This window comes from Nostoc piscinale CENA21, from assembly GCF_001298445.1.
In the GTDB taxonomy this organism is placed as follows: Bacteria; Cyanobacteriota; Cyanobacteriia; order Cyanobacteriales; family Nostocaceae; genus Nostoc_B; species Nostoc_B piscinale_A.
In genome coordinates this window covers 4,434,844-4,550,186 of sequence record NZ_CP012036.1, presented here as the reverse complement: position 1 = coordinate 4,550,186, position 115,343 = coordinate 4,434,844, and the positions used below count along the sequence as shown (strand labels likewise).

The window sequence follows — 115,343 nt, the reverse complement described above, 5'->3', positions numbered from 1 at the left end:
TTGGCAATATCGGCTTCTAACTTATCAAATACTGGTTCGCCTAAACCTTTCGGCACGTTGCGAGCAACACACTCTACCACACCGCCAATAGAATCGCCTTGTCTGCCAGTTTGCTCGATTAACTCAATCATCCGATTGGCGCATTCTGCATCAGGACAGCGCACAATATTACTTTCTACTTGTTCTAAGGTGACGGTATTAGGGTCAACGATGCCTTCTAAATCTTTGATGCGTTTGACATAACCAATCACTTCTAGATTAGCAACTTGTTGGAGAATTTTTTTAGCGATCGCACCTGCGGCGACTCTACCAATTGTCTCTCGCGCCGAAGACCGACCGCCGCCTTGCCAATTCCGAATTCCGTATTTAGCATCATAGGTTGCATCTGCATGGGAAGGACGATATTTCACCGCCATCTCATCATAATCTTGCGATCGCGTGTCTTTATTCCGCACTAAAATAGCGATCGGTGTCCCCAGAGTTTTTCCTTCAAACACCCCAGACAAAATCTCACAGGTGTCTGCTTCTTTGCGCGGCGTGGTAATCTTACTTTGTCCTGGCCGCCGCCTGTCTAACTCAAACTGAATTTCTGCTGCTGTGATTTCCAGTTGCGGAGGACAACCATCAATGACAACTCCCACACCGCCGCCGTGGGACTCACCAAAAGTAGTAATGCGAAACAGATGCCCAAAAGTATTGCCCATGATTGTGAGGAAAAAGGATAAGGCTTATGTATTTTACCGAGAGTTCTTGCAAATGTTAAGTTTCACGAATCAGGGATATGGCAGAGAAGGGAGATAAGCTGTTAAACATTTATTCTGCACATGGAGACCGCAGGGGGGTAGGGGGCAGGGAGCAAGGGAGAGGGTTTGGAGCTTTATTTAGCATTAAACATAGTGCAATTTAAATGACGATTAGCTTAATGACTTAATAATTGCGATCGCCAACAGTCTCATACTATTGCAAGTTGACCTGAATCACACAAACCATCATCAACAACCGTCTTGGATAAAAGATATGATTAAGTGTGCATTGTGAATTGTTGATATGGTTACTCTGTCTCCCAGTCTGCAAGCTAGACTCTCCCAACCTTTAAAAATTGGCTCCTTTGAAGTAAAAAGCCGAGTTCTACAATCGCCTTTATCTGGGGTGACAGATTTGGTGTTTCGTCGGCTAGTGCGCCGCTATGCACCAGATTCGATGATGTATACCGAAATGGTCAACGCTACGGGACTGCACTATGTGAAGCAGTTACCCAAAATCATGGAAGTAGACCCTAATGAACGCCCAATTAGTATTCAGTTATTTGATTGTCGCCCTGATTTTTTAGCCGAAGCAGCCGTGAAAGCTGTAGCGGAAGGGGCTGATACTGTTGATATTAATATGGGATGTCCGGTAAATAAAATTACCAAAAATGGTGGTGGTTCTTCGCTGTTGCGTCAGCCAGAAGTTGCTGAAGCCATTGTGCGGGAAGTGGTGAAAGCGGTAGATGTACCAGTAACAGTTAAAACCCGGATTGGCTGGAATGATAAGGAAATCACGATTCTCGATTTTGCCAAGCGGATGGAAGATGCAGGGGCGAAAATGATTACTGTGCATGGACGCACCCGCGCTCAAGGTTACAATGGTAACGCTCGTTGGGAATGGATAGCCCGTGTAAAAGAGGTGCTGTCGATACCTGTAATTGGTAATGGCGATATATTTTCTGTAGAAGCCGCAGTCAAATGTTTAGAGGACACTGGCGCTGATGGTGTGATGTGTTCGCGCGGAACTTTGGGTTATCCCTTTTTGGTAGGCGAGGTTGACCACTTCTTGAAAACAGGTGAACTTTTGCCACCGCCAACCCCAATTCAACGCTTAGAATGTGCCAGAGATCATTTACAAGCTTTATGGGAATATAAAGGCGATCGCGGTGTTCGTCAAGCCCGTAAACACATGACTTGGTACGCTAAAGGCTTTGTCGGCGCGGCTGAATTACGCGGACAATTAAGTGTGATTGAAACAGTCCAGCAAGGTTTAGATTTAATTGACCGCGCTATGGAAAAGTTAGCATCTGGTTATGAGGTGTTGGAAGAAAGTACTAATTTTCAGATGGTGTAGAAGGGGGATGAGGGGGACAAGGGAGACAAAGGGGACAAGGTAGACAAGGTGGATAGAAATTTGGTGGGTAGGTGAACAACTCTTAAACCCTTACACCCCTACACCCTTACACCCAACCTCAACAGACTGTGACATACTCTTAACTCTCTAACATCTGCCGTGCAAACTCAATTGCGGCTGTGGCTGTAGCAATTTTACCTCCGGCTTGGGCGATCGCAATCTCTGTTAGTAGTTCCCCGACGACTGGCGAGGCTGGAATGTTTAGTGCTAACATTAGTTGTTTACCACTCACTAGTTGAGTGGGATGAGCGACCAGATCATCAGGGTTAAGGTAGCGGCTGATCAAAGGTGAGTAAACCAACAATGATTTGTCGCCTGACATCGCCTCTACCAAAGTATCTTGTGCTACCGCCAATAATACGACAACAGGAAAGACATTACCTGCTTCTTGGAACAAAAAATATTGTTCTCTAATAGACTTGTCGGTAGATTTTAGCTGCGGGAATAATTTCAAAGCCGTGGTAATAGCGCGAATTTCAGCACGGCTATAGGTGAGTTCTTGGAGTTCTAATTCGGCAACTTCAGGATTACTATCTACAAGACAAGCAAGTTTGGCGATACCTAACCAAGTGGTTTTCACAGTATCACGCAGATATTGTTGTAATTCTGCACCAAATTGCGGTGCAAGGATGGCGGCGGCTGTGTCAACGGCGGCGAGTTTATCAAAGCTGGCGGTTGTGGCATTTTTGAAGAAGTGAGAAAGTAAACCATCTTTTCCGGCGTTGGTTAACCAGGGTGTACCTTGGGGACTGGCTAGAAGATAGCCTATTTCGGTACGGACTCGTTCGGCGGCGACTGTGTGGAGGTGTGATGCTAAGGCGCGAATTGTGATTTGTGTATTTGGTTCAATAGTAAAATTCAGTTGGGCGGCTTGGCGATAAGCACGCATTAACCGCAAAGGGTCGTCTTTGAGGTTGGCTGGTGATACCATACGCAACAAGCCTTGCTCTAAATCAGCACAACCTTGCAATGGGTCGATGATTTCTTGGGTGTGGGGGTTATAGGCGATCGCATTAATTGTAAAATCACGTCTATGCAAGTCAGTTTCTAAACTATCGCCTTCTTGTTGAGCAAAGTCAGCCGTAGCTTGGGAAAATACCACACGGGCAATTTTACGTTCTGCGTCGAGTAAAACAAAGCCAGCTTGATAACGTTTAGCGATCGCTCTCGCTACCTGCACCGCATCAGATGGGATCACAAAGTCAAGATCCCAATATTCACGGGTTCTGCCTAAAATCGCATCACGCACCGCACCACCCACCATGTAAGCTGGTTGTGGCAAGCATTCCAAGCTAAAAGGCCAATTTTGCGGCGCGAGAATTGCAGAAACAGAACTGTGCATTTGTAATAAAAATCAACCCGGTAACTAATGAAGAATAGCTTTGCTTACGCTAGATTAGCAATAAAGCTCCTGGAGTTGGTTATATTATGTGTATTTGCGTAAACTGCCACTACGTAGACCGTTGTGTAACCTATCATGCCGTAGAAACCCAACACCAACAGCCTCATTTAACAGAGAGCCCGACTTTTGACCCCAATGAACCTTCTATTAACGTTAACATCCGCACCAAAGAGGATGTGATTGAAATGGAATGGGATGTTGTTGGCTGTCTTAGCTTTAAGCAAGAAATGGGTAAATGGTCGAAATTGCGTCCTGGTGAACTAGTACCGACGTGATGGATATGATAGGTAAATTGTCAGCGACTACTGCGATTTCTTGTAGTAGTCGCATATTTTTATGATTGAATAAATATCACGCCAACTCTAGGAAAATTAATATAATTACTCGCTTTGACCACGGAACTAACCACTCTACACCCCCAAAAATACGCTTTATCCCTGCATACAACCACGCCAGAATTAGGTTTTGCTATGAGTAATTTTGCTGGCGAAACTCGCACCAATGTTTGGAATTTAGGGCGTGATTTATCGAGTTATATACATCAATATTTAGTTGAATTTATCCACCCACACACTTGGGCAGATTTAGAATTTATTGCTGTTGCCAAAGGGCCTGGCGGCTTTACCGGAACTCGTATTGGTGTAGTTCTCGCCCGCACTTTAGGGCAACAATTAAATATTCCCGTGTTTGCTATTTCGACTTTAGCGGCAGTAGCTTGGTCACATAAAAATCATACTCAAAAAGCGATCGCTGTGGAAATGCCAGCACAACGCGGTAAAGTATTTGGTGCGATTTATCAAATTAATTCCCACACTTCAGAAATCACAGCCTTATTTCCTGATACAGTACTAACCCCAGAAGCTTGGCAAGAAACTTTAGCTAACTGCAACACTGAGTATCAACTAATTTCCGCAATCTCTGGGTTAGCTGCAACTGTCACAAATATTTTGGAACTTTCTTATCTAGAATGGCGACAAGGAAAACGCCCTCAGTGGTCAGAAGCATTACCTTATTATGGACAACATCCAGTAGAAATTTAAAAAACACTGGCATTTCTCCACATTATAGTTATACTGCTGTCATCACTACGCAAAATTCGTAAAGTAAAACTAAAATAATTACGGATAAATATGTGCTTAATACATATTAATTGAGGAGTATCGATGTGTTTAGCCCAAAATTATGGCAATTATTAACAGCAGGAACTATTACGCTGATTGGTACGGGTGGTGGCTTGAGTCTCACAGGATTACTACTCAAAGCTACCCTTAACAATCCTTTACTATCTGCACAATCGGTAGATAAGAAATCGGCAGTAACTACACAAAATGCCAGTTTAAACACCACTCAACAAACTATATCAAAGGAATTTCAAGGACAAACCATTTATCAAGCTAAATTACCCATAACAGATAAAGTTATTGCCCTAACTTTTGATGATGGCCCTGGCCCAAAAAATACTACACAAATATTAGAAATTCTTAAACAAAATCATATTAAAGCTACGTTTTTTTTAGTAGGGCAAATGGTTAGTTTCCATCCCCAAATTGTTAAACAAATTGCCGCTGAAGGTCATGTATTAGGCAACCATACATGGCATCATTGGTATCGTCGGATGGATGTAGCCACCGCAGCGAGTGAAATTAATCGCACAGCAGATTTGATATATAAACTTACCGGAGTGAAAACCACATTATTTCGTCCCCCTGGTGGCTTTTTACACAATGGCTTAGTTGATTATGCCAAAAGTCAAAAGTATGCAATTATTATGTGGTCTGATGAATCTGGAGACTCTCAACGTCGTGGTCAAACTCCAACACTAATTAAAAATGTCGTAAAAAGTGCCAAACCCGGTGGAATTGTGTTGATGCACGATGGTGGTGGTAATCGTTCTCGTACTGTGAAAGCATTACCACAAGTTATTGCAGATTTAAAGGCTAAAGGTTATAAGTTTGTCACCATCCCGGAATTAATGGAAATGGAAACCAAAGCCAAAGATGTAGTCACAGCCGAATCTTCTGTAGTTACCAAAGATGGGCATTCTAGTCATTAATGATAAGTAGGGTGGGGTGAAAAAGTTATCTGTGAGGAGAGGGAACAGGGAAGAGTGCAGGGGAAAAGTTTTTATATCATCAGGACTCATGCACAAGCTACGGAAAATCTAACCACAGAGGCGCAGAGTCCACAGAGACATGAGAGTTTAAGAGGTGTTTTGCTTAAGTCTTAATCATATTCGATTAAACACTTGTCATTACGAGCGTAGCGAAGTAATCGCAGAGTCCAGGCGATTACTTCGTTCCACTTCGTTGCACTCGCAATGACGTATGATAAGTAATTTGCCAGATATGATCTTGGCGGTTATGTCAGCATAACTAACTGTTGCTTGATCAAGGTTCTCACTCCATCCAAGCTTAATTGCACATTTGCCAAAATTTCCCCTACCGTTGCTTGTCCATTACAGGCTTGCATAAACTCAAACTCTGCTGTTGATAAATTGACAATTTGATAGTCGTAATTAAAGATACATTGACTCGGAAAGCCATCAATACAAGGGTTTAATTCTGGGATAGCCGATAACAGCTTGTCATCACTTGACCAGTCGGCTTTAGCTAGGGGAGGACGACCAAGGAAAAATTCGTAATGGGTAACTTCTGGGTCTAGTAATTCGATTAAACGATACAACTGACGTTCACTGAGATTTTCTGCCCGTTCGATTAACTCTGGTGCTTTTCCTAAAAGTCTATCTAACTGCCAAAATCCAGGATTGGAAAAGCCGACAAACTCTAAACCAGAAGCATCAATTAATTCAAACAATGTATCAATGTTGTAATCAACTTCTTGGGGATGAACGTACATATCAGCAAAGCATTCATCGCGCTGGTTTTCCATTGCCCAGCGTTGTTTTTCGTATTTGACAATTCGATTATTTTCTGGTAGAGAGGAAAATATTTTTCTTCCGACTTGCACACCATCACGGTAGTCGCCGCGCTTGTCGCCTTGGAGAAGGGCGATCGCTTTTTGCATAAGTTGAATTTCCCAACGTCCCAACTCGCCATACACAAAAATGTGCATAATTCCGCCTGGGGCTAATTTCTTAGCTAAAGCTTGAATACCGCGAATTGGGTCAGGTAAGTGATGCAAAACCCCGACGCAATTGATTAAATCAAATTCACCGGGTAATTGTTCCACATCGTAGATGCTGAGGTGATGAAATTCCACGCGGTTCGCGCCGGAACGCTGACAACGTTCTTGCGCCACAGCCAAAGCACCCGCACTCAAGTCAATACCAACTACAGAAGCTTGGGAGTTGAGGTGAACCAAGTATTCTGTACCTACACCTGTACCGCAGCCAGCATCTAAAATGCGGATGTCTTGCTTTTGCGGCTTTTGACCTGTGCAGAAGTTATAAGCTGCTAACCAATTCCAACGCCAGTTATAACCCGGAGGTGGTTCATCTAGCAGGGGTTCTGGAGGAAAGGGATAGGTATTGTAGAGTTTGGCAACAGCAGCACTTACACTTTGAGAATCTGACATGATCAACAACATCGCAGCATTTCTGAGTTTATCGAAATGCTGGACATTTGTGGTAGGGATTTTTGAGAGAGGTTGAGGGACAAGGACGACAAGGGAGACAACTTAGAACTTACACTTCGACTGCGCTCAGTGTACACCACTCAGGACTCCTTACTCAGCACTTATCGTTCTTGATAATCTTCGGAGGATTTTGGATCTAGTTCCCAGCGACGATCATCGCGTTGTTCGAGAATTTCGTTGGTACGGAGGAAGGCGCGGTCATCCATTTCTAAACCAACGGCTGCTTCGATTTCTTCGGTAACATCTTGTTCAGGAACCGCGACAGTACCACCAACCGCTTCGTCACCTACGGTATCTTGCCAATAAGTATAACCGTCCTCACTGGTAACTTCGGGGCTATCGGGATACTCTGGGGTACTTTGATCGAGCGATCGCTCACCAATATTGTACCCTGGTAAGTCTTTGACTCCAGTGCCGTAAGATTCAGTAATTTCTTGTGGTAAATCTTCTGAATTAATTTCAGGATGCTGATTTTTTTCTGTCATAATATCTGCCTTTTCTGCATCCTTACAATAACGTTTTTATTAGTAAAATTTGTCTGACTTTCGATGTATGACTTTAGTCGTAAAAAAATCTATCCCCTTAGAACGAAGTTAATGTAATTTTTACAGCCTAATCTTGTAAGAGTAAATCCAAGGTTAAGCTACTTGTAGTTGAATCTGTTAGTTATGAGTTAGAAGTACTCAACCCACACAAAAAGCTTTCTTAATTTCTTCTTAACTCATAACTTTTTCTCGGTAAAAATTATCATTGATATTTTTATTCCTGACAATTTCTCATACCCAAATCCCAATAAGTATGGAGCTTGTTTCAGCGGAGGTCGAAAGTGGAATATCACGAGTTTATTACCCATGTCCAAAGTCTCTCTCAATCTAATTCTCTTGAGGAGGCGGAACTTGCTACTCGTGCAACTTTAGAAACTATTAAAGAACGTATTGCAGAAAGTGACATTCAAGGTTTAGCTGCACAACTCCCACAGAAATTAAGTGATTATTTACAGACACGAACCCAAGCAAGTACTCAAAGTTTTCATCTCCAAGAGTTTATTCAACGTGTTAGCCAAAAAGAACATATAGAACCTACTACTACTGCAATTCATGTCCGGGCAGTTTTCGCTGTGTTGCAAAATGCCATCAGCCCTGAAATTTTTTCTAAATTTCAAGCCCATTTTAGTCACGATTACGAAGAATTATTCACTGCACCACCTACTAGTGAAGTACCTGCATAGTTCAGGAATGCTATTTGATAAGTTTCCACACAATTAACAATTAATCAAACTAGGTACATCCATGTCATATCAAAACAATCATTCTGGGAAGAAAAAAGTTGCAATTTTAATTGAAAATGATGTCGAAGATGCAGAATTTACAATTCCTTGTCATGGGCTGAAACAAGCAGGAATGGATGTAGTTGTCCTCGGTTCGCGGATGAACGAAAAATACAAAGGTAAACGCGGTAGAGTTTCGGTGCAACCTGATGGTACAACTACAGAAGCGATCGCCAGAGAATTTGATGCAGTTGTGATTCCTGGTGGTATGGCTCCCGATAAAATGCGCCGCAACCCCAACACAGTGCGGTTTGTCCAAGAAGCTATGCAACAAGGAAAACTCATAGCAGCCGTTTGTCACGGGCCACAATTATTAATTGAAGGTGATTTGCTCAGAGATAAACGCGCTACTGGTTTTGTTGCTATCCGCCGCGATATGCTGAATGCGGGTGCAAATTATCAAGATGAACCTCTGGTAGTTGATGGTAATTTAATTACTTCCCGCGAACCTGGAGACTTGGCAATTTTTACCACAGCTATTCTCAGCCGCCTTGGTTATGGTGGTAAAGATGTGGCGCTTCCAGATGAAACAGATACTAGCGCCGAATGGTGGAAAATTGCTGATGCTTGGGGCGGTTCAACTAAAGGCGAAATTGTCAGAGGTTTAAACACTGCTTTAAGTGGTGAACGTTATTCTCTAGAAGCTCTAGAAAAATATTACGAAAAAGAATCAGATACTCAAGTTAAAGTCATCTTTCAAGAGATGATTGCTAATAAACGAAACCACATTGAAATATTAGAAACATATCTCAATAAATTAGGTGAAAAACCTTCTTTGGCTGCCAATATTGCAAATCAATATGCCAAAGTTAAAGCGGCTATGTCTGGTAGTGATGACATCTATCAAATTCGTTGTGCTTTAGGTGATTTGCAAACAGGTATTGGTGACGTTGGTAATTTATCAGCAATGTTTACTGACCCAGTAGCAACGGCTATTTTTAAACAAATTTACCGTGATTTATTAAGAGATGAACAACGCTTAGTAGAACTATATCAGTTACGGCTGGGTGGTGAAGTGCAAGCTCCTAAGCCAACTAGTGGTGCTGCGGTGTCTATGTAATTCGTAGCTCGTAATTCGTAATTAAAAAAATGCAGAAAATCTAATTACGAATTACGAATCAAAAACCCAAAACCCAAAATCTAAAATTGTATGACTTCAACAGGCGATCGCACAACTAAAACTCCCGCAGAAGCCAATGAAATGGAACGCTGGGCTTCTCTGATTGGTGGTGGCGCTATGGTACTCACAGGTTTAAGTCAACGCTCTTTAAGAGGTGTATTAACTGCGCTGGCTGGCGGTGGTTTAATCTATCAAGGTATAACCAAGCAAAGCACAATACAGCAAGCACAAGAAGCTCTGGGAATGAATAAACCAATCAAAGTTGAAAAGACAGTAACGATAAATAAACCAGCAGATGAACTTTATCGTTTTTGGCACAACTTTGAGCAGTTACCCACCTTTATGAAGCATCTACAATATGTAAAAGTGTACGATGCAAAACGTTCTCATTGGATTGCAAAAGCGCCCTTGGCTAATAATGTCGAATGGGATGCAGAGATTCTCGAAGATAGAGAAAACGAGTTTATTTCTTGGGCTTCTGTCGAAGGCGCGGATATTGATAACTCCGGCTTTGTCAGATTTAAAAAAGCCCCTGGCGATCGCGGTACAGAAGTCAAAGTAGTTTTAGAATACAACATCCCCGGTGGTGGATTAAGTGCGGCTCTCGCCAAACTTTTCGGCGAAGAACCAGAACAACAAATTGGCGATGACTTGCGCCGCTTCAAAATGCTCATGGAAGCCGGAGAAATCGCTACAACCGAAGGTCAACCAACAGGCAAACGATGAAGATGAAACCCATACTTCATACTTTCTAATTCACATTTCATACTTCATACTTTTATGAAAGCAGTCTGTTGGCAAAGTGCGAATGAAGTTCGGGTAGAAAATGTACCAGACCCGACGATTCTTAATCCCCGTGATGCAATTATTAAAATTACATCCACAGCCATTTGTGGTTCTGACTTACATATCTATGGCGGCTATATCCCAACAGTCCAAAAAGGTGACATTATTGGTCACGAATTTATGGGAGAAGTTGTCGAAGTTGGTAAGGGCGTTGATAATTTAAAAGTGGGCGATCGCGTTGTTGTTCCCTCTACAATTGGCTGTGGTCGATGTGCTTATTGCCAGCGCGATATGTGGTCGCTGTGTGATAATTCTAACCCTAACAGTTGGTTAGAAGAAAAATTATTTGGCAATGTCACTTCCGCCATTTACGGCTACTCTCATTTATTAGGTGGCTATGCAGGCGCACAAGCTGAATATATCCGCGTACCATTTGCTGATGTCGGCGTTGTCAAAGTTCCGTCAGATATACCTGACGAGAAACTATTATTTATTTCCGACGCTATTCCGACTGGCTACATGGGGGCAGAACTCTGTGATATTCAGCCAGGGGATACGGTAGCTGTTTGGGGTTCCGGCGCAGTAGGATTATTCGCCATGATTAGCGCCTATATGATGGGTGCAGAAAAAGTAATTGCGATCGACCGTTTCCCCGAACGCTTAGAAATGGCAAAAAAATATGCCAAAGCCGAAGTAATTAACTACGAAGAAGTTAATACTGGTGAAGCATTAAAAGAAATGACTGGCGGACGAGGCCCTGATGCTTGCATTGATGCAGTCGGTTTAGAAGCACACGGTGTTGGTTTAGAAGACTTCTATGATCAGACAAAACAAAAGCTCAGGTTAGAAACCGACCGTCCTCACGTATTACGAGAAATGATGGTAGCCTGTCGTAAAGGCGGCACTTTGGCAATTATGGGTGTTTATGGTGGTTTTGTAGACAAAATACCCTTGGGTGCAGCAATGAACAAAGGTCTCACCTTCAGAATGGGACAAATGCACGGCCAGAAATATATGCGTTTGTTACTCCAGCAAATCTTGGATGGCAAATTAGATCCTTCTTTTGTGATCACTCATCAACTACCACTAGAAGAAGCGGCTCACGGTTATCACATTTTTCAACAGAAAAAAGATAACTGTGTCAAAGTCGTCCTCAAACCATGAATTGGCACATAGCCGTTCAGTTGTACACACAAATAAATAAAACAAATGAGGTTATTTATGAAGCAAGTGATTTCTCGTTTACGCCAAATTATGGTGGTTTTTTTAGTAGGATTTATGTTCTTACTAGGTCAAGCATTTAGCTTTGTGAATGTAGCACAAGCTGATGTAACAACTCCAGAAGGTACCTATTATAAAGGTGTACCCGAAGGACAAAACAACGGCGTTCAATACGATAACCAAGCTAGAAATGCTCAGTCCAAATTGAAGGGCGCTGCTGATAATATCCGTGAAAAACTCAACTTAGATGAAGATACTCCTAGAGCTACAAAAGAGTTTCTCAAGGATGCAAAAGATAGAGTAGGGGAAGCAGTTGGTGGTAATCAACCCCAAGGTAGCAGAGAAGGTTATTATCAAAATCCTCCCAGCAAACAACTCAGAGATAGAATGTAAGTAAAAAGTAAAAAGTAAAAAGGCAAAAGTAAAAAGATAGCTAGGTGTGTTAGGCGCGTTTAGATGTTTCCCAAAAAAATAATCAAAGCGCCTAACGCACCTATTTATCTAGCTATTACTTCCATGATTTATTTGTTTTCACAAATGACAAATGACTAATGACCAAGAACAAATGACAAAGGACTAAAAATTATGAAAGCAGTTTGCTGGAACGGAGCAAACGATGTGCGGGTAGAAACGGTTCCTGACCCCAAAATTATTAACCCGCGTGATGCCATTATTAAAATTACTTCCACAGCAATTTGTGGCTCAGATTTACATATTTATGATGGCTACATTCCCACCATGCAAAAAGGTGATATCCTGGGGCATGAATTTATGGGGGAAGTTGTAGAATTAGGTAGTGAAGTTAGGAATGTTAAGGTAGGCGATCGCGTTGTTGTTCCCTTCACTATATCCTGCGGTAACTGTTTTTTCTGTCAGCGCGATTTATGGTCACTTTGTGATAACTCCAACCCAAATGCTTGGATGGTAGAAGTCCAAATGGGTCACTCACCATCTGGTTTATTTGGCTACTCTCATTTATTTGGTGGTTACGCTGGCGGACAAGCAGAATATGTCCGAGTACCCTTTGCAGATGTTGGTTTATTCAAAATTCCCGACCATCTCACAGATGAGCAAGTTTTATTTTTAACTGACATTTTCCCAACAGGCTATATGGCCGCAGAAAACTGTAACATCAAACCCGGTGATATCGTTGCAGTCTGGGGTTGCGGCCCAGTCGGACAATTTGCTATCAAAAGTGCGTTTCTTCTTGGTGCAGAACGAGTCATCGCCATTGACCGCATCCCCGAACGTTTGCAAATGGCTAAAGAACAAGGTAAAGCTGAAGTCCTCAACTACGAAGAAGTCAATGTCGGTGAAGCACTTAAAGAAATGACAGGTGGCCGTGGCCCCGATGCTTGCATTGATGCTGTGGGTATGGAAGCACATGGTACAGATGCAATGGCTTTCTACGACCAAGTAAAACAAGCAGTCCGCCTCGAAACAGACCGTCCCACTGCACTCAGACAAGTTATTGTATCTTGTCGCAAAGGTGGTCATGTATCTATACCTGGAGTTTATGGTGGTTTTGTTGACAAAATCCCAATGGGTGCAGCAATGAACAAAGGCCTCACATTTAAAACGGGACAAACCCACGTTCATCGCTACTTAAAACCTTTACTAAATCACATTGAAAACGGTGACCTCGACCCGTCATTTGTGATTACACACAAATTACCTTTAGAACAAGCACCCCACGGCTACGAAATTTTTAAACACAAACAAGATAACTGCATCAAAGTTGTTTTGAAACCGTAAGGTGAGTAATTAAATATGACTGACACCAGCGTTAAAAAAATCGATTCCAGCCATTCACCCAAAGGTAAACTCGGTCAGAAATATCTGGCTTCGGGTAAATCTGTTTCTATGCGCCTTTGGGAAAATGAACAACCAGGAAATGATAAACCACCAACTGCACGGGAATATGAAACTGTTGGTTATGTAATTAATGGTCGTGCAGAACTGCACATTGAAGGACAAATGATTTTGCTTGAACCTGGTAGTTCTTGGGTAGTTCCCAAAGGTTCACATCACAACTATAAAATTCTCGAACCATTTACTGCTGTAGAAGCTACCAGCCCACCTGCCCAAGTTCACGGGCGTGATGAAAATTAATCTTTCATAGTTCACTGAATACCATAATGTTTATTGCCTAGAAAGCAGGTTAGTTTACACTAACCTGCTTTTTTTAATTCCTGATATAGCAATACGGTTCAGTTAAGCATAAAAGTAGGTTGGGTGGAACATTAGCGAAATCCAATAAATTATGCTCGGATGTTGGGTTACTCTTCGAGAAGCTGGAAGTCCCTAAGTGGATTCAAACCCTTGATTTTTCATTAGTCTGTGCAGGCGATCGCTGAAGGAAACAAAGCCGCCCAACACTTTGGCATCCCTGTGGTATAAATGATCAGTCTTTAACTAGACACGATTGGATTGCTATATAAATTTATCAGTCAATTTTGTATATAGCAAATACTAAAATTTGTGTCTAATATAGCCTTTCATTTATCATACCATGTTAGAAATATATGAAAAAAATACTATCAATAATACTTATTATTTCAGCATTATTAATGTTGGTTTTGCGAGTTTTAACTCCTGGCTGGTTTTTAATTTTATTCTTTGGAATTATTGATTTGTTTGTTACATTAATTCAAATAATTATTGGATTGTTATTCATCAGAAAATTTCAATTTGCCTCCCTATATTCTGTTGAATCTATCATTATCTATTTCTGTATTTTTTTCTATAGTGGATTTTTCTTGTTTCAGGTAGATTTTGGGGATACACCCGATAGTGTGAGGGTTGTTTTAGAACATCTGACAGGCAAAAATTTTTTTAACACAATATTGTATTGACAATTGGTTTTTATGTATTGCTCCAATGGCTATTGGTTTATTAATTACTTATTTAGTAATGATTGTCCGATTAGTAAGAAAGAAAAAGTAAATTTCACATAAATAGCAGTTTCCAAGTAATTTTTTAATATACAATGGGCTGCGATCGCCTTAAACTACTGCAACTACACCCCAAGCAGGTGTATGTATTCACGGCGAAGCCCCACACTCATACACCCTCACACCCAGTCTCCACAGAAAATCTTTGTACGTAAGTCCCACATATTATCCGCTACCCCTCCGTTGATAGAGGTTAACAGCCTTGTATCAATTTATAACTAATTTGTCCGACTATCTTGATATCATAATGGCTAATATTTGGGAAACTGCTGTTAATGCAGGCAATTTCAACACTTTAGTAAAAGCTGTCCAGGCTGCACAAATTATAGATACTCTGCAAAGTTCTAATTTTTTTTACACTCTTTGCACCTACGGATGAAGCTTTTGCCCAGCTACCAGAGGAAACCTTAGAGGAACTACTGCAAGATACTGCCAAACTGAAGAAAATTGTTAGCTATCATGTCACTTATGGCGATGTTCGGTCGGATGACCTAGAGCAAATTGATGAAGCAGAGACACTGGAAGGATCTGTTTTAGCAATTGAATCTGTTAACGGTAATATTAAAGTCAATGATGCCAATATCCTGCAAACAGATATCCTGGCAGATAATGGTGTCATTCATGTGATTGATGGAATCCTCATACCTGCGATGGTGGCTGGACATTGAGAAATTAGGAAGTAGAACTTATTCTCTCTGATAATTCTCACACTATTGCACTTTATGAATGTTACAAATACAGGTGTAAAGGCAAGCAATCATCATACGTGTCAATTTAACAAATTCACCTAATACCCCTTTCTCAGCAAAGAAGAAAGGGGTATTTCATTATTGAATGAAAACTCTATGTCAAACAAAAATATTGTTGAGCCTGTTATACATAAAAAATAGCTAATATATCTATGTTAATTTGTGTTCATCTCTGGTTTTAAATTATTGATAATTTCTAAATTTTTTTTCTCGAACCGCAGGCTGATGTAGAGACAAGCTTTCCTGAGTTTCCTAGTAAGGAAAGGTAACAAAAACTCAGGAGATTCAAATGTTTTACCACACCAAAAAATTACAGTATTTCAAACCACCAGAAAAGCCTGATGCAGTCTACGCTATGAAGATTCAAGAATTAATTGGTGGGACTTTTGGTGAAATGACTGTGATGATGCAGTATCTTTTTCAGGGTTGGAACTGTCGCGGCCCTGCTAAATACAGAGATATGCTGCTAGATGTGGGTACTGAAGAAATCGGTCACGTTGAAATGTTGGCGACAATGATTGCCCATTTGCTAGATAAAGCACCTGTGACAGTCCAAGAAGAAGGCGCAAGAGATGCGGTAGTCGGTGCGGTGATGGGTGGTACAAACCCACGAGATGTAATTATGAACGCCGCTATGAACCCCCAGCACGCTATTGTTTCTGGTTTGGGTGCTACACCATCTGATAGCGTTGGCTATCCCTGGAACGGTCGTTTTATCGTTGCTAGTGGTAATCTCTTAGCCGATTTCCGTTCTAATTTGCACGCTGAAAGTCAAGGACGTTTGCAAGCAGTGCGGTTGTACGAAATGTCAAACGACCCAGGGGTGAAAGATACCTTGAGTTTTATGATTGCGCGTGACACCATGCACCAAAATTTATGGTTAGCAACGATTGAAGATTTAGAATCTTCAGGTCTGGAAACAACTCCAGTACCTAGTTCCTTCCCGTTGGAGTTGGAGAAACGCGAGTTTGCTTATCAATTCTGGAATCACTCTGAAGGTACGGAAAGTTCTGAGGGTCGTTGGGCAAAAGGTAAGTCAATAGATGGTAAGGGTGAATTCCAATATGTTGCTAACCCTCAACCGCTAGGCCCTGAACCACAACCACCACAACCAGACCCGAAATTGCATGGTACGCCCAAAACTCAAACTACACAAGGTAATGGTGCTAGTGGGGGTTCTGCCGTTGATAGAACAGTGATTAGAAGTTAGTAAAAATGTTATCGCAACTTTTGGTTAGAGCGTAGCCCAATTTTTGCCTGTTCCCTATTCTTTGTTCCTGTTCATTTCAAATTTACGATTTTTGAGTGTCTGGTGGGGCAGATTTTAAACGAGTAACTGTGCCTTTACGAATGCGATCGCTTTTACAAACACCACCAGCCATTTCAGTTAATAAGAAACCTTACGTCGTTTGTTACAAATGAGTTAAGGTTCTTTATGAATGAGGTAGCGTTGGTGATGAAAGCTGATGTTGCGTAGACGCAAAGCGGCTTGTCGTAGACATCGCATTTTTTTTAGTTATGTAGGCGATCGCATTTTGTCGAGCAGCGATCGCACTCAATACTTTTGAGATTGAGAAGGCGATCTCATCCCCAAATCTCACCTGCATACAAAAGCGTCAAACTGCAAGTGGATTGTTATATCCTTAACTAACTTTTTTTTGAGGAATTAGATGAATGAGTGTACGTAGTGCGTGATTTACTGCTTCTGCATTCGGAAAAAATTCTCGAACATCTGGATCGAGCATGATTGCACCTTCTGGTATTGTCAAGTGCTGTACTACGGTTGTGCCATCTGCTTGATGAATTGTTACCGTATGTCCTTGTCGATATTCTTGATGATGTTTTCCTCGCACACCACCTGTAAAATCATATTCAGGTAGCATATCGTTATCTGGGGTTTCAACATGAGAATTATTGTTGTTCATAGGTGCTTTGTTCTCTAGCTGTGGCTTGACGACAACTGATAATCCGAATTTTAGATTTCCGCTCTGTGTAAACTATTACTAAAATTCTTCCCTTAGCTGATAATCCAATATCAATATACCTATCTTCGTCAAGAGAATGTTGTGGATCGGCAATAGTGAGTGAAAAGGGATCGTTGAATACTGTCTTCGCTTCATCAAAACTTATTCCATGCTTTTGATAGTTTGCTGTGGCTTTGTTTTCATCCCATTCAAACTCTAGTGCCACATTACTCTCCACAAAGTTTTTATCTAAATTTTATCCTAACTGGAAAATTCGAGATAGTTCTAGTGAATTGCGATCGCCCAAAAATTCTGCACGCATCACAAAACCGTCGGAATGTGATCGCATTTTTTTTAGTTGTGTAGGCGATCGCACCTCAGCAAACAATGGAATATAGCTGTTAAAATCAGCATAATGGTGTAAATGTGCAGCAAACACCCCATAAACGCAAATGCCAGCCATTGTTAAAGTACAACTTTCCTTAGAAGCTTTAGCAGAAGCAATATCTTCTCTTGATTTAAAAGAGAAACGCCAACTTCAAGAGCTAATTGAACAACAAATTTTTGAAGCTGAAGAAGCATTGTATGAAGATGATGCTCAGACACAGGTAGAGATTGAAGCTGTTCGCGCTGAGTATAGAAATGGTGAGTTTATAACTTTAGATCTACTTAAATAAAATGCGAGTAGCCTAGCATTTTATAGGAAAGATAAATTATGAACACTGCCAAACTCAGCACTGATGGCACTCACCAAGTTGTGATTTTGCCGGAAGATTTTCAACTTACTGGCACAGAAGTTTATATTAAAAAAATGGGTAACGCTATTGTTCTCATTGCCAAAGATAACCCCTGGCAATCTCTCATCGAGAGTTTAGACAACTTCTCTGATGATTTCATGACTACTAGAGATCAACCACAAATTGACATCAGAGAGAGTTTGTAAATGCGATACTTGCTTGATACCAATATTTGCATTTACCTCATCAAGCAAAAACCTCAGAAAGTGCTAGATAAGTTTCAAACACTGAGCATTTCTGATGCAGGTGTCTCCTCTATTACTGTTGCGGAACTTGAATATGGAGTAGCCAAAAGCCAACAACAAGAGAAAAATCGTAACGCTTTACTACAATTTTTACTACCTCTTGAAATTGTTGATTTCAATTATTAGCATAACACCTGCTGCGTAGGCGATCGCTGTTTGGAAGAGACAGAGCGATCGCACTTTAATCAACAGCGATATAATCGTCGGCAAAACACTGTCATTTCAAGCAAAGCGTTCGCGCAGCGTTTTGTTAGGGAAGCCTGTAAAGGAGCGAACGCAAAGGTGTTGGGATTGCTGTATTTTGTTTATTGAGATTGTATATTTTTGTTTTTAGATAAGTTAATCGTATGTACAACTTGTTCTCTTAAGTTCTGTAAATTAACACCCAAGTTTTCCAAAACCCTTACTGCTACGCCTTCCTCTAATCTAATACAACCCAAAAGCAGATCGCCAGTACTAACATAATTGTGCTTAAGTGTTTTAGCTTCTTCTAAAGATAACTCTATAACCCTCTTTGCATTTGGTGTAAAGGGAAGTTCTGGTGGTACAAAACCACTGCCAAGTCCAATAATTTTTTCTACTTCTATACGAGTATCTGCCAGCTTAATACCTTTCAATTGCAACACTTGAGCAGCAACACCAGTTTCTTCTCTAATCAGTCCTAAGAGTATTTGTTCTGTACCTATAAAATTATGGCCAAAACGGAGCGTTTCTTCCTGCGCTAACCTTATCGCCTCAATCGCTCTCTCTGTAAAACGTTCAAATAAACCTTCGTCTTTGTACTCTTTCTGTTCCGCTAGTTCTATTTCTGTAGATGTAATGTCTACTAATTGATGTCTTAGTTTATATATTAAAGTCTCAGTAGATTTTTGGTATAGAAACTCAGATTGTTTGATTGTGTCTTTTTCTATTGCTACAGGCACTTCAATCAGATCGATATCTTCATCTCGGAGTTGTAAAAGTTGCTGAAATCGCTTTAGTTCTTCTCTTGTATGCTGACTCAGAGTTCCTTCATGCTGTAGCGCCTCAGCTAATGCTTCTTCGTATTCCCTGAGATTTGCTTGATATTGGCGGTAAGGTTCCAAAACTTCGTTTTCAATTTGGGCTGCTACCTCAACTGACAAACCCAATTCACTTTGACGACGTTTGAGAATGCGACGACCTATAACCGAAACCTTACCATTCCTGACACATTGCTCTACTTCCTTACGGTATTCCAATTGCGGATCGCCTACAGGAGCTTTTGCTATTTTAATTTTAAAGCCTTCCCTTACAGCATAAATTTCTGGTTTCATTGCTGGGGCTGCTTCCTGCACCTTTTTACGAGCATATTCATGCAGTTCATCTACAGAAATCATGCCATCGTTATCAGTGTCAGCTGCACCTTTCTCAATCCCTTCGACAATGTAGCGAGTGTAAACTGATAAGTCTTCGCCTTCTTGTTCAAAAGAATACTGAGTAGCCGTAGAAGAAGTTAGTACCGCCCTTCCTTCTCCTCCTAGTTGATTCTTGATATCTACAGTGTTATCATCTTTCGCCTTCATCCCTTCGGCAAAAGCACCGCTAAAGCAACAGTCTAGAATTATTACCTGTCGCCGAGAACGGCTTCTTTCCATCATTCCATGTATCAGGCTGGCAGCAGTGGCGGTAGTTTGAATAAGTTCACCCGATTGATACTTACTGGTTTCGCTAGTTGATAAATATAATTTGCCACTGTCATCTTTAATTCCGTGTCCAGAGAAATAAAACAGCACTAAATCATCTTTTTGACGATTAGAAAACAGGTTTTCAATTGCTCTTTCCATTACGTGGCGTGGCGGATTTTCCAGCACTGTCATATCAGCATCGGCAAAATCACCCATTTCTGAGTGCTGTAAGACTCGCTGCATTGCTTTGATATCTTGCACAGCCCCAGGTAAAGCATTTAACCCTGGTTGGTACTCACTAACCCCAATCAGCAATGCAAATTTCGCCATTGTAATTGTTTACTTTTGACTTACAAAGTTTTCTACTGCTTTAACTGCTGCTTCCAATTCTGACATATTACTAGTTTTTACCTGGATTTTCTTACCGTTTACTCCCGATATTTTGGTCTAGCTACATAAAAAATCAGGTAAGCATTGCTCACCTGATTTTCCAATTTCATATAACTCAGAATTGCTTACGCCAAGTGCTGTTGAACTTTGGCGACTAATTCATTTGTCCAATGTTGGGCAAGTTCAGCATCAGCAGCTTCCACCATGACTCTGATGACTGGTTCTGTACCAGAGGCGCGGACTAAGATTCTACCACTATCACCCATTGCAGCTTCGGCTAGTGCGATCGCATCTTGAACAGCTTGACATTCTTGCCAACTCAAACGGCGATCGCGATCTACAACTCTGACATTCTTTAATAATTGGGGATAAGTCTGAAAGCTTTGGTCTACTAATTCACCCAAGGAAACACCAGTTTGTTTGACTAAGTTGGCTATATGCAAGGCGGTTAATAAACCATCGCCAGTCAAGCCATAATGTCTACACAAAATATGACCAGATTGTTCGCCGCCTAGCATTCCCCCAGTCCGCAACATTTCGGCTTGCACATATTGATCACCAACGGCGGTACGAATCAATTTACCACCTTGTTGTTGCCAAGCACGTTCAAACCCTAAGTTCGCCATAACGGTAGAAACTATCAGGTTATCGGGGAGTTGTTGCTGTTGTTGCAAGTGACGACCCCACAAATAAAGGATATAGTCGCCATTAACTTGTCTGCCTGTATTATCTACAGCTAACACGCGATCGGCATCACCATCAAAGGCAAAGCCGATATCAGCATGATGTTCTTGAACGGCGGCTTGCAAAATATCCAGGTGAGTAGAACCACAATCAACGTTGATGCGATCGCCATCTGCGGCATTATGTAAGCAGATAACTTCTGCACCCATTTCCATAAATACTTGTGGTGCTAACCCAACGGCTGCACCCCAAGCCAAATCTAAAACAATCTTCATTCCTTGCAGACTTCCATCACGCTGTAATGGTTGTTTTAAAGCTTGGCTGTAATCACTCACTAACTGCTGCCGAGAATAATGTCTGCCGCAATTCATCCCACCTGTAACTGGTAACTTACCACGCAATCCGGCTTCAATTTCGGCTTGTAATGCTTGGGGTAACTTGCCACCATCGGCACCAAAAACTTTAATTCCATTGTCTTCCGGTGGATTGTGACTGGCAGAAATCATCACGCCGCCGATCGCTTCACTCATGCTGGTAAGATAGGAGACGCAAGGAGTAGGACATAAGCCCAAATACCAAACTTCGATACCAGCAGCTGTTAACCCCGCACTCAAAGCCATTGCCAACATATCGCTAGAGTTACGCGAATCTTGTCCCAGAATTACTGGTCTTGTTTCACCTGCATGATTCCGTAAAACTACACCCGTCCAAAAACCTATTTGTAAAGCCAAAGGTGCATTCAGTAATTCTCCTACCTTGCCCCGAATCCCATCTGTCCCAAACAGAGGAGTCGCGGGTAATGATATCAAACTAAACGCCAAGTTCTCGTTCAGTGCTGTTTCTCCATGATTAGATTCTGCGACAGCAAGACCTCGGATGTTGCCTTGAGTTCGAGTTATTGATGACACCATAATATTTAAACACCCCACACCATAACACTGGAAAATTTTACTTTACTTTTTAATTGAACAAGTTCAAGTAGGCTTTGCTAGAGGCTAGAGGTTAGTATTTTTACTCTAAACTCAGCACTCAGCACTTATTACTCAGCACTTTAAATATATACTCATTTTTCTTTTGAGAAATCTATTACCACTAGACTTATTTAAGTGAAAGTCTCTAAAATTTTTCTGAGGTTTGTAAAGTTTTTATACAGAAACTCTAGCGATCGCCATTCCTGATCATAGATTTTAACCTTGATAATGAATAGAGTAGTTACTCTTTTGCAGTCCGATGCAGCTTCACAAAAGTATACAATCTGCTTGCTTAAAAATTTTTAATATAAATTCTCATCAAATAGTTTTAATGTAACTTTTTAATGACCTTTCTTAGCCGTTCGTAAATCGGAACCTCGGTACATCCTTTTTCAAGGTGAGAAATTTTAATATGAGCAGCAATTTAGCCAGCAAGTTACGTGTCGGCACCAAAAAAGCCCATACGATGGCAGAAAATGTGGGTTTTGTCAAGTGCTTTTTAAAAGGAGTGGTAGAAAAAAGTTCCTACCGGAAATTAGTGGCTAACTTTTACTTCGTCTACTCGGCAATGGAAGAGGAGATGGAAAAGCATCGCCAACACCCCATCGTTTCTAAAATTAATTTTGCCCAACTACACCGCAAGCGGACTTTAGAGCAAGACTTAAGCTTTTATTACGGTGCTAACTGGCGTGAACAAATCAAACTATCGCCAGCCGGTGAAGCTTATGTGCAACGCATCCGCGAAATTTCTGCGACAGAACCAGAATTATTAATTGCTCATTCTTACACCCGTTACTTGGGTGATTTATCTGGGGGACAAATTCTCAAGAACATTGCCGTGACCGCAATGAACTTGAATGATGGACAAGGAACCGCCTTTTATGAGTTTGCGGAAATTCCTGATGAGAAGGGATTTAAAGCAAAGTATCGTCAAACATTAGACGAACTACCCATTGATGATGCCACAGGCGATCGCATCGTGGATGAAGCCAATGCAGCCTTCGGAATGAACATGAAGATGTTCCAAGAATTAGAAGGCAACTTAATCAAAGCGATCGGCATGATGTTGTACAACAGCCTCACCCGTCGCAAGACACGCGGCAGCACTGAACTAGCTACGGCTGAGTAAATTAGAGAGGCTAGTACCGCTACGCGGAAGTCAAAAGTCAAAAGTCAAAAAGCTCATATCAAAAGCTTTTCACCGACTTGAAAAAATAGGGACAATGTTCCTATGATTGCTTTCTTGATGAAAGTAACCACAGGAAGATTGTCTCCCTAATTTGTTTATTTGATCCAAACAGACAATTAAGGTTCTCAAGAAAGGTGTAGGTGTTTAAAAGCCTTACACCCCTATACCCCTGGTTACTATTTGTGACTGCAACTTGGGATGAAAATCTAGTTTCATCTTGAAAGAAATACCTCCAACGCGGTTCACAGTTTCACTATGAGGGAGAACTTGCCAACCGAATCTTTGATATAGCTGCAAAGCCGGATTTGTGCTTCTAATACTGAGTGATATGGCTGGGTAAGATGTTCTGGCGGCTGTGAGTAAATGAGTGAGTAATTTTGTACCTATACCTTGATTGCGATATTCAGGGAGAGTTGCGATCGCCAGTTCCGGTGTAAAATCATCAATATAGCCATATCCTCGATTTTCACCTGTTAATAACCTAATCCACGCTGCTCCCACAGGTTGATGAATGGTGGTATTGATAGCAACAAAGCCCAAATCATCTTTGCGTCCCCAACCTTGAACATATCTAGCCAAATCAGGATTATTCATTGCATCCTGAATAGTTTTACCTTCTTGTTGTATGTGCGCCGCTTCGCACAGCATTTGCCATAAAAAAGGTTCATCTTCGGGTGTGAGGAGACGAATCGAATCATCCATATTCTAAATTTGCTGATGGTAGAATGCTGCGATTACTAAAAAAATACTATAACTTGATATGATAGCCTGTACCTTAAAAGCATTAACCATGTGTGGCAATCATTTCTCCCACCGTCGCTATTGCCTCATACTATTATTTTTGCAATTAAAATCTGAATCTGCTGAAAATAGTCTTCAATCAACAAGCTGTTAAATCTGGCTCAAAACCATGAAAATTTATCGGGAAGATTTAGATTGGGCGGTTTCCCAAGGCTTAATTACGGCAGAACAAGCTGATGCGTTGTGGAATGCACTTTCTATGCGTAATAGTGAGCGCCCACAATTTAATTTTGTCAATGTTAGTTATTACTTTGGGGCATTAATTGTTATCTCAGCTATGACATGGTTCATGACATTAGCATGGGAATCATTTGGTGGCGGTGGGATTTTTTTGTTAGCCAGCATTTATGCCTTATGCTTTGTACTTGCAGGAAGCAATCTTTGGTGGCGACAACAGATGAAAATTCCTGGAGGTTTGCTATTTACCATTGCAGTTTCCTTGACTCCTTTGGCAATTTATGGACTGCAACGTGCAACAGGATTTTGGCTTCAAGACAACCCCGGTACATATCAAGATTTTTATACTTGGATTAAAGGCAGTTGGTTTTTGATGGAGTTAGGAACTATCATCGCAGGTTTAATTGCCATCAAGTTTGTGCGTTTTCCTTTTTTAATCGCTCCCATAGCCTTTTCTCTGTATTTTATGTCTATGGATATCACACCATTATTATTTGGGGAAAAAAACTACAATTGGCAGCTAAGGCTATCTGTTTCTGTATGGTTTGGTATTGCTTGTATTGTGATTGCTTATCTAGTAGATATCCGCACTCGTAGACGCGATGGAGATTATGCTTTTTGGCTATATTTGTTTGGGTTACTTGCCTTTTGGTGGGGTTTAACTTTAATGGGCGACAGTAATGAATTGCAAAAATTCATCTATTGTTTGATTAATTTAGGTTTAATATTGTTGTCGGTATTGTTAAAACGAAAAGTATTTATTGTGTTTGGGGGGATGGGTGTTTTTGGTTATTTAGGACACCTGGCTTACAGCATCTTTAAAAATGCTATATTATTTCCCTTTGCGCTCACAATTGTAGGAATATTTATCATCTATTTAGGAACTGTATATCAACGCAATAGTAGGAAGATTGAAGTCTTTCTAGAAAGTTTATTACCAGATAATGTGAGACGCTATTTACCCAGAGAGTAATAATTTTTTGGCAAGATAAGTAGAATAGTGTAAATAATTGTAGTTAGAAAAAGGCAGGAGGCAGGAGGCAGAAGGCAGGAGTAAAGAGGATTTTAGCTTAATTGACCTTTCTTAACATAGTTTGGTTTTTTCCCACCGACTTACTTAGTAAGCCCTACGTAAGTTCTCAGAATTGAGTGATATGGAACATAGGGATTTTTGTTCAGGACTTCAGCACAAAGATTGTCTTTTATTCAGAGTTGTAATTAGATAAAATTACCAAGCCGAAGCAGTGAGAACAGCGAATGGAGAGATGAACATTAACTAGTACAGGTCGGCGTAAATAAACAGACCATAAGGAGCTAAAAGGCTTGTGGTATCACTGTTCTTTCTTTTTCCTTTTGCCTCTTGTGAGTTCGCCACTTGCTTCAAGTCGGGAAACCCGCCCAACGCAGTGGCTCATTTTTTACTTTTGCCTTGTTGTACTAGCCATTCCCTATTCCCTCTTCCCCATTTCCCTTGAAGTAAAAACATGGCAACAAAAATCCCCGTCACAGTCATTACAGGCTTCTTAGGTAGTGGTAAAACCAGCCTAATTCGCCACCTCTTACAAAATAACCAAGGTCGTCGCATCGCCGTCTTAGTCAATGAATTTGGCGAACTGGGTATTGATGGCGAGTTGTTGAAATCTTGTCTAATCTGCCCCGAAGATGAAGCTGGCGAAAGTAATATTTTTGAGTTAACCAATGGCTGTCTGTGCTGCACTGTGCAGGAAGAGTTTTATCCCACAATGCAAGAGTTAATCAAACGGCGAGACAACATTGACTGCATTGTGATTGAAACATCTGGGTTAGCTTTACCCAAACCACTAGTTAAAGCCTTTCGTTGGCAAGAAATTCGCAATGCTGCAACCGTAGATGCAGTAATTACGGTAGTAGACTGTGCAGCTGTAGCGGCTGGGACATTTGCTAGTGATTTAGAAGCGATCGCTGCCCAACGCCAAGCAGATGATAGCCTAGAACATGAAACACCTTTGCAAGAGTTATTTGAAGACCAACTCGCCTGTGCAGACTTAGTAGTGTTGAGTAAAACTGACTTAGTAGATAACGAAACTAAAGCACAAGTCGAACAATTAGTCAAACAAGAATTGCCCAGAGTAGTGAAAATGGTCGAGAGCGATCGCGGTCAAATCGATCCAGCCGTATTATTAGGATTACAAGCCGCCGTCGAAGATAACTTAGATAGCCGTCCCAGCCATCACGACAGCGAAGAAGACCACGACCACGACGACGAAATCACCTCCACACACGTCATTTTAGACCGCGCCTTCGACCCAGAAAAACTCCAACAAAAGTTACAAAATCTGGTAGATAAACAAGAAATCTACCGCATCAAAGGCTTTGTCGCAGTTCCCAATAAACCCATGCGCCTAGTTATGCAAGGCGTAGGAAACCGCTTTGAAAAATTTTACGACCGTCCTTGGCAAGCAAAAGAAACAAGACAAACTCGCTTAGTCTTTATCGGTCGTGATTTGAACTCCACAGAAATAGAATCGCAACTCGTAGCTTTGTAAGTTATTCTACGTTTGCTATTTAAGGTATCAGTAGACAATCAAACCTTATCTCCCTTGTTCCCCTTATCCCCAAATAACGTAATACCCTCCTAATTCCAAATCTTTAACCTTCTTGTATGACCATCTCCCAATTATTTGACATTGCCAATTTATTCGTTTTACCCTTTTGGGCATTGATAATTCTCCTACCCAACTGGAAAGTTACAAAGCGAATTATGGAATCATATATTCCATTTGTGCCTTTAGCTGGAGCATATTTGTACTTATTTATTACCAGCATTACCCCAGAAAATGCCCAAGCTTTATCTAATCCCCAACTAGCGGATATAGCTCGATTTTTTGCTGATGAAAAAGCTGCTGCCACAGGTTGGATTCATTTTTTAGTCATGGATTTGTTTGTTGGCAGATTTATTTATTGGGAAGGTCAAAAAACTGGAGTTTGGACAATTCATTCCCTGATACTTTGTTTATTTGCTGGGCCGATGGGAGTGTTATCTCATATCATCACAACTTGGATTACCAAAGCAATTTCTCCCAAATTACCAGAAAATCAAGCAACGATATCATCTTCTGGTAATTAGAATAGAACTCCTAAAAAACACAGGGTGTAAGGGTTGTTGATACATACACCCCTACACCCTGTATCTATAAACAATCTTTGTGCGTAATTCTACATATTTAGCGTTTTACAATTACTAAAGTTCCTGGCTTTGTCCAGCTGTACAATTTCCGCGCTTGCTTGACTGGCAAATTCACGCAACCGTGGCTGACGGGAGTACCGAAACGATTATGCCAATAAGCACCATGAATTGCATAGCCTTCATAAAAATACATTGCATAAGGAACATCAGGGATGTCGTAGCCTCTACCCCGCATTCGGTTAGTGCGATACTTCGACTGAATATGAAATCTACCGATAGGTGTAGGGGTGGCTCGTTTGCCAGTAGATACAGGAAAGGAATAAACTAACTTTTGACCATCCCAGGCACGTAAACGCTGCTGAGATAAATCAATTTCAATGCGACGAGGTTGAGACAGTTGGCGACTGTCAGATATTTGGATGTTGTTGTTATTGAGTGAAGCGGCTGTTGCTATCACAGAATTGGGGTCAGCCGTTGTTGGTAGCGCCGAGGACAAAAAAGTTGCTAACAGCAGCGCCACACCTGTACAAAAATTTCCTGAGCGACGAATTCCAACATTAGTAGTTCGGGTTCGCATTCTGCATCACCTTCTAACAACGCAAAAAATATTGTTGTAGTTTTGATAAACACTACAAATTGCCAAAACAATTCCGAGTTGTTTATGCAATATCTACAAGGATGATCTGCCAATACATCAATACTAGTATCATGTGAGACTAATAAAGCGGCTACGTACCAAGGTTGGATCTTGCTGCTAGGTCTGAAGGAGTAGGAATGTGAGTGTTTTTATTACTTCTATCCATACATTTCTATACCTTCGTGCCTAAAAGAGATTAAACCTCTCGCTGCTGAGTTCTCTCAACTGAGTTGGAGTATTGACAGTGATTTATTTCACTTTGTGAGTTGAAAACGTGCAAACTACTAAATTGCGATATTTGCACTTGTAATTTTTCCCAGGACTTACGCAAACAGAGATAAGCTGACTAGAGTAATCTAGTTTCTATTTTTAACTTCATGTTAAGTGATAGCAATTCCGGAGCATGACTATCGTAATGTCTTGATTTGCTGTCATTACAACGTGCAGAGGAGCTTGCAGTGTAAATATTTTAATTTAGTTTACGAATTAACTCTCAGGTGTACTGAATCAATCATCTCTAATTTCTAATTTTTACCATTAGAGAAGCCTAAAAATCTACGATACTCTTCTAGTTGCTTTTGAATTTGATCTAGCTGTTCTAAAAATTTGCCTAGCTGACCATTATTACCATTGGTTGGGCTATTATTGGGAGTCTCTTCATCGGTACTGTTGTAACTCTTAATACCGATATTGTCATTGTAATAGTGCAATTGTAAGCTAGTTGCTGAATTAATTGCGTTGTTTTGATGGGTGATTTTAGCGGGAGAGGTGATTTCTGAAACAGAGTGATGATCAACGCTGAAATTAGTAGCAGAGATTTGATAATTAGATGATGCTAGTGCAGATTTTACTATTGAGCTAGTACTAATTGAATCAATCTGAAAACTAGCAGTGGCCGCCTGGGTATTATTTCCGGCTGTGTCTGTAATAATTTGCCGCACTTGTGTAGGAGTTAAACTACGGTTAGCACTCAACATCAATGCAACTACCCCAGCTACATGAGGAGTCGCCATAGATGTGCCACTGTAAGAAGCATACTGATTATTCGGCACTGTTGAATAAACATCAACTCCTGGGGCTGTCACATAAGCCAATTCATTTGTCCCAGAACGATTAGAAAAATTAGCCAAGTTATTATTTCTATCTACCGCCCCAACAGCAATTCCTGTATTTTTAGCATAACGGGCTGGGTAGTTTGGTTGAGAACCACCATCATTACCAGCCGCCATCACCACAACTACGCCTTTACTATTGGCATACTCAACCGCATTTTGTAGTGTGCGGTTAGAAAAATTGCCCCCCAAACTCAGGTTAATAACATTAGCGCCATTATTCACTGCATAGTAAATGCCGTTGGCTATAGCATTATACGAACCAGAACCAGATTCATTTAACACTTTCACTGGCATAATTTTGGCATTATAAGCAATGCCAGTTACACCATAGTTATTTTTCTCGCCTGCAATAGTTCCAGAAACATGAGTACCGTGGCCGTTTTGGTCTAGGGTGTTGTTGTTGTTATTGACAAAATTCCAACCCCGGACATCATCAACATAACCATTGCCATCATCATCTATGCCATTACCAGCAATTTCTTTCGTATTAGTCCAAATATTATTTTTTAGATCCTCATGGTTGTAATCAACCCCAGTATCTATCACGGCGACAACAACACCCTTACCTGTATACCCATTATTCCAAGCTTCTGGAGCATTTACAAGGTCAGCGCCCCAATTATTTCCCCCCGAATTTGGAACATCTGCAAAGGTATTTTTACCCGCAGCTTTAGCCACAGCCGCCGCCGCATTTACTAACCCATATCCTGTAGTGGAACTATAGTTTTTAGTAGTTGCTGTAGTTATTTTTGCATTGCTCGGTTGGTAATAACTACTGCTACTAAGGTAAGAATTATATTGATTTTTATTGTCGAAACTATCTGCTGAGGAGAGCAGTTGAGAGTTTAGCCCGTTATGAGAAAGTAATGCTTTACTAGTATCATTAATGGGCATAAGTATTTTCTCCTCAAATAAAGTTAAGTTCCATATTTTTGGCAGCATCAACTGTTAAAACCTTAACTCACAGGTTTTAAGCAATAAATTGACTATCCTTCCCAATAATTACTATGGAATTAAATGGCAAAATGCTACTTTTCTTACAAAAAAATATTCATCATAATTTAATTATTTAAGCGCATTTTTAGCGAAAACTAGATTGAATAAGGATTCGCCAAAATTATATTTGTGAAAATCTACAGATAAGCGCCGATAAAAAATGATAGTTTGTTGATATTTATCAATATTATGAATTACGCAAAAGTATGAAGCAACTAACCACAAAGTAAGCTAAAGATACAAAGTTATAAAGATTTGAGAAGTTTCTAGTGTAAGTCCTAGAGACAGAAAAATTTTAGAGTAATCCTAAAGCTTTGAAACTACGCCGAGTTACTTCAATTCGTTTAGGTGCATCAGTAGCATCTTTCATATCGATATTAGTGGCGAAGAAATAAACGTTATTATTTTGTTCTAAATATCCGACAAACCAGCCAATGTTAGGTTTTACACTAGTTGCCCAACCTGTCTTAGCTCGCAGGGTATAATTAGGTGTTTTTTCAAATATCATGATGTCTTGCACTAAATCGAATGTGCGTTGAGAAAAAGGTAATTCTCTCCGATAAAGTCTTTGGAGAAATTCAATTTGTTGTTTGGGTGAAATTTGTAAAGGGCCAGATAGCCAAAATTTATCTATTTGTTCTGGTGTACCAATTTGACGGTTTCCGTAACCAACTTGATTGATAAATTGCTGCATTCTTTCATGTCCAATTCGCCGCGCCAAGACTTGATAAAACCAAACGGTGGAATCTTTATAGGCTTGGCGCATATTGGTATCACGGTTCCAAGCCGGAAATTCTCGCACAATTCCATCCCAAGTCAAAACAGCAACTTCATCTTTAATAACTCCTGTTTCTAATGAAATCAGAGAATTTACAATTTTGAAAGTCGAAGCAGGAAGAAAGGCTGTAGAATTACGAGAAGCATTATGTTGGTAAAATTTCTTGGTATTTTGGTCGTAAATTAAGATTGACCCTTCAATCCCTAATTCGTTGAAATAACTGCCAAGATTAACATTTTGAGCAATCACTGAAGGGGGTTGATTTGGTTTTATTTGTGCAGAGATACCAGGAAGGCTTGTAAAGGTTAGCAGTGTGATGATACTGATAATTGTAATCGAGATGATGAATAGCGATCGCCCACTTCGTGCCATAACTTTTATCCTCACCCAACTAGCTGACAAACCAGAAATAATACAGCAACAAAGTAGGCAATTCCTAAAATCTGTTTACTAAACTTAATTATGCTGATTCAATCTCAAGCTCACAAATCAGCGTGTAACCAAGAATCGTAATATTTTGCAAGTTCTTTGATAAAGTTGAGTTCTTCGCCAGCCAAATTATTAAACAGTTGACGATAGTGCCAACCCCTTTCATAGCGACTTAGCATTTGCTCAGGCGTAAACTGATAAACATCTGTTGTTTGCCAACAAATGGACTCTAAAAAAGGCAACTTTTGAGGTCTAATCGGTGGATTCATGTGTTGTCAGTTGATTATTTTCTAATACACTTCAGTGAAGTATTTCTCTCCTCTCTCTGCGCTCTCTGTGTCTCTGTGGTTCGTTAATAAAAAAAGATTCTCACCCTAAATGAACCGTATTGTATTAGATTCTGGAAAGTTGCAGCATAAAAACTCTACAATCCATTGACCTAGAGTTATATTTTTAGCAGTCCAGTCAGGTACTTGCTCTTCATCAATATCTATTTTGAGTGTTTCTTCAAGAGCGAATAAAAGCTCTATCATGTCCCAATCCCAGCAAGGAAAAGATATGATATCTATAAATTTATCATCTGGATATAACTTCTCAGACGGAACACCAAAAGCTTTACTTAACTGTATACGGACACAATTAACTGTCTTTTTTGCTAATTCATGTGATAATTTCAGATTTTGAATAAACTCTTCATCGCTCATATCAGAACGCTGGAAAATATCACTTAATTGTTTAGATTTTTTCAATATAAATCTCATAAAATTTATGTTATTTTCTGTGTGAATACAGTACTTTATATATATATCATTACTTACTAAAAGTATGATAGAACGAACCGCAAAGGGCGCAAAGGACACAAAGTTAAAAGAGTTTAGGAGAGTTCTTGCTTAAGTCATATAGATATTGTTCAAATCTTGGTTAAAATTTCTTTCCACCAGAGCATGGATATTACACCAACAGTTAGTATCCATAACAGAAATATTAGATTCACAATAGCATTATCAGCAGTTATATTCAGTCAGGTACAGGGGAAATGGTGCGCTTAAAACCGTGGCAGTGGGTCATCTTAGCAACACCGATCGCAGCTATTATAATTTTCTTACTGGTTGCCGCAGGTTTAAAAATCAATGCCTGGGGAATTAACTGGATTTGGGCGGTGTTTACCGTTGTATTTGTTGGTTGGCGGTGGTTGTTGGTGAGGTGGACGCAACCGCAAATTGCCCAAGTTGAGGCGGCTTTGGCGGGATTTCAAGAAGAACTAGAAACGGCTGTCGATACTACCACCACAACTGCGGGAAGTGAGGCGACACAGCAAGCGGAAGCAGCATTACAAAAAATTCTGGAAGCATCAATTAACGATCGCCCAATTTGGGAAGATTGGCAAACTTTTTGGCAACGCTGTCAAGATGTAGTAGTGGCTGTGGCGAATATCTACCATCCCCAAGTGCAGTATCCCTTACTGAATATATATGTCCCCCAAGCTTACGGACTGATTCGCGGCACAGTGGATGATTTAGACCAGTGGATGCAGAGATTATCACCTGCTTTAAATCAAGCTACTGTTGGGCAAGCTTATCAAGCTTATGAAGTATATCGCAAGCTAGAACCATCAGCCCGTAAACTTTTGCGAGCTTGGGGTTGGGCGCAATGGTTGTTAAATCCGGTGGCGGCGGTGGCGAACCGGGCGACGAAGGGTTATACGAACCGCGCTAATCAGCAATTGTTGGTGAATTTAGGTCAACTGTTGCGCGAAGCAGCTTTGAGAAATTTATGCAGACAAGCGATCGCACTTTACGGAGGTATGACACTACCAACAACAGCCGTGATTTCTTCCCCAACTATCCCCCAAACTAAAACCCAAACTCTACGCGAAATTCTCACCCAAGCTGAACCAGTCGCGGAAGTTGAGCAAAAACCAATCAATATTTTACTAGTCGGGCGGACAGGTGCAGGTAAAAGCAGTTTAATTAACACTTTATTTCAAGCTGACTTGGCGGCGGTGGATGTGTTACCCAGTACTGACGAAATTCAAAATTATCATTGGGAAACTCCCGGTGGCGAAACTCTCACTCTTTGGGATACCCCTGGTTACGAACAAGTGAAGCGCGGGGAACTCCGCCAATTAGTATTAGACTATGCAACTAACGCAGATTTGTTACTGTTGGTGACACCCGCCCTTGATCCGGCTTTGCAAATGGATGTAGATTTTTTAGCAGATATAAAAGCCGCAGTTGATGATTTACCTGCGATCGCAGTTGTCACCCAAGTAGATAAATTGCGTCCTCTGCGCGAGTGGCAACCGCCATACAATTGGGAATGGGGAGACAGGCCAAAGGAAGTTTCTATCCGTGAAGCTACCAAATACCGCGCCGAAAAGCTGGAGGAATTTTCTAACTTAATTGTCCCGGTAGTTACAAGTGACAGCAAAACCAACCGTACAGCTTGGAATATAGATATTTTATCTTTGGGATTGATTGAAGCGATCGCACCCGCCAAACAACTACGACTCGCCCGGTTTTTACGTGACTTAGACTCGCGCACCGTCGCCGCCGCCAAAATTATTGATCACTATACCTTCCAGATGGCGACTACCCAAGGACTCACTGCTCTTTTAAAAAGTCCTGTACTGCAATTTATTGCCACGATGTCTACAGGTTCTCCTACCTTGGCCTATTTATTAGCAGAACAAATCCCTGTAGAACAGTTACCGATTGTTATTGGTAAACTTCAAATTGCTTATGAGTTATTTTCACTATTAAAAACAGACAATTCCCCCAAAATTAACTTTGATTTAATGTCACTGTGGCCATTATTGTTAGAAAATTCAGCTACACCTGATCGGAATGCTTGGGCATTTGGTCACGCCCTTGTCGAATACTGGACTCAGAATTTAGCCGTGGAACAACTACGAGAGCGATTTGAGTATTATTTGCAACAGGTTTGAAATGTGTTATGTTGAGGCGATCGCGCCTTGGTATTTAAATTTGAGCGATTAATAATGAAATTCAAATTCAATCGAAGACACGAAATATTTATTCAAGAAAAACTCAGTAGCGGTAGATATCATACTATTGAGGAAATAATTGCTGAAGCTTTAGAACTGTTGGAAGAACATGATAAAAAGTATGAACAATGGTTAGAAGCCGTCCGTAATAACGCTGATGTTTCTATTGCTGAATTAGAAAGGATTGACAACAAATTTTTAATCGCACAGTTAGAACGGAAATTACGTCAAGCACTAGAATCTTAGCAAGTCGGTGCGGGTGCAGAGTGCAGGGGAAGAATTTTTACTCAGCAACGCCAGTTGCTACAACGGAGGGAACCTCACGCCAGTTTGCTCAAGTCGGGTTCCCCGACTTGAGCAAACTTCGGTGACTCAGCACTCATCTTTGCGTTGACACGGTTAATACCTGCGGTGGGGTTGCATCGGGGGGATAGAGAAAGTCTACTTCGACTAATCTGCGATCGCTTGCTTTCATATTTAATAGTACTAGTGGTTCTCCTGGTTGACCCCGCTTTTGGACTAAATGCACAAATTTAGTTTGTGGCATACCCTTATCATCTTTGTAACGTATCCGCACACTGCCGCGAAAGAAGGTTTGGCGAGCTGGGGTAGCAAAAAAGCGCAGTCCTGGTTTAACTAACTGGTCTTCTTTAATGGGAGTTTGCATCGCCACTGCCACAGTTTTTGGTGTAGCAGTATTGTTATATAACGGTAACTTCAGATTGTATTGAATTGCATAGTTACCATGTGCGCGATATGCAGTGTCGGGATAACGCACCAACATCGGCGCACTTTGAATTTGATTTGTCCCCAAAGTGCCGCCATGTAAGGTACTCAGCGCGTAAGAAATTGCTTGTCCCGGTTGGGGAACGGTTAAAAATCGGGCTTTGGGACTATCTACTATAAATGCACGCCAAAAGGAACCGCCAGCTACCCCCGCGACTCTTCCGTAAATTCTCGGTTTCCCAGTTTCTTCTAAGGGAGTTGGTGTTTTATCTCGTGGTGTGGATAATTCACCGTTATCTAATAAATTTTCCCACTCTTCTAAAGTCGGCGCACGTTCACTACCATCAGGATTATCTTTGGCAAACATCGCTAAACTAGCGGCGTAGACGGTACCGTTACTCCGCAAGCGCATTAAAGTAGAACGACCATTTAATGGCGGTGTTAAACCCTGCACCGGAATTGGAAGATTGAGCAACATTTGACTTTGCTTGGGTGCAAGGACTATTTGTGCGGGGAAAATTGCTTGTCTTCTGCCTCTGATAATATCAGACATGACGCGATCGCCCGGCCCTGCAAATACTTTACCCGCCGCATCTTCGACATAAGGCGGTAGTTCAATAAATGGTGCATCTGGCTGACTTAAATAACTCGCCGCCTGCAAGATATTAACTGTGACTGATTGCTCAGTCGGGTTATGCAAAATTATACCGAGATAGAGCGATCGCAAATTTTCTGGCGGATCAGCTTTGGCAACATGATGAGCGAAAATATCAAATCTTCCCCGGAAAGGAAAATTTAAATGTGCTGTTGGAACTTTTTTACCATCTCCAGGAAAAGTAGATAATAAAATCCCTTCTTTCAACACCAATTCTGGACTATTGCTATTAAAAGTTGGCACTGAATCTAACTGTCCTGGTAAGGGTAGAACCTGTTGCGGTTGGACAACTTCTTCTGGTGGTGGTGTAGGAGGTGTGGTTTGTGAAATCAGTAAACTGAGTAAAAATGACAACATATACTTAGGTAACGATTTTTCCTCAAAGACGCACACTATTTTATATGAGTGCCAAATTGTTAATAATTAATAAGAAGTCAGCTAGAACAACCAGCAAATTTTCTTGATTTAATACCGGAACGTGAACAAATATACAACGAGTTGACAGTTTAGATTGCTGAAGATAGTCAAGAACTGCATAATAAAGACCTTCGCAAACAAATTTACCGCAGTCACTACTAATATCAGTTGCTACTGTTCCCAAAACTAATTTTTCCAAATTAACTGCTGTCGGCAAAAAAATCGCGCCTTGATTAGCACCCTCCTCTACACTTAACCTTTGTCTACTAGCAGCCATCCCACAACAGATAATGTAATCTGGTTGCAACTCCTCAATTTTTTTGAATTACCCAGGAACTAGCCAGCATCACATCTACAGGTAACAGCCGCAGAAATTTTAAATCATAGGGGAGCGATTCAACTTGACTCACTTCCTGTAATAAATCATCCGATGAATTTGAATCTTGATCGCTTAACCAAGTGTCAAAAGAAGTTAATAAAAATCTTTTCTTCATTAGAATTATTATTTAGAATAGAAAAACCCTCCATAATAAATTTACAAGGAGCAGGTCAATGCCAGTTATTGCAGTCGTAGATTACGACATGGGAAATTTGCACTCAGTCTGTAAAGGCATAGAAAAAGCTGGGGCAACTCCCAAGATTACAGATTCTGCTAAAGAGATATCATTGGCAGATGCGGTAGTCTTGCCAGGAGTTGGTGCATTTGATCCCGCAGTGCAACATTTAAGAGAACGGAATTTAGAACAACCCATAAAAGACGCGATATTATCTGGCAAACCCTTCTTAGGAATTTGTTTAGGATTGCAAATTTTATTTGAATCAAGTGCGGAAGGAACTCAACCAGGACTAGGAATTATCAAAGGAAAAGTCCGTCGCTTTCAGCATGAACCAGGAATTACTATTCCTCACATGGGTTGGAACCAACTGGAATTAACCCAACCAAAAAGCATTTTATGGGAACATTTGCCCGCTAACCCTTGGGTTTATTTTGTGCATTCTTATTATGTTGACCCAACAGATCCGCAAGTTAGGGCTGCAACTGTTACCCACGGTACTCAAACTATCACAGCCGCCATTGCCAAAGAAAATCTCATGGCAGTGCAGTTTCACCCAGAAAAATCCTCTAATATAGGATTGCAAATCCTCTCTAATTTTGTTTCTCAAGTGCGTGAACAAATTGCAGCATAGGGTTTGTGATTTGTCATTTGTGATTTGTCATTTGTCCTTGGCAAATGTTGAATGACCAGTGACTAATGACTAATGACCAATAATCATGAGTTTGAGAATTTACGGCAAACGTCCAATTAAAACTTTACCAGGGAAAGAAACCAGACCCACGAGCGCACGGGTAAGAGAAGCTGTATTTAATATTTGGCAAGGCGAAATTGTTGGTTGTCGCTGGCTAGATTTGTGCGCGGGTAGTGGTTCAATGGGAGCAGAGGCTTTGTGTAGAGGAGCCAGCTTGGTAGTAGGAATTGAACAATCAAGCCGAGCCTGTGCAATTATTCAAGAAAATTGGCAGCAATTAGCCAGCAATGAACAACAATGGCAGCTATTACGTGGTGATGTAATTCAGCAGTTAAAAGTTTTGTCAGGAAAACAGTTTGACAGAATTTATTTTGATCCACCTTATGCTAGTGGATTATATCAACCTGTGCTAGAAGCGATCGCTAACTATAATTTATTAGATGCCAAAGGTGAAATCGCCGTAGAACACAATCCCCAAGGCTGGACACCACCAGTCATCCCCAATTGGGAAATCTCTCGCCACAAAGTTTACGGTAATACCGCCTTAACTTTCTACAGAGTCATTGACTCAACTACAGACAATGATGGGGATATAGAGTGAAATGGGCGGTTGGAAACCGCAGCTACACAGACAAAACCCGCCTGCGCGGGTTTCAATCTTATGATTTTATGATGAGTCCGCCTACACGGACTTAGTTTGTGTAGCCGCGAATTCCATTCGCCCAGGCTTAGAGCTTATCAACCACCCAACTCGTTGGGACGCTTGTATTGTTTGTATGCAGCGTAGAATAAACCAGCGAGAGTTACAACAATTAGACCAAGCACAATGCCAGAAAGCAGGGGTTCAACCACTTTAAATCTCCTGTTTGCAATTATTAACTATTTATATCCCGCCTTTGATTTTACCAAATTACGGCGAATCCCGCTTGCAGCAGTGTTTTTGAGCAATACCCGCTTATAAGAAAATAGTCACCTGTGCTTGCGGTACAAATCAAGAACTTTTAAGCTATGTGTAGGAAATGAAAAATTTTATAACCTTACACTTTCACAGCAAACCTTTTGGATAACCAGATTACCAAACCTGAAATTCTGATGCAGCGTATCGTCTTATTGGTTCTAGCGATACTGCTATCAATCCCTTTGGGCATCTTTGGTGTTCAAATGGTACAAGCCTCAGATCCTTACGTTAAAACCGTTCTTTCCTTGGCTGGAGACACAGTTCAGGGAAATGCTATCTTTCAAATTAACTGTGCTGGTTGTCATGGTTGGCAAGCAGATGGGCGAGTCGGCCCCAGTTTACAAGCTGTTTCTAAACGTAAATCTCCCTATAAGTTGATTCACCAAGTAATTAGCGGTGAAACGCCTCCTATGCCCAAATTTCAGCCCAGTCCTCAAGAAATGGCAGACCTTTTGAGCTTTTTGGAAACCTTATAAGAGTTTACATATCTTAAAAAATGAAGATTTAATTAAAGATGTAGGATTCGGTGTCCTACATCTTTAGTTTTTGGTTGGGAGTAGGGGACTGTTATCTATCAGCTGTAACCTATCACCTGCTATCTAAGATATGTAACAATAATTGCGGGCTGAGACGATCGCAGTTGAGATAAAAAATGACAGAAGCTCTCCAAATTGGCAACCGTACAATTCAGGCTACTGAGCTAATTCCGTTACTGGCAAGTTACCAAATGTTGCCGCAGCTAATCCGGGAATTAATCATTGATGAAGCGATCGCATCTGTAGAATGTACATTAGAAGAAATTACTCGCACTCAACAGCAGTTTTACCTAGAACGACAGTTAAAAACTGATGCAGACATTAAAGCCTGGATGGCTTATCATGGTATAACAGTAAATCAACTCGAATCGGTAACAATTCGTAAACTGAAAATCGAGAAATTCAAAATTGCTACTTGGGGTAACAAACTCGAATCATACTTCTTTCAAAACAAAGCCAAGTTAGATAAAGTCATTTATTCCCTACTACGTACTCAAGATATTGGACTCGTCCAAGAACTCTACTTTCGCCTCCAAGCCAAAGAACAATCATTTGCAGAATTAGCCAAAGAATACTCCCAAGGCCCAGAAGCCCAAACTGGCGGGCTAGTCGGCCCAGTTGAACTACAAGCAATTCATCCCGGAATGGTACAGTTGCTATCTAGCAGTCAGCCCGGTCAAGTTTTACCACCAGCCCGAATAACCGAATGGGTTGTGATTTTGCGCCTAGAAAAACTCATCCCAGCCCAACTCGATGACCAGATGAAAGCAAGATTATTGAATGAACTTTTTGAAGCTTGGCTACAAGAACAGCAAAAGCAAATCCAATCTCATTCTTAATCAACACCTAGAAATTTAGGTTATGATTTGAACATAAGGGTGCAGACATCATAAATAGACAAGGAGGACAAGGGAGACAAGGTAGAGAAATACTTGTCATAATTTAGGATTGCTGCATAACGCAACTTTGACTTATTTCTCTGAATCCAGTCAGAATTATTAATAATATTTCCCCACAAAAATATGAACAGGCGTAGGCTAAATTTATTAGCTCTTTCAACCTTCAGTGTATTTGTTATTGGGCTGGATTTTCTCAAATTTAGCCAATCAGAAATTCAAGCAGTTCCACCAATATATAAACAGAATAAACTGCCTGTATCTCGGTTGCAACCCGAAGTTATTAGAAAATTACTAGATAGTGAAGATATTAACTCGGCTGTTATCCATATTGAAAGGGGTTGGAAGCAGCAATATGATGAATATATGCAGGTAAAATTGCCTTCAAATCAAGTTATTGAAGTCAACAAAATCACTCAAGTTCTCAAAAATATTAATCAAAGAGTCGGTAAAAAAAAGTGCCTTAATATATGCAATACCAACTGCTGACCAACTCGATTTAATCTTGGTTTTGCCAGATAAACCACCGATTCATAAACGTATCCCCGCAGCAAAAAAAGAGGTATTGACTAACTTAGTTACAAAATTCCGCAATGATGTTACTAATCCCAGTTCTTCGCGCAAGCGATATCTGGCTTCTGGTAAAAAAATATATGACTTCCTAATTATGCCCTTGGCATCTGAATTACAAACACAAGGTATTAATAATCTGATATTTTGTTTAGGAGGTGGTTTACGGACTGTGCCTTTAGCAGCAACTTCTGATGGCAAAACATTTTTAATTGAGAAGTATAGTTTAACAATTATCCCGGCTTTCGGTCTTTTAGATTTTCAACTGAAAAATATTACAAAAACCCAGGTTTTAGCAATGGGAGCATCGAAATTTCAAAACCTGGAACCTTTACCTGCCGTTCCCTTAGAGTTATCTAATATTGTTAATAATAACTGGAAAGGTAAGTCTTTATTAAACCAAAACTTCACTCTCAAAAACCTCAAGAAAGAACGTGCTAAGTATCCCTTTGGAATAGTACATTTAGCTACCCATGCTGAATTTGCTCAGGGTTCTGTTGATAAATCTTATATCCAGTTTTGGGATAAAAAAATTCGCTTAGATGAACTGAAAACTTTAGGACTCAATAACCCTCCAGTGCAGTTATTAGTATTAAGTGCTTGTCGTACTGCGTTGGGTGATCCTCAAGCTGAATTGGGGTTTGCTGGGTTAGCTGTACAGTCAGGCGCAAAAGCCGCTTTAGCCAGTCTTTGGGAGGTGAGTGATGGCGGAACATTGGCTTTGATGCTGCAATTTTACGACAAACTAAAAACTAATCCAATTAAGTCAGAAGCACTACGACAAGCTCAAATTGATATGCTCAAAGAGCGTGTTAGTTTGGAAGATAATCCCCGCATTCGTGGTGCTGCTTCTTCAGAGTTACATGGGTTGGATGAGCTTGATGAAGATGAATTATCTCATCCTTATTATTGGGCTGGATTTACATTGATTGGCAATCCTTGGTAGTTATAATTGTAGGATGGACAATGCCAAAGAATAAAATTATAATGTCAGCTAATTTGTAGCATTGTCTACCTGACAAAACTTGCAATAAAACAGTAGTGCGAGGATTAGCAAATATTACAGTTAGCGATCGCTGCAACTATAATTCTAAGATTAGCAGATATGCTTGCATCTTGATAGAGTGATTTAAATATGCCCCAAAGCTACAAAACTAAATTAAATCTGGAAAATCTAGATATGGAATGGTAGCAGTATGTATGGCGAAATTAATTGATAGTTTTTAGATGAATATGCAGCAGAAGAAAAAAGAGCCAAGTGGATGTGGATGCTTAAATATTCCTATCTCTGTAATTATAGTCTTCTTAGCTGGTGGTTACTGGTGGTTTAGCCAGCAGAAAAATTTAGATTTCAGCAAATTATTACCTAAAAATGAAAAAATAAATATTCCTATTTTGAATTCTACTCCAACTGCTGCCTCAAAAGCAGTCCCAATTGTTTCTTCAATTCCTATTCCAACTGCTTCTATAAATCCCTTTACAACTGTTTCTCCAACAGAAAATCCAAAAACATCAATAGCTCTAACGCCTTGGGAGAAAAAAGCAATTAGAGGAATTTATTTAACTCGCTACCAAGCGACCAACAATGCTGATGAACAAACGATTCGTCAAAGAGTCCGCTACTATAAAACTCAAGGAATTAATACTATTATTCAAGGTGTTTGGGGAAATGGTTGTACAATGTACAACAGCAAAGTTATGCAGCAAACTTTAGGCTATAAAAGTTGTCCAAACCAATTTCAAGAACAATGGTTGAATTGGTTGATTGATGAAGCACATAAACAAGGAATGCAGGTTCACGCTTACTTTGAAAAAGGAATTAAACTAGATAAAAATAGTCCAATTTTTGATTTAGCAGTTGCTAAAAAATGGATTGTTCCGGGAATAGATAAAACTTACTCTGGTATTGACCATTATGTATTAGATGTAGATATTCCTGAAGTTGGCAGTCTATTTAAAGATATCTTAGTTGAATTTGTGAAAACATACCCAAACATTGATGCAGTGCAATGGGATGATTATTTAGGCTATTATGCAGAACTACCAGGGAAAGTTGATCGCACTGCTAATTTAACTAAGTTTGTGCAGCAAATGACAAGCTCAATGAAAAAAGCTAATCCTGCGGTAAGTTTTGATATTTGTCATCATAATCCTTATTGGGCTAAAAAATATTTTGCGGCTGACTGGGAAAAATGGGGTGTAGACCGCGCATTTATTCAAGCTTATAATGATGATAACTTTGCTGAAGAATTAAATTATGCTCAAAAATATGACGGGGTTGCAATTACAGATTATCAACTGAGTCGTTTGAAAGAATTAATCAATACTCCAAACATCAAAAGTATCTTAATTTTTCCGTTTTCAGGAAATCCAGAACAAACAGCTTCTAGCTTGAAAAAAGCAATTTAATACTTCGCCAAGTATGAAATTCAATGTTATGACAATATAGGCGATCGCTGTTTAAGTGTAAACTATCTGGAGTGAAGGCTGAAATACTTGATTTGCCGTCAAGCGATCGCTGTGTGACATTTTCAGGACTTACGCACCAAGATTGTCTATGAAGATTGGGTGTAAGGGTGTAAGGGTGTGTGGCGGAAGGGTTTTAGATACATACAGCCCTATACCCCTGTACCCCTACACCCTCGCCAAAACCCTTGATTTTTCATTTTTATGCGTAAGTCCTAATTTTATTGTTAGCATCGGGTATCAAAATTTTAAGATATTCCTAAGTATTACTGGTCACTGCTCATATACTGCTTATACTGGCAATAATGAGTTTAATCAAAACAAACTTTCCTATTGGGAAACAGTATGAGCAATACCAGTTTTTGGAAATCTGCTTACCAATTATTTAAACCAGAAGAACCTTTAACTACACCGGAAGATTTAAAAGTTTTTTATGTTCAGAGAGAAAATAGCCCAGTAGATAAGCTTGTTAGCTTGCTAGAAATGGAAGATGATCCAGCCAAATTTTTATTAGCCGGTCATAGAGGTGGAGGTAAAACTACTGAACTGCGAAGATTAGAACAAAAATTAGCTGACACGTACACAGTTGTTTGGATTGATACGCAAACATCCCTAGACAGATATAACATAGGCTATGCAGAAGTTGTAGTTTTGATTGGCTTACAAATTGCTCAGGCTATTGAATCTAATTGGCTATTTAAAAAAGATAAATTATTAGATGCTCTTTTAGACAGCTTAAAAAGCGTAATTTACGAAGATAAGGGAAGCCAAAATGAAGGTTTGGGAGTGCCAGAATTTATAGAAAAGGCAGGTATAATTCTCAAACGTGGTTTAACAAGAGAAGTGACAAAAACACTTAATGTCCGTCCTGTGTTGAGTCAAATTATCACTAGGGTTAATAATATTATTGAAGCTGCGGAAAAAGAACAGAAACAAAAGTTACTGATTGTTGTTGATGGATTAGATAGGCACGATCAAGTAACAGCACTGGAAATGTTTTCTAGTCCTCTGTTGATAGAATTAAATTGTCATATTATCTATGCTATTCCTATCTCTCTGCGATATTCTCCGAGTTTTCGCCAGCCAATGGAAGCATTTCAAAAATGTTTGGATTTAAATAATCCACCTGTTTTTGAATCTGATGCTAATTTGTGTCCAACTAGCAATCCTGATCAAAAAGGTCGAGAGATTTTGATTAATGTGATTAATAAACGTTTGGATACTTTAGGCGATAGTCACAAAGGCTTATTTAACCCTGATGCACTGGAATTAATTTGTGAAAAAAGTGGCGGAGTAATGCGAGATTTAGTCAGGTTAGCGCGTACCGCCTGTGAAATTGGGTTACGGAATAAATTGAGTTTTGTAGATTTAGCTACTGCACAAGACGCAGTACGTGAAGTACGGCGGGAATATAATTTAAGCGATTACCACTATCCTGAATTAGATTTAATTCATCGCACAGGTAAACTCACCACTAAAACCCATAGTTTGCCAAAAAAGGGTGATTTTATTATTTGTGACGAACTTTTGCAAAATAAATTAGTTTTGGGGTATTACAACTCAATGCAAGAGTCTTGGTTTGATATTAATCCGATTTTAATTGAGGATTTAGAACGTTGGCAGGTTGCGAATAACAATACTTAAAAGTATGGCTTGCTCTTGAAAATTACTATTAAATGCTGGTTTGATGTATGCCGGATCAAGATTCTACCAACTCTCTTAGCGAAGCTGACAAAGCAGAATTAAACAAATTAGTCAGTGTATTGGAACTTTCTAGTGGTACGACAATTATATTTGCGATCGCACCAGAAAGTAGTCCCCAACATCCTGTTGTCAAACAGCTAAAAGAATCATTAGCTGTCAGTGAAGAACAGTTTGAGTTTACTAACTTTTTTTTATAGTCAAAACTCCTTCCATAATTTTCTGTATAGCTTAGATGATCAGCAACATCAAAGTCTAGAAACTGGGCGCAAATTGGTAATGGCATTTGGAATTGACCAATTACCAACACCTCGCTTAGTCAAAGAAATGAGGCAGTTAAATTTAGGCAGAGAAGAACTATTTGGGAGAAATTTATGTTTGATTTTGTGGCTAAATAACATCGATTTTTTAAATGAATTTCGTCAGCGTGCGCCAGATTTTTGGGATTGGCGAGGCAAGATACTGGAATTTGAAACACGTAATCCTTTGCTTTATCCTTATTTAGATTGGCTGATTGCCGAAAATTCCTATTTAAAAATGAGTGGTGTAATGCAGGTAAATCGTCAAGTTGATATTTTTCTTGACCAAATTTATGTTTCCCTGCAAGCACAATGGCGACAACAAGTTACAGATACTTCTGAACGCAGTCAACGGGAACTTGAGGCGTTAACTGTACGGCAAGCTCCGAGTAGTAGTAGATTAAAAGAAATGGGTTCTAACCTAGATGATTGGGATGAACCTTACTATTATGAACCACTGCCTGAAGTCCCAATATCAACATTAGTTTCTAGCACTAAAACCGTTACACAAAAGGTAGATTTATCTGAGGCGGTGCGGCAGAATTGCTACAGCGTGATTTTAGGCAGTCCCGGTGCGGGAAAAACTACTCTGCTGCGTTATTTGGCATTACATTTCGCCATTGCCAAAAGAGATGAATTAGAAACAGTTATTGTTGAAGATGATACTGTTGAGGAGACCAAGAACAAAGACTTAGGTAAAACTTTGTTACCTATTTTCTTCCGCATTGCTGATTATGCAGAAAAATTAAAACAACAACCAGAGTTAACGTTACTGGAATATTTGTGTCAGTTTTACCGCCAGTGGGAAACTCATTTTCAAGCAGAGGTAGAAATAGGAAATGAGGTAGCAGCGTTACTTTTAGATGCAATGCGTCAAGGACAGTGCTTGATGTTGCTGGATGGTTTAGATGAGGTATTTGATCAAGAAAGTCGCAAACAGATTGTAGAACGGATTAACAAATTTGTTGATGAGTTTTCTAGTAATAAATTCGTCATTACCAGCCGGATTGCTGGCTACAGTGATGTAAAACTCAGCAGTCGATTTGCCGAGTTTACTATTGAAGATATGGACAGCGAACAGGTAGAACGGTTTTTGTATCGCTGGTGTCGAACAGTGGAAAAAGCACAGCAGCCAGATGCTAGTGAAGAGCAATGGCTAAAAAAAGGTACAGAGCAAGCGCAGGAAATTTTACAGGCGGTTAAAGATAATCCTGGTGTACAGCGATTGACGGCAAATCCCTTGTTGTTAACCATTTTGGCATTGATTCACCGCAATGGGGAACGACTACCCAACCGCCGCGTGAAACTGTACGAGTTAGCAGTCCAAACTTTAACCGAAGATTGGCAACTTGGTAAAAAATTACCCGATGCGCCAAGAGTGGTGTTAAAAGAAACTGAGGTAGTGGAACTTTTAGCACCTCTGGCATACTGGATGCACGAAGAAAAACCTTCTGGTTTGGTAACACAATCTGAAGTAGAAGAGAAACTAGCAGCTAAGTTAGCAGAATTAAATGATGCTGAACCTGAATCTGATTCTGTGCGCCAAGCGGTAGGAGAATTTTTGCGGAAGGTGAGAGAAACCACAGGGTTATTTGTAGAGCGAATGCCTGGTTTTTATGGCTTTATGCACCTGACATTTGAAGAATATTTTGCAGCTCGTTATATTGCAGATAAAGAACAAAGTGAGATTTTGGAATTAATTCAAAAACATTTGCATGAGCCACGTTGGAACGAGCCGCTATTACTAGCTTTGGGATATTACGGGAGTCATTTTTCAACACAGTTTAAGAAATTAGCAGAGAAATTATTTATTAATATTGAAGATTACCAACCAGTTTTACAAAATGGCGAGATTAAAATTAAAAGCTCTGCATCTGATGATGCCACTATTGTTTATCTAAAGCAAGATGAATCAGCAAATAAGTTGCAGCCAGCAGAATTTCAACTGAGGAATTTACTGTTTGCAGGACAGGTAATTGCAGAAATTGAAATTAATAATATTGTTATTCGCAAAAAGCCAATAAACAAGTTAGTAATTACTTATCTTGGTATAGATGCTGATTTTGAAGATGATATAACCAAGCAAATACTAAGGCTATTGCGTAAAATTGAATTGTTTTGTCAAAAAGGTGAAGTCATAGATTTATTGAAACAAGCTGCCAATAATTCAAATTTATCTGAAGAAATTCGGGTGAAAGCAAAAGCAGCTATTCTTTATATTGCTTGTGGTGAATTAACAGGATTAGCTGATTGCGTCACAGAAATTATTAACCAATTAGAACCTACACTATTTTGCAGTATGAGAGAGTTGGTTAAAGAACTAGGTGATGATATGACACCTAATCTTGAAAATACTCGTCTGCACTACAAACTTTATGAAGATTGTCAGACAGAATTAAATTTTCTCACAGCAATGTCTTATCTGCGTAAGGATAAGTATGATAAAGCCATTGAAATGTTAGAATTGTTAACTGATAACTCAGATAGCAGATTTAGTGCTTATATTGCCTGGTCTTTGGCTACTTGCTATCAAGAAAAAGAGTCTTTTGAACAAGCCGTTGCTTATTATCAAGAATGTTTTGAACAATTGGCTCAATATATCGAGCCATCAGCGTTTCTAATGTTTTGGAGAAATAGAGGTATTTGTCATAGGTCGCATGGCAAATATGAACAGGCTTTAAATTGTTTTCAGCGAATGCTAACTATTAGTAGAGAAATTAATAAACCTCAAGATGAATCATTAGCTTTATATCACATAGGTAGAACTTATCAAGAATGGAGTAAATACGAGCAAGCAATTAATTACCATCAACAAAGTCGTGAACTTTATCAGCAATTAGGTAAAGATAATAGTGTTGCTAATCAGTGGTCTTGGTTGGCTGATTGCTATGAAGAGTGGGAAAAATACGAGCAAGCTATTGAGTGTGAAAATCAGGAGTTAATGATTCGTCAGCAACTCAATGACCACGTTAAGATTGCAAATGCTTATTGGCAATTAGGCAGGATTTATCAAAATTGGAAGAAATACGAGTTAGCAATAAATCACTATCAACAAAGTCGTGAACTTTATGAGAAATTAGGTAAAGATAATAATGTAGCTAATCAGTGGTATTGGTTGAGTGATTGCTACCGAGAATGGGGGAAATACGAGCAAGCTATTGAGTGTGAGAATCAAGACTTAGCTATTCGTCAGCACATTGATGATCAAGTTAATGTTGCACTAGCTTATTGGCGATTAGGCAGGATTTATCAAAATTGGGGGAAATACGAGTTAGCCATAAAATACTATCAGCAAAGCCGCGAACTTTATCAACAATTAGGTAAAGACACTAATGTAGCTAATCAGTGGTACTGGTTGGGTGAATGCTATCAAGAATGGGGGAAATATGAGCAAGCTATTGAATATAAAAATCTATGTTTAGCAATTTGTCAGCAACTCGACGACCAAGTTACTGTTGCAAATATTTATTGGCGATTAGGTAGAATTTATCAAGAATGGGGTAAATACAAGTTAGCAAATAATCACTATCAGCAAAGTCAGGAACTTTATCAGCAGTTAGGGAAGGATAAGGATGTTGCTAATCAGTTGTCATGGCTAGTAGATTGTTATCGAGCATCGGGGAAATATGAGCAAGCTGTTGAGTGTCAAAATCAGGAGTTAGCCATTCGTCAGCAGTTAGATGAACAAGTTGAAATTGCTAATACTTATCAGCGATTAGGTAGGATTTATCAAGATTGGGGGAAATACGAGTTAGCAACAAATTACTATCAACAAAGTCGGGAACTCTATCAGCAATTAGGTAAAGATAAGAATGTAGCTGGCTTGTGGTACTGGCTAGGCGATTGCTATCGAGAATGGGGGAAATATGAGCAAGCTGTTGAGTGTGAAAATCAAGACTTAGCCATTCGTCAGCAACTCGATGACCAAGTTAATATTGCTGATGCTTACTATCAATTAGGTAGGATTTATCAAAATTGGGGAAAATACGAGCAAGCCATCAATTACTATCAACAAAGTCGGGAACTCTATCAGCAGTTAGGTAAAGATAAGAATGTAGCTGGCCTGTGGTATTGGTTGGGTGATTGCTACCGAGAATGGGAGAAATATGAGCAAGCTGTTGAGTGTGAACATCAGAAGTTAGCTATTCGTCAGCAGTTGGATGACCAAGTTAACATTGCTGAGGCTTACTATCAATTAGGCAGGATTTATCAAAATTGGGGGAAATACGAACAAGCCATCAATTACTATCAACAAAGTCGGGAACTCTATCAGCAATTAGGTAAAGATAAGAATGTAGCTGGCCTGTGGTATTGGTTGGGTGATTGCTATCGAGAATGGGGAAAATATCAGCAAGCTATTGAGTGTGAAAATCAAGATTTAGCCATTCGTCAGCAGCTTGATGACCAAGTTAGTATTGCATTATCCTACTGGCGATTAGGCAGAATTTATCAGAATTGGGGGAAATACCAGGAAGCGATAAATTACAATCAACAAAGTCGGGAACTTTATCAGCAATTAGGTAAAGATAAAGATGTTGCTAGTCAGTTTTCATGGCTAGGTCTTTGTTACTGGGAATGGGGGAAATACGAGTTAGCAATCAATTACTACCAACAAAGTCGTGACCTTTATCAGCAATTAGATAAAGATAAGGATGTTGCTGATCTGTGGTACTTGCTAGGTGATTGCTATAGAGAATGGGGAAAATATCAACAAGCTATTGAGTGTGAAAATCAAGATTTAGTCATTCGTCAGCAACTTGATGATCAAGTTAACATTGCAAGAGCTTATTGGCAATTAGGTAGAATTTATCAAAATTTGGGGAAATACGAGTTAGCAATAAATTATCATCAACAAAGCTGCGACCTTTATCAGCAATTAGATAAAGATAATAATGTTGCTAATCAATGGCATTGGCTAGGTGATTGCTACCGAGAATTGGGGAAATATGAACAAGCGATTGAATATCAAAATCAATGTTTAGCCATTCGGCAAGAGTTAGATAATCGAGCTACTGTTGCACTAGCTTACTATCAATTAGGCAGAATTTATCAAAATTGGGGGAAATATGAGTTAGCAATAAATCACTATCAACAAAGTCGGAAACTTTATCAACAATTAGGTAAAGATAAGGATGTAGCAGGCTTGTTGTATTGGTTGGGTGATTGCTACCGAGAATGTGGGAAATATCAGCAAGCTATTGAGTGTGAAAATCAAGATTTAGTCATTCATCAGCAACTCGATGACCAAGTTAATGTTGCAAATGCTTACTGTCAATTAGGCAGGATTTATCAAAAATGGGGGAAATACGAGTTAGCAATAAATCACTATCAACAAAGTTGGGAACTTTATCAGCAATTAGGTAAAGATAAGGATGTTGCTGACCTGTGGTCATGGTTGGGTGATTGCTATCGGGAATGGGGAAAATATGAGCAAGCTATTGAGTGTGAAAATCAAGAATTAGCCATTCGTCAGCAACTATATAACCAAGTTAATATTGCTGATGCTTATCGGCGATTAGGCAGAATTTATCAAAATTGGGGGAAATACGAACAAGCAATAAAATATCATCAACAAAGCTGCGACCTTTATCAACAATTAGGTAAAGATAATAATGTCGCTAATCAGTTATCATGGTTGGCTAGTTGCTATCGAGATTTGAAAGACTATACAAAAGCGATTGAGTATTGTCAACAAAGCCTTACTTTACACCAACAACTAGATCAAAAGGAAAGCGTAGCTAGACGTTATAGACAACTTGCTTCTTGTCAATGCTTATTAGCAAAACAAGTCTCAAATTCAACAGAAATATCTGATTTAATTACCCAAGCTGAAGAAAATATTCGCCAAGCTATAGAAATAAATACCGCAGGCGAATATCAAGAAAGCCTCGCCTACGACTATATTGCTCTTGGCTTACTCTACTCACAATATCTACGCCTTTTACCTAATGAAGATACATCAATTACAGAAAAAATTGCTTTATTTGAAGAATATTATCACAGGGGATTAAGCTATCTTGATGAACTAGGGCAAACAGTCGATAAAGCTGAAAAATCCCTCGATATGGCTCATGCTTACCTAGAAGTAGAAGCCTTGGAGAACCTAAATCTTAGTGAAGAAATTGCTCAAAAATGTCTGCAAATTTTTCAAGAGTATAACCGCCGCCAACTAGAAGCTTCCGCACACAAGTTGTTAGGCGAAATTTACCTCAAACGTAGTCAGAAAAATGAGCTAGGTGCAGAAATAGTTGCTAATCAGTTTTTAACCAACAGTTTGCAAATTTATCGAGATTTAGATTTACAAGAAAAAGCTGGGGAGGTAGAAGATTTATACACGTCTTGCGCTGACGATTAAAATCGCGGCTACAAAAACAAAGCCTGCCTCCGCAGGCTCAAAAGGCTTGACTTTACGCGCTTTCCGCACAGGTGGACTTTGTTTGTGTAGTCACGAATTCCATTCGTTGGGGCTAGGTGCAAGATATGTGCTGATATCATGTCCGGTTAATTAGTTGTGATTCCCACAATCTTTGCACCCCATCCCTAACCCCTACCCGTTGACGGGGAGGGGAGACATAGCGTAGCTGTGGCGGGGTGGGGTTCTTCGGTTTTTGTAAGTAATCAAGCGGACATGATATAACCAAGCTATTCAGTGATTTTATGCTCTAAATGTTCTAAATATTCTTCCACTGTGCTTGTTTTTCCTTGATTCCGCAGACGTAGAGCCATTGCGTGTAATGCGTCTTCATCATCTCTGTGAGCCAGGATATAAGCTCTTAGCTGCTTAGTAGTCATCTGCTCAAAATTCGTCTGCGGTTGATTCATAAATCCCTAACTAAATTGCTGGGCATAAAATCTAGCATAGCGACCTTCCAGCCTTAATAACTCTTCATGATTGCCAGATTCCATAATTTGCCCTTTTTCTAAAACCAAAATGCGATCGCACCGCCTCACTGTACTCAACCGATGGGCAATAATAAATACTGTCCGGTTCTGCATCAATCTTTCTAGGGCTTCTTGTACCAAAGCTTCCGACTCTGAATCTAATGCAGATGTCGCCTCATCTAATATTAATATCTGCGGGTTCAGCAGTACAGCACGGGCGATCGCAATTCTTTGGCGTTGTCCACCTGATAAATTTACGCCCCGTTCCCCTACCCAAGTTTGATAACCTTCTGGTAACTGAGCAATAAATTGATGAGCGTTAGCAATTTTCGCGGCTGCTATGACTGCATCCATATCAAAATTATCTTGACCAAAGGCAATATTTTGGGCAATTGTTCCTGAAAATATCACTGTTTCTTGGGGAACAATGCCAATTTGTCGCCGCAAACTATGTAATTTGACATCCCGAATATCAACATCATCAACCAAAACTTGCCCAGCATTGGGATCATAAAAGCGGGGGAGGAGATTGACGAAGGTGGTTTTTCCTGCACCGGAAGCACCCACCAGGGCGATCGCTTCTCCGGGTAATGCTAGTAAACTAATATCTTGCAGGACGGGTTCACCGGGTTTGTAGGCAAAGGAAATGTGGCGATATTCTACTTTACCTTTGACTGGGGGCAAGGCGATCGCAATTGTTTTTTCTATTACCCTTGGTTGAATTGCCATTAATTCAAACACTCGGTCTACTGAAGCTTCCCCTTGCTTAAACTCATTATAATTTGTCGTGGTGTGTCCTATGGGGTCAATTAGCAGTGCTGCCGCAGCTAAGTAACTGAAAAAATCCCCTACTGTTAGATTACGCTGATAAATTTGCCACGCCCCCACCATTAACAAAGATAAAGCACTCAAAGCTTCTAAAAAACCGATGATGGGAATTTGAATGGCTTTGAGACGTTCGGCGGAATACTTGGCTTTTAAAGAACGTTCGGCTTCATAACCAAAACGAGCGATTTCATAATTTTCGGCTGCAAAAGCTTGGATAAGCCGAATACCACTAAAAACTTCTGTCAAAATCGCTGATAAACCCGACACGCGATTTTGACTTTTCAGGGAATAGATACGTAGTCTTTCGCCAAACCACCCAATTAACACCCCCATTAATGGTGCAATCACAATTGTGGCGAGTGTAAGTTGCCAATTCAAATAAATCATATATATGGGGATGGCAATCAATTGCAACACACAGGGAATAAAGTCGTGTAGCAATTTATTGACAACTTCCCCAACCCTGTCAATATCTTCTGTGAGGCGGTAAGCTAAATCACCTGTTTTGGCTGTTTCAAAATAGCTCAAATCTAATTTTTGTAAATGGCTATATACTTGCTTGCGGAGACCATAAGCAACTCTTAAAGCCACTTTCGCCATGTAGATATCTTGCACAGACTGAAAAAAGCCACGCACCAGAAACACCAAAGCACAAATACCGGCTAGTTGGGCGATCGCTACTACATTACCTTGTCCAAAAGGTGCGGCTAATTTACCTGCAAGATTAATTAACGTCAGTGTCGCCAGCACATATCCGATAATGCCGATCAAGCCTTTGATAATATTTGCCCATTGAGGTTTGATATATGGCAGTAGTTGCCAGTAATTAGAACGGTTCTTCAAGCTATGACTTCCAGAATGTGATTTTACTCTATTTGACGCTATCAAATTTTGTGTAGTTGCAATTCACCTCATTTTAAAAGCGATCGCCGCTTTTCAGATCCCTTACCTGTGAAAACAGAGTTATTATCTCGCTACAGAGATATTCAAAAGATTAAAGCATTAACCGAACTATATTCGCATCTACACGCTACCACTTCCGCAAATATTGCCATTACCAGTTTTATCGGATACATTGCATCTAGCAGTTTTAGTTCTCAGTACAACACCTGCATAAAATCAAAATATCACCAACCATCCACTGATAATTATTTGGTAGATTTTATGAAAAATTTGATTCAGCAAGCAATTTATAACTTGATAATTCTCTGGTTCTCACCATTATTAATACCATTTTTATTAACCACAGAGAAAGAAATTATTACTGCGGACATAAAACGATGGAGTGAAGTGTTAGGTTTGCCACAGGACAATTTATGGATGCAATTGCTGGTTTTAGCATATAAAACTCCAGAGTTTAGAAATTTATACTACTACCGACTATTTAAAGGCAATCTCAACGGTAGAATTGCGATGTATTTGCTCAAAGTGCTTTACCCCGAATGTACTTCACTGTTCTTAGATTCTTCTTGTTGTATAGGTGCTGGGTTATTTATCCAACATGGATTCAGCACAATTATTATGGCAGATATAGGTGAACAATGTTGGATCAACCAACAAGTAACAATTGGATATAAAGATAAATCAGGTCGTCCCAAAATTGGTAACAATGTTCGCATTACAGCCGGAGCTAAAGTATTAGGTAATATTCAGATAGGTGATAATGTCACAATTGGCGCAAATGCCGTTGTTGTTAAAGATGTACCTAGTGATTGTGTAGTTGTGGGAATCCCCGCAACTATTATTAAAAGAAATGGTATCAAAGTAGCAGAAAAACTGTAAATTATTACAGTAATTAAGATGGGTATGATCAATCACATTCTGAATTAATACTGATAACAATTAACTCCTACTGCCCAACTATCAGTAGCCACAAACAGATAGTTGTTTATATTAAGGTTTGAAAATAACTGTTAAATATTGCTGCAAAACGGGGAATTTTCTTGAATAATCTTCCTAGATTTCCCGATGATATTTTCTAATCATTCACACATTCAGGAGCAAAATCTAGTGCTGACTTCCACTTTACTGGCTGCTGCCACTGCCCCTCTACAATGGAGTCCCGCGATCGGCCTTATCATGATTGTTGCTAACATCATCGCCATTGCCTTTGGCAAATCTAGCATTAAATATCCTAGTTCCGAGCCAGCGTTACCCGAATCAAAATTCTTTGGTGGTTTTGGTTTACCTGCACTACTAGCCACTACAGCCTTTGGCCACATTCTAGGCGTAGGTATCATCTTAGGATTGCATAATCTGGGTAGATTCTAAGTTTTCTGCCTCAGTTTGCCTTTAGTTCTATATTGTTTTGTCTCAACGCTTGGAGCTAGAAATTAGGATTTCTGGCTCTTTCGTATCTGCAAGAATAAGTCAAGACTGGGCGTTGCTTAATTGCAGGATGATTTATCTCACGCAGAGGGCGCAGAGATGTAGCGATAGAATATCTCACTCAGCACTCAATATTAAGAAAAGTAATAATGCTTTCTTACGTCGCTGATAATTTCCCAAGTACAGGACATCCCAGCCGGAAAAGTTACCAAATCTCCCTTACCCATTTGTATTGGTTGTCCGCCATCCGGCGTAACAATGACATCACCTGTCAAAAAATAGCAAGTCTCTTCAGTATCGTAAGTCCAGGGAAATTGGGATACTTCCTTTTCCCAAATCTCCCATGTGAACACACCCAAATTTTTTAGATATTCTTGACTGGGTTGATGCTCAATTTTAATTTCCATATTTTGTGTTCTCAGTTTGCGTTTAACAGTAGGACTGAATATCTTCGCCACACTGATCTACTAAATAACACAAAGCACGAAAACGCAAGCCAACAAATTGGTCATAAAGGGGGTTCAGTTTGCACATAGGGGGAATGTGGGCTATGGTGCGACCGAACAACACAATATCGCGCTCAAAAGGACATTGGGCAGGGATCAATTTAGCGATAAAGTGTGCTAGTTTGCGATTTTGAATTTCGAGTTCATCTAACCATTGACGTAACGGTTGCAGAACATCATAACGAGATTTACCTAAGAAATTTTTGTTCGCTAATTTTGCAGGCTGCTCTAAAGTTTCAGGTTGAATGAAAGCAGGAAAAATAATAGATAAGGTAGTGGTTTTAGGCATAATCGTTAGTAATTTTTTTGAGGTTAATACACTAATAGGTAGGTTGCACATTTAAGTCTATCCACGCAATTTATCCCAGTAAGATATGTGGCGCTTGCAGACATAAGTTTCTGTAAGCACAAAATGCTTATTTGGTTTACAAAATGCGGGGAAACGTTGACTTAATTGATATTTAAACCCACCGTATGGTGGAGAACTGTCCCGTTAACTACAAAATAACAAAGAAAAGATAAAAGTGGGATTTTTTTAACTTATTGATTGCTGATACCGGAAATAGCAATTTCATATATTCAATTTAGATGATACGTTCGGAAACTGTATAGTATCCGTAGATTGAATTTGGCGAGCCAAAGCGCAGTAATATTCTGACTTTAGCTAGACTTCTCAGGAATTAGCTTCTAAAGCTAAATGATTTTAGGATATGGAGTATCAAATAAATTGTTATGTAGGCTACATAAGTAACCCCAAATCCTATTTAATTAGTTACTCAAAATCCTTTGATAAGCAGAGACTAATAATGTTGCGTAAGTAACCAAACAGAACATCAGGGACGTAAATTACAGCATATTTCTACTTTTGAAATGCTGAAGAACTGCTGTATTTAGAATCAAGATAAATACTCACAGGGTAAAATCTTCATGCTATCTTTACAAAACATTTAAATAATTTGCTTGAGTTTGCTGTGAACAACACTAAGAAATAGTACATTCCCCAAATATTCTGATACAGCTATAGGCAAAATAGAGGTAAGAGAATTTAGCAAAGAACAACGATGACTACAGTAGTCCAGTCCAGCACTTTAGCAGAATTCCTACAACGCCCCGAAACTAAACCCGCCTCGGAATATATCAACGGAAAAATTAGCCAAAAACCTATGCCCCAAGGAGAACATAGCCGCCTTCAAGGTAAACTTGTCGCCACTGTTAATGCGGTGGCTGAAACTTCCAAAATTGCCCTAGCTTTCCCGGAACTGCGTTGTGTGTTTGGAGGTGCTGCGATAGTTCCTGATATTTCTGTGTTTCGCTGGGAACGCATTCCCCGTGAACCATCAGGTAGAATTGCTAACCGCTTTGAAACTTATCCTGACTGGGCTATAGAAATTCTCTCTCCCGACCAAAGCTTTGGAAACGTTCTCAATAAACTATTGCATTGTTCCCAAAATGGCACAGAACTAGGTTGGTTGATTTTTCCAGATGAAGCGAACATTTTGACTATCTTTCCTAACCAACGAGTTGAGATGCTGACAGGTACAGCCCAACTCCCAATTCTCAGCAATATTGATTTAACTTTAACTGTTGAGCAAGTTTTTAGCTGGTTAACTCTTGAGTAGTCAGTTGCCAAATTTTGATGGTTTTATCAGAACTACCACTGACAAGAAACTTACCATTGGGGCTGAGGGCGAGGGAATTGATGGTTCCTGAATGTCCGGTGAGGGTGTAGAGAATTTCGTTGGTAGCAATTCGCCAAATCTGAATTGTACGATCGCTACTACCACTAAATAACAGTTTACCATCAGGACTCAAGGCAATTGATTTCACTTCATCTGAGTGACCGTTGAGAGTCTGCAACAGTTTACCTGTCAGTAAATGCCAAATCTTAATCGTTGTATCCGCACTCCCACTAAACAGCAGTTGTCCATCCAAACTCATGACAATTGATTTTACTTCGCCTGTATGACCTATGAGTGTGCGGAGGGGATCGCCTGTATGGGGGTTCCACAGTCTGATTTTGCTATCGGAACTACCACTGGCGAGAATGCTACCATCAGGACTGATGGCTACAGCATGAACAGATGAAGAATGCCAAAGTGTACAAATGCGATCGCCTTTGTGTAGATTCCAGATTTTAATTTTATTACTGCCACTAGCGAGAATCTGCCCATCTGGACTAATATTAACGACGTTGACTGGTCTTTGATGCCCTAATAAAGTGTGAATTAACTGACCAGTTTGTAAATGCCAAACTGTGACGTTACTTTTGGGATGTTGACAACTCCCCACCGCTAAAAAATTGCCATCGGGACTAATAGCCACCGATGAAACTTCACCTAAATTACCGGAGATAGTTCTGATTTGTTTGCCGGTTTGCAAATTCCAGATATTAATGGTTTGGTCTGCACAACCACTCACTACAGTTTCGCCATCGGGACTAATAGCCACAGATGCAACTTTACCGGAATGACCAGTTAAGGTGTAAATAAGTTCGGGAGATTCGAGGTGGCGTTTTTTGTTTAAGGGTGGCGATCGCTTGTAAAATTTTTTCTATAGAGGCAACACTTTGGCGATCGCCCACTGCGATAAAATATTCCTGTAGTTTGTAGATATATTCCTCATCTTCGATTTTGATGGCAGATTGCATCGCTTCTAGAGCATTGGGAAATGCCTGAGTTACAACTTGACGTAATTCCAGCCAAGTGTTGATGGAATAATCTACTTGTTCTGCTGCCCAGGTGCGATCGGGTAAATGTGATAAACTCTGGGCTAATTGCAAAGCCAATTCCGGAACCCAATATCGACGCTCTTTTGCCAGAGCTTGATAAACTTGCTGATAACCTGCGGCATACACCTGCAAAATATTATCTTCTGACATTGCCTGTACAGTGGGCAAATCAAGTTTATCTTTGAGAAAACTAGGTAATAACTCCGGTAATAATGGCGGTACATCATGATGGACTAAGTGATAAGCATCTGCTACCCAAGCCGCAACTAAACAATGACAAGTAATTAATACCTGACAAAACTTAGCAATATCCTGCTGATTTATTTGGTATTTCAAAGATAACTTACTAATATCAATACCTTTAGCTTGCCATTTCTCAGTCTTTTCTAAAAGAGCTAAATTATGAACATTATCACCACCTAATTGATTAATTTCTTCTAAGTCTTCCCCTAAATTAATTAATTCATCTCTAATATTTTTCCACTCTAAAGCCCGACTTTTAGCAAACTCTTGTAAAATCTCTTTATATGGTAAACGTGAGATAGTTTTATAAAAATAATTTTCTTGCCCTAAACCCCAATAAGCAATGCGAAAATTTAAATAATCCCCATCATGGTCTGATTCTAAAATTAAAATTGGCTCTGTCTTTAACAGACTAAACAAAGCTTTAATACTAGATTCACTATGAAAACGTTTACTATCCCAAGCGCCTGCTAAAAATTCTGTTGGTCTTGTTGGGTGATGCAAAGAATAATTGGTATTAATAAATTCTCGGATACCTTCGGCTAAAATTCTTTCAACTTCCGAAATCTCTTCAGGATGACAATCAAATTGATCAAACTTAATTTGGGGAGGAGCTAGAAAAATTTTTAGGGGAATATTTGTCCTTGTATTCCGAGTCTCTAAAATTTGCGAAGGATATAATCTTAACGGCCAGCTATCTAAAACTTTATTAACTTCGGGTAACTGAAGAGACGTATCTCTTTGCTGTTGTGCTATTTGTAATTGTGTTTCTCGTTGATAAACAGCTAATTGCTGTTGCAATATTTTTTCTTGATGAAATTCATCTTCGGCACTTTTACTATTAGTTGTAATATTGACAAATTCAATAACTTCTTCGATAAATTGGGGTATTTGAGAATTTGTTGTCGTCAAACCTTCTGTTGTTCTTTTTTGTACTAGATTGACAACTACAGGTGCAAACTCTAGTACGAGTTGGATAAGTAACCTTAACCCTTGTTCCATAAAGGGATGCCTGTTAGATAAATAACATTAATCTTGAGATAGGAAATACGTGTGTGCAGCAGTTTGTTATAAAATACTGCTGCAATTCATCACTTAAAATAATCGCTATAAGCCATCCTACTATTGAGCGGGATCATATTTGCCCAGAAATTAAATTTTTAACTCCCTGGCCAATTACCGAGCATCATAGTAGAATTGCCAGGAAATTTTGTCTAGCGATCGCCGCCTTAATTCAATTTTAAAATAGTCAGAAACCTAAGTAAATCAATTCCTATCCAAATTTTCAAAAACCTAAGAAATTCAAGCTTTGTGTTATAATTAGGATTTGTATTAATATTCTAGCAATAAATCAGACTTAAATAATTAAAAACGGCTGATTTTTGGCATAATCAAGCAGCAATAAATAGTAATGAATGTGGGCATAATCATCACAACTCTTGATTAACTAATAATCTATTAGTCAATGCCCACCTTACAGATGCCTAAGTATTTGGCGAAAATCAAAGATGATGTCTATATCTTCCACTTTTAGAAAGTATTTTACTAAAAAAATACCCCATATTGCCCGAAATAATTAAAATCTAATTCCTAACTGCCCATTCAAACCTCTCACAGAATTATAACCAGCCCCCACGAACACATTTTTTGTTGCACCCACTTGAACACCACCAGAAACAGCTACACCCTTATCTTGAGAATATAATCCCACACCAACATAAGGAGAAATCACTGGTAAATTGATAAACTTCAACACATCTACTCCCGTTGCACCGTCAGGGCCATTCCCCACTTCCACACCCAAATTTAAAGCTCTCGCGCCTACTGCATAAGTTACATCACCCTCTTTGCTACCAACAGATACCCAAGGCTGAGGTACTAGTTGAGCTGATGCTTGGCTTGGTGCAAACAAAGCTAACAAACTAACTGATGTTATGAGTGTTTTAGTAATAATTGCGTTTTTCATTCGTGCCTCCTAATATTCATCAGTAATAATGATTAACTGTGACGCATTTACCTCAACTAAGTACCTGAATGAAGAATTCAGAAATCAGAACAAAAGGGTAGGTAAAAAAGACATACCGCTGATTGTAAACAGCTAAATTTCATATTTAGCGGGGGTTTTAAACCTAGTTATTCATCTGCTATTTATACAGAATTCAATTGGAAAATATCGGTGGCTAATTCTGCTTATCTGCACCAGATTTATTTTTGCAATTTTGCTTACTTTGATCTCACTTTACCTAAACCTCACTAGTTGAACTGTATTTTTACCTAAGCTAGTTTTTTATACTGACTGAATTACACCAAAATCATACTCCTCATTTTAGGCAATGACTCGTTGAAAGTAATGAAATAAATTAACTCTGCTGCAATTTTGCACCTCAGACCTGGAAAATTCGGTAGATTTATTTAAATCTTGCCAAAAATTAATAACATCATCATCTGTTAATCAGCAGAAAAATAATAGTAGATAAACTCAGGTAAGCAGATTTTGGCAGTATTAGAATGTAGCAAAATACATCCGTAGTTTAAAATTTGTTTTGTAATTTCTTCATATTGAGTTTGCAATTGTTATGCCAAAAATAACTGATTCATAGATGCTTTTAATCATGTAGTTCCGACTCACGCAACTTTGACAAGCAATAGTCAAACTTCAGTTTCCTATCGCTTGTGATAGTTGCGTAGGTCTTAATTTTATGAATAATATTTTGAATTCGGCTCTCTCATTAACATACACTCAACTCAGCAATTTTTCTGATTTAAAAAACTTTTGGAATCTGTTTGAAACTGTTTTTGGCAATCAATATAACCATACTGCTGCCAATATTTTGCGTTCTCAATGGCAAGCTGGAGATTTTAGTCAATTTCCAGAAATCGAAATTATTAGTAATAGTGTTTTTGATGATAATCAGACAGGTTATGTTGGTAGTACTAACAAAATTTATTTGTCTGAAAGCTTTGTTAATACAGCGACACCAGCAGCAATCAAAGCTGTTTTATTAACAGAAATTGGCAATTTTATTCATGGTGCGGTTCAAGCAACAGACACTTCTAGCGATAAAGGGGCGATTTTTGCTGATTTAGTTCTTAATAATAGCTTAACCAACCTAGCACCTACATCTATCCTGCAACCTAGTCTGCTGCAAGCTCTTCAAGGCAGTAAGGCACATGCTCAAATTTGCAGTTGTTCTTCTTGTATGCTTGCGCCAGTCAATTTAAATTTAGTCAACGCGCAACCGTCATCAGTAGCCCAAGCAACATCAGGTGTTTTAGATTTATCCAAGACTTTCTTCTTGAATAGTTTAGCTGGAGCCAACCAGACAATTTATTTAGATTTCAATGGACATACCACTTCTGGGACTTACTGGAACACAGATTATCAAGGTGGGGCTAACATTGTCACTCCAGCTTTTGATTTTGATGGCAATACAGCATCTTTTAGTTCGGCGGAACTGGAACGAATTCAGTATATTTGGCAACGTGTCGCTGAGGATTTCAGCCCGTTTAATGTCAACGTTACAACCCAAGCACCAACAGATATTAATGACTTGATTAAGAGTGGTTCTACTGATACTCGCTGGGGTGTGCGGGTTGTGATTGGTGGTAGCAGTAATGACTGGTATGCTAGTGGGGCTGGAGGAGTAGCCTACCTTGATTCATTCAATTGGAATAATGATACTCCAGCCTTTATATTTAGTGACACTCTATATGATGACGAAAAATATGTTGCTGAAGCGATTTCCCATGAAGTAGGTCACACTTTGGGACTGGAACATGATGGCAGAATTAACCCCGCAGAAGAATACTATCGGGGACAGGGTAGCGGTGTTACTGGCTGGGCTGGAATTATGGGTTCAGGGTATTACCAAAACTTAACTCAGTGGAGTAAAGGTGAGTATGCTTCTGCGAGTAATACTGAAGATGATTTGCAAATTATTACTACTTACAATGGTTTTGGCTACCGAGCCGACGATGCTGGTAACACAATTGCCACAGCAAAATCATTAACTGTTTCTGGTACATCTGTCAGTGGTAGTGGCATTATTGAGCGCAACACAGATGTGGATTTTTATAGTTTTGTTACTGGTGCAGGTGCGATTAATTTGACAATTGATCCTGTGAGTCGCGGCCCCAACCTCGATATATTGGCAAAGCTATATAATTCTGCTGGGACTCTAATTGCATCGTCTAATCCCACTGACTTATTATCAGCTGCGATCGCCACCACAGTCACAGCCGGAACTTATTATTTAGCTATTGATGGTGTCGGCAAAGGAGATCCACTTTCTACTGGCTACACAGATTACGGCAGTTTGGGTCAGTATTTCATCAGTGGCACTATTATTAATAATCCAACTGTCAGTCTGGCCTTATCATCGAGTAGCGTTAACGAAGATGGCAGCAGCAATTTAGTTTACACCTTCACCAGAAGCGGTAGCACCACCAATGCGTTGACAGTTAACTACAGTGTTGGCGGTACGGCAATATTTAACAGCGACTATAGTCAATTGGGTGCGACCAGTTTCACCCCTACAACAGGCACAATTACTTTTGCTGCTGGTGCAAATACAGCCACACTCACTATTGATCCCACAGCAGATACCACTTTTGAAACTAATGAAACCGTTGTTTTAACTTTAGCGGTTGGTAGTGGTTACACCATTAACACAACAACACCCATCACGGGAACCATTGTTAATGATGATTTGCAGCCGAAAATTAACCTCAGTGCCAGCCAGACTGTTGTTGAAGGTAACACTAACCCGCAAACCGTGACTTACAATGTTACGCTTTCTAATGCCAGTAGCCAAACTATCACCGTTCAATATGCTACTGCTAATGGTTCAGCGATCGCAGGTTCAGATTATACTGCCACCACGGGAACTTTGACTTTTAACCCAGGTGTCACCAGTCAAGTTATCAATATTCCCATTCTCAATGATTCTGTCAACGAAGCAAACAAGACCTTAATTTTAAGCCTGAAATCGCCTACCAATGCCACTCTAGGTACAACTGCAAGTGTCACTACAACTATTACCGATACTCTGGTTAGTTCTGTAACTACAACCCTAGCAACGAATGTCGAAAACCTCACCCTCACAGGCACAGCCGCAATCAACGGTACAGGAAATGCAGGTAACAATATTCTCAGAGGTAATAGTGCCAATAACACCCTAACAGGTGGGGATGGCAATGATACCTACGTGTTCACAGCCACGACTCTTTTAGGTACTGATAAGATTGTGGAAGCAACCACAGGCGGAATTGATACTATTGACCTCCGGGAAACCACTCTTGCTAGTAATATCAATTTAGGAATCACTACAACACAGACAGTTAATAGCAACCTCAAACTCATACTCTCTGCCAACAACGTCATTGAAAACGTCATTGGTGGTACAGGTAATGACCGTTTGACTGGTAATGCACTGAATAACTTTTTGACTGGTGGTAATGGTAATGACCAACTCCAAGGGTTAGCAGGCGATGATACACTTTGGGGCGGACTAGGTGATGATATGCTGACCGGAGGCGTTGGTAAGGATAAATATTTGTTCCAAGCTGATGGCGCTTTCACTGCCAGCTTAGGCGTTGACTATATTAGCAATTTTGAAGTCCTCCAAGATAAGATTGTGCTGAGTAAAAATACTTTCAAGGCTATTACTAATAGTGTGGGACAGACTTTAACAGACTTTGCAGTTGTTACAGATGATGAGTTTGTCAACGCTAGTAGTGCGCGGATTGTTTATAGCCAAAGTACTGGCAGCTTATTCTATAACCAAGATGGTAATATCTTGGGTACAGGAACAGTGTTTGAGTTTGCTCGTTTAGGCAATAATGATATTACTCTGACTAGCAGCGATTTTATTTTAGTTGCCTAGTAGTCTATCGCATTAAATATGAGGGGTTCGTAGTTGCGATTTATCGCTTAAATCAAGGGCTAAAGCCCAACTAGAAACTTTAAAATTAATCACTTGGACAGGCTCAGTGACCACCTACGCGGAAAGCGCGTAAAATCATGAGTTTGGGCAGGTATAGAGTGTAGGGACATGGGCAGTGTATGTATCCAAAACGCTTTTGCCCCTACATCCATTCTTCACAGATAATTTCGGTGCGTAAGTCCTATTGGTATCGAAATGTTGCAAACATCCTTTTAAAAGATGTCGCTTCAATCTTCTCAACGATACATTAAAAGTATCTGGAATAGAGAAGTTTTGAGGCTCAAACAATGAAAAATATTATGGCATTGAGTCTATTAACGTTAGCTACTATTACTGGGCTTTTAGTTAACACTCAGTCTGCCGAAGCTCATAGACGTTACTATCGCCATTATCCATATTATAGGCATTCATCATACTACTGTTATCCGATTACTAAATGGATAGTGGATGAAGATCCTGCTTATCATCCCCAGGCTTATGCTGATGGTTATCGTCAAGGACAAGCACAAGCTCAAAGAGGAAATGCTTACAGGCCACGTACTGCTGGCGGAGAATTTAGCCGTGGTTTTGATGATGGTTATTATGGCAGAGAATTTGCCGGACAGAAACATATTGTGCCTAATGTTGTGAAACCATACACTACTACACAATGCGGTTAGTTTTGATTGATTGTTGTTAATTAAATTCAGGTTCAAGGGTGTTGAATATTTGTATATTTCCTAAAAATTTGGCTAGTGTTCAGTGCTTAATAGTGAACTCATATTTGATTTTGGAAAAAAATCAATACACCCAAATAAGCCTTCTTTCTTACTCCTTACTCCCTGACTACATAAGTAAGTTCGGCAATCAAACCGAATTTCTATAGGTTATTGCCCAAGTCAAAATATCTGTGGTTTGATTTGAAAGATATAAACTTTGCACAATATCTATTCAAATTCCAGAAGTCTCATGATCAAGGTTGCACCTGCTGTTGTAGTGTTGGGTCAAAATAGTGTGGCAATAGCCCGTAAAATGATGAGCGTCTTGCCAGGAGCAAGATTATACGGTTTAGCAGGACGAACTTCTGGTGTTGATGTTAGTTTTAGCAATTTTGGCGAGACGTTGCGCGAGTTGTTTGCTGCGGGAACACCTGTGATTGGTATTTGTGCTGCTGGTATTCTGATTAGAACCTTAGCTTCTTTGATTTCTGATAAACGTCAAGAACCGCCAGTATTGGCTGTGGCGGAAGATGGTAGTGCGGTAGTCCCTTTATTGGGTGGGTTAAGTGGAGTCAATGATTTAGCACGCCGCATTGCTGAGGTATTGGATGTTAAAGCTGCAATTACAACTACCGGGGATATTCGGTTTCGCACGGCGTTGTTATCGCCTCCTGCTGGTTATCATTTAGCTAACCCAGATGATGCGAAAACTTTTATTTCTGATTTGTTGGCGGGAGCGCGAGTTAAATTAGAGGGAACTGCACCTTGGTTGAGTAATAGTCAATTGCCGATTGATGCTGAAGGCGAATTGACTATTAAAGTTACAGAACGGCTGGTAGATTCTACAGCTAATTGTCTTGTTTATCATCCCCAAACGGTAGCGATCGCCATCACTCAACCTAATGTTAATTTAGCTACAGTTAAGCAACTACTAACCGATGCTGAAGTTGCACCTGCCTCTATCGCTGGAATCTTTGCGCCTCTTAGCATTGCTGCTCATTCAGAAATCCACAATATCGCTGATGCGTTTGATGTACCTACACGCTTTTTTACCCAAAACCAATGGGAAAGCCCACAAGCAATGGCTTTGGCTGTCACAGGTGGTCAACTCATCCCAACGACATCTGCTGACATCGCTCTAGCTATTGCACCCGCACCCCTTGACCCCAACACCATCGGTCAGCCACGGGGTAAGTTAGCCATTATTGGCACTGGCCCTGGTGCAGCACAGTGGATGTCTCCAGAAGTCAAAGAAATTCTCAGGTTGGCGACCGACCTTGTAGGTTACAAAACTTATCTTGATTTAGTTGGGTCTTTGGCTGATGGGAAGCAACGCCATGAGTCTGATAACCGCGAGGAAATAGCGCGAGCTACAATGGCGCTAGATTTGGCGGCTACAGGTAAGTATGTCGCTGTGGTGTCCTCTGGTGATCCTGGGATTTATGCAATGGCGGCGGCGGTGTTTGAAGTCCTCGACCGTCATCCCAAACCAGAATGGGACAGTATCGAAATTCACGTTGCACCGGGCATCTCTGCAATGCAAGCAGCCGCCGCAGCAGTAGGCGCACCTTTGGGGCATGACTTCTGCGCGATTTCACTATCAGATATTTTGAAACCCTGGTCAATTATCGAACAAAGAATTGCGGCGGCGGCTGGAGGAGATTTTGCGATCGCCTTTTACAACCCTGTCTCTAAAGACCGTACTTGGCAACTTGCAGCCACTAGAGATATATTACTGCGATATCGCACACCAAACACCCCCGTAGTATTAGGCAGAAATTTGGGCAGACCAGGACAAACAATCAAGGTGATTTCGCTTGAGCAATTAACACCAGATGTCGCCGATATGCGAACAGTGATTATTGTCGGTTCTAGCCAAACCAGGACTATTCAACGCAGTGATGGCAGTGTCTCAGTTTATACGCCGCGTCGATATGCCCAGTAATTTCAGCCAGAATCATATTTGCGTTTTAAGTGTATATACTGGACTTTAGTTTATTTGTATATAGCTATTATGTAGCAAGTATGTAGCACTTGCTACTAAAGCTAGTGGTTCGAGTTTGAAACCGAAATAACCATCAAACAACCCTTGGCTATTAATCAGCAAGAGGTAAGATGCTTCATTTCATAGACTCACAAACAACCAAAGATGAACACATTCGAGATAAACATCCAGCGCAAACTAGGCAAAAACTGGCCGATAGTAGTAGAACACAGCCGACAGGGTGAACTACTATCATCGCGTTCGGAAGGAACCCTCGAACTCACAGCAGAAGACTTACAAAAACTCACCAGCTTACTGGGACAACCCCTAGAATACGGCACATATCTCGGAAAAGCACTGTTTAAAGAAGAAATTCGAGATGCCTTTGTCCGGGCTTTGCACAACTGTCACACAGCCTTGCGAGTCTTATTATTTATCGAAGCCGAAGATTTAGAACTACGAACCTTAAAATGGGAAAGACTCTGCGGCAAAATTGATGACGGTTGGCGGCTATTAACATTAGAACAGCGCACACCCTTTTCCTTTTATATTCCAGCAATTACAGACCGTCGTTTCCCTCCCATTGGTCGCAGAGACTTACGCGCCTTAATCTTAGTCGCCAGTCCCGAACAAATTGGGCGATTTAGTCTAGAACCCTTTGATGTCGCAGCCGCCGTTTCATGTGTGCGTCAAGCTTTGGGCGAAATACCATCAGACGTGTTAGCCACAGTCCCAGACGCAATTGGCGAACCAACCATAGATGAACTCTGTAAACACTTAACCGATAGAACCAAGCAGTATACATTACTGCACATCATCAGTCATAGTCGAGTCATCGACAACGGCGAAACAGTCCTTTACTGGGTGAAGGAAAATAATCAAGTAGAACCAGTCACAGGAACACGTTTAATCGACAGACTACGCTCATTAACAGGAGCCAAAAGTCTACCACACTTTATCTTTTTATCTACCTGCGAAAGCGCCAGTAGAGAAGCCGAAGCCGGGTTAGGTGGTTTAGGACAAAGACTAGTCCGAGATTTAGGAATGCCGGCAGTTATCGCCATGACAGAGAAAGTCACAGTCAAAACCGCCTTAGCATTAGGTACAAAATTTTACGAACAATTACGTCAATCTGGGGAAGTAGACTCAGCATTACACGAAGCCTTAGCCGGACTCGCAGAGCGAGGTGATGTCACTGTCCCCGCTTTATTTAGTCGCCTGGGTGGACGACCTTTATTTAGTGACCAACTAGATAGAGATTTGACGAACGCCGAAATTGGGTATGCTTTAGAACAATTTGAGCAATTATTATCAGAACGCGCCCCAGCACTACACCCAAGATTTGCAGAACTAGCCCAGAAATTAGGTAATAGTTTAGGTGCAGATATCAACGCCTTAAGCAAATCAGCCCGTGAAGAACGGGAACAAGCTTTAACAGCAGTCAATACACTTTGTGAAGAAATAATTGACCTGAGTTTTAACGCCTTGGCTTTAGGTCAGCAACCACCTACTTATAATTCTCATTGTCCTTTCTTGGGCTTGTATCCTTTCCGCGAAGAAAACCGCGAGTTTTTCTTTGGGCGAGAACAATTAATTATTCAACTCAATGAAAAACTAACAGAACATAATTTTTTTAGCTGTGTTAGGTGCTTCTGGTAGTGGTAAATCATCAGTGGTACTAGCAGGGCTGATTCCTGCATTACAAGAAAAACAACATAATTTAGTGGTGTCATATATGACACCCAGTAATAACCCACTTGCCCAATTGCAAGCGACTCTTGCGGGAGGAGAAAATCAACAACCTGCACCTTTAGTTGACTCGTTGTCTTTGTTAGATATTGAAAATGAATGGGTTCCAAAACCAGAAACAGCCATTGAATTAGCCAAAGGTGGTGTTGCTGTCAGCACGACTGTTAAACAAACTTCTATTTTAATCATTGACCAGTTTGAGGAACTCTTTACCCTCTGTAATGATGAAACTGAACGCCGAGAATTTATCGCGCAAGTTTTAACCTTAACTCAACAGCAAAAAGTTGTAATTACCATGCGGGCAGACTTTTGGGGAGAATGCGCCCCTTACCGTGAGTTGAAAGAACTCATGGAAGCCCGACAAAAACTGATTGCGCCAATGGATGGTGCGGAATTGCGAAAAGCAATGGAAATGCAAGCTGCACAGGTAGGTTTGCGGTTTGAACCAGGGTTAAGCAATACCATTCTTGATGATGTTCAAGGTGAACCGGGGGCAATGCCATTGTTGCAACACGCACTGCTAGAGTTATGGAAGCGACGACATGGTAGATGGTTGCAGTCGGGGGAGTATGAAACAATTGGTAGTGTGAGAATGGCGATCGCTCAAACTGCCGATGATGTTTACAATACCCTATCACTGTCGGAACAAGAGCAAGTTAAAAATATTTTCATCCGCTTAACTCGCCTAGATGACAGCATGATTCAAGGAGATATCCGCCGCGATACAAGGCGCAGGGTGTGGTTAGATGAATTAGTTCCCACGGGTAGTACACTCACATCAATTAAAGAATTAGTCAATCGGTTAGCTGGGGAAGGTGCAAGACTGGTAGTTACCAGTATTGATAGTTCCACAAATAAAGAAGAAGTGGAAGTCGCCCACGAAGCATTAATTCGTTACTGGCCGAGATTGCTGAATTGGTTGGATGAAAACCGCACAAATTTACAATTAAGAGAAACTATTCGTCAAGCGGCGTTAGATTGGGAGAGGCAACAAAAAGATGACAATTATTTGGTGCATCGTGGCGGTAGGTTAGATGATGCCCAGGTGTTAAGTAAGCAAGCAGGATTTCTCAATCAACTTGAAGCTAACTACGTCAATGCTTGTGTAGAATTGCGCCAGCGCCAGGAAGCAGAAAAAGAAGCCCATCGCCGTCGAGAAATTAGAACTGCTTGGGGAGTTGCTGGTGGCGCAGTTGTGGCTGTGATTATTAGTGCTAGTTTAGGGCTGATGGCTTGGTCTCAAAAGCGAGAAGCAGAAATTACTAAAGCTGAGGCCATCAGTCAATATTCTTTAGCACTGTTTGATTCCCATAAAGAATTGGAAGCACTTACAGAAGGAATTAGGGCAGGCAAAATTTTTAAAGAATACAAAGTTACTAAACCCCTAGTTTTAGCGGCTTTACAAAAATTAGTTTATCTGAGTCAACAACGCAACAGTTTTCAGGAGCAAAATGGGCTGACAAGCATAGCTTTTAGTCCCGATGGTCAAATCATTGCTTCTGCTAGTTTGGACACAAACGTGAGACTTTGGGATACAAAAGGTAAACTCTTAAAAACCTTCCAAGGACATCAAGATAAAGTCAACAGCGTTGTTTTTAGTCCTGATGGTAAAACTATTGCTTCTGCTAGTGATGACCAAACAATAAAACTTTGGGATTTAAACGGCAACCTACTGCAAACTTTCAAAGGACATCAATATGGTGTCTATAGCGTAGTCTTTAGTCCCGACGGTCAAATCATTGCTTCTGGTGGTAATGACCAAACAATAAAACTTTGGGATTTAAACGGCAACCTACTGCAAACTTTTAAAGGACATCAAAATTCAGTTCTAAGTTTGGCCTTTAGTCCAAATGGCCAAACTATTGCTTCTGCTAGTTATGACAGTACCGTGAAACTTTGGGATTTAAGCGGTAAGGAATTACAAACCTTTAAAGGACATCAAGAAAGAGTACCGATTAAAAGTGTGGCCTTTAGTCCTGACGGTAAAATCATTGCATCTGCAAGTCACGACAAAACCGTAAAACTTTGGGATTTAAACGGCAACGTACTGCAAACCTTTCAAGGACATCAAAATTCAGTTAATAGCGTAGTGTTTAGTCCTGATGGTACAACCATTGCTTCTGCTGGTCGTGACAATACCGTGAAACTTTGGGCTTTAAACGGCACATTATTGCAAACTTTAAAAGGACATCAAGCTTGGGTTGAAAGTGTAGTGTTTAGTCCTGACGGTAAAACTATTGCTTCTGCTGGTGGTGACAATACCGTGAAACTGTGGAATTTTAAGAGTCAGTTTTTGCCAACTTTCAACTTTACGTCCTCTAGTATGGCCTTTAGTCCTGATGGTAAAACTATTGCTTTGGCTCGTGGAGATGTAGAACTTTGGGATTTAAACGGCACACTATTGCAAACTTTAAGACATCAAACTTTGGTTAATAGCGTAGCATTTAGTCCTGATGGTAAGACTATTACTTCAGCAAGTAATGACAATACCGTGAAACTTTGGGATTTAAACGGCACATTATTGCAAACTTTCTCAGGACATCAAGATTTTGTCAATAGCGTAGCCTTTAGTCCTGATGGTAAGACTATTACTTCAGCAAGTAATGACAAAACGGTAAAACTTTGGGATTTAAACGGCACATTATTGCAAACTTTCTCAGGACATCAAGATTTTGTCAATAGCGTAGCCTTTAGTTCTGATGGTAAGACTATTGCTTCAGCAAGCAATGACAAAACGGTGAAACTGTGGGATTTAAACGGCACATTATTGCGAACTTTTCAAGGAGATCAAAGTTCCTTTACAAGCCTTGCCTTTAGTCCTGATGGTCAAATTATAGCTTCAGCAAACGATTATGGAATTGTGAGATTTTGGGATTTAAAGGGTAAGCAGCTGGAAGTTTCCCCAGTAAATCAATATCCAATTTCCAGCATAGTCTTTAGTCCCAACGGTAAAATTGTTGCTTTTGGTACTAGAAATTCCATAATTTTGTGGGATTTTGATTTAGATTCTCTAATGGGTAATGCTTGTGATTTGGCGCGAGATTATCTCAAAAATAGCGAGTGGGTAGAAGAAAGCGATCGCCATCTCTGCGACGGTATCAGCAAACCTCAATAAACTATGTATTAAATTTAAATTTGAACTCTGTGTCTCTGTAGTTCCCTGCGGGAAGCCGCTTGCGTGTCTAAGATTTTTCTTGGACTGTGCGTAAGTCCTCATTTAGTTCTGCACATTGCATTGTTGATGTACAGATAATAAAGTACATTCCCAAACTAAACGAGGTTGGGCATAAACTAAAAGTGCCTTACGTGCTTGTTCTAGCTGCTGAATAATTCCTGGTTGATGCCATTTTTGCCAATAAGAATGTTGCAGGTAATCAATTAACCATAGTTGTGATTCTGTATCTAAATCCTTGTCAATTGTTTTAGCTAGTTCTAAAGCATGGCGGGCAGATTTTGGGGCTGTACTGAGGTGTGTAAGTAACTCAGAAGGAATAACTTGTAATTGTTCATAACAGGCGATCGCATTTCCGGGACTACCAGCCGCTATACTCAACACAGTCGGATGCTGCAAAATTTCTGGATGATTTGTTTGCAGTAATACCTGAGTTAAAGCTGCTGTATCTAAACAATAAAAAGGAATCTTTTGACAGCGTGAAACCAAAGTTGGCAAAACCGACTCCGGCGCAGGTGCAATTAAAATAATTGTTGCTTGTCCTGGTTCTTCTAAAGTTTTTAGTAGTGCATTTGCGGCTGGTTCCGCCATTGTTTGCGCTTCTTCTAATACCACCACGTTTCTTGGTGCTTCTAAAGCTGGACGACTAAGAAACTCTGTAATTTCCCGAATTTGTTCTAACCGAATTAAAGGCGGTGCTTTGCGCTTCAATTTTTTTTTCTGCTGCTTCGGCGGCTGTTAATCTTTGCCCTTGATATTGATATGTTGGCTGTACCCACAACAAATCAGGATGATTTCCTTGACGTACTCGATTCTGCACCGACGCAACCAAATGTGTCTCAACTGCACTAGAAAATAAGAACTCGACAAAACACCGAGCCGCTAAACTTCTGCCTACACCATCTGTTCCCACAAACAAATAAGCTGGTGCAACTCGATTTTGTCTCACAGCCTCAGTGAGTAATTCTATAGCTTGCTGTTGTCCAACAAGTTGTGCAAATGGATTGTTACTCATTAGTCAATTGTAAATTGAGCCAGCTTGCTTTGATGGAGACACAAATTTTTCTGTAATGGGGTTTGGGTGTGCATCACCTGTTTAAACTTGCAAGCGTTGGCGCAGAATTTCTTGAATTAAACTACTGACAGTTTCTTTACTCAAACTACCATCAACTCGCACAATGCGGGATGGATGCGCCGCAGCTAACTGGCTATATCCTTGTTGAACACGGCGATGAAAAGCGATGGTTTCTTGTTCAATGCGGTCTAAACCTGCTGCGTCGCCACGTTTGCGGCTAAATCCCACCTCAACATCTACATCTAACCAAATTGTCAAATCACTAGTTAAGCCAGATGTAGCAATATCGTTGAGTTTTTCAATTAAACTCATATTCAAACCCCGACCGTAACCTTGGTAAGCAACGGTAGAATCAATGTAGCGATCGCATAATATATATTTTCCCGCTGCTAAATTGGGTTTGAGTTCTTGTTCAACATGCTGGGCGCGATCTGCTGCATATAATAACAATTCCGTTACATCTGCAACTGGTTTATCCTCCGACTTCTCCAACAATAAACGCCGCAAATGTATACCCAACTCTGTTCCCCCAGGTTCACGAGTGACAATTACTGAAATACCCAAACTTTCTAGCCACTGACAACAAAGCTGCATTTGGGTTGTTTTTCCGCAGCCTTCCACACCTTCAAATACAATTAATTTGCCACTCATGCTAGTTTACCGAAAATATGAGTTTGAGGTTCCTCGCCCTTTAAAAGCGACTTTGTTTAATTTAGGGTAAATCTGGGAACTTTAGCCTCCAATTTTTTGTAAAAGAAGACATACTTCCGCTTGCTTCCGCCGATTTGTACTAATAAAAAAAATTGCCTATCTCATACCAATTCACTAAAATTCTGATACAGATCCAAACCCAGAAACCCTTGTCAAGTCAGGATTTATCAATTGCGTTAGCGAAGCGGTAGCGAGCCTGCGAGCGTCATTGCGAATTGCGAATTGCGAATTGGTATCAAGAGTTGGTGTCTACCCTCGTAAAGTTTACTTAGGAGTGCATTATGCCGCGTAAATTTGGAGAAATTGCTTTTACGCCAGAAGTTCAAGCCGCACAGTTAAAAAGGGGTTCGCGGCAAACTTACGAACGCTACATTGCCAATGGCCCAGCTAATGATTCAATTACCCCACAAATTGCAGAATTTATTGCTCATCTTGATGGATTTTATTTAGGAACAGTCAGTTCTAATGGCTATCCATATATCCAGTTTCGCGGCGGAGCGCCTGGCTTTCTCAAAGTCATAAATGACAAAACCTTGGGCTTTGCTGACTTTTCTGGAAATGTGCAGTACATCACAGTCGGTAACTTATCAGGAGAAGCCAAAGCATTTATATTTTTAATGGATTACCGCCATCGAAAACGTATCAAAATCTGGGGAACCGCCGAATATATTGAAGGTGATGCTGTTTTGATTGAACAACTCCGAATCCCCGACTACCCAGCAGAAATTGAACGAGCAATTCTGTTTCATGTCGAAGCCATGAGTGAGAATTGTCCCCAGCACATTCCTATTCGCTATTCTATGACTGAAGTTGAAGCAATGATGGCTCCTTTACAAGCGCGAATTGCCGAGTTAGAGCAGTTATTAAGGGAAAAAAAATTCTCCATCCGATTAAAGGAGAAACTCTCAGAAGTGGTTGGTTGTGATTTTCCCACACCAAAAGCTTTGCGGTATATGTCTTCTGCTGTCGCTAAAACATCCTACGTATATTTCCAAAATAAAATATGAGTCTTATCTAAAAGACTCATATTTTTAAAAATTGGGTAAGTATTCACATAGAATTAATTACACACATCCTCTTACTATTCCCTACCTCCTGCCTCCTGCTATAAGTTGCATAATTTTAAATTTTTCTGCCAATATGAAAAGCCGAGATATATGAAAGTTGTAAACTCCCACCAAATTCATTATTAATTCGTTGACTTAATTCCGAAAATAACGCTTTTTTAATATCTGGCTCTAATTTGAGATAAGGAGAATAAGTATTGAGCAGCGTTAAATATTCATCGGTGCTATAAACTACCTCAGATTTAACTTGCCCAAACTGAATATCTTGAAATTTTCCTGAATCAATTAATATATTGCCAAACTCTTGAAATACTTTTTGTTGCGCTTCCCAATCTTCATAACGGTCAAGGGATGGCGCGTGTTTTTGATAAACTGCCGACAAGCTTTGATAAACTTCATAACTAGGTTGTAATTCCTTATTCCAGAATAAAAGTAAATGACCGTTTGCTTTTAAAGCACTTGCTGCTTTGGGATATCCTACCTCTGCTGGTATCCAGTGGAAAGAACTAGCAGCTAAAACAGCATCAAACTGTTCAGATTGCAAACTCCATTCTTCAAAAGATGTATTTTGAATTTCCACATTTGGATATGAGAGACAATTCTGTTGAGCTAATTCATAAAAATCTGGATTTGGTTCTAAACAAAGCATTGAATAACCTAATTGAGCAAATGAAATTGTTGCTGTTCCAGGGCCACATCCTACTTCCAAAATTCTGGAATCTTTAGTTAATTGGGAAATTTGGATAACTTGTTCAATGAAATCTTGGGGATAACGAGGTCTAGCTTTGTTATAAGCCTCGGCTGCTGGCGAGTACCAATTTTTCCTCACTTCCAAATCTTTTTTTGCAAAGCTGGCTATTGTTTGTTTGAGGTTTTCCATAATTTATTTAATTAGAAGTAAACTGATTATTTAAATTTACTTAAAAAATTGAGTATAGCTTGAGCAACTATTTCTGTGGATTCAATTAAACAGCCATGACCACCATGTTCAATCACTTGTAGTTCAGCTTGAGGAATATTTTGAGCAAGTTTTTCAGAAAATGCTACAGGCGTGAGAATATCTTGTTTACCAACCATGACTAAAGTTGGACAATGAATATTTTTAATTCTCTCTGTTGTGTCATGATTAATAATGGCGCGGCTTTGATGGTAGATTCCTTGTGTTGTCGGGGCAAAAGGATAGTTTATTGCCCATTCAATTAGTTGGTCTACCATTTCTGGGATAGCATAAAAATTATCAGTAAATATCCAAGGTAATATTAGCTTTTCATATAACATTAAATCTATTTTCCCGGCAAGATTACCCCAAGTCTCAATTAAACTATTAAATCGCTCATTACCTTTAGCTAAAGAAGAAAGTAAAATTAAATTTTTGACTTTTCCAGGATACAACAAAGCTAATTCTTGGGCGATTTGACCACCCATTGAATGACCGATTATATGTGCTTGTTTGAGACCAAGAATGTCTAGTAGTGCTGCGGTATCTTGAGCCATTTCTTGAGTGCTATAAGGACTATTAGGAATAGAACTTTGACCGATACCTCGGTTGTCAAAACGAATAACTTGATACCGAGAAATTAGGTGTGGCAATAATAGCGACCAATAAGTGCGATCGCACATAAAGCCTGCAATCAACAACACAGGTTCGCCAGTACCTTTAACTTCGTAAAATATGTCAATTCCGTTAACCTGAACTTTGGGCATTACTAATTCATCATAATTGGCTTTACAGCAGCTTCAAGAACTTGAAATCTGCTTTAAGTTATTCTCCCAGATAATTGCTTCTTCTGAAATTGCAAAATTGCCAATCTTCCTGAATTCACACCCATAAAATCAAAAAATGTATAAGATTTAGCATTAAATTAAAACACGTACTTTTCCTCAACTTTGTATAATTTCAAAAATATTCAATCTTAAATTTATTAACCTTATGCAGAAACAATGAAAACTAGTAATTGCGAAATTTTACGGAAGACTTACGTAGAAAAAGCAGGATAGGTTAATTGAAAAAAAGTAAGTAATATCAACAACTTAAAATTCAGCGTTCAGCCCAGGTAAATCGGATTGTGCAGAAGACAAAAATTATAGCCAAATCAATAGCTTGGCTCAGTTTTTGTTTACCAATTTTCCTAATTTCTTACGTAAAAGGAGGTAATAGTTATCAAAGCTGCTGAATATTCCACCCTCAAACCTTACCTGGCATCTAACATTAATGCTGACTTAGATGCACAAAGCATTTTAACTTATCCCATCTCGCAAAAAACCTTGGCAATTGAAGCTAATAGTTATTACTTTGGGCATCCTGAATGGGCAAAAAACTACTTTGAAGCTTGTCACCGTAGCGATATATTCAAATCTCTCTGGCAAGCCGCCACGGGTAGTTGGGATGACAAAATTGTAGTAGACATTGGTTGCGGCCCTGGTAATCTCTTTGCCACACTAGGCGGTAAACCAAAATTACTCATTGGTGTGGATGTGAGTTATGGCGGACTAGAAATGGCGCAAAGTCTTGGCTATGTACCTGTGTTAGCAGATGCACATAACTTGCCTTTTATCTCTGATTTTGCTGATATTGCGGTGGTAAATGCCACTTTGCATCATTGTGATCAGATGGATGTGGTTTTAGCAGAAGCAGCGCGTTTAGTTCTTCCTGGGGGAATTTTAATCACCGACCATGATCCTCATCGCAGTGCTTGGAATTTTCAAGGCTTGGGTATGTGTTTATGGCAATTGCGTTTAGGACTTTACCGATTAATTAAACGCGGTGGTCATGCTTCAGCCGATGAACAAAACTGGAGACTAGCCACCGAAGTTCATCATCTTCCAGGGGATGGAGTCACAACAGAAATGTTTCCCAGAACTTTAGAACCCCTGGGGTTTACTGTAAAAACTTACCCTCACAATCATCAGTTGGGTACAGAAACTTTTGAGGGTAATTACGGTCAGTCAGAATGGAAGTATCGCTTGGCTCAATGTTTGTCGGGGATAAATCCCAATTCACCACAAGCAGCCTTATCGCTGATGTGTGTTGCTACCCGGCATACTGGTGAGGCAAGAGGCTAGTACAACAAGGCAAAAGTAAAAAGTCAAAATATTTATCCTCTAACAATCTTAAGCAATGAAAGCTTTTATCCCTTACATCGCTTTTTTGGGACTGAATGCTAGTTTACTGGCGTACACTTCTAGTTTGCAAGCAGTCACTCCTCGTAGTGAAAAATTTATCGCTTTAGGTACAGAACCTTTTTGGAGTGTAACTGTTAGTAAAAATGGCATTGTTTACTCTTCGCCGGAGGTGAAAAAACAAACATTCCCTTATGTCCAACCTCTAGCAGCCCAAGGTCGCCCTGCGGATTTGGTTAGAGTTTACCGACTCAGGGGTAACAATACATTGATTTTACAAAAAGTTAGTGCTTGTAGTGATGGAATGTCAGATAAAAACTACCCTTACTCGGCTGTTTTGATATTGGGTAATAAAGTGTTAGAAGGTTGCGCCCAAAAACAGTAATCTAATCACATAAAGCTAAATCAAACCAGAAAGTTGTCCCTATGCCAACTTCACTAACCAAGTGAACTTTACTACCATGTCTTTCCACAATATTTCTGACAATTGATAAACCCAAGCCCGTACCTTCTAAAGTGTGGACTCGGTTTTCGACGCGGAAGAAGCGGTCAAAAATGGCTTGCTGGTCTTCGGAAGCAATACCAATACCAGTATCAGCTACTTCCACGCGCACACGGGGAGATTGATTTTGGGAATGGGGTTTGGGATCTAATTGGTAGGCGCGGAGAGCAACTTTACCGCCAGCTTTGGTAAATTTCAGAGCATTTCCGACCAAGTTAGCTAAGACTTGGAGTAACAAATCATAATTACCCATGACCAGCGGTAAACTAGGGGCAACTTCTTGAATGAGTTCAATACCTTTATCTTTAGCGTTGAGTTGATAAGTCCGCAGGGTTTGTTCGATGGCTTGGGCGAGGTCTACACCATCAAAGTTGTAACTGCGACCAGATTCTAACTTAGATAAGTCTAAAACATCGTTAACCAAACGAGTCAGGCGATCGGTTTCATGGTTAACGGTTTTGAGAAAATCTTGACGCTGTTCTATACTCAAATCTTCGCCGTAGTCGTGCAGAGTTTCAATAAAAGATTTGATATTGAATAACGGTGTCCGCAGTTCGTGAGAAACGTTGCTGATAAATTGGCTTTTGGCTTCGTTGAGTTCTACTTCCCGTGTAATATCTTGTACAGTAATCGCAATTCCTTTAATACTTTCCCGTTGTAAATTAAGTACCGTAGTTAATAAAATCCGAATGGTGCGTTTAGTTGGTTGGTTAAGATGAATGCGGAACTCAGCACTGTCGCATTCACCCGCAGCCATTTCGTACAAGGGACGGGTGATTTCCATCTGAATGGCTGGTGGTAATTGATGCAGGACATTACTACCAACTACATCATGACCGTCCCAGCCGAAAATCCTTCTGGCTGTGGGGTTGACTAAAATTACCTGCATGTTGTTATCAATCAACACAGCACCATCGGCGATAGTAGAAACTAAAGTTTCGAGTTTGGCTTTTTCGGCAGTTAGTTCCTCAATATTTTGTTCTTCATAGCGTTCTAGACGCTCTGCCATATCATTAAAACTAAGGATTAACTCTCCGAGTTCACCGCCTAGGGGTAAATCGATGCGCTGCTTAAAATTCCCGGTGGCGATTTGTTTGACACCAACTAGCAGTTCTTTAATCGGCTTGGTGATGGTTAAAGCATTAATTACCCCTGCCAAGATCACCATTACCCAAATTGTGATAAACACGGCGATGGTAACATCACGGGTAAAGTTAGTAGAAATAACTGCCGTTTGGTTGGGGTTGATGCCAATAGCCAAAACACCCAAGTATTTTTTGTTGACGATGAGGGGGACAAATACATCCGTGACAATGCCATCTGGGGTGTTATGTTGCCGCACCATTGGCTTATCGTCATTACCAGGGTAATCTTCTGGTAATTGTATCCGCCGCTCAATTGTCAATAAAGAGTTTTCCACCTCTGGTTCCCAAAAGGGAATCCCGAAAAAGATTTTGCCGCCTTCGTCAGCGTAAAGCATATACCTCACGCTGGAAGTACTGCTATAAAATCTTTGGGAAAATTGGGCAATCTCAGTGAGATTATTTTCTGCAATGAGGGGGGTAACGTTAGCAGCAAGCAGCAGTCCCAAGTCGCGGCCGAATCGGGTGTCATTCAAACGTGCATCTTGCTGAATTGTATTTACAGCCCAAAAGGTCAGACCACTCATCACCAAAGAAACCACCAAAGTGGCAACAGCTAACAGCTTAGTTTGGAGGGTGAAATCTGACCACCAATTGGCGATCGCTTCTCGGATTGTTTTTAACAGAGCTAACATTTTTAATCAAGTTGTTAGTAGTTTTTGTGATAAACCCCAACAACTAAAAAATTAACAGTTAATTTGCCCAATGGGGTAGGGGTTAGAGGTTAGGGACTAGGAGTAGGGAGTAGGGGAAAAGTTTTTTACTCAGCACTCAGCACTCTATGACCAATGTCTCTCCTATAATATATTCCTTCAAACTGAATAGATTTCAGCCCTGTGTAAGCTTGGGCGATCGCTTGTTGAAAGTTTTCGCCTGTGCCTGTCACATTCAATACTCTTCCACCATCAGTTACTACTTGCTGTTGGTCGTTTAATTTTGTCCCGGCATGAAATACGGTGACTTTGGCTGTTTCGGCTGCGTCAATGCCTGTAATGACTTTGCCTTTTTGATAATCCCCTGGATAACCGCCAGAAGCCGCCACAACTGTAGCTGCTGCGCCACTGTGCCAAGTAATAGGGACTGCGGCTAAACGCTGTTCGACACAAGCCAGAATTAAATCTAATAAGGGTGTGGCTAATAACGGCAAAATTACCTGAGTTTCGGGATCGCCAAAGCGGCAGTTAAATTCCAACACCTTAAAGTCGCCTTCTGGGGTAATCATCAAACCGGCGTACAGTACACCCCTGTAGTCTATACCTTTGCTGCGGAGAGTGGCGATCGCTTTTTCTAACACATCTGTTTGCACCCTGGCCATTAACTCTGTTGTAGCAATAGGCGCTGGACAGTATGCGCCCATCCCGCCAGTATTTTCGCCTGTATCACCTTCCCCGACTCGCTTATGGTCTTGTGCTGGCAGTAGGGGGCGAATGGTTAACCCATCAGTCAAAGCCAACACCGATACTTCTTGCCCAAATAAACATTCTTCAATAACCACAAACTCACCCGCACTGCCAAACTGCCCTTGAAAAATCGCATCAATGGCACTTGCAGCTTGTTCTATTGTGGTAGCAACTATTACACCTTTCCCTGCCGCCAAGCCATCAGCTTTCACAACTATCGGCGCACCTTGTGACTGCACATAAGATTTCGCCGCCGCCGCTTCCGTAAATACCGCAGCTTTAGCTGTAGGAATCCCAGCTTCTTGCATTAGTGCTTTTGCCCAAGCTTTACTGGCTTCAATTTGCGCCCCCGCTCTAACAGGGCCAAATACCATTAGTCCTTGCGCTTGCAGGTAGTCTGTAATTCCCTTCGCCAGTGGAACTTCTGGCCCCACCACTACCAAAGAAATGTTATTTGCTAAGGCGTATTGGCTGATTCCCACAAAATCATCCACAGCCAAGGGCAAATTCTGACAATCTGCCAGATTAGCTGTACCGCCATTTCCCGGTACACAGACGACTTGCTCAACTTGCGGGGATTGCAATAATTTCCATGCTAGAGCATGTTCACGCCCGCCGTTACCTACAACTAAAACTTTCACTGATTTCCTCTTGCGTGCCTTGTGACACGAGAACAGTCTAGGCAGTCAAAAGTCAATTTTTAACTTTTGCACCATTGACAGTGGTAGCCAGATTGCCGCCATGCTGTACTAGAACTACTCGCGGATCAATTTTTCACTAATTTAGGTACTGATGCAAGTCCTGAGTTTAGGGGCTAGTACAACAAGGCAAAAGTCAAAAGGAAAAAGGAAAAAGAAAGAATACAGGACTTACGCAGTTTAGGGGCTAGTAGAGACTGTCTTGATAGTCAAGACAGTCTCTACGCCAGAGGTGATTTTCTATGTTGAAAATTAAATTATTATTAGAAAATCTCAATAATTATACGTAAGTAATTTTGCGATATTGAGATGATTAATCTAAACATTACTGCTAAATGATGACGTTTATACAAGATAAGTATTAACCTGTGAATATTGCAATCATGGAAATATAAAAAAACGGGTCAAGAGGGAATATGGCTAAAATTATTGTGACGGGAGCAGCAGGTTTTATTGGTTCTCATGTTGCAGAAGTACTGCTAAAACAAGGAGAAGAAGTAATTGGGATTGATGAGTTTAATGATTACTACGATCCGATATTAAAACGTAAGAACATTGCTCTTTTAAACTGCTGGTCTAACTTTAAATTAATTGAAGGAAATATTCAGTTTTTAGATTGGCAAAATTTACTCCAAGATGTAGAAATTATTTATCATCAAGCAGCCCAAGCCGGAGTTAGGGCGAGTTGGGGTGATGGTTTCCGTGCTTATACTGAACGGAATATTAATTCGACACAAGTTTTATTAGAAGCAGCTAAGGATGCAAAACACCTGAAAAGATTAGTGTTTGCTTCTACATCCAGCGTTTACGGTGATGCGGAAACTTTACCCACCCACGAAAGTATTTGTCCCCATCCGGTTTCACCTTATGGTATTACCAAGTTAGCCGCAGAAAGGTTGTGTGGACTTTATCAGAAGAACTTTAATGTGCCTGTTGTGGCATTGCGCTATTTTACGGTTTATGGGCCGAGACAGCGCCCAGATATGGCATTTCATAAATTTTTCAAGGCTGTTTTGCAGGATGAAGCTATTCCGATTTATGGGGATGGACAGCAAACACGGGATTTTACGTTTGTAAGTGATGTTGTGGCGGCAAATTTGGCGGCGGCGAGTGCAGCAGAGGCTGTAGGTAAAATTTTTAACATTGGCGGTGGTAGCCGAGTTGTGTTAACTGAAGTATTAGATACAATGGCGGAAATTGTCGGTCAGCCGATTAAGAAAAACTACATTGAAAAAGCAATGGGAGATGCACGCCACACGGCGGCGGATATATCCCAAGCGCAGAAAGTTTTGGGGTATCAGCCGCAAGTTTCGCTGCGGGAGGGTTTGGCACAAGAATGGCAGTGGGTGAAGGGATTATATTAAATGAGCAAGATTTGGATGTAGTGCGATCGCATTTTAGGAGTAAAAGTCACAAATCTCTGAAAACTCCAGCGATCGCTTTTTTGGAGATATGCGATCGCTGTATCTTAGAATCACCGATTTGTGAGTTGAGCCTACAATATAAAAAAGTAAATTATCTGTAATTTCTCTGGAAAAGCTCAATACTCAAACGAGAACTGCTATACATATTTATATTAAATTATGAATATCTATGAAATATTGGGAGCCAAACGGGAAGAAATTTTGCAAATTGCGGCAAAATATGGAGCTTATAATATAAGAATTTTTGGCTCAGTAGCCCGTCGTGAAGCAGATGTTAACAGTGATGTTGATTTTTTAGTTGAAATGGAGCCAGGACGTAGCCTTTTTGATTTGGGTGGATTATTGATGGAGTTACAAGAAATACTTGGTTGTCAAGTTGATGTTGTTACAGAAAAAGGATTGCGATCGCGTATTCGAGAGCGAGTATTAAGTGAGGCAGTTCCTTTGTGAGAGATAATAGTGAAAAGTTGCGCGATATTTTAGAGGATGTCTGAAAACTTTTTGATGTTGTATTTGAGACTTGTAGATCCCCCTAAATCCCCCTTAAAAAGGGGGACTTTGAGATTATTCCCCCCTTTTTAAGGGGGGCTAGGGGGGATCTGACGAAATATTTAATACTTCTCAGACATCCTCTTAGAAGCAATCGAACGTATCGATAAATATGCAGTTCAAGGTCGGGAAGCTTTTGAAGAAAACGAACTAATTCAAACTTGGTTTATTCAACACCTCCAAATTATTGGAGAAGCATCGCGTGTATTATCTGCCGATATTCGTGAAGAAAATCCAGGTGTTCCTTGGTCACAAATGATTGGGATGCGAAACATTTTAACTCATAATTACTTTGAAATCGATTTAGATGTTGTTTGGTTGGTTGTTGAACGGGAATTACCTAACCTTAAACCTCAAATTGAAGCAATTTTACAAACATTATCTTGAATATTAAATAGATGAAAGATAACGGGAGATGGATTAGGCGTAGATTGGGTTGAGGCTTTACGAAACCCAACATTTTCAGGATTTTATTGGGTTACGCTTCGCCAATTAATGTAAATGCTGCCCAGTTAATTGGTAGAGAATTTTCTTTAATTCTGTCTAGCATAGCTTGGCGTAATGCTTGGGCTTTATCTGGATTTTTTTGCAGATGTTGATAAAACTCAGTCATGAGTAACTGCGTTTCTTCATCGGGAACTAACCACAGGGAAACTAACACACTAGGAACACCAGCAGAAATTATTGAACGAGATAAACCAATTACACCATCGCCTGTGATGCGTCCCCTTCCAGTTTCACAAGCACTGATGACAAATAATTCGGCTTGCAGTTTTAAATCTAATATTTCTTCAGCAGTTAGTAAGCCATTACCTATTTCTTGTTGATTTGTTGGATTTGGTGCTAATGCAATCCAACTTCCTAAACCGCGAATATCATCAGCCCATCCATGCGTTGCTAAATGGATAATTCGGGCTTTTGGTAGAAGTTTTAAAATTTGGTTTTTGGTTGCATCTTTACCGATGATGGCTTTGGTATTTAATAGCCGCGCAATTTCTTTAGCTTCAATTTCTGCACCGGGTAAAGCTTCTAATTGTTCGGGTTTGTCGCCAGGTTTGTAAGCGACACGGGGCATGATGGGATTACCGACAACTAAGGCATTTTGACTAGATATGTTTTGTGTTTGGATGCGTTGTTTATGAGTTAAATCTAAGACTTGAATTGATGGTGCAGTGAGGATGGTATGTTTTTCAATGAGGTATTTATTGTCTGCATCTTTTAGGGCTGGGAAAGGCACAAAAAATAGAGATGCTTGAGGGATGAAAATAACATGAGCGTTAGGGTCTTTGGGTAATTCTTGGGCGATTGGTTGGATCAGAATTTCATGGAGTTGCTGTAGAGGTTTTTTCCAAAGACGAGTGTTTGTGCCGAGAATACTTTTAACTAAATTGGACAGATTGGTGTTTTGTTTTTGCCACAATGGTTTGAGGTCTTGGCGATGGAATTTGACTTCACCGTTAGGTTTGATTACCCAAATATAAAGTTCTGATTCTTGTGCTGTTGGTTTACCTTCTACTTGGAAGTCATCGTCAATAACTGAATATTGCACCAAGGTAGAGTAGTGCTGTTTGGCAATTTGTTTCATCTCGCTGATTGTGGGTGCAGAGAGCGATTTCATTTTGTTGCTATCTTTATTCAAGCGAGATGAGAGTAACTCAACAAACGCTCTAGCACGACCACGTTCGGATATTTCTAAAGCTGCATCGGTTTTCTTTTGGGCAATGAGGACTTCTTGTAAAGTGCGGTAAGTACGACTTTGTTGCTCAAAAAGTGAAACTTTATTAGTATCAGGTAATTTTTTATCTCGCAGAGATTCCCAAACTTTAATTCCGTCATACAGCGTTTTTTCTGCTGCTGAGAGATTACCAGATTTGTAGCAAGCAAGCCCTAGATTATTTAAAGAAATTCCCTCACCGAGACGGTCTTTGATTTCCCGCGCGATGGCTAACAGTTGCTGCTGATATTCTATGGCTTTTGGGTAGTCTCCTAGATACAAGTAAGCAAGACCGAGATTTCCTAGTGCATTACCTTCACCCTGACGGTTTTTGATTTCACGGGCGATGGCTAAACTCTGCTGCTGATATTTTATGGCTTTGGGGTAGTCTCCTAGATATAAGTAAGCATTACCGAGATTGCCTAGTGCTGCACCTTCATCCTGACGGTCTTTGATTTCCCGCGCGATGGCTAACAGTTGCTGCTGGTATTCTATAGCTTTGGAGTAGTCTCTTAGATATAAGTAAGCAAGACCGAGATTGCCTAGTGCTGCACCCTCACCTTTACGGTCTTTGATTTCACGGGCGATGGCTAAACGCTGCTGCTGGTATTCTATGGCTTTGGAGTAGTCTCCTAGATATAAGTAAGCATTACCAAGATTGCCTAGTGACTGTCCTTCACCGAGACGGTCTTTGATTTCACGGGCGATGGCTAAACTCTGCTGCTGGTATTCTATGGCTTTGGGGTAGTCTCCTAAAGAATAGTAAGCATTACCGAGATTGCCTAGTGCTGCACCTTCACCGAGACGGTCTTTGATTTCACGGGCGATGGCTAAACTCTGTTGCTGGTATTCTATGGCTTTGGGGTAGTCTCCTAAAGACTGGTAAGCAAGACCGAGACTGCCTAGTGACTGTCCTTCACCTTTACGGTCTTTGATTTCTCGATAAATATTAAGTGCTTGTTGCCAAGATTGTAACGCTGCTTGAAATTGACTGGTTTGATACTGCTGAATACCCTGCTGCAAAAGTTTATCTGCTTCTGCTTTCCGTACATCTGGGGTTTGTGCTGAAGCGGCTAAGTTGGAGTTGAGGAGAAAATTTAGTTTGGGTAAATCTAAGTTGATGCTGAGAGTTGTAGTCAGCAAGATGATGAGGGCATATTTGCGGAATTTGAAGTGCATCGCAGTAAGTCGTGGCCAGGGTTGGTGTTTATTTTAATACCACCACAGATTGCCAAAATTAGCCTGAGATTAAAATTCTATTTTCTAAACCAGTGATATGGCAAAGTGCTGAGTGAGTCTTTAAGACTCATTCACGAGTATTAAAGACTCATTAATGGAGTTCCAAGGCTCATTAATGGAGTTCCAAGACTCATTCACGAGTATCAAAGACTCATTAATGGAGTTCCGAGACTCATTCACGAGTATCAAAGGCTCATTAATGAAGTTCCAAGACTCATTCACGAGTATCAAAGACTCATTAATGAAGTTCCAAGACTCATTCACGAGTATCAAAGGCTCATTAATGAAGTTCCAAGACTCATTCACAGGTATCAAAATGATTCGCATCATGGATAATTGTTTGTGCGATCGCATTTGCGTATAATTTTTTTTCAAAATTACTCTCAGATAGATGCAGCAGTGTAGACTCGGCATTTAAAATCTCACAGTCATGAATGAGCAAGATTTGGATGTAGTGCGATCGCAAATTTTGAGTAACCCCAAAAATACGGCTATTCTGCTTTGACTCGCCCATTTGGGTTTAAATCCCCCTCTAATCGGCCTCCTGCCTTCTTCATTCCCATTCATCAATTTCATGACTGCGGTTGCGAAGTAGGCTATTAAGTTGGGTGCGGTGAGTTTCAAAGTTAGCGGCGATATAAATGAGTAAAATGCCAACTAGTAAGCCAATCACCCATTTTAAAAATGAGTAACGTAAGCTGAAAATGACTAACTGGTAAATACTAGTAATTAAGAAAGCACCTGTACCAACATACAGAAAAGCCCGAATACGCAAAGCTAATCCAGCAAAAATAGCGATGAGGCTGAAAATTCCGGGAATGATGACTGTATCTTGATGAAATACCACAGCCCATCCACAAATTAAACTAACACCTAACAGTCGGACAATGTGCCGCGATGATTTTGATTCTGGCTGTTTTAGCTGTGGATCAACTTGGGCAATGTATAACAGTGATAATCCAATGGCTGTAACATACCACAAGGGATCACTAATATTAAATTGAGATAACCATTTCCAGACTGCCCAATCAATTAAGGCGACGCTGATATATGTGAGGCGGATATTTTCACTCACCTTGGCTAAGATGATGTAAAAGCCAGCCGCGATAACTAGAGTAATGGGGTAAACTTGCAGTCTAGTTTCCCATAAAATGATTAATGGCAGAATGTAGGCGGCGAGGTGCCAAGGTCTTTTTGACCAACCCCAATTTTCCCAGGGTAAGCTGTATAAGAAGTAGGCTATCACACAAGCGATCGCACCATTCCAAGGTACTAACGGCCCGGCTAACCACTGTCCGACGGCAGTTTCTCGCCAATAAACCCGCATTCCCAATACTTCTAATAAGCCGAGGTATACCCACATCTCTTCTGTGGTAATTCTGCCAAAAACCCTTGGTGTATTACTAGTACCTCTTCCTTGGAAGATGGCATACATAATTAATAATCCCCCTGTACCCAAGCCAACAAGGCGGTTAACTTGAATTGGCTGGGTAATGGCCAGGGTTAATAATACACTACTCCAAGCCCAGTGCAGATGAGCAATACCTTTGATTTCTGGCAAACTGAGGCGTAAGTATTGGCTCAACCACGGTGCTAATCGGTTGTAAACTAGCATGATGCTTGCCCCTAAAGCAGACATGGCAATTAAGCCATCACCAAATGCACCGCCTTTAGCTTGGGACATTTGATAAAACAATAATTCATAACAGGAAATTGATACGCCAATAATGCCGCAGTACAGCAGAGGTTTAAAGTTTGGTTGTCGTCTGCCGATACCAATGACAATTAAGGCTACACCCAAGGTAAATAAACCAGTCCATTCGGTAAAAACATTGAACCGCAGAACAACACTCAATGCACCATAAACTAAGGGCAGAATATGTAAACTACTGGGAAGTCTGGCGGGATGATATCTTCGTCGCCACCATTCGCCTAAAAGTTGGGTGAATAAACCTAAAGCGATGTTAGCGGCCGCGACTCTAATTGTAGAACGTTCCCCAAAGCTCAACACTTCAGCGATGAATAATTCTACACACCAACCAATACCATAAAATGCCCAATCTGTGGGTTCACTCCAGCTACGGTAAGTAATGGCGAGTAAAGTAACTGCACTGGCGACTAAATACCAAACTCCGGGGATGACGACGGCATCATAAACTAAATATGAGTGGATTGTCAGGGTTGAGAGTACAGTACAACATAAAGCGATCGCCCATTTATCACTAGCTTCTGCATATATACTTGCTAATTCATGGTTGCGTTGTTGCAGTAATTTTCGCATTAACCATAAACTAAAAGTGGCGATCGCACCTACGACTAACCAACCTGCAATAGCTAGACGGGGTAATCCTGGTATCCCTTCCCACAGCAACGCCGCAATAAAACTCATTCCTAAACCAATGGTAAAGGCGGCAGATCCTTCATTTCTTAAATAGCGGGTGTTGAGATACATGACACCTGTACCCACCGCCAAACTAATAAATCTAGTTTCTGGAAGAAGTATCGTTAAAAACTGCACCGCAAACACAGCCAATAAACTCAAAAAAGCCCTGATAGTGCGGTGTTTGCCTGTGGTGCGACTCGCTAAAAATGTCAAAGATAAGGGTGTAATTAACCAAATCACACCCCAATATTTTTGGTTAACAGTGGCATCAAAAAATAAACTAAAACTGACGATGGATAATACTAAGCCGAAATGCCATGCACTACTTTGCCAGCCACCATTACCGCCGAGACTAAATCCCCATTCTGCTACCATCACAACTGAGATAACCGTTGCCCAGAGATAAGTCGGGAGATTCGGGAAAAACCAGTCTATGACTGAGAAAAGTGCCAGTAACCCGATGAAGTGAGTCAGGTAAATTAACGGCGTGGAAGATGGCGAACGGCGTTTAGTAACAACAGCCAAAGTAATAGTAGACAAAACTAGATTGAGCGATCGCAAGGTAGGATTAATTGTGGAAATGACAGTTAAAAAACTGCCAAACATCACCGCTATTGCTTCACCATAATTTGCCAAATCTCGTTTTTCGGTATGACGCAGGCGATCGCAAAACCATACCATAAATATTAAATAAGGAAATAATGCCAGACTCAGCAACGCCCAAGGTTCATTTTGTGCCTGGGTGAGATTTGCCGCAATGGCAATTATCGATTTCCGTGTTTCTAGTGGTACAACTCGCCAACCCTGCCAAATCGACTGTAAGCCAACCAAAAACAACACCGCTAAATCAAACTTGAGGCTATATCTCTGCAAACGCTGACTTACATACCCCAAAGCCAAACCACTCACAGCCAAAGCTTGTCCCGGATAATCTATTACCGCCACAGCCCAACCGAGAAAGAGTAAAAGGCTACCTAAGATTTCCCAAGGGAATGAGGGTGAGGGGGGTGAGGGGGTAGAGGGGGGAGACAAGGGAGAAGAAACATAGTTGCTACCTTGTCCACCTTGTCGCCCTTGTCGCCCTTCTCCCCTCATCTCCCCTTGCTGTACTAACCAAGTAATCAACCAACCACAAATCCCAATGGCTAACCCTAGTTGGGTGACATTTACCCCCGCAACAAAAATTGCCCGTGATAGCAGTATTATTAACGAGTAAACAATGACGGTAGCAAATAAGCTGAGTTGATTTTCTCCAGTGTGGCGTTGCTGGCGACGAATGTAATAAATAGTGAGTAAAGTTGTGCCTATCATCGCTGCATACACAGCAATTAAAGGAAAGACTGTGATTTTCCAACCCCAATGTAAATAACTCAGCGCCAGGATATTAATTAGCGGTAACTTTCTCGTGCGGGAGTTGGGAAAAACTGTACGATTACTGCACAGTAAAACTGTAATATAAGTCAGGGTAGGAGCAGCGATCGCAACTGTCAACCAGTTAAGCGGATTGTGCCATAATCCGAAACTGTCCATTGCCCAAAAATTCACAGGCACTAGAAATAAAGTGACAATCAATAATGTCTGAGTGGTTAATCTCAGGTTTGCTTGTCTCCCAGTCCAAAAGCTGAAACCCCAAAAAGTTAACGTATAAGCAAATAACACCCCATACTGTCCGGCTGCGGGAAATCTTTCCCATTGACTTGCTGCTAATACCCCAGAGGACAGCACTACTAAAAACACACCTAAAAATAACAGCCAGCGTACACTCAGTTCTTCCCCCAAAGATTGCAACATCCGCGTGACAAAATTGGGTTGAGTCGCGGCTTTTGGCTGTGCTGGCGCATAAGCAATTAATGGCTTGGCTGGCTGTTTGGGAGTTGCACCCGCTACCACTGGTTTTGGTTCGACTTGCGGCTGTAATACTACCGTACAACTGAGATATTCCTTACATAACTGCCTAACTTGGGCATCAGATATCAAACCTAAGCGCAGCCACAAATCCAATCCCTCCAATAACTGCGGATGGGATGATGGTAGGGTGAGATTAATTTTTAACGGACGCTCTGGGGAAGATGACATAAGCAGCAGCCGTGTAGGTATATACTTAAGTCTTGATTAGGGTAAAGTATATCTTGACTCAACTTGTGCCAGTTCGGGGAGCGATCGCAAGAATGTTTTAATATGAGTGCCATGAACCTCTCCCCAACCCCCCTGCAATTGCTGAATGTCTAAGTAAACAGGAGTTTTGTTGCAAATACTTATCCCTGCCCCAGAATTTATTCTAAGTCTCATAGCGCAAGTTATCTCAAAATGACTCACATTCCGAGTTTTTGCTCCGTAATTTAACATCTGAAGTTTTATCTTCGAGTTCTGAAACAGAAGTTTGAAGTTCTGAAGTTGGAATTTCAAATTTATAAGCTTAAAATTGCTTTTCTGAAGACGAAATATGGATAATAGATAGAAATTTACCGTACAATAAATCGTTAGACAAATATACTTTTACCATTCATTTTTTAATTACTCTAGTGGTTTTGATAAGGAAAATTATTTCAGCGTTTATTGCAACTGGTCTTGTTACCGGAACCGTTTATCTTGGAATTCAATCTGGGAAAGATAATCGTTTTGTAGTTTGGTTTGGCATTGCATCTGCTACTGCTGCTCCCGTTGGTCTAGCCTTATTTGGCTATGCAATTAGCCGATCTGATGACGAAATCATACAGCGACTTTCCAAAGTTCCAGAGATCGAAAGGCTAATTGAGCAAGCTAAAACTCAGGAGGAAAAGATTCAAGTTCTCGAAGCAGAACGTTCGCGGCTTGCGGAAATTGTAAAAATTGAATCTCGACGACAAGCAGCCTTGGATAGAATAGATAGCTTAGAGCGTGATGCTGTTAGAATTTTAGCTGAACTCGAAAATCTAGATAGAGAATTAATCTTAATAGATGAGCAGGTAGGTGAAAGTGCTATAAGTGAAGAAATTCGACGCTTAAGAGAGCGTGTAAAAGCTCGTGAAGATGGAGATGTTATCCTCCGACTTGGTTCTAGAGTTTATCGTCTTGATCGAGATATCATCAAAGCATTACCTTTTGGGCTGGGAAACCCATTAATTGCATACTTCCGAATCGCAGAAAAGTTGGAAAAGACATTTATACCTAAAATACGTCGATAAGCAGGTTTGTATTACTTTATAAATTAGTTAAGTTTAGCGATCGCACCCCTCAAATCCCCAGTAAATCCCAACAGCGATCCCTGCGGCAAGCTGCGTCTACGCCTTTACCAATTGACGTACAATCCCAGCGTATAAATTTAGAACTTATGCAATTGATATAATATTCTTAAATCTCACAGATTTATCAACTTATTATGAACAGTATCACTATTTTTAACCTAGATGAAAACATCAAAAATATTCTGCAACAACAAGCAGAAAAAAAATGGTCGTTCTCTAGAAGCAGAAATCAAAGAAATTTTGCGTATTGCTTTAACAGAAAATCAACAACCCCCCACCAACATTGTCACCATGCTAGAAAAACGCTTTGCTCATTTGGGAGAATTTGAAATACCAGAAAGTCAGCGAGAAGCTATACGCCCCGTCCCTAATTTTGAATCATGATTGTTCTTGATACTAACGTATTGTCAGAACTCATGAAACCCCAAGGGTCTATAGTAGTTCGTAATTGGTCATCCCAACAGCCTGTAGAAAGTTTGTTCACTACAACAATCACACAAGCGGAAATTCTCTATGGGATAAATATTCTACCAGAAGGAAAACGTAAATATGAAATCTACCAAGCTGCCACTTTAATGTTTACAGAAGACTTTTTAGGTCGTATTTTGCCATTTGATGAATCTGCTGCGGTAGCTTTTGCTAATATTTCAGCCCAAAGAAGACTCAGTGGTAATCCTATTTCTCAAGCTGATGCTCAAATTGCTGCTATTTGTTATTGCCATAATGCAGCCATAGCAACTCGTAATGTTAGTGATTTTATAGGCTGTGAAATTTTGATCATTAATCCTTGGGAGAATAAATCTTTGTAATTTAATGACTTTTATTGATGATATTAGGAGAGAAGTGGAGCGATCGCCTGCGTCTGCCTGAAAGTTACATTGGCGATATGATGAAATTAGCTTCTGATGAGAAATCTTTATGGTAGCCGCATCCAGCCAAGAACCAAAAATCATTCGCACAGAACTTGGATTGACGATCGCAGGTACACGCATCACACTTTACGACGTGATGGATTATCTAAAGGCTCAGTATCCACCAAAACTGATTCGTGAGAAGCTTGGTCTTAATGATGAGCAGATTAATTCAGCCTTAGCATACATTGGAACTCATCAGACAGAAGTTGAGGCAGAATACCAAGAATGTCTGCAAACAGCAATGGAAATTCGCCAATATTGGGAAGAGCGAAATCGAGAACACTTTGCAAAAATTGCTGCAATGCCTCCTAAACCTGATCAAGAAGTCCTACGTGCAAAACTTCAAGCCTGGAAAGCACGCATTGAGCTTGATTGAGATTGTATTTGATATGGAAAACTATCTGGGAGTCGGTCGAGTTTTCATTCCTTAAAGTTGAGTTATGAGCTTTTTATATAAAATACTGCTGCGATCGCCTGCTTAACTTCACCCTCCAACCTTTCATCACTTTTCGCACATACAACTCATCATGATTGCGGAAAAATCAGGATTCCCAACTCCCTAAGCCCTGGTTGCCCAGGTAATTGCCAAAATTAATCTAGATTACCATACGCTCTCATATACTTACGTAATACTTCAAAAAGTCTTTAATTTTCTTGTCTGTTATTTTTGGTAAAAACTACTATAATTGAATCCACTGGATAAAATACTTGCAACCATAAGCAACCCCTAACTGTGTTTACAACTGCATTTGCACCAAAAAACCAAACCCAATCAGGTGAACTACCACGAGATTTATTTGCTGCTATTGAGGATTTGAAAAAAGAACTCAATGCGGTAATCTTGGCGCATTACTATCAAGAACCAGATATTCAAGATATTGCAGATTTTATTGGTGATTCGTTACAACTGGCGAAAGCCGCAGCCCAGACAAATGCAGATGTAATTGTCTTTGCTGGCGTACACTTTATGGCAGAAACAGCCAAAATTCTCAATCCTGATAAGTTAGTACTGTTACCTGATTTAACTGCTGGTTGTTCTTTAGCAGATAGTTGTCCACCAAAGGAATTTGCGGCGTTTAAAGCAGCCCATCCTGATCATTTGGTGGTTTCGTATATCAACTGCTCTGCTGACATTAAGGCAATGAGCGATATTATTTGTACTAGTTCTAATGCTGTCAAAATTGTGCAGCAGATACCTAAAGACCAGCCAATTATTTTTGCCCCAGACAGAAATTTAGGGCGCTATGTCATGGAACAAACTGGCAGAGATTTGGTACTGTGGCAAGGTAGCTGTATTGTCCATGAAACCTTTTCCGAAAAGAAAATCGTCCAGTTAAAAATAGCACATCCCCAAGCGGAGGCGATCGCTCACCCAGAATGTGAAACTAGCGTTTTGCGCCACGCTAATTATATTGGTTCAACGGCAGCTTTACTCAAATATTGTCAAACCAGCCCCGCCCAAGAATTTATTGTGGCGACAGAACCGGGAATTATTCACCAAATGCAAAAATTTGCGCCAGATAAGCATTTTATTCCTGCGCCACCAACAAATAATTGTAACTGTAATGAGTGTCCTTTTATGCGACTCAATACATTAGAAAAACTGTATTTAGCGATGAAAAACCGCGCTCCTGAAATTACAATGTCTGAAGAGATTCGACTAGCGGCGCTACGTCCTATGCAACGGATGTTAGAAATGAGTAATTAGTTGGTTTTGTATATCAATCCTGGAATATTTATGAACAATAAGATCCCCGACTTCTTTAAGAAGTCGGGGATCTGAACCAGCGATCGCATCTTTCATCACACTATTTAACTGCAAAGAAATGCTGTTTAATTACATCTGCCTGTGAACAATTCCAATAGTCAATGTGAGAAATAATTAAATCATCGGAGTTGAGTTTTAATTCACTCCAGCCAGTGATAGAAATGCGGGGTTTCCAAGGTAAAGGACTGTTCCAACTCAGTGTCCACTCAGTTTTGATGGTGTCGCCCAAACGTTGAATGCTATGTAAATCCATTTTGAGATTTAAAAAAAAAAAGTCTGGATAAATTTAATCATCCATCGATAAAGTTTAAGTCCTCGAAATTTAAAAACCGCATCTTGAAAATAAACATCTTCAGCGTAAATTGAATATGTTTGATTTTCAGGAAATCTTTGATAATCTTCTTTGAGAATTGCGATAATATCCATGAATAAAAAAGGGAGTAGTAAAACAAGGCAAAAGGAAAAAGTTAAAAGGAAAAAGAAAGAATCGTCATACCATAAGCCTTTTAGCAATTTCTTATGGTCTGTTTATTTACGCCGACCTGTACTAGCATGTTGGGAGTTAGAGGCTGGGGATTGGTATTTTTTCTCAGCACTCAGCACTAAGTAATCAGCACTTTGCTATATTTCATTCCAAAGGCGTTCTAGTTGATATTGCCAAGTGGCTAATACTTGTTCTCTATCGTTAGCAGATTGGTTAATTTCACCCATTAAACCTTCTGCATAAAATCTTTCTAAGTTTTGCATTGTGGCTTGTAGAGATTGTCCTTGCTGTTTTGCGGCTTGGATAATTTTGCGGAGGCGGTTTTCAATAAATCGATTGAAGACATCATTTAAACCAGCTTTATGTAGAGACAGCAGTCTAGAAATAGCATTTGCAAAATCCGCACTCACTAATGTACCCATATTATGGTGATAGACTCCCCAAACTACGCTGTCATAAACTGCGTAACGGGTTTCTTGAGTTTCATCAAAGTTGGCTTCTAAAAATTGGGTTAAAAATGTTTCCGCTTCTTGTAGGGGTACAATTGGCAATAACACTCGCAGCCAAGTTTGGTCTTCTGACAGCAGCACTAACAGCCGAAAACTAGGTGAGTCTACTTGCCAAGATCCAGGTGCGATCGCAGCTATACTTTCTGTACCAAAGAATTCTGTTAGTGTTACCGCAATTTCGTCAGGTGTCATAGTCTAAATTTGAGCTTTACCATCTAGGGTAACGCTTTCAACGCACAAAGGTTATCTGTGGAGTTTGGGTGTAAGGGTGCAAGGGTGTAGGGGTATAGGTTTTCAAAACTCTTACATAGGGAAAACATAAGCGATCGCTAAAGTTAAGATGCTTCTAATTCTCAGCTTAAGGCAATACTTGTCATCAAAATCCGACCTCTGAAATATTTTCCTAGTTAAATTTCCTCTCAATGCCAGATAACTTGTAGTTAATCTCTGCTGAATAATTGTGCAGAAATTCTTAACCTAAATTTGTACTAATCTTAACTCATTCTTTGCTTAGACTGTCTGTCTTCATAAGAAGATTATGGGGTAACAATAGTAAAATACACTAAATCTATCAAATTTTAGATGTATTTAACTAATCTAATGGGAATAAAAGAAGAATAGGAGTCATTAATATGGTTGATTAAATTCACAATTGCCCATCAATAAAACTTTTAAATACTACGGAAATGTCACCCGAAAAATTGACAAGATGCGGCGCTGCATCAATTGTATTTTTGGGATTTTTTTGTGTGGATTTGTTTAATTGAACGTGAGGAGTACAAATGATTGAGGCTATCGTTGTTGCTTGGCTATTATTGTTTTTTGGTGATTTTTTATCTACATTCGTATATCACATACCTGAGCATGTTTTTGGTAGCCTCCACTTAAGAACACATCATTCTTGGAAGAAGGACTTTCGCCACTATGCCATCTTAACTTTAAATTTTCAGGTACTTTTAGATGGAATTTTGGGAGCTTTGCCTTATATAATTATGGCATTTATTTTCTGGTCTTTCTCTCCCATTGGAGTGATTTTAGGATTGCTATTAGGTCAGTTTCATGTATGGTGGAGACACGTTAGTGTTTTGGGTTGGCAAACTCCAAAAATAATCCATGTGATGTGCCAATTTCTATTCATCACCACTCCCGAAAGACACTGGCTGCATCATAATAAAACTAACCTGGGCTTTGGCGATATTTTCACTTTCTTTGAGCAACCTGCACAAGTTTGGCTGCGATGGTTACGTCTTTTGAGAGTGCGTCTGCGTTATTCGCGGATTTAGTTATGGTAGGAGGCAGAAGGCAGGAGGTAAAAATCTTAACTATGCCTGGAATTCGTGCTTTTTAAATGTCCTTACTTATACTTCACCTGCTATAAATTTCATAAAAAAGCCTCCCACATTGGGAGGCTAAAATTTTAGCGGAGACAGTTTTTAAGCTAGACAAACACAACAGCGATCGCACCACCAAAGGCAGCGAAAATAGCAGAAACTACGGCTGTAGCAAATAGCCACCAAGCGGCTGTAGCTGCGGCTTTGCGGGTTTCTTCGGCTTGCTTTTGGGCTTGACGTTTGACTTCTTCTAAACGGCGTTGTGCTTCTTGTTGGATGCGTTCTGCACGTTGTAAAACTGTGTTACGAGCGCGTTCTACTTGGTCAATAATTCGGTTAGCATCTTCCTCAGAGATATCCTCGCGGGAACTCATGATGGCAACTAGGGTATCACGGTTGAAGGAAGATAAGCGATCGCGCAAGGCATCAAATCCAGCTTGAGGATCGTCAAATAACTGGCGGATATCATGTTTAATGCCATCATAGTTAAGTTCTGGGCGATCTAAGGAATTGAGATAGTAGCGGATACGAGCAAAAATCCCATCCACCACATCTTGTATCCGGCGTTGAATACCCCGTACTTGTTCAACAAATTGATCCCGGACAGAAACTATATTGTCGGCAATTCTGGCGGCTTCTTCATCGCTCATATCTTCCCGAATTTTTAGTAAGGCGATGATAGTAGAACGGTCAAAATGCGCCAAGCGATCGCTCAAACTTTCTACCCCGACCCGTGGATCATGCAACAATAATTGCAAGTCACGTTTAATACCTTCAGGGTTGAGTTCTTCTTTGCCAGTTTGTCGCAAATATTCTTCTAAATAAGCTTTGAATGTGTCCATTCTTTGCTGGGTACGGGTAGCCATACGGCGGGGCGCACGTACAATATTGCGGATGGATGTTTGCATCGAGTCAATTACTTGATTGACTTGTTCTTCACTCAAGTCTCGCCGTTGACTTAGCAATTTTACTAAGGTATCGCGGTCTACTTGGGATAACCGTCGTCGCAGGGCGATCGCACCTTCTCTGGGATTGGCAAACAAGCGATCTAAATCTCGTTGAATTCCTTCGGGGTTGAGTTCTTCTTTGCCAGTGTTCCGCAAATAATCTGTAATTGTCGTCATGACAGAATCATATTGCTCTTTGGCTTTGTCAGCGACGGCCTGCGGTGCCTGGCGAATACTGTGCCAAGAATCTTCGACAGTATTAATAATGTTGTTAACTTGGTCTTCGCTCAAATCTTGGCGCTGACTTAATAACTGCACCAAGGTATCGCGGTCAAAGCGAGACAATCTGGCGCGAATCGCACTTATCCCGGCTTGGGGGTCTTCTAATAATCGCTTGAGGTCGGCGCGAATCGCATCAGGGTTTAATTCTGCTTTACCTGTGTTACGCAGATATGATTCTACATTCAACCACAGGGTTTCTGCTTGATATTTTGCTTGTTCTGCTATACCTTGGGCAGTAATTAAAACGCGATCGCGCTGTCTTTCCAACTCATCTAAAATTGGTTCAACTTCATATACTTGCACATCGTTGCGTTCCAGCAGAATTTGTCGCATTTCTGCCCGGTCAATGACTGCAAAACGGCGTGACAGTGTTTCATAATCTGCATCAGAGTCAGACAACAAAGGCTGAAAATCCCGTTCAATTCCTTCCGCCGTTAAATCTGATTTTGGTGTCACCAACAGATAACTTTCGACTCGCCGTTGCAAATCTTGGGCGATTTCTCTTTCTTCTTCGGCTATAACTGTGACTAATACTGATTGACGTACAACTTCTAGCTGGTCAGCAATCCGTTGAATTTCGGCTTGGGTGAGTAAGCCTCTATCTTGCAGAATCTTAACAAAATCATTGCGAGACAGGCGGTCTAATTCTCTTCTAATAATGCCAGGGTCGGCGGCTGGGTCATAAATAACATCGCGGAATTCTTGGGCGATTCTTTCTTGGCTGAGTTGCCAAGCATAAGTGTTATGCAGATAATTTTCGATGTCAGCGCGAATTGGGCTGTAAGGTTGGGAAGGTACAGGAAGCCCTAGTTTATCAGCTTGTTCTGTGGCTTTATCTTTGGCGGTGGTTAGGGACTGTAAAATCTTTTCCACATCAATATCTGATAAATCAGTGCGTCCCAAAACAATACCAGTCAAAGCCGTTAGACCTTGCTGGAGTGTCTGCTGAATTGGGCCTGGTGTGGCTTTTTGGTCGGCTTGTTTAGCTGAACGGCTTTCAGCAATTAACTGTTCTAGTTTGGCGTTGAGTTCGTCGGTTCTGGTTTGTCCTGGTGGTAAGGATTTGAGATAGTCAACTAATTCCCCTAAACGGTCTTGGACTGGTGGCTGTTGTCCTACGACCTGTTGCCAAACATTGTATAGTGTATCTGCAATCCGGTTAACGTCGCGTTTAGAAAGGTCGGTGCGACTGCTGACTAAATCAATAAATTTTTGGCGGTCGATGTGGCGTAAATCAGGGCTACCTGCGATCGCTTTTAATTGTGGATCATTGAGTAATTTTTCAAATTCGCCCCGGATTTGCGAAATATCCAACTCTGGCGGACGCAGTTTTTCTAGGTAATCTTCGACATTTTCTCGAATGCTAACTGGGTCGATTGCACTACCCAATTCTCGACGTACAGCAGCGGCGGCGGCTTCGGCGGTGGCTACCACTTGCTGATTCACGGCTTTCGCACCCAAAGCGGCGGTAGCGGTTCCCATAATTGCCTGAAAACCAGAGGTAGCAGTATTCACCACTGAACCAATTAAGGAACCCACAGTGGTGGAACTAACCCACACTAGTAATAAGAAGTATGCACCCCAAATCACTAACCCCAGAATCGCCCCTAATCTGGGGTCAAAAATTACTAAGCTTAATTTTACGGCTAGGAAACTGGCAATTAATAAGGCGATGGTAACAGTAACTAATGTCCAAATCCCCACAGCCGTCCCAATTTTGCGAATTGTGCCGCCAAAACTGCCTGTTTCTTCATGACTAGAATCGGCATCTGAGGAATGTCCTAAGTAGGAAATACCAGCAGCAACTGAGAGATTGGTTAGCACTAATTGAAAAGCAAAAGCTAAAATCACACCGGAGATTAAGGCGACAAAAAAGCGCGGCCCAGATGTTAGCACCGATGCCTGCGCTGGTGTGACGTTGGAGGGATCTACAACAGATGTTTGTGCTACCCATAACAATGGTTTGTAGAGTCCCAACATAATGCCTGTACTTTGAATCATTGTATTTCCTTATTTTTTAATGTTTAACTTTGGAGAGATATTAGAATCATCTGAGCAGCAACTATGCAATTAATATCTGTGAACAATCGCCATACCTAACTCTTGTAAATCTCAGAATCGGGCAATTTAGGCGATTTCAGCATCCATCTCAAGTTTGAATAATATATCTAGCGTCGGGTAGAAGTTTCATGAATCAGAAGATTTAATTTTGGGGAGATTACTGAAATTGTGACAGTAAAATGCCTGTAATTACAAATCTTTTGGCTTTTAATTCCTATTGATTAATATCGGCAAAATTCTCTTATTTAATCCTAAATCATCCAGAATTTAGTTAATAGTAATTTACATTTATTTACAAATATGATTTTTATCACCATCCCAAGATGGAGATGTTAACATTTTCCGGCTTTTTGTATCGTCCAGGAGAAGTGGCTAGAGTTTGTACCTCCAGACGGAAAGCAGCCTAGTAATTAATAGCTAACGTGAAGTTAAGTAACAAATGAATTGGGAATCAACAAATGGAAACTCGCTCCTCCTCGAATTTACCACCAGTTGCTACAGAGTATAACGGCATAGACCGCAATGCGTTTATTTTTGGCTGGACTCCCCAAGCCGAACTATGGAATGGTCGCCTAGCAGCAATTGGTTTTGTGGCTTATTTACTGTGGGATTTAGCAGGTTACAGCGTCCTGCGCGATGTCTTACACCTAATAGGTTACTAAAGAAAAATTTGCCAACACTAAATTAATTTTGGAGACAAATCATGGAAACTCGTGAAACTCGTTCCTCTACAGATTTACCAGCAGTTGCTAATGCTTATAATGGCCGCGATCGCAATGAATTTTTGTTTGGTTGGACTCCCCAAGCCGAATTATGGAATGGTCGTTTAGCCGCAATTGGTTTTTTAGCTTATTTACTCTGGGACTTAGCCGGCTATAGCGTAGTTCGTGATGTCCTGCACTTGATTGGTTACTAATATATGAGAGTAGGGGTACAGGGGTGTATGTATCTAAAACCCTTACACCCTATACACTTACCCCCCTACACCCTTCTTAATGGTCTAGGAAGGCGGAACCAAAAACGGGAACCGCCTTCGGGACGTGGTAAATAACCAATATTTCCACCCCAACGTTCAATAGTCATTCGACAAAAATAAAGACCAATCCCACCTCTCCCTGCACGATTTTGACCTTGGGAAAACTTTTGAAATAAATTATTACTCATTTCTGCGGGTACACCTTCACCTTCGTCATCAATAGTAAAGAGAATATATTCTGCTTCTGCTTGCAAATTAATGGTTACTGTCGATTCTTCTGGACTGTGGCGATAAGCATTTTCCACCAGATTTGTAATAACTCTATCTAAGCGCGATTGTTCACCTACAACTTTCCAATCAGCTGTACTATCAACATTATTTGCAAGCTGTAATTGTTGATTAGTCAGAGCAAAGGTAGCTTTAAATAGTTCGATAGTTTCTTCTATAGCCCTGAGAATATCGGGAGCAGTGTCAATATCTACTATAAAACTTTCTAGCGATCGCACTTCATCTGAAAAAGCATCTAAGATATTTCTAATTAGCATTTCTTGCTTAATAGATTGCTTACGAGCAATTTCTAAATTCTCTTTGCCTTTATCTGTTAAGTTTTCAAACTCTAGCAATGCTAAACAGCAATTAATCGCATTGAGTTGCCCTGCAATATCATGAATAATACAATTAATTAAGACTTCTTTTCTTTGATTATCTTTTAATAATTGTTGATAATTTAATTGTTGTTCTCGACCTGCTTGAATCAGGTGCTGTTTATATTTAAATTTATCTTCCGCTAATTCAATTAATAAAACTTTACTATCATTGACACACAGAGCATAAGCTTCTAGTTGCTCTTCGTAGCCATTTAAGTTTTTTTGACTCCAAAGACCAGAATTGAGCTTACCAATTCTATTTTCACTCCAAAAATCTTCGGCATCAAACAAAAAATTTTTCTAAAAATGCAAATTCCTCTTGCGGAATTAACATATCCATCCCAAATTTTAAGTTTTGGCTACAAAAACGCTGTAACCAGCTAGGTGGTTGAGCAGTAACTCTAAATAAGCCAACCTCAACTCTTTCTAGGACTAAAATATTTAAACCTAAGAATAAGTCAGATAATATAGTGGTACTCATATCATAAACATATCTAGCAATCCGATTTGATAACTGAACATAATCTTGCAAGCAGGGAACAGGAAAAAGAAAGTAGAAGTATCAAACATAAGTCTTATAGATAATATAGTTATTAATTTTTAGACTATTAAAATCTCTCTTTAGAATAATTTGCATTGATTAATTATTCTAAATTTTGACTGCTACTTCCTAAATCCTTATTTATTAATCTATCAGATTTTTCTTGTGCTAGGCTGGAGTAATTTGCTTCTTGCTGCATAGCTGAAAGATGCTTTTCATCTAACATACTATTTAATAGTAATACCCAATCACCTTCCTCTGAGGGAAAAATATGGACATCTGCACAGATACTCGCTGCGATTTTAATTAAGGGTAGAAATAACGGAGAGTCATCTATAGGTAGTAAACCTTCAAGAAAAAAAAATTTGTTCACATACCTGTATTCCTTGACTGAGATTTGTAATCCCATACTCAGCGAGTTTTCCACCCCAGGCTTCCAGACCACCATCCTTGTTGACTAAGAGATAAGCAAGCGATCGCTCTTCGATAATAAAATTGAGAATATATAAAATCACAGCGTTGGGGATATCTGCCATTTATCGATTGATGATTTGATGAGCAAGTGTTTGAAAAACTTCTTCCACACCCTGTCCTGTTTTAGCACTCGTTTTAATCACATTCCAGCCTTTGCTGAGAATACTATCTAACTCCTGGGGTTCAAATTCCCACTCCTCTGTCATATCCCATTTGTTAAAGACTAAAATAAAAGGTACCTTACCAATAGTTTCTTCTACTTTAGTTTGTAACTCAAAAGCTTTATCTAGAGTATTGCGCCTTGTCCCATCTACAACTAAAATATAACCGGATGAACCTCTAAGATAAGACATTCTGACTTTTTGAAACTCATCTTCACCGTAGAGATCCCAAAGAATTAAGTTAACCTGATTTCCTTGCAAATTGAGAGTTTTTTTATCAATTTTGACTCCAACAGTCGTATAATATCTATCAGAAAAAATACTATAGATAAACCTTGATACTAAACTAGTTTTGCCAGTGGCAAATGCACCCACCATACATATTTTCTTTTGCAGCATATTTATTTACTTTTGTCAGTGATGAATACTTGAAAAGACACGCGGCGATTGAGCTTTCTGGCATCTAAATTTGATTCTGGTTGATAAGGTAGTTTAGAACCTAAAGCAACCAGTTTAAATTTATTGGCATTAATTGGCGGCACATTTAAAGCTACAAAGATTTTATTCGCGCGTACTTGACTCAGGATAAAGTTTTGACCTTCTGTTCCAGTAGTATCAGTGTGACCGCGAATTTGAACTTGTACATCCTTATTTAAGGATTGAGCTAGGTTGAAAAGGGTGGAAAAATTTGTCCGTAACTTGGGCAGTTTTTGACTTTCTCCAGGAGTTAACTCATCTTTACCTTCGATAAATAAAAATGTCGTAGCTTCAATGTTATTTTTAGCTAATTCTAATTCTTTGAGTTCATTGGCGAACAGATTTTTAGCTTGAAATTGTGTGACTCCGGGAATAAAACGCCAGAGCTTCTGAGCTTCTAAAATCCATTTTTGCGGTGCGTAGCCACTAGCCACAAGAATGCCAGAATCATCTACTTGTAGTTTTGTGGTGGGTGGTGGTTTCAGTAATTCTGTGGCTCTTTTAGTGGTGATTTGTGGTTCTAATGATAAGTAAGATTGCCATTTAGCAATAACTTTATCTGGGTGCAAATTTGTTGATGAGATGAAGGTGTTGGGATCTACAGCCACAGGATCACGCATTCCTGAAATAAAGTGTTTCCCGTTGTAATATCGAGTGTTCAGCACTACAATTCCCGGCTGGGAGTTCAATTTATGGAGATAAGTTTGCCAACGAATATTGTCTCTTACCGTAAAAAAGCTCCAAATTCCAGCTGCGATCGCCATTAAACCTAAGAAAGTCCAAGCATAGGTATAATTTTGCCGAGCCGGAGTTTTATACTGTACTGCTAAACAGCTTTCTAAATAAGGTTCACTAGCTTGAAATGGTTCGGTTTCGCCTGTAAAGCTATGCAGTTCTATTCCAAGTTTGAGATGCAGTTTTTCAATTGCTGCTTGAAAAACTGCGCGTAATTCTTGTGGCGGTTTACCGCGAATTATCCCAGCGATAATTGCTTGTGGCCCTGCTTCTACCCAAATTGTGAGTTCGCCAAAGCGCAAACTTCTTAATGTATCTTCTTGCAGCACACTGAAAGAATCTTTGACAAAATCTTGAATCGCTGTCAACATCGCCGCGACTAAATCGGGATCTTGAACAGCTACTTGTTGTAACCTGACATGATGCAGTAATAAACCAGTTTGTCTGTGAATCAGAAATATTTGCTCAACGCGGTAAATTAAAGTCCGCAAAAAGACAATTTCTGCAAAGGATTTTCCTGTCCTTTTGGCTTCTAACCTCCATTTAAAACTTTGTGGTGACAAGCTATTTTCTAAAGCCTGATTCAGCGATTGCATCATCTCATCTAAAGCTGTAGCGATCGCTTTGCGAGCAGCTGGGCCAATAATGGGGAAAAATGCTTCAGACAGCACATTTTCATCTTGACTGACAGAGACTTGAATTGCTTGTTCCACAGTCGAAACTATCGCTTCTACCAATTGTTGATCTTGCTTGGAACGCAAAACCACAGCTTCGGGAAGCAAACGACTGATATCTTCTGGTTGAATTTGCGGATTATTTAATCTTTCGTAGAGTTTATCTAGTTGAGCAGGTTCAATCCCCAGGAGTAAGCTGCGAAGTAAATTGAGGTCATCTTGATTGAGAGAATCTAAGTTAGCAGATTCTCCATTCATGCTTTTAGCTTCTGGAGGTACTCGATTCGGGGGATAGCTATTCATTACCCAAATCCCTTAATCTACATCAGTAATTGAAATTTCATCTCAGAATTTCTGATCTGTATTCAGCCGCACTGCTAATTCTGTAAACAAAGCAGCCAACTTAGAACGGTCTGTTTTCTCTCTTTGGATGTCTTGCATCTCGCGTTTCAGCACCGCTAAAATTTCTTCATACTTTTGCTGAAGATCATCCTGTAAATTTTTTGATTGATTTAAGATATGTTCACGCAATTCTCGTTGACGGTTGGTAGTTTGTTCGTCAACTTGAGAAATTTTATTTTCTAAAGATAAGTTACTATTTTTCTGCTCTTCCGAGAGCGATCGCATCCCGGCATCACGCTCTAATTGCTCTTTCTTCAGTTGTGCTGTTAACGAATCAACCTCTTGTCTGATATAAGTTTCTAAAGCATCTAAACGTTTGCGGGTTTCATCTCGCAAGCTCACAATTTCTGAAATTAAGTTTTCTTCTAAGCGAGTAAATTTTTTGTCAACATCACGTATCTGATTGCCAAAAAGAATATCTCGGACTTTATCTAAGCTGTTAGTTTCACCAATCCCATTAGTAGTAAATTGTAGTTTGTTATTGACTTGATTTAACCCCCCTTGTCCTGGTTCTAGTGCATTGTAGTTGGTATATTCTTCAGGCGGGTTCATAAGTTTGATCCTTTTTGAAGCTGATTTTGACTTTCCTCTTATACCTATAATGCAACATTTACAGCCACGACAAAACCATACACTTAGGTATATTTAAATACGTGCTGTTAAAATCACCCCTCTCAAGCAGGAAATTGAATTAGTTGTGATTATGCCTAGATCAGAAATCGCACTAACACATATAATCCCGAAGTGGCTAGTTGCAAAAACATCACGGGAATACCGTAGTGCAGAAAAGTTTTAAATGATATACGCCGACCATGTTGTTCAGAAATTCCGGCTGCAACTATGTTAGAAGATGCCCCTACAAGTGTACCGTTACCTCCCAAAGTTGCACCAAACATCATGGCGTAAAACAATGGTAAAACCTCAGCCGGAAACTGCCCTTGAAAGTCTTGTGCTAACACTTCTGTCGGTGCTAACCCTACACTCACAAGATATTGTTTGAGTAAGGGTACCATTGCTACTACTAAAGGAATATTCGGCACAACACTAGATAATATGCCGACAAAAAATAACAAAACTAAAGAACCGAGAATAATATTTTTTCCTAAAATAAGTGCCAAAAACCCTGATAAACCATTAATTACGCCTGTTTTTTCTAATCCACCAATTAATACAAAAATACTCATAAAAAATATTAATGTACTCCAATCAACATCACGTAAAATATTGTTAACAGTATCAATACGGCTTTGATGAGATAGTAGCAACGCCAAAGCTGCACCTAATAAAGCCACAGCAGCAGGTGAAAGTGGCACTGGTAACGATTCGCCAATCACAAAAAATATTAATACAAACGCTATAATCACCGCCCCCACAGTTAATACTCGTGGATGATTAATTTGGGGATGTGGTAATTCTTCCAGATTATCAAGCTTGGTATGCCAAATTTTCCGGAATAAAAATGGTAGGGTGGCTGTGACTGTAACAACAGCAATTACTCCACCTAAACTTAAGTGCCAGAGATAATCAATAAAACTAATATTAATCGCATCTCCCACAATAAATGTTGCCGGATCACCAACTAAAGTTAATAAACCAGCACTATTAGCTATAAACACCATTAATATCAACAATGGTACAAAATTTATACCTATTTCTTCTGCCATTGGTGGAATTAATGGCGCTAACAACATCACAGTTGTGGCATTGGGTAAGACGGCACAAATCGGCGTAACAATCCCGACAATACTTAATAACAAACGTTTGCCATCACCTTTGGCTAGAATGACAATTTGAGTGGCTAAATAATCAAATATTTTAGTTGGTTCAAATGCTCTGACAAGCACCATCACACCAAAAAATAAACCTAATGTTCCATGACTATTACCGATATAACCCACGGCTTCTTTTAATGTCATAACGTTGGTGAAAACTAATAGCAATGCTCCCAATAAAGCAGCGATAGTCAGATGCACCCATTCCGTCATAATTAGGAGAATTACACCCAAAAAGGTGATAACGCTCAGGATAGCTTGCCAGTGTTCCACTTTCTGCCTCTTGATGTCTAGCTAGTTAGTTGCATATTACTGAAAAAGCCACCTAAAGTATAGGTGACTTGCCATAAATCTGATTTAGCTCAAGAATTACTGTTATTTCATACAGTAGTTATTCATCAATGCCATTGGGTATGCCTAAAATCGCACAAGGAAAGTTAAAACCTAGCGCCTGAATCATCTTATGATTAATAGATTTACACCCCAGCAATAAAACATCAGCCGCTTCTAATTTCACAACTTTTGCCAATTCTGTAGCAACGTTACCGAAGCGTAAATGCGATTTAAAAGAACCCTGCCATTCTTCAGCTAAACTACGTGCTTGCCAAAGAATTTTATCAGCCTGTTCTAGATGAGTAACAGTTTGTGCTTGTAAAGACTGGCTGATGCCCTTAATTTTTGGTTGAGTTAATACAGATGTTGCAGATTGGTACATATTACTGACTCCACATTCGCAGGAAGTTAAATAATCTGCCCAATTAACTTTATCTAAAGACTTTTCACTTTGATTTTGTTCTACTACATAAACAGCTTGGACTACAACTTGCTGATTTGTTGCTAAACGTGTTTGATGAGCAATCCAAAAAGCAATGTCTAGTGCTGTATGACTATTAGGTGAAGCGTTGTAACCAACGATTAAGTTGATGGCGTTTGATGTTTGAGAATTTGTCAAAGAACTTCTTTTTGGCTCTGGTATTAATACCATTTGCTCAACTAAATCATCTCTACCTATGGCGCTTTGCAGGCGCACTAACATTGGCTTAATGTTCACAGTTTAACTTCTCCTAAAGGGAATAAATGAGGAATGAGAAGCAGGGTGAATAAAGTATGAAGTTTAAAGTGCAAAGTATGAATCTCATCCTTTAGGCTTCATCTTTTATTCGTTCCTTAAAGAAACCCCAATCACAACTGTTATTACAGCCAAATTTTTGGGAGTTCCTTCCATTGCCGACGGAGTTAGCTGACGGGCTAAGACTGGAAGGTGTCTCTCTTGAAGATTAGCCCCATATATTTGGTTCCTCCGTTTCAAATCATGATGTGATGAATTTGAATTAGGCGACCCGCTAAAAGAAATGATAGTCTAATTTACTCATTTTGGGTGAAATATTTATCAAGAAAATTCAAGGCATAATTACGCAATTCAAAATATTCTTTGGAATTCCGCATCGCAGAGCGATCGCGTGGATGATCGAAAGGTACTTCTAAGATTTCCCCAATATTAGCGGCTGGGCCATTAGTCATTAATACGATGCGATCGCTCATATAAATAGCCTCATCAACATCGTGAGTAATCATCATCACGGCTTGGCGATTATTTTCCCAAATATCTAATACTTGCCGTTGTAATTTTCCTCTAGTTAATGCGTCTAATGCCCCAAAAGGTTCATCCATCAGCAACATTTTGGGACGAATTGCTAAAGCCCTGGCAATACCTACCCGTTGTTTCATACCTCCAGAGATTTCATCAGGATACTTATCTGCTGCCGGGGTTAAGTTTACCATTGCCAAGTGTTCGTTAACAATGCTAATTTTTTCAGCACGAGTTGCATTTTTTAACACTTCATCTACGGCTAAACGGATGTTTTCTCTAACAGTTAACCAAGGTAATAAAGAGTAGTTTTGAAAGACCATCATCCTTTCTGCGCCTGGCTTGCGGATTTCTTTGCCATCTAGTCGTACTGAACCAGAAGTTGCTGTTTCTAACCCAGCAACAATTTTTAACAAAGTTGATTTACCACAACCAGAATGACCAATTACTGAAATAAATTCATCTTCACTAATGCTGAGATTGACACCATCCAAAACCACAAAATTACCTTTATCTGGTGTCGGATATGACTTGACTAAATTTTCAATTTCTAAAAAGTTATTACGAGACATGACTTGCTGTTCAGTATCGATTGAAGTGGGTGTATATTTCATCATCAAAGGCTCCGCTAAAATTTGAACTATTTGTTAGTCAATGTTGAGAATTAATACCTAAGACATAAAGAAACGCACCGGAGATTTCGCCCGAATTTCAAAACTGTTGAGATAGCCTACCGGGTCACTAGGGTCGAAGGGTTTTTTGTCAATAAATACTTCTGCTGCTTCAACTTTGTAATCGTCTTTCGGGCATTCGATACCCATTTCTGAGGCTATTTCTCGATATAAATCTGTTCTCCAACCTTTTTCGGCTAATTCTTCGGCATTTTTAGGAAATTCCTGAATTTGTCCCCACCTGGCGGCTTGGGTCATTAACCAAATACTTCTCGACCGCCACATAAATGTTGCGTGTTCGCCTGGCTGTTTGGGCAAGTTGTCGGGAATATCGTAAAAGATGGTAGTATCAGCAGCTTGGATGGTACGGTCTTTGCCGTCAAACCCGCCATAGTTGTAACTTCCCAAAATTCCTGGGGCTGTAAATTTGGTAATTGGGGCATTCTTGTTTTTTGGTCTCGCACCAGTAAAGGAACGGTCTGTAAGTAGTTCGGCGACTTCTTGGCGATTTTCAGGTTTGCTGCAATATTGGCAAGCTTCAATCATCGCCTTTACTAGAGAACGATAGGTTTTGGGATATTTTTCGATAAATGACTCCATCACACCCAATAATCTATCGGGATGTCCTAGCCAGACTTCCTTACCTTGGGCGAAGGTAAAACCAATGTTTTCGTTACCTGTAATGGCTCTGGTGTTCCAAGGTTCGGCTACCATATAAGCTTGCATTGCCCCAATTCGCACGTTTGTCACCATTTGGGGAGGGGGGACGATGATAACGCGAAACTCTTTGAGAGGATCGACACCAGCCGCCGCAGATATGTAACGCACGAAATATTCGTAAATCGCGGAACTCAAGACCACAGCCCAAACTTTATTTTCTGGTGACTGCTTATCAAAGTAGGCGCGGAAATCTTTGCCAAAGGCTGCTAATGCGCCGTCGCCATATTGTTGTTGATATTCGTACCACGGACGCAAGCCAAAATCCCACATAGCTTTGTTCATGGTCATGGCGTTACCGTGGCGATGAATGGTCATGGCGGCACACAAAGGGGCGTGACGTGCGCCTTCTGCCCCAATTCTGGCATTGGTGACAGCCCCCGATACAACAGGGGAAGCATCTAAACGACCAAAAATTAAACCGTCACGAGAAGTTGCCCAACTGGCTTCGCGGTTGAGTTTGACATTTAAACCATACTTGCGAAAGAAACCTTTTTTCCAGGCGATCGCAAATGGCGCACAATCATTAACAGGAACGTAACCAACGGTAATATCCGGTTTTTCTAAATCTTGAGACCTAACTACAGGTTGAACCGCTAAGGCTTCTTTTGTCAATCCTGACGCAGATTTATCTCCCGAAATTCCACAGGAAGATAGAGCAATTCCGGCTGTTGTAGTTCCCAGTCCTAAGAGAAAATCTCTTCTAGTCCAGTTATTATCACCCATTTTTGTAGCTCCATATTGGCGCAGAGTCTTCTATTTGATGGGTTGTGAGATCCCCGACTTCTCTCAAAAGTCGGGGATCTGACCACCTGTGAGGAATGCGAATGGCTGGTAAATTTTGTTATTTCACCGTTGTCGGGCGATGAGTCACAAGTTCTTGAAGTTTACCGACGGCGAAATCGAGAATTAGTCCGGTTAAACCAATGACAAATACTGCAAGAAACACAGAACTGAGATTTAACCGACTCCATTCATCCCAAACAAAGAAGCCGATACCAATACCGCCTGTCAGCATTTCGACGGCGACGATAACTAACCAAGCAATGCCTAAACTAATTCGTAAGCCTGTAAAGATATAAGGTAAACTGGCAGGCCAAATGATTTTAGTGATTCTGCGCCAGCGTGGCATTTCTAACACCTGTGCCACATCTATATAATCTTTGGGAACGCTGGCAACTCCTAGGGCTGTGTTAATAATGGTCGGCCATAAGGAGGTGATAAAAATCACAAAAATTGCTGAGGGATCTGCCAAGTTAAAGATAGCTAAAGCAATGGGCAACCAAGCCAAGGGTGATACAGGTTTAAATATCTGAATGATGGGGTTGAGGGCTAACATTGCTGGCTTAGACATCCCAATGAGAAATCCCAAAGGAATGGCGACGACTGCACCTAACAAAAAACCAATCAACACACGGCGTAGACTGGCTAGTAACAACCAACCAATGCCCAAGTTACCCGGCCCTCGTTGATAAAAAGGATTTAATATGTAGTCTAAATTGGCAATTAATGCCTCTGGTGGTGTGGGCATTAATTCATGGTTGGTTAAAGCAACCACCCACCACAGCAAAATAATGCCTAAAAAACCCAAGATAGGTAAAAAGACGACATCTTTAGTAATGATGGGCTTGGTTTTCTGCCACGCAGCTTGACCAGCGATCGCTGCGATCGCTGCTAAATTTAATTGCAATATCATCTTTAACCTCAGCAGGTTTAAGTACAGGTACAAAAATCTGAGCAGTACCAGCCTTGGACACTGATGAGATCAAAACATCATAAAAATGCTATCTCTTCAGTCTCCTCTCAATGCCTACGAAGTTAGCTGACGGGCTAGGGCTGAGAGATGCCCCTCTTTTTAGAGTGCTGAGTAATGAGTGCTGAGTTAGATTATCACTAACTTTTTACTTTTTACTTTTTACTTCTACTAAGATACGCCCCAAGTGTGGTTCCTCCGTTTCAGCGTTACGTACTTTGACACGCTGAATTAGGCTGACTTACTCGAATTCACAACAATATAGCGAAATATAACATTGCTGTCCAGTAAAAACAACTTCTTAGGATAGATTCTATTGATTGCTCTAACTTAATTTATTCACCCTTTGGGCTGTCAATGATGTGTAACAAATATCTACTATTGCCCCGTTAATCATACTCAACAAAAAGCCAAAAAATTCAATCTCAATAGCTAAAATCTATCTCTATAGGTACGTAGTTTCTTACTTGTTATAGTTGAATGATTCCGTTAATTCTGCCCAAAAAATCACCATTCTCGATAAACTAGTTCTAGTTCCAAATTTTTTTCACTAAATCTTTACAAAACTTAACGTAATGGATTTTAGTCTCATACTGGCTGAAAATATTAACAGTATTATTGAGAAATGGGTGGCGGCAGTTCGGCAAGACAGGCAGATTGAAAGTGCTGATGACTTGTCTTATACAGCGATTAAAAATCACATTCCGGATGTGTTTCGAGCGATGATTAGTGTACTTGCGCCATCTCAGGAAAGTGATATCAAGTCGATACTGACAGCCAGTTGGCAACATGGGTTACTACGGGCTGAACAAGGTTTTGATCCTACGGAAATTGCGAGAGAATATCGGTTATTAAGAATAGTAATATTTGATACTTTAGAGACAGGTTTATTGCAAGGAACGCCGGCCGAAATTGTGCGTTATATGCGTTTAATTGATGCTGTCATAGATGAAGCGATAGCACGCTGTTTTAAAAGTTATGTTGAAGAGCGTTTACGAGAATTAAAGCATCTACATTTATCATTAACTCTGCATAACGAGGAATTAACCCGCTTAATTAATGCCAATCAAGATACATTTTCGCAATTAGCCCACGAACTGAAACATCCTCTGACATCGATTATTGGCTATTCTGATTTATTTTTACGACAACAAAAACGCAATTCTGATATCAAAGACTCTTATACAAATTTAGAACATATCGAACGAGTACTACGCAATGGCAGACATTTACTCCGCTTAATTAATGATGTATTAGAACTATCCCGATATGATGCGGGTAAAGTACAACTGCAAATTGCACCTACCAATGTCCAAGAATTGGTAATTAATGTGTGTGAAATGTTGGAACCGTTAGCAGAGGAAAAAGATTTACAAATTATTGTAGACTGCGATCGCTGTCCACAAGAAATATTCACAGATGAGTTTCAATTACAACAAGTAATCACCAATCTTGTCAGTAATGCCATTCGCTATACAGAGTCGGGTAGTGTCACAATAGTATGTCAAATTTTAGACGAAAAATATTGGTCATTTACGGTTGTTGATACAGGAATTGGAATTGCGCCAGAAAACCAAGTGCGGATATTTGAACCTTATTATCGGATAAATAAGAGCGATCGCGCTTACCTACCTGATAGTACAGGATTAGGGCTGGCGATCGTTGCTCGGTTAGTCACATTACTCCAAGGCGAAATCAATTTAGAATCTCAGCTAGGTGTTGGTTCTACATTTACTGTGACTTTCCCCTTAGAAATCAATACCTGATAAAACTAATTACATACTTCACAAGTTCCTCAGATTTTTTGCCTAAATTAAAAACTGGGCAATTATAAATCGAGAAGATTTCATCATGCTGAATTATAGAGAACGAATCATTACTCTATGGACAGCATTTCTCCTAGGAACATTGTTTCACACACAACTAGGTTTAATGCCGTTATTTCATGGTTTATCTGTAGCCGAATCGCAACACGCCTCACAACTGAGTGATATTTCTGTAATTCTATGGCTAATGTTGGGATTTTTCACACTACCCATATTGGCGATAATCGCCACTTCTTTTACCGAATCTAAACGCTACCGCGTCTTACATTTCGCCTTAACTGTAGTTTACAGCATTATGAACTTGCTTCATCTTGTGGCAGACTTATTTGTGCAACCAATTCTGTGGTATCAGATAACCTTGATGGTGATTTTATTACTCATCGGTTTGTTATTAAACCTTGTGTCTTTTCAATGGATGAAACTACAACCCAAAAGCAATAAAACACAACCAAGGCTAACCTCTCCCCACTCTTAAAAATTAGATAAATCTCTACAACATACCTTCTTGTTTCAACTTAGCCAGTGCATTTTCAGCAGCAGCTTTTTCCGCATCTTTTTTGTTACGTCCCTTTCCTTCTCCGTATTCTTTACCATCAACAAATACTTTTGCGGTGAATATTGGTGCGTGAGACAAACCACCTACCTGCTTTGTAATGTATTCAGGCGGGTTTATTGTTATATTGCGTTGTACCCATTCTTGAAAACGGTTTTTTGAGTCTACATTTGAGCGAACTACAACAATTTGTTCAGGTACAGAATCAAACAATGGTTCAACAATAGCCCGTACTGCTTCAACATCACAATTATTATCTAAATAATAAGCTCCGATAACAGCTTCAAAAGTGCTACTCTGCAAATTAGGATTTTGAAAACCACCATCTAAAATCGCTCCTCTTCCTAACCGCATTCTCAAATCTATACCAACTTCTTCAGCAAATTTGGCTAATTGCTTTTCATCTACTAAAGCAGAACGTCGGCGTGTTAATTCATCTTCTCCTTTTTCTGGGTGGTGGCGATAAAGATATTCACCACTTAAAAAAATTGAGTATAGCGTCACCGAGAAATTCCAAGCGTTCATTATGTTCTCCTTCACCTGGATTTTCATGAACATAAGAACGGTGAGTCAGCGCCCGCCGTAAAAGTTTTTCATTCCGAAATGTTAGAAGCTTGTGCATTTTTCTTACTTGTCTAGTTGGGAATAATAATTGTTTGTAACTTAAGTTAGATTTAGGGAATAACCCTAAACCTTCCAGGATAGATATAGGGTAGGTAATATCTATCCCATAAATCATTTTTTTGTCCTACTTAATAGCAGGAACGCAAATTTGAGTTATATCTTTCATTAACTCAGGTAATTCATCCACAAAGTAGAAATTATTCTTACCAACGAGGTTCATTAGTTTTACACTAGCACTACCTTTTTGAGCAAAAACTATCACCTTTTTATCCATAGCTTGGAGAATTGCAATTAAACCAGCATAATCCCAATCTCCTGATACAAGAATAATTATTTTGGGGATAGGTGAGCGTTGTGGAGCAAAAAGC

Annotated in this window: 100 protein-coding genes, 9 pseudogenes and 2 riboswitches (2 of these 111 only partly in view); of the genes and pseudogenes, 57 read left to right on the top strand and 52 right to left on the bottom strand. The window is 40.2% G+C overall.

Annotated features, from left to right (window positions below):
• On the bottom strand, positions 1-704 hold the 5' portion of the coding sequence (gene aroC / locus ACX27_RS19670; RefSeq protein WP_062295084.1) for a chorismate synthase. 385 nt of this gene lie to the left of the window's left edge; 704 of the gene's 1,089 nt are visible here — the first part of the coding sequence; the start codon lies at positions 702-704; its stop codon lies beyond the left edge, outside the window.
• 343 nt (positions 705-1,047) lie between these two features.
• Between aroC and dusB the strand changes: the two genes are divergently transcribed.
• Complete coding sequence (gene dusB / locus ACX27_RS19665) at positions 1,048-2,100, top strand: tRNA dihydrouridine synthase DusB (RefSeq protein ID WP_062295083.1); 1,053 nt, start codon at positions 1,048-1,050, stop codon at positions 2,098-2,100.
• A gap of 139 nt (positions 2,101-2,239) precedes the next feature.
• Here the strand turns inward: dusB and ACX27_RS19660 are convergent, their stop codons facing one another.
• Positions 2,240-3,502 carry a tRNA nucleotidyltransferase/poly(A) polymerase-related protein gene (locus ACX27_RS19660; RefSeq protein ID WP_062295082.1) on the bottom strand — a complete coding sequence of 421 codons (1,263 nt, stop codon included), beginning with the start codon at positions 3,500-3,502 and terminating at the stop codon, positions 2,240-2,242.
• An 86-nt stretch (positions 3,503-3,588) separates the two neighbouring features.
• On the opposite strand from ACX27_RS19660, the gene ACX27_RS19655 reads away from it, so the two are divergent.
• From ACX27_RS19655 to ACX27_RS19645, 3 genes are all read left to right on the top strand, one after another.
• Entirely contained in the window at positions 3,589-3,837 is a 249-nt protein-coding gene (locus ACX27_RS19655) for a Ycf34 family protein (protein WP_062295081.1), read from the top strand.
• A gap of 114 nt (positions 3,838-3,951) precedes the next feature.
• Positions 3,952-4,602: a tRNA (adenosine(37)-N6)-threonylcarbamoyltransferase complex dimerization subunit type 1 TsaB gene (gene tsaB, locus ACX27_RS19650; RefSeq protein WP_062295080.1), complete on the top strand. Its 651-nt coding sequence runs from the start codon at positions 3,952-3,954 to the stop codon at positions 4,600-4,602.
• A 125-nt stretch (positions 4,603-4,727) separates the two neighbouring features.
• Positions 4,728-5,615: a polysaccharide deacetylase family protein gene (locus ACX27_RS19645; protein WP_062295079.1), complete on the top strand. Its 888-nt coding sequence runs from the start codon at positions 4,728-4,730 to the stop codon at positions 5,613-5,615.
• Between the two features lie 305 nt (positions 5,616-5,920).
• On the opposite strand, the gene ACX27_RS19640 is transcribed toward ACX27_RS19645, so the two are convergent.
• Both ACX27_RS19640 and ACX27_RS19635 read right to left on the bottom strand, forming a co-directional pair.
• Positions 5,921-7,096: a class I SAM-dependent methyltransferase gene (locus tag ACX27_RS19640; RefSeq protein WP_062298439.1), complete on the bottom strand. Its 1,176-nt coding sequence runs from the start codon at positions 7,094-7,096 to the stop codon at positions 5,921-5,923.
• A gap of 161 nt (positions 7,097-7,257) precedes the next feature.
• Positions 7,258-7,641 (bottom strand): DUF6335 family protein, encoded by a 384-nt coding sequence (locus ACX27_RS19635; RefSeq protein WP_062295078.1) that lies wholly within the window; start codon positions 7,639-7,641, stop codon positions 7,258-7,260.
• A gap of 341 nt (positions 7,642-7,982) precedes the next feature.
• On the opposite strand from ACX27_RS19635, the gene ACX27_RS19630 reads away from it, so the two are divergent.
• From ACX27_RS19630 to ACX27_RS19585, 9 genes and pseudogenes are all read left to right on the top strand, one after another.
• Entirely contained in the window at positions 7,983-8,384 is a 402-nt protein-coding gene (locus ACX27_RS19630) for a DUF2267 domain-containing protein (RefSeq protein ID WP_062295077.1), read from the top strand.
• A gap of 61 nt (positions 8,385-8,445) precedes the next feature.
• Complete coding sequence (locus tag ACX27_RS19625) at positions 8,446-9,543, top strand: DJ-1/PfpI/YhbO family deglycase/protease (protein WP_062295076.1); 1,098 nt, start codon at positions 8,446-8,448, stop codon at positions 9,541-9,543.
• A 90-nt stretch (positions 9,544-9,633) separates the two neighbouring features.
• Positions 9,634-10,329 carry an SRPBCC family protein gene (locus ACX27_RS19620; RefSeq protein WP_062295075.1) on the top strand — a complete coding sequence of 232 codons (696 nt, stop codon included), beginning with the start codon at positions 9,634-9,636 and terminating at the stop codon, positions 10,327-10,329.
• Positions 10,330-10,383: 54 nt separating this feature from the next.
• Positions 10,384-11,553, top strand: a complete 1,170-nt coding sequence (locus ACX27_RS19615; RefSeq protein ID WP_062295074.1) for a zinc-dependent alcohol dehydrogenase — start codon at positions 10,384-10,386, stop codon at positions 11,551-11,553.
• Positions 11,554-11,610: 57 nt separating this feature from the next.
• Positions 11,611-12,003 (top strand): hypothetical protein, encoded by a 393-nt coding sequence (locus tag ACX27_RS19610; protein WP_062295073.1) that lies wholly within the window; start codon positions 11,611-11,613, stop codon positions 12,001-12,003.
• Positions 12,004-12,195: 192 nt separating this feature from the next.
• Entirely contained in the window at positions 12,196-13,365 is a 1,170-nt protein-coding gene (locus ACX27_RS19605; protein WP_062295072.1) for a zinc-dependent alcohol dehydrogenase, read from the top strand.
• Positions 13,366-13,380: 15 nt separating this feature from the next.
• A complete protein-coding gene (locus tag ACX27_RS19600) occupies positions 13,381-13,722 on the top strand; it encodes a cupin domain-containing protein (RefSeq protein WP_062295071.1) in 342 nt (113 codons plus the stop codon).
• A 1,089-nt stretch (positions 13,723-14,811) separates the two neighbouring features.
• A pseudogene (locus tag ACX27_RS19590) lies at positions 14,812-15,232 on the top strand (fasciclin domain-containing protein).
• A gap of 370 nt (positions 15,233-15,602) precedes the next feature.
• Entirely contained in the window at positions 15,603-16,523 is a 921-nt protein-coding gene (locus tag ACX27_RS19585) for a manganese catalase (protein WP_062295069.1), read from the top strand.
• A 433-nt stretch (positions 16,524-16,956) separates the two neighbouring features.
• Here the strand turns inward: ACX27_RS19585 and ACX27_RS19580 are convergent, their stop codons facing one another.
• The 3 genes from ACX27_RS19580 to ACX27_RS19570 are packed head-to-tail and all read right to left on the bottom strand — an operon-like array spanning position 16,957 to position 17,740.
• Complete coding sequence (locus ACX27_RS19580; protein ID WP_062295068.1) at positions 16,957-17,238, bottom strand: hypothetical protein; 282 nt, start codon at positions 17,236-17,238, stop codon at positions 16,957-16,959.
• The gene (locus ACX27_RS19575) at positions 17,225-17,503 is read right to left on the bottom strand and encodes a BrnT family toxin (protein WP_062295067.1); all 279 of its coding nucleotides are present in this window, start codon (positions 17,501-17,503) and stop codon (positions 17,225-17,227) included. Before ACX27_RS19575 ends, ACX27_RS19580 begins: the two co-directional genes overlap by 14 nt.
• Positions 17,504-17,533: 30 nt before the next feature.
• Complete coding sequence (locus ACX27_RS19570; RefSeq protein WP_062295066.1) at positions 17,534-17,740, bottom strand: hypothetical protein; 207 nt, start codon at positions 17,738-17,740, stop codon at positions 17,534-17,536.
• On the opposite strand from ACX27_RS19570, the gene ACX27_RS19565 reads away from it, so the two are divergent.
• The 3 genes from ACX27_RS19565 to ACX27_RS19555 are packed head-to-tail and all read left to right on the top strand — an operon-like array spanning position 17,730 to position 18,445.
• Positions 17,730-17,954: a hypothetical protein gene (locus ACX27_RS19565; RefSeq protein WP_062295065.1), complete on the top strand. Its 225-nt coding sequence runs from the start codon at positions 17,730-17,732 to the stop codon at positions 17,952-17,954. The two genes, ACX27_RS19570 and ACX27_RS19565, sit on opposite strands and share 11 nt — an antisense overlap.
• Positions 17,955-17,992: 38 nt before the next feature.
• Complete coding sequence (locus tag ACX27_RS19560) at positions 17,993-18,220, top strand: antitoxin (RefSeq protein WP_062295064.1); 228 nt, start codon at positions 17,993-17,995, stop codon at positions 18,218-18,220.
• Positions 18,221-18,445, top strand: a complete 225-nt coding sequence (locus ACX27_RS19555; RefSeq protein ID WP_062295063.1) for a type II toxin-antitoxin system VapC family toxin — start codon at positions 18,221-18,223, stop codon at positions 18,443-18,445. It abuts the gene before it with no gap.
• Between the two features lie 215 nt (positions 18,446-18,660).
• Here ACX27_RS19555 and ACX27_RS34045 read toward each other — a convergent pair.
• The 3 genes and pseudogenes from ACX27_RS34045 to glmM form a co-directional block, all read right to left on the bottom strand.
• Positions 18,661-19,125: pseudogene (locus ACX27_RS34045) on the bottom strand (Clp protease N-terminal domain-containing protein); the annotation flags it as partial.
• A gap of 483 nt (positions 19,126-19,608) precedes the next feature.
• Positions 19,609-20,295: pseudogene (locus ACX27_RS34040) on the bottom strand (caspase family protein); the annotation flags it as partial.
• A gap of 185 nt (positions 20,296-20,480) precedes the next feature.
• Positions 20,481-21,950: a phosphoglucosamine mutase gene (glmM, locus tag ACX27_RS19545; RefSeq protein ID WP_062295061.1), complete on the bottom strand. Its 1,470-nt coding sequence runs from the start codon at positions 21,948-21,950 to the stop codon at positions 20,481-20,483.
• A gap of 472 nt (positions 21,951-22,422) precedes the next feature.
• Between glmM and ACX27_RS19540 the strand changes: the two genes are divergently transcribed.
• Positions 22,423-23,139, top strand: coding sequence for a biliverdin-producing heme oxygenase (locus ACX27_RS19540; protein WP_062295060.1), 717 nt, complete (start codon positions 22,423-22,425; stop codon positions 23,137-23,139).
• 213 nt (positions 23,140-23,352) lie between these two features.
• Here the strand turns inward: ACX27_RS19540 and ACX27_RS19535 are convergent, their stop codons facing one another.
• The gene (locus tag ACX27_RS19535) at positions 23,353-23,901 is read right to left on the bottom strand and encodes a GNAT family N-acetyltransferase (RefSeq protein ID WP_062295059.1); all 549 of its coding nucleotides are present in this window, start codon (positions 23,899-23,901) and stop codon (positions 23,353-23,355) included.
• Between the two features lie 208 nt (positions 23,902-24,109).
• Here ACX27_RS19535 and ACX27_RS19530 point away from each other — a divergent pair, with 208 nt between their 5' ends.
• From ACX27_RS19530 to ACX27_RS19520, 3 genes are all read left to right on the top strand, one after another.
• Positions 24,110-25,150, top strand: coding sequence for a DUF2157 domain-containing protein (locus ACX27_RS19530; protein ID WP_062295058.1), 1,041 nt, complete (start codon positions 24,110-24,112; stop codon positions 25,148-25,150).
• 511 nt (positions 25,151-25,661) lie between these two features.
• Positions 25,662-26,702 carry a cobalamin biosynthesis protein CobW gene (gene cobW / locus ACX27_RS19525; RefSeq protein ID WP_062295057.1) on the top strand — a complete coding sequence of 347 codons (1,041 nt, stop codon included), beginning with the start codon at positions 25,662-25,664 and terminating at the stop codon, positions 26,700-26,702.
• A gap of 116 nt (positions 26,703-26,818) precedes the next feature.
• The gene (locus ACX27_RS19520) at positions 26,819-27,283 is read left to right on the top strand and encodes an ABA4-like family protein (RefSeq protein ID WP_062295056.1); all 465 of its coding nucleotides are present in this window, start codon (positions 26,819-26,821) and stop codon (positions 27,281-27,283) included.
• 97 nt (positions 27,284-27,380) lie between these two features.
• Here the strand turns inward: ACX27_RS19520 and ACX27_RS19515 are convergent, their stop codons facing one another.
• The 5 genes from ACX27_RS19515 to ACX27_RS19495 all read right to left on the bottom strand — a co-directional run bounded on the left by ACX27_RS19515 (position 27,381) and on the right by ACX27_RS19495 (position 32,047).
• The gene (locus tag ACX27_RS19515; protein WP_062295055.1) at positions 27,381-27,920 is read right to left on the bottom strand and encodes a L,D-transpeptidase; all 540 of its coding nucleotides are present in this window, start codon (positions 27,918-27,920) and stop codon (positions 27,381-27,383) included.
• A gap of 584 nt (positions 27,921-28,504) precedes the next feature.
• Complete coding sequence (locus ACX27_RS19510) at positions 28,505-29,989, bottom strand: S8 family peptidase (RefSeq protein ID WP_062295054.1); 1,485 nt, start codon at positions 29,987-29,989, stop codon at positions 28,505-28,507.
• Between the two features lie 397 nt (positions 29,990-30,386).
• Positions 30,387-31,241 (bottom strand): class D beta-lactamase, encoded by an 855-nt coding sequence (gene blaOXA, locus ACX27_RS19505; RefSeq protein ID WP_062295053.1) that lies wholly within the window; start codon positions 31,239-31,241, stop codon positions 30,387-30,389.
• Positions 31,242-31,351: 110 nt separating this feature from the next.
• Entirely contained in the window at positions 31,352-31,567 is a 216-nt protein-coding gene (locus tag ACX27_RS19500) for a hypothetical protein (protein WP_062295052.1), read from the bottom strand.
• A gap of 105 nt (positions 31,568-31,672) precedes the next feature.
• On the bottom strand, positions 31,673-32,047 hold the full coding sequence (locus ACX27_RS19495; protein ID WP_235526272.1) for a hypothetical protein: 375 nt from the start codon (positions 32,045-32,047) through the stop codon (positions 31,673-31,675).
• 287 nt (positions 32,048-32,334) lie between these two features.
• Here ACX27_RS19495 and ACX27_RS19490 point away from each other — a divergent pair, with 287 nt between their 5' ends.
• Both ACX27_RS19490 and ACX27_RS19485 read left to right on the top strand, forming a co-directional pair.
• Positions 32,335-34,245, top strand: a complete 1,911-nt coding sequence (locus ACX27_RS19490; RefSeq protein WP_062295051.1) for a GTPase family protein — start codon at positions 32,335-32,337, stop codon at positions 34,243-34,245.
• A gap of 54 nt (positions 34,246-34,299) precedes the next feature.
• Positions 34,300-34,551 (top strand): ribbon-helix-helix domain-containing protein, encoded by a 252-nt coding sequence (locus ACX27_RS19485; protein ID WP_062295050.1) that lies wholly within the window; start codon positions 34,300-34,302, stop codon positions 34,549-34,551.
• 133 nt (positions 34,552-34,684) lie between these two features.
• On the opposite strand, the gene ACX27_RS19480 is transcribed toward ACX27_RS19485, so the two are convergent.
• Positions 34,685-36,043, bottom strand: a complete 1,359-nt coding sequence (locus tag ACX27_RS19480; RefSeq protein WP_062295049.1) for a DUF3370 domain-containing protein — start codon at positions 36,041-36,043, stop codon at positions 34,685-34,687.
• A gap of 40 nt (positions 36,044-36,083) precedes the next feature.
• Positions 36,084-36,597: pseudogene (locus ACX27_RS19475) on the bottom strand (pyroglutamyl-peptidase I family protein).
• Positions 36,598-36,655: 58 nt separating this feature from the next.
• Here ACX27_RS19475 and hisH point away from each other — a divergent pair.
• Positions 36,656-37,291 carry an imidazole glycerol phosphate synthase subunit HisH gene (gene hisH / locus ACX27_RS19470; protein WP_062295048.1) on the top strand — a complete coding sequence of 212 codons (636 nt, stop codon included), beginning with the start codon at positions 36,656-36,658 and terminating at the stop codon, positions 37,289-37,291.
• 85 nt (positions 37,292-37,376) lie between these two features.
• Complete coding sequence (gene rsmD, locus ACX27_RS19465) at positions 37,377-37,952, top strand: 16S rRNA (guanine(966)-N(2))-methyltransferase RsmD (RefSeq protein ID WP_062295047.1); 576 nt, start codon at positions 37,377-37,379, stop codon at positions 37,950-37,952.
• A 137-nt stretch (positions 37,953-38,089) separates the two neighbouring features.
• On the opposite strand, the gene petG is transcribed toward rsmD, so the two are convergent.
• Positions 38,090-38,203, bottom strand: coding sequence for a cytochrome b6-f complex subunit V (gene petG, locus ACX27_RS31055; RefSeq protein WP_010995538.1), 114 nt, complete (start codon positions 38,201-38,203; stop codon positions 38,090-38,092).
• 207 nt (positions 38,204-38,410) lie between these two features.
• On the opposite strand from petG, the gene ACX27_RS19460 reads away from it, so the two are divergent.
• The 8 genes from ACX27_RS19460 to ACX27_RS19430 all read left to right on the top strand — a co-directional run bounded on the left by ACX27_RS19460 (position 38,411) and on the right by ACX27_RS19430 (position 51,132).
• Positions 38,411-38,785, top strand: coding sequence for a c-type cytochrome (locus ACX27_RS19460; protein ID WP_062295046.1), 375 nt, complete (start codon positions 38,411-38,413; stop codon positions 38,783-38,785).
• A 176-nt stretch (positions 38,786-38,961) separates the two neighbouring features.
• Complete coding sequence (locus ACX27_RS19455; RefSeq protein WP_062295045.1) at positions 38,962-39,684, top strand: peptidylprolyl isomerase; 723 nt, start codon at positions 38,962-38,964, stop codon at positions 39,682-39,684.
• 183 nt (positions 39,685-39,867) lie between these two features.
• Positions 39,868-40,230 carry a hypothetical protein gene (locus ACX27_RS34035; protein WP_235526271.1) on the top strand — a complete coding sequence of 121 codons (363 nt, stop codon included), beginning with the start codon at positions 39,868-39,870 and terminating at the stop codon, positions 40,228-40,230.
• A 22-nt stretch (positions 40,231-40,252) separates the two neighbouring features.
• The gene (locus ACX27_RS19450; RefSeq protein ID WP_235526270.1) at positions 40,253-41,257 is read left to right on the top strand and encodes a CHAT domain-containing protein; all 1,005 of its coding nucleotides are present in this window, start codon (positions 40,253-40,255) and stop codon (positions 41,255-41,257) included.
• A 287-nt stretch (positions 41,258-41,544) separates the two neighbouring features.
• Positions 41,545-42,720: a family 10 glycosylhydrolase gene (locus ACX27_RS19445; protein ID WP_062298436.1), complete on the top strand. Its 1,176-nt coding sequence runs from the start codon at positions 41,545-41,547 to the stop codon at positions 42,718-42,720.
• A 402-nt stretch (positions 42,721-43,122) separates the two neighbouring features.
• Complete coding sequence (locus ACX27_RS19440; protein ID WP_062295044.1) at positions 43,123-44,421, top strand: P-loop NTPase fold protein; 1,299 nt, start codon at positions 43,123-43,125, stop codon at positions 44,419-44,421.
• A gap of 47 nt (positions 44,422-44,468) precedes the next feature.
• Complete coding sequence (locus tag ACX27_RS34030; RefSeq protein ID WP_062295043.1) at positions 44,469-44,678, top strand: hypothetical protein; 210 nt, start codon at positions 44,469-44,471, stop codon at positions 44,676-44,678.
• A 79-nt stretch (positions 44,679-44,757) separates the two neighbouring features.
• Positions 44,758-51,132, top strand: coding sequence for a tetratricopeptide repeat protein (locus ACX27_RS19430; RefSeq protein WP_235526269.1), 6,375 nt, complete (start codon positions 44,758-44,760; stop codon positions 51,130-51,132).
• Between the two features lie 287 nt (positions 51,133-51,419).
• On the opposite strand, the gene ACX27_RS19425 is transcribed toward ACX27_RS19430, so the two are convergent.
• Positions 51,420-51,599 carry a DUF6887 family protein gene (locus tag ACX27_RS19425; RefSeq protein WP_062295041.1) on the bottom strand — a complete coding sequence of 60 codons (180 nt, stop codon included), beginning with the start codon at positions 51,597-51,599 and terminating at the stop codon, positions 51,420-51,422.
• 6 nt (positions 51,600-51,605) lie between these two features.
• Positions 51,606-53,330 (bottom strand): ABC transporter ATP-binding protein, encoded by a 1,725-nt coding sequence (locus ACX27_RS19420; RefSeq protein ID WP_062295040.1) that lies wholly within the window; start codon positions 53,328-53,330, stop codon positions 51,606-51,608.
• Positions 53,331-53,378: 48 nt separating this feature from the next.
• Between ACX27_RS19420 and ACX27_RS19415 the strand changes: the two genes are divergently transcribed.
• Together ACX27_RS19415 and psaK are read left to right on the top strand one after the other, a co-directional pair.
• Positions 53,379-54,269, top strand: a complete 891-nt coding sequence (locus tag ACX27_RS19415) for a serine O-acetyltransferase (protein WP_235526268.1) — start codon at positions 53,379-53,381, stop codon at positions 54,267-54,269.
• Positions 54,270-54,497: 228 nt separating this feature from the next.
• A complete protein-coding gene (gene psaK, locus ACX27_RS19410; protein ID WP_062295039.1) occupies positions 54,498-54,758 on the top strand; it encodes a photosystem I reaction center subunit PsaK in 261 nt (86 codons plus the stop codon).
• A 191-nt stretch (positions 54,759-54,949) separates the two neighbouring features.
• Here psaK and ACX27_RS19405 read toward each other — a convergent pair whose 3' ends face one another.
• Together ACX27_RS19405 and ACX27_RS19400 are read right to left on the bottom strand one after the other, a co-directional pair.
• On the bottom strand, positions 54,950-55,222 hold the full coding sequence (locus ACX27_RS19405; protein WP_062295038.1) for a cupin domain-containing protein: 273 nt from the start codon (positions 55,220-55,222) through the stop codon (positions 54,950-54,952).
• Between the two features lie 22 nt (positions 55,223-55,244).
• Positions 55,245-55,610 carry a Mo-dependent nitrogenase C-terminal domain-containing protein gene (locus ACX27_RS19400; protein ID WP_062295037.1) on the bottom strand — a complete coding sequence of 122 codons (366 nt, stop codon included), beginning with the start codon at positions 55,608-55,610 and terminating at the stop codon, positions 55,245-55,247.
• 772 nt (positions 55,611-56,382) lie between these two features.
• On the opposite strand from ACX27_RS19400, the gene ACX27_RS19395 reads away from it, so the two are divergent.
• Positions 56,383-56,940 (top strand): Uma2 family endonuclease, encoded by a 558-nt coding sequence (locus tag ACX27_RS19395; protein ID WP_062295036.1) that lies wholly within the window; start codon positions 56,383-56,385, stop codon positions 56,938-56,940.
• Here the strand turns inward: ACX27_RS19395 and ACX27_RS19390 are convergent.
• Positions 56,918-59,294, bottom strand: a pseudogene (locus ACX27_RS19390) (WD40 repeat domain-containing protein). The gene ACX27_RS19395 and the pseudogene ACX27_RS19390 sit on opposite strands and share 23 nt — an antisense overlap.
• Before the next feature lie 574 nt (positions 59,295-59,868).
• Complete coding sequence (locus ACX27_RS19385; protein WP_062295035.1) at positions 59,869-60,258, bottom strand: hypothetical protein; 390 nt, start codon at positions 60,256-60,258, stop codon at positions 59,869-59,871.
• A 733-nt stretch (positions 60,259-60,991) separates the two neighbouring features.
• Between ACX27_RS19385 and ACX27_RS31050 the strand changes: the two genes are divergently transcribed.
• From ACX27_RS31050 to ACX27_RS19365, 5 genes are all read left to right on the top strand, one after another.
• On the top strand, positions 60,992-64,177 hold the full coding sequence (locus ACX27_RS31050; RefSeq protein ID WP_083468781.1) for a Calx-beta domain-containing protein: 3,186 nt from the start codon (positions 60,992-60,994) through the stop codon (positions 64,175-64,177).
• Positions 64,178-64,524: 347 nt separating this feature from the next.
• Positions 64,525-64,896, top strand: coding sequence for a hypothetical protein (locus ACX27_RS19375; RefSeq protein WP_062295034.1), 372 nt, complete (start codon positions 64,525-64,527; stop codon positions 64,894-64,896).
• A 289-nt stretch (positions 64,897-65,185) separates the two neighbouring features.
• The gene (cobJ, locus tag ACX27_RS19370; protein ID WP_062295033.1) at positions 65,186-66,880 is read left to right on the top strand and encodes a precorrin-3B C(17)-methyltransferase; all 1,695 of its coding nucleotides are present in this window, start codon (positions 65,186-65,188) and stop codon (positions 66,878-66,880) included.
• A 204-nt stretch (positions 66,881-67,084) separates the two neighbouring features.
• Positions 67,085-68,578, top strand: a complete 1,494-nt coding sequence (locus tag ACX27_RS32700; RefSeq protein WP_083468780.1) for a CHAT domain-containing protein — start codon at positions 67,085-67,087, stop codon at positions 68,576-68,578.
• On the top strand, positions 68,559-71,783 hold the full coding sequence (locus ACX27_RS19365; RefSeq protein WP_235526267.1) for a WD40 repeat domain-containing protein: 3,225 nt from the start codon (positions 68,559-68,561) through the stop codon (positions 71,781-71,783). The genes ACX27_RS32700 and ACX27_RS19365 overlap by 20 nt, the downstream gene beginning before the upstream one ends.
• A gap of 102 nt (positions 71,784-71,885) precedes the next feature.
• Here ACX27_RS19365 and holB read toward each other — a convergent pair.
• Both holB and tmk read right to left on the bottom strand, forming a co-directional pair.
• Positions 71,886-72,855: pseudogene (holB, locus tag ACX27_RS19360) on the bottom strand (DNA polymerase III subunit delta').
• An 81-nt stretch (positions 72,856-72,936) separates the two neighbouring features.
• Entirely contained in the window at positions 72,937-73,566 is a 630-nt protein-coding gene (tmk, locus tag ACX27_RS19355; RefSeq protein WP_062295032.1) for a dTMP kinase, read from the bottom strand.
• A 341-nt stretch (positions 73,567-73,907) separates the two neighbouring features.
• Between tmk and ACX27_RS19350 the strand changes: the two genes are divergently transcribed.
• A complete protein-coding gene (locus ACX27_RS19350) occupies positions 73,908-74,633 on the top strand; it encodes a pyridoxamine 5'-phosphate oxidase family protein (protein WP_083468779.1) in 726 nt (241 codons plus the stop codon).
• Between the two features lie 115 nt (positions 74,634-74,748).
• On the opposite strand, the gene ACX27_RS19345 is transcribed toward ACX27_RS19350, so the two are convergent.
• Positions 74,749-75,573 carry a class I SAM-dependent methyltransferase gene (locus ACX27_RS19345; protein WP_062295031.1) on the bottom strand — a complete coding sequence of 275 codons (825 nt, stop codon included), beginning with the start codon at positions 75,571-75,573 and terminating at the stop codon, positions 74,749-74,751.
• A gap of 26 nt (positions 75,574-75,599) precedes the next feature.
• Complete coding sequence (locus ACX27_RS19340) at positions 75,600-76,397, bottom strand: alpha/beta fold hydrolase (protein WP_062295030.1); 798 nt, start codon at positions 76,395-76,397, stop codon at positions 75,600-75,602.
• Between the two features lie 561 nt (positions 76,398-76,958).
• Between ACX27_RS19340 and ACX27_RS19335 the strand changes: the two genes are divergently transcribed.
• A complete protein-coding gene (locus tag ACX27_RS19335) occupies positions 76,959-77,756 on the top strand; it encodes a class I SAM-dependent methyltransferase (protein WP_235526266.1) in 798 nt (265 codons plus the stop codon).
• Positions 77,757-77,811: 55 nt separating this feature from the next.
• The gene (locus ACX27_RS19330; protein WP_062295028.1) at positions 77,812-78,198 is read left to right on the top strand and encodes a COG3650 family protein; all 387 of its coding nucleotides are present in this window, start codon (positions 77,812-77,814) and stop codon (positions 78,196-78,198) included.
• Between the two features lies 1 nt (position 78,199).
• On the opposite strand, the gene nblS is transcribed toward ACX27_RS19330, so the two are convergent.
• Positions 78,200-80,092 carry a two-component system sensor histidine kinase NblS gene (gene nblS / locus ACX27_RS19325; RefSeq protein WP_062295027.1) on the bottom strand — a complete coding sequence of 631 codons (1,893 nt, stop codon included), beginning with the start codon at positions 80,090-80,092 and terminating at the stop codon, positions 78,200-78,202.
• Between the two features lie 125 nt (positions 80,093-80,217).
• Complete coding sequence (purD, locus tag ACX27_RS19320; RefSeq protein WP_062295026.1) at positions 80,218-81,498, bottom strand: phosphoribosylamine--glycine ligase; 1,281 nt, start codon at positions 81,496-81,498, stop codon at positions 80,218-80,220.
• Positions 81,499-81,971: 473 nt separating this feature from the next.
• Between purD and ACX27_RS19315 the strand changes: the two genes are divergently transcribed.
• From ACX27_RS19315 to ACX27_RS19305, 4 genes are all read left to right on the top strand, one after another.
• Entirely contained in the window at positions 81,972-82,919 is a 948-nt protein-coding gene (locus ACX27_RS19315; protein ID WP_062295025.1) for an NAD-dependent epimerase/dehydratase family protein, read from the top strand.
• Complete coding sequence (locus tag ACX27_RS31840) at positions 82,892-83,080, top strand: hypothetical protein (protein ID WP_144427487.1); 189 nt, start codon at positions 82,892-82,894, stop codon at positions 83,078-83,080. Before ACX27_RS19315 ends, ACX27_RS31840 begins: the two co-directional genes overlap by 28 nt.
• 58 nt (positions 83,081-83,138) lie before the next feature.
• Positions 83,139-83,429, top strand: a complete 291-nt coding sequence (locus ACX27_RS19310) for a nucleotidyltransferase family protein (protein ID WP_062295024.1) — start codon at positions 83,139-83,141, stop codon at positions 83,427-83,429.
• A gap of 177 nt (positions 83,430-83,606) precedes the next feature.
• Positions 83,607-83,915, top strand: a complete 309-nt coding sequence (locus ACX27_RS19305; protein WP_062295023.1) for a HepT-like ribonuclease domain-containing protein — start codon at positions 83,607-83,609, stop codon at positions 83,913-83,915.
• 91 nt (positions 83,916-84,006) lie between these two features.
• Here ACX27_RS19305 and ACX27_RS19300 read toward each other — a convergent pair whose 3' ends face one another.
• The 4 genes from ACX27_RS19300 to ACX27_RS32505 form a co-directional block, all read right to left on the bottom strand.
• Positions 84,007-86,421, bottom strand: a complete 2,415-nt coding sequence (locus ACX27_RS19300; protein ID WP_062295022.1) for a CHAT domain-containing protein — start codon at positions 86,419-86,421, stop codon at positions 84,007-84,009.
• A gap of 358 nt (positions 86,422-86,779) precedes the next feature.
• Positions 86,780-86,995, bottom strand: coding sequence for a hypothetical protein (locus ACX27_RS32510; protein ID WP_062295021.1), 216 nt, complete (start codon positions 86,993-86,995; stop codon positions 86,780-86,782).
• 39 nt (positions 86,996-87,034) lie between these two features.
• Entirely contained in the window at positions 87,035-90,940 is a 3,906-nt protein-coding gene (locus ACX27_RS19290; RefSeq protein WP_062295020.1) for a hypothetical protein, read from the bottom strand.
• Positions 90,941-90,976: 36 nt separating this feature from the next.
• Positions 90,977-91,153 (bottom strand): hypothetical protein, encoded by a 177-nt coding sequence (locus ACX27_RS32505; protein ID WP_158507405.1) that lies wholly within the window; start codon positions 91,151-91,153, stop codon positions 90,977-90,979.
• Between the two features lie 233 nt (positions 91,154-91,386).
• On the opposite strand from ACX27_RS32505, the gene ACX27_RS19280 reads away from it, so the two are divergent.
• The 5 genes from ACX27_RS19280 (at position 91,387) to nadA (ending at position 94,710) form a co-directional block, all read left to right on the top strand.
• Positions 91,387-92,028, top strand: a complete 642-nt coding sequence (locus ACX27_RS19280) for a hypothetical protein (protein WP_062295018.1) — start codon at positions 91,387-91,389, stop codon at positions 92,026-92,028.
• A gap of 222 nt (positions 92,029-92,250) precedes the next feature.
• Positions 92,251-92,472 (top strand): plasmid stability protein, encoded by a 222-nt coding sequence (locus ACX27_RS19275; protein WP_335337720.1) that lies wholly within the window; start codon positions 92,251-92,253, stop codon positions 92,470-92,472.
• Complete coding sequence (locus ACX27_RS19270; RefSeq protein ID WP_062295017.1) at positions 92,469-92,897, top strand: type II toxin-antitoxin system VapC family toxin; 429 nt, start codon at positions 92,469-92,471, stop codon at positions 92,895-92,897. Before ACX27_RS19275 ends, ACX27_RS19270 begins: the two co-directional genes overlap by 4 nt.
• A 109-nt stretch (positions 92,898-93,006) precedes the next feature.
• The gene (locus ACX27_RS19265; protein WP_062295016.1) at positions 93,007-93,378 is read left to right on the top strand and encodes a DUF433 domain-containing protein; all 372 of its coding nucleotides are present in this window, start codon (positions 93,007-93,009) and stop codon (positions 93,376-93,378) included.
• A gap of 357 nt (positions 93,379-93,735) precedes the next feature.
• On the top strand, positions 93,736-94,710 hold the full coding sequence (gene nadA, locus ACX27_RS19260) for a quinolinate synthase NadA (RefSeq protein WP_062295015.1): 975 nt from the start codon (positions 93,736-93,738) through the stop codon (positions 94,708-94,710).
• A gap of 100 nt (positions 94,711-94,810) precedes the next feature.
• On the opposite strand, the pseudogene ACX27_RS19255 reads toward nadA, so the two are convergent.
• Positions 94,811-95,196: pseudogene (locus ACX27_RS19255) on the bottom strand (DUF2358 domain-containing protein).
• Between the two features lie 195 nt (positions 95,197-95,391).
• Complete coding sequence (locus tag ACX27_RS19245) at positions 95,392-95,955, bottom strand: leucine zipper domain-containing protein (protein ID WP_062295013.1); 564 nt, start codon at positions 95,953-95,955, stop codon at positions 95,392-95,394.
• Between the two features lie 590 nt (positions 95,956-96,545).
• Between ACX27_RS19245 and ACX27_RS19240 the strand changes: the two genes are divergently transcribed.
• Entirely contained in the window at positions 96,546-97,046 is a 501-nt protein-coding gene (locus tag ACX27_RS19240; protein WP_062295012.1) for a hypothetical protein, read from the top strand.
• Between the two features lie 155 nt (positions 97,047-97,201).
• Here the strand turns inward: ACX27_RS19240 and ACX27_RS19235 are convergent, their stop codons facing one another.
• The gene (locus ACX27_RS19235) at positions 97,202-100,324 is read right to left on the bottom strand and encodes a hypothetical protein (RefSeq protein ID WP_062295011.1); all 3,123 of its coding nucleotides are present in this window, start codon (positions 100,322-100,324) and stop codon (positions 97,202-97,204) included.
• Between the two features lie 518 nt (positions 100,325-100,842).
• Here ACX27_RS19235 and ACX27_RS19230 point away from each other — a divergent pair.
• Entirely contained in the window at positions 100,843-101,046 is a 204-nt protein-coding gene (locus tag ACX27_RS19230) for a high light inducible protein (protein WP_062295010.1), read from the top strand.
• A gap of 41 nt (positions 101,047-101,087) precedes the next feature.
• Positions 101,088-101,300: a high light inducible protein gene (locus tag ACX27_RS19225; protein WP_062295009.1), complete on the top strand. Its 213-nt coding sequence runs from the start codon at positions 101,088-101,090 to the stop codon at positions 101,298-101,300.
• Positions 101,301-101,365: 65 nt separating this feature from the next.
• Here ACX27_RS19225 and ACX27_RS19220 read toward each other — a convergent pair.
• The 12 genes and pseudogenes from ACX27_RS19220 to ACX27_RS34025 form a co-directional block, all read right to left on the bottom strand.
• Positions 101,366-102,488, bottom strand: a pseudogene (locus tag ACX27_RS19220) (sensor histidine kinase).
• A 163-nt stretch (positions 102,489-102,651) separates the two neighbouring features.
• The gene (locus ACX27_RS35420) at positions 102,652-102,921 is read right to left on the bottom strand and encodes a hypothetical protein (RefSeq protein ID WP_335337719.1); all 270 of its coding nucleotides are present in this window, start codon (positions 102,919-102,921) and stop codon (positions 102,652-102,654) included.
• Positions 102,899-103,084, bottom strand: coding sequence for a hypothetical protein (locus tag ACX27_RS35415; RefSeq protein WP_335337718.1), 186 nt, complete (start codon positions 103,082-103,084; stop codon positions 102,899-102,901). Before ACX27_RS35415 ends, ACX27_RS35420 begins: the two co-directional genes overlap by 23 nt.
• A complete protein-coding gene (locus tag ACX27_RS19210; RefSeq protein WP_062295008.1) occupies positions 103,085-103,582 on the bottom strand; it encodes a Rab family GTPase in 498 nt (165 codons plus the stop codon).
• A 2-nt stretch (positions 103,583-103,584) separates the two neighbouring features.
• Positions 103,585-105,372: an OmpA family protein gene (locus tag ACX27_RS19205; protein WP_062295007.1), complete on the bottom strand. Its 1,788-nt coding sequence runs from the start codon at positions 105,370-105,372 to the stop codon at positions 103,585-103,587.
• A gap of 42 nt (positions 105,373-105,414) precedes the next feature.
• Positions 105,415-106,023 carry a hypothetical protein gene (locus tag ACX27_RS19200; protein WP_062295006.1) on the bottom strand — a complete coding sequence of 203 codons (609 nt, stop codon included), beginning with the start codon at positions 106,021-106,023 and terminating at the stop codon, positions 105,415-105,417.
• A 155-nt stretch (positions 106,024-106,178) separates the two neighbouring features.
• Complete coding sequence (locus ACX27_RS19195) at positions 106,179-107,516, bottom strand: ArsB/NhaD family transporter (protein WP_062295005.1); 1,338 nt, start codon at positions 107,514-107,516, stop codon at positions 106,179-106,181.
• Positions 107,517-107,634: 118 nt separating this feature from the next.
• Positions 107,635-108,279 (bottom strand): universal stress protein, encoded by a 645-nt coding sequence (locus ACX27_RS19190; protein WP_062295004.1) that lies wholly within the window; start codon positions 108,277-108,279, stop codon positions 107,635-107,637.
• Positions 108,280-108,456: 177 nt separating this feature from the next.
• Positions 108,457-108,591: riboswitch (cyclic di-AMP (ydaO/yuaA leader) on the bottom strand.
• 17 nt (positions 108,592-108,608) lie between these two features.
• Positions 108,609-109,445: an ABC transporter ATP-binding protein gene (locus ACX27_RS19185; protein WP_062295003.1), complete on the bottom strand. Its 837-nt coding sequence runs from the start codon at positions 109,443-109,445 to the stop codon at positions 108,609-108,611.
• Between the two features lie 57 nt (positions 109,446-109,502).
• Positions 109,503-110,945: an ABC transporter substrate-binding protein gene (locus ACX27_RS19180; protein ID WP_062295002.1), complete on the bottom strand. Its 1,443-nt coding sequence runs from the start codon at positions 110,943-110,945 to the stop codon at positions 109,503-109,505.
• A 118-nt stretch (positions 110,946-111,063) separates the two neighbouring features.
• Positions 111,064-111,879: a nitrate ABC transporter permease gene (gene ntrB / locus ACX27_RS19175; protein WP_235526681.1), complete on the bottom strand. Its 816-nt coding sequence runs from the start codon at positions 111,877-111,879 to the stop codon at positions 111,064-111,066.
• A complete protein-coding gene (locus ACX27_RS34025; protein ID WP_235526265.1) occupies positions 111,833-111,976 on the bottom strand; it encodes a hypothetical protein in 144 nt (47 codons plus the stop codon). Before ACX27_RS34025 ends, ntrB begins: the two co-directional genes overlap by 47 nt.
• Before the next feature lie 35 nt (positions 111,977-112,011).
• Positions 112,012-112,220: riboswitch (cyclic di-AMP (ydaO/yuaA leader) on the bottom strand.
• Between the two features lie 327 nt (positions 112,221-112,547).
• Here ACX27_RS34025 and ACX27_RS19170 point away from each other — a divergent pair.
• Both ACX27_RS19170 and ACX27_RS19165 read left to right on the top strand, forming a co-directional pair.
• Complete coding sequence (locus ACX27_RS19170) at positions 112,548-113,738, top strand: sensor histidine kinase (protein ID WP_062295000.1); 1,191 nt, start codon at positions 112,548-112,550, stop codon at positions 113,736-113,738.
• Between the two features lie 82 nt (positions 113,739-113,820).
• The gene (locus tag ACX27_RS19165) at positions 113,821-114,273 is read left to right on the top strand and encodes a hypothetical protein (protein WP_062294999.1); all 453 of its coding nucleotides are present in this window, start codon (positions 113,821-113,823) and stop codon (positions 114,271-114,273) included.
• 15 nt (positions 114,274-114,288) lie between these two features.
• Here ACX27_RS19165 and rnc read toward each other — a convergent pair.
• Positions 114,289-114,973, bottom strand: a pseudogene (gene rnc, locus ACX27_RS19160) (ribonuclease III).
• Between the two features lie 126 nt (positions 114,974-115,099).
• Positions 115,100-115,343, bottom strand: the 3' portion of a protein-coding gene (locus ACX27_RS19155) for an NYN domain-containing protein (RefSeq protein ID WP_062294998.1). It continues 287 nt past the right edge of the window; only the last 244 of its 531 coding nucleotides appear in the window; the start codon falls outside the window, past its right edge — the gene reads right to left on this strand; its stop codon occupies positions 115,100-115,102.

Excerpts from the sequence above, each read along its gene's own strand:
- ACX27_RS19510 (WP_062295054.1), bottom strand. The coding sequence starts at position 29,989 with ATGCCCATTAATGATACTAGTAAAGCATTACTTTCTCATAACGGGCTA.
- ACX27_RS19480 (WP_062295049.1), bottom strand. The coding sequence starts at position 36,043 with ATGTTGTCATTTTTACTCAGTTTACTGATTTCACAAACCACACCTCCT.
- ACX27_RS19530 (WP_062295058.1), top strand. The coding sequence starts at position 24,110 with ATGAAAATTTATCGGGAAGATTTAGATTGGGCGGTTTCCCAAGGCTTA.
- ACX27_RS19500 (WP_062295052.1), bottom strand. The coding sequence starts at position 31,567 with ATGAATCCACCGATTAGACCTCAAAAGTTGCCTTTTTTAGAGTCCATT.
- ACX27_RS19565 (WP_062295065.1), top strand. The coding sequence starts at position 17,730 with ATGCCAGCCATTGTTAAAGTACAACTTTCCTTAGAAGCTTTAGCAGAA.
- ACX27_RS19605 (WP_062295072.1), top strand. The coding sequence starts at position 12,196 with ATGAAAGCAGTTTGCTGGAACGGAGCAAACGATGTGCGGGTAGAAACG.
- hisH (WP_062295048.1), top strand. The coding sequence starts at position 36,656 with ATGCCAGTTATTGCAGTCGTAGATTACGACATGGGAAATTTGCACTCA.
- ACX27_RS32700 (WP_083468780.1), top strand. The coding sequence starts at position 67,085 with ATGAACACATTCGAGATAAACATCCAGCGCAAACTAGGCAAAAACTGG.
- ACX27_RS19350 (WP_083468779.1), top strand. The coding sequence starts at position 73,908 with ATGCCGCGTAAATTTGGAGAAATTGCTTTTACGCCAGAAGTTCAAGCC.
- ACX27_RS19520 (WP_062295056.1), top strand. The coding sequence starts at position 26,819 with ATGACCATCTCCCAATTATTTGACATTGCCAATTTATTCGTTTTACCC.
- ACX27_RS19610 (WP_062295073.1), top strand. The coding sequence starts at position 11,611 with ATGAAGCAAGTGATTTCTCGTTTACGCCAAATTATGGTGGTTTTTTTA.
- ACX27_RS19265 (WP_062295016.1), top strand. The coding sequence starts at position 93,007 with ATGGTAGCCGCATCCAGCCAAGAACCAAAAATCATTCGCACAGAACTT.
- cobW (WP_062295057.1), top strand. The coding sequence starts at position 25,662 with ATGGCAACAAAAATCCCCGTCACAGTCATTACAGGCTTCTTAGGTAGT.
- ACX27_RS19405 (WP_062295038.1), bottom strand. The coding sequence starts at position 55,222 with ATGGAAATTAAAATTGAGCATCAACCCAGTCAAGAATATCTAAAAAAT.
- ACX27_RS19270 (WP_062295017.1), top strand. The coding sequence starts at position 92,469 with ATGATTGTTCTTGATACTAACGTATTGTCAGAACTCATGAAACCCCAA.
- ACX27_RS19425 (WP_062295041.1), bottom strand. The coding sequence starts at position 51,599 with ATGAATCAACCGCAGACGAATTTTGAGCAGATGACTACTAAGCAGCTA.
- ACX27_RS19540 (WP_062295060.1), top strand. The coding sequence starts at position 22,423 with ATGAGCAGCAATTTAGCCAGCAAGTTACGTGTCGGCACCAAAAAAGCC.
- ACX27_RS19485 (WP_062295050.1), top strand. The coding sequence starts at position 34,300 with ATGAAATTCAAATTCAATCGAAGACACGAAATATTTATTCAAGAAAAA.
- ACX27_RS19200 (WP_062295006.1), bottom strand. The coding sequence starts at position 106,023 with ATGAACCCGCCTGAAGAATATACCAACTACAATGCACTAGAACCAGGA.
- ACX27_RS19225 (WP_062295009.1), top strand. The coding sequence starts at position 101,088 with ATGGAAACTCGTGAAACTCGTTCCTCTACAGATTTACCAGCAGTTGCT.
- ACX27_RS19600 (WP_062295071.1), top strand. The coding sequence starts at position 13,381 with ATGACTGACACCAGCGTTAAAAAAATCGATTCCAGCCATTCACCCAAA.
- cobJ (WP_062295033.1), top strand. The coding sequence starts at position 65,186 with ATGATCAAGGTTGCACCTGCTGTTGTAGTGTTGGGTCAAAATAGTGTG.
- ACX27_RS19180 (WP_062295002.1), bottom strand. The coding sequence starts at position 110,945 with ATGGGTGATAATAACTGGACTAGAAGAGATTTTCTCTTAGGACTGGGA.
- ACX27_RS19515 (WP_062295055.1), bottom strand. The coding sequence starts at position 27,920 with ATGCGAACCCGAACTACTAATGTTGGAATTCGTCGCTCAGGAAATTTT.
- ACX27_RS19385 (WP_062295035.1), bottom strand. The coding sequence starts at position 60,258 with ATGAAAAACGCAATTATTACTAAAACACTCATAACATCAGTTAGTTTG.
- ACX27_RS19235 (WP_062295011.1), bottom strand. The coding sequence starts at position 100,324 with ATGATTCAAAGTACAGGCATTATGTTGGGACTCTACAAACCATTGTTA.
- rsmD (WP_062295047.1), top strand. The coding sequence starts at position 37,377 with ATGAGTTTGAGAATTTACGGCAAACGTCCAATTAAAACTTTACCAGGG.
- ACX27_RS19310 (WP_062295024.1), top strand. The coding sequence starts at position 83,139 with ATGAATATCTATGAAATATTGGGAGCCAAACGGGAAGAAATTTTGCAA.
- ACX27_RS19400 (WP_062295037.1), bottom strand. The coding sequence starts at position 55,610 with ATGCCTAAAACCACTACCTTATCTATTATTTTTCCTGCTTTCATTCAA.
- ACX27_RS19615 (WP_062295074.1), top strand. The coding sequence starts at position 10,384 with ATGAAAGCAGTCTGTTGGCAAAGTGCGAATGAAGTTCGGGTAGAAAAT.
- ACX27_RS19455 (WP_062295045.1), top strand. The coding sequence starts at position 38,962 with ATGACAGAAGCTCTCCAAATTGGCAACCGTACAATTCAGGCTACTGAG.
- ACX27_RS19585 (WP_062295069.1), top strand. The coding sequence starts at position 15,603 with ATGTTTTACCACACCAAAAAATTACAGTATTTCAAACCACCAGAAAAG.
- ACX27_RS19430 (WP_235526269.1), top strand. The coding sequence starts at position 44,758 with ATGGCATTTGGAATTGACCAATTACCAACACCTCGCTTAGTCAAAGAA.
- ACX27_RS19230 (WP_062295010.1), top strand. The coding sequence starts at position 100,843 with ATGGAAACTCGCTCCTCCTCGAATTTACCACCAGTTGCTACAGAGTAT.
- ACX27_RS19340 (WP_062295030.1), bottom strand. The coding sequence starts at position 76,397 with ATGCCCAAAGTTCAGGTTAACGGAATTGACATATTTTACGAAGTTAAA.
- ACX27_RS31050 (WP_083468781.1), top strand. The coding sequence starts at position 60,992 with ATGAATAATATTTTGAATTCGGCTCTCTCATTAACATACACTCAACTC.
- ACX27_RS19395 (WP_062295036.1), top strand. The coding sequence starts at position 56,383 with ATGACTACAGTAGTCCAGTCCAGCACTTTAGCAGAATTCCTACAACGC.
- ACX27_RS34035 (WP_235526271.1), top strand. The coding sequence starts at position 39,868 with ATGAACAGGCGTAGGCTAAATTTATTAGCTCTTTCAACCTTCAGTGTA.
- ACX27_RS19375 (WP_062295034.1), top strand. The coding sequence starts at position 64,525 with ATGAAAAATATTATGGCATTGAGTCTATTAACGTTAGCTACTATTACT.
- ACX27_RS19555 (WP_062295063.1), top strand. The coding sequence starts at position 18,221 with ATGCGATACTTGCTTGATACCAATATTTGCATTTACCTCATCAAGCAA.
- ACX27_RS19190 (WP_062295004.1), bottom strand. The coding sequence starts at position 108,279 with ATGTTAGTGCGCCTGCAAAGCGCCATAGGTAGAGATGATTTAGTTGAG.
- ACX27_RS19635 (WP_062295078.1), bottom strand. The coding sequence starts at position 7,641 with ATGACAGAAAAAAATCAGCATCCTGAAATTAATTCAGAAGATTTACCA.
- ACX27_RS19620 (WP_062295075.1), top strand. The coding sequence starts at position 9,634 with ATGACTTCAACAGGCGATCGCACAACTAAAACTCCCGCAGAAGCCAAT.
- ACX27_RS34030 (WP_062295043.1), top strand. The coding sequence starts at position 44,469 with ATGCCGGATCAAGATTCTACCAACTCTCTTAGCGAAGCTGACAAAGCA.
- ACX27_RS32510 (WP_062295021.1), bottom strand. The coding sequence starts at position 86,995 with ATGGGCGAGTCAAAGCAGAATAGCCGTATTTTTGGGGTTACTCAAAAT.
- ACX27_RS19490 (WP_062295051.1), top strand. The coding sequence starts at position 32,335 with ATGGTGCGCTTAAAACCGTGGCAGTGGGTCATCTTAGCAACACCGATC.
- ACX27_RS19275 (WP_335337720.1), top strand. The coding sequence starts at position 92,251 with ATGAAAACATCAAAAATATTCTGCAACAACAAGCAGAAAAAAAATGGT.
- ACX27_RS19580 (WP_062295068.1), bottom strand. The coding sequence starts at position 17,238 with ATGAACAACAATAATTCTCATGTTGAAACCCCAGATAACGATATGCTA.
- ACX27_RS19245 (WP_062295013.1), bottom strand. The coding sequence starts at position 95,955 with ATGACACCTGACGAAATTGCGGTAACACTAACAGAATTCTTTGGTACA.
- ACX27_RS32505 (WP_158507405.1), bottom strand. The coding sequence starts at position 91,153 with ATGAGACTTAGAATAAATTCTGGGGCAGGGATAAGTATTTGCAACAAA.
- ACX27_RS19625 (WP_062295076.1), top strand. The coding sequence starts at position 8,446 with ATGTCATATCAAAACAATCATTCTGGGAAGAAAAAAGTTGCAATTTTA.
- ACX27_RS19185 (WP_062295003.1), bottom strand. The coding sequence starts at position 109,445 with ATGAAATATACACCCACTTCAATCGATACTGAACAGCAAGTCATGTCT.
- glmM (WP_062295061.1), bottom strand. The coding sequence starts at position 21,950 with ATGGTGTCATCAATAACTCGAACTCAAGGCAACATCCGAGGTCTTGCT.
- ACX27_RS19440 (WP_062295044.1), top strand. The coding sequence starts at position 43,123 with ATGAGCAATACCAGTTTTTGGAAATCTGCTTACCAATTATTTAAACCA.
- tmk (WP_062295032.1), bottom strand. The coding sequence starts at position 73,566 with ATGAGTGGCAAATTAATTGTATTTGAAGGTGTGGAAGGCTGCGGAAAA.
- ACX27_RS19205 (WP_062295007.1), bottom strand. The coding sequence starts at position 105,372 with ATGAATAGCTATCCCCCGAATCGAGTACCTCCAGAAGCTAAAAGCATG.
- ACX27_RS19330 (WP_062295028.1), top strand. The coding sequence starts at position 77,812 with ATGAAAGCTTTTATCCCTTACATCGCTTTTTTGGGACTGAATGCTAGT.
- ACX27_RS19640 (WP_062298439.1), bottom strand. The coding sequence starts at position 7,096 with ATGTCAGATTCTCAAAGTGTAAGTGCTGCTGTTGCCAAACTCTACAAT.
- ACX27_RS19655 (WP_062295081.1), top strand. The coding sequence starts at position 3,589 with ATGTGTATTTGCGTAAACTGCCACTACGTAGACCGTTGTGTAACCTAT.
- ACX27_RS35415 (WP_335337718.1), bottom strand. The coding sequence starts at position 103,084 with ATGGCAGATATCCCCAACGCTGTGATTTTATATATTCTCAATTTTATT.
- ACX27_RS19345 (WP_062295031.1), bottom strand. The coding sequence starts at position 75,573 with ATGGAAAACCTCAAACAAACAATAGCCAGCTTTGCAAAAAAAGATTTG.
- ACX27_RS19290 (WP_062295020.1), bottom strand. The coding sequence starts at position 90,940 with ATGTCATCTTCCCCAGAGCGTCCGTTAAAAATTAATCTCACCCTACCA.
- dusB (WP_062295083.1), top strand. The coding sequence starts at position 1,048 with ATGGTTACTCTGTCTCCCAGTCTGCAAGCTAGACTCTCCCAACCTTTA.
- blaOXA (WP_062295053.1), bottom strand. The coding sequence starts at position 31,241 with ATGGCACGAAGTGGGCGATCGCTATTCATCATCTCGATTACAATTATC.
- ACX27_RS19315 (WP_062295025.1), top strand. The coding sequence starts at position 81,972 with ATGGCTAAAATTATTGTGACGGGAGCAGCAGGTTTTATTGGTTCTCAT.
- ACX27_RS19660 (WP_062295082.1), bottom strand. The coding sequence starts at position 3,502 with ATGCACAGTTCTGTTTCTGCAATTCTCGCGCCGCAAAATTGGCCTTTT.
- ACX27_RS19300 (WP_062295022.1), bottom strand. The coding sequence starts at position 86,421 with ATGCACTTCAAATTCCGCAAATATGCCCTCATCATCTTGCTGACTACA.
- ACX27_RS19445 (WP_062298436.1), top strand. The coding sequence starts at position 41,545 with ATGCAGCAGAAGAAAAAAGAGCCAAGTGGATGTGGATGCTTAAATATT.
- ACX27_RS19210 (WP_062295008.1), bottom strand. The coding sequence starts at position 103,582 with ATGCTGCAAAAGAAAATATGTATGGTGGGTGCATTTGCCACTGGCAAA.
- ACX27_RS31840 (WP_144427487.1), top strand. The coding sequence starts at position 82,892 with ATGGCAGTGGGTGAAGGGATTATATTAAATGAGCAAGATTTGGATGTA.
- nblS (WP_062295027.1), bottom strand. The coding sequence starts at position 80,092 with ATGTTAGCTCTGTTAAAAACAATCCGAGAAGCGATCGCCAATTGGTGG.
- ACX27_RS19570 (WP_062295066.1), bottom strand. The coding sequence starts at position 17,740 with ATGGCTGGCATTTGCGTTTATGGGGTGTTTGCTGCACATTTACACCAT.
- ACX27_RS19170 (WP_062295000.1), top strand. The coding sequence starts at position 112,548 with ATGGATTTTAGTCTCATACTGGCTGAAAATATTAACAGTATTATTGAG.
- ACX27_RS19535 (WP_062295059.1), bottom strand. The coding sequence starts at position 23,901 with ATGGATGATTCGATTCGTCTCCTCACACCCGAAGATGAACCTTTTTTA.
- ACX27_RS19560 (WP_062295064.1), top strand. The coding sequence starts at position 17,993 with ATGAACACTGCCAAACTCAGCACTGATGGCACTCACCAAGTTGTGATT.
- ACX27_RS19240 (WP_062295012.1), top strand. The coding sequence starts at position 96,546 with ATGATTGAGGCTATCGTTGTTGCTTGGCTATTATTGTTTTTTGGTGAT.